The sequence below is a fragment of the Arthrobacter sp. efr-133-TYG-120 genome (genome assembly GCF_030209785.1).
Taxonomy (GTDB): Bacteria; Actinomycetota; Actinomycetes; order Actinomycetales; family Micrococcaceae; genus Arthrobacter.
This window is the reverse complement of the sequence record NZ_JARVRI010000002.1, coordinates 171630-277623: the sequence shown is the minus strand read 5'-3', so window position 1 is coordinate 277623 and position 105994 is coordinate 171630. Positions and strand designations below refer to the sequence as shown.

Here is a 105994-nt window from a genome sequence, read left to right as displayed (position 1 = left end):
CCGCCTCCCTAACCTCGCTTCGCTCGGCCAGGGAACCCTGGCGGCGTGGGCCCACGTTCCGACAACGTCGCCACTTGTTCTCCACATAGCGCGGTTGGGGAGTGCTGTCAGCCGTCGAGGAGCCGGATGCTTGGGGCATGGGTACTGTGGGCCGTTGCCGGGTGCGTGACCCTGACCGCACTGTGGTCCCGAGTGACGACGCACGCCATCGGGGAGTCCATCCTGCACGATTGGCGAGGCTCGCGCAGGGCGTCGGTGAGGCCTTCGTCGAGCTGCTGGCTGTTCTGGCCCCTGTCGAATGTGTGTGCTGTGGTTTCGAAGATTCGGCCCTCTGCGGCACCTGTGCACGGCGCCTGCGGCTGCTATGCGCCCGTCCGTTCCGCGCCGAAGGACAGGCACCGGCTTTGCTCACGGCGGAAGGGGCCGTGATCCTGCCCGTCGTCGCGGGCGGACACTACCGGGACGAACTGGCCCAAGCCCTGCTTTCTTTCAAGCATCTGGGCCAGGGACGGCTCGCCTCCGTACTCGCGCCTGCACTGGGCAAGGCCATCCGGTCTGCCGTTGGAGACGCGGCAGGCGTCTGCCTTATACCTGTTCCCAGCAGTAACGCGGCTTTCCGGCGCCGCGGATTCAGTCCGGTCCATGTCTTGCTTGGCCGCTTGGGACAACGTGGCGCTTTGCCGGGTCTGCACATGACGGATGCCTTGAAGAAGGCGCCCGGACCGGGAAGCGGGCAAAAGGGCTTGGGCCGCGGAGAGCGTGCGCGCCGTGTCCGTGGTTCCATGACCGTTCGCCTGTCCCGCAAAAGGTCATTGGAGGGCAGGGCATGCGTCATCGTCGACGACGTCCTCACTACGGGTGCGACCCTCGCCGAAGCCGCCCGGGCCGTGTCGTCGGCGGGAGGCGTGGTGTGTGGAGCGGTGGTCCTTGCCGCCACCCGGCCGCCGGCCGGCAGCGACCAACCTGCGGACGGGCTGGACACCCAGCCCGCGCCGACTCAAACAAAAAATAAGTGACGAAAGGATGAATTACCAGTGGCGATGAACTAACGTCGGTTATGGGTACCAAGAACAGATGTACCTGTCGATAGCGGCTCGGAAAGGGGCTCGACTGTCCGTCAGATCAGCCCCTAGAAGCGCCCTTATCGTGTCACCTGAGTTGTTTGGAGGGCACCATGGAGTTCATGATCAGCGGCCGTAATCTGACCGTTTCGGATCGCTTCCGCGAGTATGCCGGCGAGAAGATATCAAAGATTGAATCGCTTGGGGACAAGGTCCAGAGGGTCGACGCGAAGGTTTCAAAGGAAACCAACCCGCGCCAGACACCGGGCCAGCTCACGGTCGAAGTGACAGTTCTGGGCCGGGGCCCTGTGATCCGGGCCGAAGCGAGCGCCGCTGACAAGTTTGCCGCCTTTGATCTCGCCTATAGCAAGCTGCTGGAGAGGCTCCGCAGGGCCAAGGACCGCAAGAAGGTCCACCACGGCCGCCACACCCCCAAAGCCGTTCGTGAGGCTACTGCGACGCTCGAGCCGGCCAGCGCGAGCGAACCCATTTACGTAGAGGCAAGCAACCACCAGGAGCCAACGACGCCACCGGAGGAGACCTCGCCCTACGACGTCGACAACGACATTCCGGCCGGTGATTCCCCGGTCCTGATTCGTCGCAAGGTTTTCCCCGCCGCTTCGCTCACCCTTGATGACGCGGTGGACAACATGGAATTGGTGGGCCACAATTTCTACCTGTTCGTGGACAAGGAAACAAACACGCCGTCGGTCGTCTACCGCCGCCGTGGCTGGACATATGGAGTAATCACTCTGGACTCCACATGCGAACCAGGAGACGAACCCGTGGAGGAAAAGATCCACGCTTACCGTTCGAATGACCAAGCCGCCACAGCCTAGCTTGCATTCGTAATTCCCATGAAAGGACTGGCATGGCCGCTTCGCTGAGCCTGTTGCAGGCACGGCGGATTGCATTGGCAGCCCAAGGACTGGACAAGGAACGGCCCACCGGCCCCGTGACTTCGCGGGCGGTGGGCCGCACCTTTGCCCGCCTCCACGTGGTGCAGATCGACTCCGTCAATGTCCTCTCGCGCAGCCACTACCTTCCTTTCTTCTCAAGGCTTGGCAACTACGACCGGAGCATCCTTCATGCGATGGCCGGGCGAAGTCCACGGCGCATGATGGAATACTGGGCGCACGAGGCGAGCTTCATCCGCCCGGAACACTTCCAGGATCTGCTGCTCTGGCAAAACCGCGCATGGGTGGGCGCAGCCCACTTGGAACATGGACTCCGGGAGGACATGGCCAACCGGATCCTCGATACGCTCGCAACCGGGCGCCCCATGACTGCCGCACAATTGACGGCCCACCTAGGGCACCAGGAAGACCGGCAGCACGATAACTGGGGGTGGAACTGGAACCTGGTCAAGAGGGTTTTGGAGCACTTGTTTGAAGAGGGGCTCGTGACGGCCGCGTCGAGGACAGAGCAGTTCGAGCGCCGGTACACGCTGACATCGCGGGTCCTGCCATCGGGATTGCCTGCGGTCATCCCCAGAGCAGGAGCCCTCCCGGACGGCGGCTCCGAGCTGTCGACGGCGGCAATGGACCGACTGATCGACGCGGCAGCCCAGGCCCATGGAATCGGATCAATCCGCTGCTTCGCCGATTACTTCCGGACTCCGGTGAAGGCAGCTGCAGCATCGATCGACAGGCTCGTTGCCGCCGACCGCCTGGAGCCCGTCACGGTGCGTGGTTGGGACCGGGCCTTGTACCGGCACGCGGAGGCCCGTCTTCCCAGGGCCGCCACGGGCCGTGCCCTGCTCAGCCCGTTTGATTCACTGGTCTTTGAGCGTAGAAGGCTCGAGGAGTTGTTCGGCTTCCATTACCGGATCGAGATCTACACGCCTGCGGAGAAACGCAAGTTCGGGTATTACGTGCTGCCCTTCCTCCTCCGGGACGCAGTGGTCGCGCGCGTAGACCTCAAGGCCGACCGCGCAGCCAAGCAGCTTCTGGCGCGTGCCGCCCACGGCGAGCCGGACGCACCGGCGGACACCGCCGTCGAGCTTGCCGCCGAGCTGCGGCTTATGGCGCAGTGGTTGGGGCTCGACGACGTCGTCGTGTCACCGATGGGCGATCTCTCGTCGCCGCTTGCCTCGGCAGTGGCCCGCGGCTGAGGTCATGGGTCTCCGGCGGTGGCCTGCGGGCGCCTTGCGCTCCGCTCTCAGGGAAACGGGGCCGCGTGGCGTTGGTCTCTCCCGTAGACTGAAACCGCCAGAATTCGGCAGCTTGAGACTGGGAGCAACTTTACGTGGCATCACTTATCGAAAAACTTCTCCGCACGGGTGACAAAAAAACCCTGAGGCAACTGCGGACCTACGCCGATTCCATCAACGCCCTCGAAGACTCCTTCAAGACCTTCTCCGATGCCGAATTGCGCGAGGAGACGGACAGGCTGCGCGCCCGCCACGAGGACGGCGAGAAGCTGGACGATCTCTTGCCGGAGGCTTTCGCAGCGGTGCGTGAAGCTTCCTCCCGCACCTTGGGGATGCGCCACTTCGATGTCCAGCTCATGGGTGGGGCCGCCCTCCACCTGGGCAATATCGCCGAAATGAAGACCGGTGAAGGAAAGACCCTTGTGGCCACCGCTCCGGCCTTCCTCAATGCCCTGACAGGCAAGGGCGTGCACGTCGTTACAGTCAACGACTACCTCGCCGAATACCAGTCCGAACTCATGGGCCGTGTCTATCGCTTCCTTGGCCTCAGCAGCGGTTGCATCCTGTCGAACCAGGATCCCGAAGTGCGCCGTCAGATGTACGCGGCAGACATCACCTACGGCACCAACAACGAATTCGGCTTCGACTACTTGCGCGACAACATGGCGTGGGACAAATCCGAGCTTGTGCAGCGCGGCCACAACTACGCGATTGTCGACGAAGTGGACTCCATCCTCATCGACGAAGCCCGTACTCCGCTCATTATTTCCGGTCCTGCCCAGGGTGACACCAACCGCTGGTACAGCGAATTCGCCAAGGTCGTGCAGCGCCTCCAGGCTGAAGTCGACTACGAGGTCGACGAAAAGAAGCGGACGGTCGGTGTTCTCGAAGCCGGCATTGAGAAGGTCGAAGACTACCTCGGTATCCAGAACCTGTACGAATCCGCCAACACCCCGCTCATCGGCTTCCTGAACAACGCCATCAAAGCCAAAGAGCTCTTCAAGCGGGACAAGGACTACGTCATCCTCGACGGCGAAGTCCTCATTGTTGACGAACACACCGGCCGTATCCTCGCCGGACGGCGTTACAACGAAGGCATGCACCAGGCGATCGAGGCCAAGGAAAACGTCGAGATCAAGGCTGAGAACCAGACTCTCGCCACTGTGACCTTGCAGAACTACTTCCGCATGTACTCCAAGCTCTCGGGCATGACCGGCACGGCTGAAACCGAAGCCGCCGAGTTCATGAGCACCTACAAGCTTGGCGTGGTACCCATTCCCACCAACCGGGACATGCAGCGCATCGACCAGTCGGACCTCGTGTACAAGAACGAAATCGTGAAGTTCGAAGCCGTCGTGAAGGACATCGCGGAACGGCACGAGAAGGGCCAACCCGTGCTCGTCGGCACTACCAGTGTTGAGAAGAGCGAATACCTTGCCAAGCTGCTGGCCAAAGAGGGCATCCGGCACGAGGTCCTGAACGCAAAGAACCACGCACGCGAGGCCGCGATTGTCGCGCAAGCGGGACGCAAGGGCGCCGTCACGGTCGCCACCAACATGGCTGGCCGCGGTACTGACATCATGCTGGGCGGAAACGCCGAGTTCACGGCCATCGCCGAACTGGCAAAGCGGGGCCTGGACCCTGAGGAAAACTCCGAGGAGTACGAGGCCGCATGGCCCGAAGCGCTCGAAGCGGCCAAGCAGGCAGTCAAGGACGAGCATGAGGAAGTGCTTGAACTTGGCGGGTTGTATGTGCTGGGCACGGAACGCCACGAATCCCGTCGAATCGACAACCAGCTGCGTGGCCGCTCGGGCCGCCAGGGCGACCCGGGGGAGTCCCGCTTCTACCTCTCGCTGACCGATGACCTCATGAGGCTCTTCAACTCCGGCGCTGCCGAGCGCCTCATGAACAGCTCGGTACCGGACGATGTTGCACTCGAATCCAAGCTCGTGTCCCGCGCGATCGCTTCGGCCCAGGGCCAGGTTGAAGGGCGGAACGCCGAGCAGCGCAAGAACGTCCTCAAGTACGACGACGTCCTGAACCGCCAGCGTGAAGCCATCTATGGCGACCGCCGGAGGATCCTTGAAGGCGACGACCTGCACGAAAAGGTCCAGTTCTTCCTGGAAGACACCATCAATGCCTTGATCGATGCCGCGACGGCAGAGGGAACCGGCGATGACTGGGACTTCCACCAGCTGTGGACCAACCTCAAGACCCTGTACCCGGTAACTGTTACGGCCCAGGACATCATCGACGAAGCCGGCGGGAAGGCGCGGGTGTCCGTTGAATTCCTTAAAAACGAGATCCTTTCGGACGCCCAGCTCGTTTACAAGGAGCGGGAAGAAGCCATTGGCGCCGAGAACATGCGCGAGCTTGAGCGCAGGGTTGTCCTCTCGGTCCTTGGCCGCAAGTGGCAGGAACACCTCTATGAGATGGACTACCTCAAAGAAGGCATTGGCCTGCGCGCGATGGCCCAACGGGATCCCCTGGTCGAGTACCAGCGTGAAGGATTCACGATGTTCCAGGGCATGATGGAAGCCATCCGCGAAGAGAGCGTGGGCTTCCTCTACAACCTGGAAGTGGAAGTAACGCCCGCCGAAGACGTGGTGGTAGTGGATGGCAGCCCTGAAGGCGGTCACGTGGAACATCACGATCCGCAGATCCGCGCGGCCGGCCTCGAAGCCCCGGAAAAGCCTGTTCAGCTGCAGTACACGGCGCCTGGTGAAGACGGCGCGAGCCAGACCCGCGTCGAGGGGAGGGCCTCGGGCCGCTCAGGCAACCCCGCCAAGGCTGCCGCTGATGACAAGCAACGCGGATCCAACAGGAAGAAGCGCCGCTGACACTGCGACTGCCTGACGCATGTAGCTGACGCCCGCAGCCTCCGGACGTTTCCAATAAGCCGATGCCTGCAGCGAAAACGGAGAGGGACCAGAACGCGCGTTCTGGTCCCTCTCCGTTTTCGCGTGCTTTGAACCGGGCCGTCAGCCGATTTCGAGGGCGGTAACCCGCCATGCGCCGTTGATCCCTTCAAGCCTCATGGCTACGGCGCGGGAGCGGAGTTCTTCCGAGACAACCAAGCTGGCCTCGTACACTCCGTCGTTCACCGCGCAGACACGCACGGAACGGACCATTGGACTTCGGTGAAGGCGCCGCCCACCCGGGGCGTTGGCAGCATGGGCTCGCGTCAATGCGGCACGGTGTTGAAGGGCGCTGAGGCATCCGGGATCCAGGGTCCGTGAGAGCTGTTGCGCCGGCCGGGTGCCTGCAAGGACTTCGACCGCGGCTTGGGCGATGCTGCGGGCCAGTGCGCGGATTTCGCCGTCGAGACTGCGGATCTGGGCCGCTTTGCGGGCAGGAGATGGCCCCCCGCCCGACGGCCCGTCCGTTCGGGCTTTCGCACGAGGGGAAGCCATGATCGAACGGGAGGCAATGGGTGGCGAAGCCGCCTGAAGGACTTCATTCGGCACGCTGCGGACGGCTGGTGATGCGCTCATGGACTTCCTCGGTTACGGATCGCTGGTTGGTGGTGGTTGGGCTGGGTCACTGGTTCGGCGGTGGTTGGAGGACCTGACCCGGTAGGAGGAGCCCAGGGTCGTCTCCAATGACATGCCGGTTGGTGGAGTACCACCTCGGCCAGTGGTGGGCAATGTCGACGTCGCTGGCCATTGGGCCCAGCTGCCGGGCGGCAATCGACCACAGTGAATCGCCCTGTTTCACCACCACTTCGCGTTGATTTGGCGAAGCAGGCTGTTCGGCGCCACGCTGCGGCCCGTTACCCAGGAGCCCGGGTGCAGTGGCAGGTGCGCGGGGTTGCCAATGCGGGTTGATCTCCAACGAGCCGGACTCAAACGAGGGAATGGCCGGGAGAGGGGGAGAAGGACTAGGGGAGGGTTTCCATTGGGCAGAGATGCCGCTCGACGAGTTTGAGCCGTTCGCCGGGCTCCACGCTGCTTCAAACTGTGCCGGTGCCGCATTCGCCACGGGGATTCCCGCGAGATTCAGGCCCAGAATTGCAACGGCCAGTCTGCGCATGAACGCAGGGCTGAGTTTGGCGGTGGCGCTCGCGCAGCGGTTCTTTCCCATTTGCTGGAGGAACGCGGCGGCCATTGCCAGGATGAACGTGGCGATCCACCAGGCGCCGATCCCCAGACCGGAGGCAGTTGCGACAAATCCCAGGAGGTCTTCGAACATGGGTGTCTGGAGTCGTCCTGCCGCGGAGTTCCATCGGTCAACCAAGATCAGTCCAGTGACAGCGAGCAAAAGGGCGAGCACCAGGATGGTCACCGCCATTGCAACATCGTTCCGAACGGGCCTGTTCGTCTGTTCCATGGGTTCCCCTTACCCAGTTGATGCAAGTATGTGCAATTTGATGCTATTTAATGATGTTTGAATTATTTTGGTCATAACGAGTGGCATTTGTCTAGGACTAGCTTGTCGATGAAGACAGATTGACCGTCGAGGGATGCCCGCTTACGCTGACGCAATGCGTTGGGATGCTCTGTTTGAAGACATGGAGGCACAGTTGGCCTCTGAGCGATTGCTGGGACTTGAATCGGAAATTTCAGAGCGGGCACGTGTGGAGATCGCCGGAATCAACGTCTCCGACAGGCTGCGTGGCGCGATCGGCCGGAAGATTGATGTGAAGCTCCGATCCGGAACGCACGTGTCAGGGACGCTTAGTCATGTCGGGAGCGAATCGGTGGTTTTGGACGAAGGTCGCCACCAGTGGTTGGTGCCCGTCGCGGCGGCTTTGGCGTATCAGGGCCTGGGTCGGCAGGTCCGGGCTGGCCAATCGAAGGCATCACAGCGGCTTGGCCTGGCCAGCGCACTGCGAATGCTGGCCCGTGACAGGGCGGAACTGGCGGTTCATCTGCTTGAGTTGGCGCAGGAGGAGCGGACGATGCGGGGCGTCATTGATCGCGTGGGCAAGGACCACTTTGATCTCGCGGTTATGTTGCCGGGCGAGGTCCGCCGGTCCGGGAACGTCGTATCTGTGGCAACAATTCCGTTCCAGTCACTTGCCGCGCTGCGTTCATTGCGGGGCCAGGACTTCTAGCCCGGCCGGCTCCCCGCCGTCGTTGTCCTGGGCGCTGGACGGAGATCAGGACGACTTGGATTTGGCCTCTTGGATGATCCTGCTGGCCTCGGCGTAGCGTTCCTCGATGTACTGCTCCAGCATCTTTTCTTCGACGCGCCACTGGCCCCTGCCGCCCACTTGGATGGCCTTGAGCTCACCGCTTCGCACCAGAGCGTATGCCTGCGGCGAGTTGATCTGAAGCTGTTCGGCGACATCAGCGAGGGTGAGGAATCGGGGCATGCATCCATTTTGCCACTGTTCGATCCACTTGCCGCGGTTATCCACAGGTTGACGTAATTTGAGGCATGTGGCTTTCGGAAGGGACCCAGATGCGGTCAGAATAAAGGCCACTGAAGGTCGACGCCGACTAACAAAACAAACGGGGGAGCAGGATGGGTGTAACTACCGCGGCCGCTGCAGTGCGGCTCAGGAAACCGTCATGGAGGGATCCGCGGCTTTTGGTGGGGATTCTCCTGGTCTTGGCATCGCTGGCCGGCGTCATCGCCCTCGTTGGAACCGCGGACCGCACCATTCAGGTCTATGCGGCGCGCGAGTCGATTGCCGTGGGCCAGAAAGTCAGCAAGGACGATCTTGCGGTTGTCAAGGTCCGGCTCGACGACGTTGAGTCCAGCTATGTCACTCTGGCTGGCGGTCTGCCGGAGGGAAGAGTTGCCATCCAGCGAATTGCCAAGAACCAACTCGTCCCGCAGGAAAGCCTGGGCGCCGCCGACTCCTTGGACCGCAAGCCGGTGGCGATCGCGATCCAGGAATCGCTGCCTTCCCAGGCTGTGGCAGGATCCCGCGTCGACGTCTGGGTGGCCCACCCCGATGCGCGCAACAGTTTCGGCACGCCGCAGTTGCTGTTGCCCGGGGCGGAGATCGCCCAGGTCACGGAGGGTTCCTCCACCCTTGGAGCGTCCAAGGAGAAGGTGGTTCTGGTCCTGGTGACCGATGAGCAGATGCCGAACCTTCTTGGTGCGCAGGCAAACAAAGCGAAGATTGCCGTGGTGTGGAATCCGGGCGGTGCCGGCAAGTGAGTATCCCGGTTGTCACAGTCGGGCAATCCCGGGAAGATTTGGTCGGCGGACTCGAACGGCTCCACGGGCCGGTGACGGTGGTGCGTCGGTGTGGTGAACTCGCCGAACTCCTGGCCGCATGCCAAAGCGGTCTCGCCCGCGCCGCAGTCATCGCCGAAGGCGCTGGGGAATTGACGGCGTCGCTGGTCGACCGGCTGGCGGCTGTCGGAGTCTCCATCGTCGCCCTGAGCGACGATCCGGGAGAGGAGGGCCGCCTGCGCAGCATCGGCGTCGTGACGGCGTCGCTCGATGTGGATTCGGCAACGCTGGCGTCGAGGATCTCCGATGCCGTAGGCCAGTTGCCCGGACAAGGAAGACGACGCGCGGAGCCTCGGGATTCCGGGTTTGCGGATACTGCGGCAGAACTCCGTCCCACCGATGCGCCGGAAGAACCGGAACACGTGCCGGCCGGGGCTGGCCGGATCATCGCGGTCTGGGGGCCTACCGGGGCGCCTGGCAGGACTCTTGTGGCGGTCAACCTTGCCGCAGAGTTGGCGGCGGAAGGCAAGTCAGTGATCCTCCTCGATGCAGACAGCTACGGGGCCAGCGTCGCGGCTTCGCTGGGCTTGCTGGACGAATCCGCCGGACTGGCGCAGTCTTGTCGACTGGCGGACCAAGGATTGCTGGATACCGAATCGCTCAAGCGGATCGCCGCGCCGGTCTTCGCCAAAACCACCAGCTTCCGGGTTCTTACCGGCATTACGCGCGCGGACCGGTGGACGGAGCTCCGAGCCGCCGCGCTCTCTTCGGTGCTTGAGCTCTCCAAGGAGATCGCGGACGTCGTCGTAGTCGATGCAGGTTTCTGCCTTGAAGCGGACGAAGAACTCAGCTTCGACACCATGGCCCCTCGACGCAATGCCGCGACCCTCCGCAGTATCGAACTGGCGGACACCGTTTACGCCGTCGGCGCGGCCGATGCCGTTGGCGTTCCGCGACTCGTGCGTGGCCTCGCGGAGCTCGAACAGGCTGTCCCGCACGCGGCTCCCCGAGTGGTTTTGAACAAGGTCCGGGCCGCATCCGCTGGCCGCTCACCCGAACGTGAACTCCGTGAAGCATGGGAGCGGTACGGACCCAATCAAGGCATCGAAGCGTTCCTGCCATCCGATCCTGAAGCCTGCGACGTGGCCCTGTTGTCCGGCTCTGTCCTCTTCGAGGCTGCGCCCGAATCTCCATTGCGGCTCGCCATCGCAAATATGGTATGTGCACCTGTCCAGCAAAATCGCAAATCCTCTGTCATTTATTCCAGAGCAAGGCGTCGTCTAAAGCGTTAGGCTCGCCATGTGGGCTGCAAGGACGCAGCAATTGAGATGTGATGGAGGCGTTTGTCGATGTCGTCAGGATCCAGCGTGGAGGATCGTTCTAAACCTGCAGTAGTCCGGGAGGGATTCTTCGGGGACTACTACGAGCATCTCGCAGAGGAGGACGCGCGCGGGTACGCTGCCGAGCAGTTGACCTCCAGGGCGGCGGCACACCGGGAAGCGGGGCAGAGCCGCAAGCCGGGCACTGCCAACGTCAGGATCGCCAATGAGGGTGACCGCAGCATTCTGTACATCGTCACGGATGACATGCCGTTCCTCGTGGACTCGGTGAACGCCGAACTCGTTCGCCAGAACTGCGCTATCCGGCTCGTCATGCACCCGCTCTTCGTGGTTTCGCGTGACCACCTCACCGGCGACCTGTCCGACATTGCCCGGGTGCCGTCGAACATCGGCATCTCGAGCGGTGACACCGCGGCGATGCCGAACATCGCCCATCTGATCGCCCAAGGTGACAACGTCTCCCACATGGAGTCGTGGATCGCCGTCGAGGTTGACAGGGTGGCCGACGACTTCCAGAAGGAACTCGTGGACGGAATCCACCGCGTCCTGAACGACGTCCGGGCCGCCGTCGAAGACTGGCCCAAAATGCGCACGAAGGCGCTCGAGCTGGCATCGTCCCTGGACAAAGTGGCCCACCCGGAAGACATCGCGGAACTCAGGCAAGCGCAGGACCTGCTGCGTTGGTTGGACAACGGCAACTTCACGTTCCTTGGTTACCGGGAATACGACCTCATCACCGAGAACGGTGAAGACGTACTCGAGTTGCGTGAAGCAAGCGGTTTGGGACTCTTGAGGGCGGGTGACCACCCGCACCAAATCCAGCACCTCACCGATGCCGGACGCCGGAAGGCGCGCGAGAAGCGTGCCTTGGTCATCACCAAAGCCAACTCGCGGTCCACCGTTCACCGCCCTGCGTACCTGGACTACATCGGTGTCAAAAGCTTCGATGTTGCCGGCAACGTCAACGGTGAGCGCCGCTTCATCGGCCTCTTCGCAACGAGCGCGTACACCGGTTCCGTAAGGAACATCCCGATCGTTCGGGAAAAGGTCGACGCCGTGCTCCGCTCGGCCGGTTTCCCCCAGGACTCACACTCTGGCAAAGACCTTGTCGGTATCCTCGAGACCTACCCCCGTGACGAACTCTTCCAGATAGAGACCGAGGACCTGGCAGCAACGGCTTTGGGCATTCAGCGTCTGCAGGAGCGGCGTCGTACGAAGCTCTTCCTGCGCCCGGACATCTATGGGCGATTCATGTCGGCATTGGTCTACCTGCCCCGTGACCGCTACACCACCAACGTCCGGCAGCGAATTGAACAGGAACTCCGCGAGACTTTCGAAGCCGAGAGCATCGACTACGAGGCCCGGATCACGGAGTCCGCACTCTCAAGGGTGTTCTTCCGTATCCGGCTCCCGCGGGAGGCTGAGCTTCGCGATGTCGACGCCGGTGAACTCGAAAAGCGGCTTGTCCGGGCTTCGCGGTCCTGGGCCGAAGGAATTGCGGAGGTGCTCCGCGAGAACACCAGCGGTTTGGATGCCGAGCGGTTGTCCGCCCTGTGGGCAGATGCGTTCCCCGCCGGCTACCGGGTCGACTACGAAGTCGAAGACGCACTCAAGGACATTGAGCGTTTCGAGAAGTATGCCGCCACAACCGACCGCGACGCCGTCGCTGTCCAGGCGGTCCCCGGCGTGCATGTCTACCTGCCCAACGGCGCCGGTGAACTGCTCGAAGAGGATGCCCGCGTCAAGCTCTACCTTTTGGAACCGAAGAGCCTGAGCCAGATCCTGCCCTACTTCCACAATCTTGGCCTTGAGGTTCTCGATGAGCGGCCTTTCGAGATTGAGACTGCCGACCACCGGGACTTCTTCCTCTACGACCTTGGCCTGAAGTACCCCGCCGGTGTCGATCCCGTGGCCACCGGCCAGCTCTTGGCGGACTCCTTCAGCGCCGCCGTGACCGGTGCGGTGGAGTCCGACAGTTTCGACCGGCTCGTCCTCCGGGAAGGTATCCACTGGCGGCAGGTTGTCATGCTCCGCGCCTATGCGAAGTACATGCGCCAGATGGGGAACACCAACTCCTTCGAGTTCATAGCGGATACCCTCCTCGCCAACCCGGAGGTTGCCCGCGGCCTTATTGACCTCTTTGGGGCGCGCTTCGATCCGTCGTCGCCTGACGCCGCGCGTCCGGCCCGCCAGGAGGGCGCCCGCGCCGCACTGGCCGAAGCAATTGACCAGGTGGCAACGCTCGACGCCGACCGGGTCCTGCGGACTTTCGTCAACCTCATCGAGTCGACGCTGCGCACGAACTACTTCCAAGGCAAGTCGTACGTCAGCTTCAAGCTGGATCCGACCACGATCGACGGACTGCCGTTCCCGCGGCCAAAGTACGAGATCTGGGTGTACTCGCCTCGCGTTGAAGGCGTGCACTTGCGCTTCGGCAAGGTGGCCCGTGGCGGTTTGCGGTGGTCGGACCGCCGTGAAGACTTCCGGACCGAGATCCTCGGGCTGGTCAAGGCACAGACCGTCAAGAACGCCGTGATTGTGCCGACCGGTGCCAAGGGCGGATTCTTCGCGAAGCAACTTCCGGATCCGGCACTTGACCGTGCCGCATGGATGGCCGAGGGCATCGAAAGCTACAAGACCTTCATCCGCGGCCTGCTCGACCTCACCGACAACCTCGTGACCACAGCCGACGGCGAGAAGATTGTGCCGCCGTCGGACGTTGTCCGTCAGGATGACGACGATTCGTACCTGGTGGTGGCAGCTGACAAGGGCACCGCTACCTTCTCGGACACCGCGAACGGCCTGGCCGCCGAGTATGGATTCTGGCTGGGGGACGCATTCGCTTCCGGTGGTTCCGTGGGGTACGACCACAAGGCCATGGCTATTACGGCCCGCGGCGCATGGGAGTCGGTCAAGCGCCACTTCAGCGAGCTGGACCTTGACACCCAGAGCGAGGAATTCACCGTGGTTGGCGTCGGTGACATGTCCGGCGACGTGTTCGGCAACGGAATGCTGCTTTCCAAGCACATCCGCCTCCTGGCCGCCTTCGACCACCGCCACATCTTCCTGGACCCGACGCCGGATGCCGCTTCGTCCTTCGGCGAGCGGCAGCGTCTCTTCGAGCTTCCCCGCTCCTCCTGGGACGACTACGACCGCTCGCTCATCAGCGCAGGCGGCGGGGTCTACCCCCGGCAGGCCAAGGTCATCCCGATTTCGCCGGAAGTCCGCCGTGCCCTTGGCCTGCCGGACGGAACGGTTCAGCTGAGTCCGCCTGAACTTCTGCGTGCAATACTCCTGGCTCCGGCCGATCTCCTCTACAACGGCGGGATCGGAACGTACATCAAGGCCAGCACCGAGTCCCACGCCGAGGTGGGAGACAAGGCAAACGACGTCATCCGCGTGAATGGGCGCGAACTCCGCGTCAAGGTCGTGGGCGAAGGCGGCAACCTCGGAATGACGCAGCGCGGACGTATCGAGGCCGCTCTGCAGGGTGTCATCCTCAACACCGACGCAATCGACAACTCTGCCGGCGTCGATTGCTCCGACCATGAAGTCAACATCAAGATCTTCGTCGACCGGATGGTTGCCGCAGGAAAACTGGATGCTTCCGAGCGCACTTCGTTCCTCGCCGACATGACCGACGAGGTCGGGCGCCTTGTGCTCGAAGACAATATCGATCAGAACATCCTCTTGCTCAACGACCGCACTCGCGTCGCCGAATGGAGCCCGAGCTACGAGCGCCTGATGGACTGGCTCGAGAAGTCCGCCGACCTCAAACGGGACCTCGAAGCGCTGCCGACCACCGAGACGCTTCGCGAACGGTTGGAACAGGGCCAGGGCCTGACGTCCCCGGAACTGTCCGTGCTCGCCGCCTACGCCAAGATCGAATTGGGCTCGGCATTGCGGGACAGTGATCTGGCGGATGACCCCTGGTTCCGTAAGACGATCCGCTCCTACTTCCCGAAGCAGCTCCGAGAGCGGTTCGACGCGGAACTGGACACCCATCCCTTGCGCCGCGAAATCATCGCCACCGTGGTGGCCAACGATATGATCAACCTGGGCGGGATCACCTTCGCCTTCCGCACCATGGAGGAGACCTCGGCTACCGAGGTCGCCGTCGCCAAGGCGTTCGTAGCCCTCCGTGAGATCTACGAACTCGAGTCGATGGTGCGGGAGCTCAATGCCCTGCCTGCCTCGTTCCCCACGGAACACTGGAGCACCGTCCACCTCGACATCCGGAGGCTTCTGGACCGTGCCGTTCGCTGGTTGCTGAGCCAGGGCAACGCCTCGAAGCCGATCTCGGAGATCGTCGCGGAATTCAAGCCGATGATGGATCCGATGCGGGCCCGGGTGCTCGACTACTTGCGCGGCAGCGACAAAGAGCGCGTTACCGGCTGGCTCGAAAAGGCGCGCTCGTGGGGACTTCCCGACACGCTCGCCCATCGCTGGGCCGAGCTGTTCGAGAGCTTCGTGCTCCTGGACATCGCCAAGATCACGCACAGCCGCGACGCCCGTGTGGAAGAGGTCAGCCACGTCTACTACACGGTATTCGACCGCTTCCACGTCGATTCATTGCTGGAGCGAATTACCGCGCTCCCGCGCGATGACCGCTGGCAGGCTCTTGCCCGTGCAGCCCTGCGCGACGACCTCTACTCGACCGTAGCGGACATGACGACATCGGTGCTCGAATCGACCGACGCCGACCTCGACGCCGAGGCCCGTTTGCGGGCCTGGGAAGGCATCAATGCCGAGCAATTGGGCCGCGCGAAGAGCATGTTCGACGAGGTCAACGCGCTGGAGGCCGACGACATGGCTTCTCTGTCGGTAGCATTGAGGCTCTTGAGGTCAATCGTTCGACGCTAGGGACAAGCCCGGGCGTTATATGGAGGTGCAGTGGCAATCTTTACAGACCCCATCAGGGAGCACGCTGATTTCGGGCCTGGAGATGCCGAATGGCTGCACCTCCTGGTCGGCGACTGGCAGATGGTCGCCGACCTGGCGTTCGCGGACTTGGCCCTATGGTTTCCGCATCCTGAATTCGGTTACATCGCGCTTGCTCACGTGAGGCCGTCGACGAGCCACACGGTGTTTCATGCGGACTTCGTCGGGGAAGGCATCCGCTCGGATCTGCGACCGATAGTCGACAAAGCGTGGTCCAGCCGTTCCATCGAACGCTCCAGCGAAACGAGCTGGAGCAGCGAGATGGCCTTGCGCGTCGAGGCGGTTCCCATGGTCAGGAACGGACGGACCCTTGCCGTCGTCACGTCGCATATGGACCTTTCCAGTTCGCGGATGCCTTCCCGCCTGGAGCTCACCTATCGGCAATGCGCCTACGATCTGCTCCGGATGGGAACGCTGGGACTCTGGCCGGATTTCGCTTCACCGACGGGTTCCCGCCGTGGCGCTCCCCGCGTGGGTGACGGCCTGATAAGGCTCGACGCCGACGGGATCGTCCAGTATGCGAGTCCAAACGGTGTCTCCGCCTTCCGTCGCCTCGGCGAGGTGGAAACCTTGGAAGGACGGTCCCTTGCGGAAGTAACCGCAGGACTCCTCAAGGACCGGCGGATGGTGGACGAGACATTGCCGCTGGTCGTCACGGGTCGGATGCCCTGGAGGAGCGAGATCGAGTCCCGCGGTGTCAGCTTGTCGTTGCGCGCGATTCCGTTGCGTGACGAGAAGCATCGCTTCGGAGCCTTGGTGCTGTGCCGCGACGTGTCCGAACTGCGACGCCGTGAGCTCGAGCTGGTGACCAAGGACGCGACAATTCGTGAAATCCACCACCGCGTCAAAAACAACCTGCAGACGGTGGCGGCTTTGCTGCGCATGCAGTCGCGACGGATGGTCAGCGATGAGGCGAAGCAAGGCCTGGAGCAGGCAATGCGGCGAGTGGCGACGATTGCCTTGGTTCACGAGACACTTTCGCAAGGCCTCACGCAGAGCGTTGATTTCGATGAACTCATTGGACGCCAGTTCCGGCTCTCCGCAGAAGTAGCGTCCCCTTCGCAGCACGTCCGGACCGAGCGCGCGGGCCTGTTCGGCGAGTTGCCGAGCGACTTTGCCACGCCCCTTGCTCTTGTCATCAATGAGCTCGTGACGAATGCGGTGGAGCACGGCCTTGAAGGACGGGCCGGAACGGTTTGGCTCATGGCCGATCGGTCCACGGGGGAGCGCGGCGATGAACTCCTCACGGTGACGATCGCCGATGATGGCGTCGGGCTGCCCGAGGGGTCATACACGGAAGGTCTAGGCCTTCAGATTGTGCGGACGCTCGTCACGAGCGAATTGGGTGGCAGCATCCAGTGGCGGCCGCGCGACGGCGGCGGCACCGCCGTCGAGATCGTCCTGAACCTCGTCCGGAGCTGACGCCGTCCGCTGGCGACGCGCTCTGTCTCTGACCGCGGTCAGAAATGCGAAGATGGCCCGGACTTATCAGTCCGGGCCATCTTCGTGTGTTCTCTTTGCCTCAGGCGTTGTGTTTTGCGGGCCGAGTCGCTTAGGAAGCGCGGCGGGCGCGGGCGGCGCGGCGCTTGAGTGCACGTCGCTCGTCCTCGCTCATTCCGCCCCAGACGCCAGCGTCCTGACCCGACTCAAGGGCCCACTGAAGGCATGTGTCCACGACGGGACAGCGGCGGCAGACACTCTTCGCTTCCTCGATCTGGAGAAGCGCAGGGCCGGTGTTGCCTACGGGGAAGAAAAGCTCCGGGTCCTTGTCAAGGCAGGCTGCGCGGTTACGCCAATCCATGCTGATCAGTCACTCCATTCGTGAGTACTAGTTAAGCCTTTTGTGAAAATATTCACGAGAGGCTTCATAGGAAAGGGGACCCATTGGGCCCCCTTGGTCGTCTGAGTCAAGCGTGTCATGTTAACGCCATGTAAACAAGGGGTTCAAGCGTTTGAAACCGTGAGCGATGCATCACATTGGATACCGGCCTACTCACAGGTATTCGACTATGTCCGGTAGTGTGCCAGTGTGTCAAGACCCCCTCTGAACCCCCACCATCACCCAGCAGCGCCCGGCGACGACGGCCAGGGGACCAGCCGCGATAACTTAGGCCGGGCAATCGGCGGAGGACCGCGTCCTGCAGGAATCGTTGTTATTTCGATTGTGGTTGTGCTGGAAGCCCTCGCACTATTGATCGCCGGGGCGCTGTATATATACGAGCTCGTGACAGGGGCTCCGGTGGCCTCATTCTGGGGAGCCGTATTTACTTTGGGCCTTCTGCTGGCCTTTTCTGCATTGTTGTTTGCTGTGGGACACTTCCTGTTCCGTGGCTACCGTTGGACCCGGGCACCGGCGTTGGTTGCCCAGCTGTTCGCCCTGACCATCGGGTTTCCCACCATGACCGGAGGCCTGGTTCTCGCCGGCCTGGCCATGGTGGTGCCGGCTTTGGCCGCGATCGTCTTTTTGTTCGACAAGCGGGTGGTTGCCTTTGCTTCCCGGGCGGGCGGATCCCGCGCCGCCCTCTAGCTGTTTTCGCTTTGGTACGGCTTCCTAACCCGGAGCGGCGATCTGGAGGGAGCGTGTTCGTCCATTCTCAATGAGGACAGCACGACCCGGTGGCGGCGCTTGTTCGGCGGCGATGCGCACGCCGAAGAAATCCGCAGCGGCAGGCGGCGCATTGCCAAGGAGAAGTCCGGTTCCGTGGTTTCCGGCCAGGGAAGCAAGCGGCGTCCGCTGCATGAGGGCTGGGCTTCCCGCAGTCGCCACGACTGAGAAGCCCATGCCGGGAAGTTCAGCCAGGAGGACAGCGGTTTCCCTGCTGAGGCGATCGACGTCGTCCACGAGGGGGATGACTTCTGCTCCCACGAGCCTGCGGCGCGCATCCCGGTGGAATGCAGCCCAACCGGCATCAGGATCGGTCCCTTCGGGTGGCGCCCACCAATGATGGCCTGGATTGAGCATGGCCAACGCGGTGAGCAACGAGGACTTGCCGGAACCGGGAGTGCCAAGGGCGAGGAGGACGCCTGGGCGCGGCAGTGTGATCCAAGCAGGTTCGTGTTCGTCCCCTCCAACCCCGAGGAGTACCGACCCCTGCGCACGAGCGCGGGAGAGGGAAGCGGTTTCGGTTCGGCTATGGGCAGCGAGATCCGAAGCCCGGATGAACTGCGGCAGGGGATCCACCCGGAATGGGCGCCGTGCGGGCTCCGGGGGCGCGCCGTACGGCCAGGCCACGCCTGGAGGGGGCGCCACGAGCTGCGCGACTGCCTTGTCGACGTCAAGCAGGTTGCCACTCACGACCGCCCGGCCTGTCATAGGCTTCATAGCCACGAAACGGGGCCACGCCAAGCGCCCTTCTTCCGTTGTCCCGGTGGGAAAGTAGGCGCGGTTGGGGATTGACGCGAACATGCGTGACGCTGTCAGTTCGCGATCGCCGGTGACAAGAACAGCCACTCCTGCCTTTGGTCCATCGCGGACGATCGCATGAACAACGTCTTCTGCCCAGGCCAGCGCTCCGGCGCGCAACTCGGAGACCCACGAACCCCAGTTCGAGATAACCAGCAGAAGCGGGACCTGCCCGGCGGTTCCCGGGGATTGCCGCGACGACATCTCAGCCGCGAGCCTCTCCAGGATGCGGACTCCCCTCCTGCTGTCGGTGGAGGAGGCGACGGCCGCCACTCGTCCCTGGGCTGCCACGTCGGTGTACGAACCGTCCCCGTCGAGGATATAGAGATGGAGTTCCTCGGCACTTCCAACAAGCTGCGCCGCTGCCGCCTTACAGGTATCGTCGACTCCACTCCCAGGAGGACCAACGAGTCCAAGATTCCCGTGGACGAGCGGAGTCCAGTACAAGCCGGCAACTCGTTGTTGCGCCGGCAAGTCTGCCAAGCCAAGGTAGGCTGTCGGCCCTGCCGGCGATCCGCTTGCCGCGCGCTTTCCCGTGATTGCCGCTATGCCGGGGGAATCGTGAAAGGGAACGGATTCTGGAAGCGGATGTGCAACGGGTCTCCGGGGTGCTGAACGCCCGCGGACGTCCCAAACCTGGTTGATCGCCTTAATAATGGAACGGGCGGCTTCTGCTGGCGTCGCGATCGCCCCCTGAGTCGCTGCGTCGGCTGTTTCAGACCAACCGCCGAAGCGGAGCGACCCCGTTGTCGGCAATGCAACGGCCTTTGTGAGCGCCGGGGCCTTTTCGCTGCCCGCAAGAGTTGCCGACTGAAAGGGCTCGGCATCCTCCCCTCCGCGAACCATATATGCCCGGCCAGGTCGAGACACCGGAATCGATGCCGCCGCCGGTGAGTTGATGATGTCCCGGGATTCCATTTCTGATTGGACGCGAAGGGCAATGCTGGTAGTCACGTTGGCCCGGATGTCCGCACTCAGGGCACCCTGTGGACGTTGTGTAGCCATGATCAAGTGAATGCCCAGAGACCGTCCTACCGTGGCGATCCGCATCAATTCGGCCAAGGCATCGGGGGCGTCTTCAATGAGCATCCTGAATTCGTCGATTACAAGTACAAGACGGGGCAGTATTGGAAACCGGCTCCTTCGTCCCGACTCGCCCTCGCCCCCGGTTCCGCCGGCTTTGGCCCAATATGCAGGCAAATCAGGGACCCCGGCCTTCGAAAGGGTCGCTTCCCGCATCCGAACCTCGGCCCGGAGGGAGGAGAGGGTACGTTCGAGCTCGTGTTCGCTGAGGTCCGTCAGCATTCCGACGCATTGCGGAAGGTCGAGCAACGGCCCGAGGCCCGAACCTCCCTTGAAATCAACAAATAGGAAGTTGACCCTGTCCGGGCTGTGGGTCAGCGAGATTGCGGACACTATCGTGCGCAGAAGCTCTGACTTTCCCGATCCCGTAGTTCCAGCAACGAGGAGATGCGGGCCGTCTGAAACCAGGTCGAACGACCGGGGTCCGTCGGTTCCTTGACCGATGACCGCAGACAGCCCTCCGCGTACTGAAGAAGTGCTCCAGCGGTCCGCGATGCTTGAAGGCTCTGGCGGAAGCAATTCGGCAAGTTGGCAACTAGAGGGGACAAGCGGCGCCCCTTCTGCCGCCGAGCCGGGCAATCTCGCCAATGACCGACAGTAGCGGTCGAAGACAAGGTGCGGTACAAGGTCAGGGTCAAATTCCGTTTCCGATAGACACGAGCGGAGGATTGCGCCATTGCTCCACAGTTCGACCGCGCAACTGCTTTCGTCCCCGCCTGCGGAACGTTGGAAGACTCTCCATCCGGACTCGATCGCCGCCGCCCGGAGTGGGCCGATGGTGGGATCACGTTCGGGCCCCACCAGAAACAGTGCTCCCGGTCTGTCCGCGGGCGCGGAAAGAACAGTTGCGGCTGAAGAGGAGTCCGTGGTCAAGGTGACGCGGGGGAGGAACCGGGCACTTGACGGCAAGTGGGTCATCGCTCCGTGTATGAGGACGGGGACGTTGCTTGCGCCCGGAAAGGCGGCCAGTTGCATGAGTAGGAATCTGAACATTCCTTGCACCTTGGCTTCGGGTCCCGAGAGGGAAACGGTTTGCATGGAGGGATCCAGAACTACCGGAACCGGGCCTAAATGCGGTGGCTGAAAGCCCGGGTCCGCGGGATCGAGCGCAACGCGGGCATTCTGCGGACTGGTGCCGAGCCGGAGCCAGACATCGCGGCAGCCCGCCGTTCCTTGCGTTGCGCCCGAGGCTTGCTCCGTACGGGCTCCCTTAACCGTGCCGGTTCCTTGCGTTGTGCTGGTTCTTGGCGGTGTCCATTGCCTTCGTCCGTGTTCCGTGGGGAGGCAGGCTGCTGAGCTGACGGCAAAGGCGAGCTCAGCGGCGGATGGTGAACACCGCCGTCGTCTGGCCCGATCCTGTTCGACGGCCGCCGCGATCGCGGCAGCCAGAAGGCGGCGCTCGCGTTTTCCCGAAATTGCCGGGACAAGAATCGCGATGGCCGAAATTGCGGTGAATCCGAGGAACATCCACATGCCGGTGGCGAGTGCCATTCCGACTCCCAGCAGGACCGGGAGCCCGGCCGTGAGGAGAAGTTGCGTTCGGTTGCCGGCATCATGGCGCCGGGTAACCAGGATCGGCTCGGCGACGCCCAGGCCTGCGGTCCCCAGCGCCTCCGCTCCGTGCTCATCGTCGCCGAAGACTATTGACATGACCGAGCCACCACATCGAATCCTGGAAGCGGTTGAGAGGTGGGCGGAGCGGACTTTGCGTCCATCCACCACTGTTCCGTTCGCGCTCCCCGTGTCGCTTATGGTGACGGCTGTTTCGGAGATCGTGAGGACGGCGTGAACCCGGGAAACATCGGGATCCGGGAGGCAGATATCAGCGTTGCTCCGGCCAATCGTGTAAGTGCCCCGTTCCAACGGTATGACCAGGCCCGCGGCTGGTCCGGCATGCACCAGCAAGGACAACGCTGCCGGACTCCGATTGCCGTCACGGGTGTCCCGCCCCTCCTGACCGGCCCCGTCCACCAACACAGCTCCCGAGATGAGCGGCGCCGAACCAACGGTGAGGCCGCCGAGGGGCAGTCCATCGACCGCAAGTTTTCCGGTTCCGAACTCAGCCGCGACTGCGGCCTCGACGACGGCGCCGGGTGTGCCGTTTCCTGCGGCCATGGTCAGTTCGATGGGCTCACTTTGCCGTAACGCCCCCGGGGCCCGGACAAGGGTGCAATGGAATGTCATTGTGTCCGCTCCTTCGGTTCGCGCGTCTGCTGTTCTCCCACGATATTTGTGCTGAGCACCGGGTGTTCATGGGCAGTTGGCCTATGTGGAAAACGTGGCACTCGTTCGCCCGGGAAGGGGCCGGCTCGAAAACCGGGCGCGCCATCTCGGGTAGGCTTGACCTGCAGCCAATGCACACCATTGGGCTGCCCATATTCGAACCAGGAGATTTTGTGACCGCTGACCTCGTCATTGTCGGGTCGGGCTTTTTTGGCCTGACAATCGCAGAACAGGCAGCCACCGAGCTGGGCTTGAAGGTTGTTGTCATCGACCGCCGGCACCACGTCGGAGGCAACGCATACAGCGAAATGGAAGAGCAAACGGGCATCGAGGTGCACCGGTATGGTGCGCATCTGTTCCACACCTCGAATGAACGGGTTTGGGAATACGTCAACCGGTTCACTACCTTCACCAATTACGTGCACAAGGTGTACGGCGTCCACAAGGGCGAGGTCTACTCCCTGCCCATCAACCTGGCAACGATCAACCAGTTCTTCAGGGCCAACCTGAAGCCCGGCGAGGCGCGGGCACTCATTCAGGAGCAGGCTGGCGAACTTGCCGGAACCGATCCGCAGAACCTCAACGACAAGGGCATCCAGCTGATCGGCCGTCCACTCTACGAGGCCTTCATCAAGCACTACACCGGCAAGCAGTGGCAGACGGACCCCAAGGACCTGCCGGCAGGGATCATTTCCCGGCTTCCCGTCCGCTACAACTACGACAACCGCTACTTCAACGACAAGTACGAGGGCCTTCCGACCAACGGATACACCGCGTGGGTCGAGAAGATGGCCGAGCATCCGAACATCGAAGTGCGGCTGAACACGGACTTCTTCGACAACTCCCATGAGTATAAGAAAGACAAGGTTGTCGGCAAGATTCCCGTCGTCTACACGGGCCCGGTGGACCGCTACTTTGACTTCGTCGCCGGAGACCTGTCCTGGCGCACCATCGATTTCGAAGAGGAAGTCCTGGACATGGGCGACTTCCAGGGGACCTCCGTTGTGAACTACAACGACGACGACGTCCCGTTCACCAGGATCATCGAGCCGCGGCATTTCCACCCCGAGCGCGAATACCAGACGGAGAAGACCGTGATCATGCGTGAGTTCTCTCGATTCGCGGAAAAGGGCGACGAACCGTACTACCCGGTCAACACGGCACTCGACAGGGAGAAGCTGCTCAAGTACCGGGATTTGGCGGCGGCGGAAGAGAATGTACTCTTCGGCGGGCGTCTTGGCACCTACAAGTACCTCGATATGCACATGGCCATCGGTTCGGCGCTGTCGATGTTTGAAAACAGGATTCGTCCGCACTTCGAAAGCGGCGCGGCAATTGAAAGCGGAGGAGTAGACGCGTGAGCAGCGAAATCAAGATGCAAGTATTGCAGCGGGTTATCCTGCCCGCTGATGACCAGCTGGACACCACGGCGTTGTACGTCGACGCCGGACCAGCGAACGGTATCCGCCTCCGCGAGAACGACGAATTCGCCAGGAACCCCAAGTCGACCGAGGAGAAACTTCACTTCGTCAGTTCGGGCGGCGAAGAGGTCCATTTTGAAGACGTCCTCTCCAGGAGTTCCGTAAGGCTCCGCGCGGGAGAGCAGCTTTCCTTCGGAACGTACTTCAACGCGTTTCCCGCGAGCTACTGGCGCCGCTGGACGGACCTTCAAATGGTCCGCCTCGTTGTCCGTACAACGGGCCACGGTACAGTCACGGTCTACAAGTCGAACGCGCGGGGCACTCTCCAGCGTGTTGATGGTGCGAGGGTCGAGGGCGCCGCTGTCACCGAATTCGAACTCTCCCTCAAGCCCTTCGGCGACGGCGGGTGGTACTGGTTCGATCTGGCCTCCAGCCGTGAGGAACTGACGCTCGATTCAGCGGAATGGCAAGGCGCGGAGCGCGAGGGCAACCCCGGCAAGGTGACCCTCGAGATCACCACCATGAACAAGCCGGACTTCTGCCTGAACAACGCCAGGATCCTCTCGGAGCATCCCGAGGTGCTGGAACACGTCCAGGAAATCCTCATCGTGGACCAAGGAACCCAAAAGGTTGCCGAGCAGCCAGGCTTTGCCGAAGTGAAGTCCGCCCTCGGTGACAAGCTGCGGATCATCAACCAAGCCAATCTCGGCGGCTCGGGTGGCTTCTCCCGCGGCATGTATGAGGCCGTGGAGAACGGCAGCGACTACGCGCTCCTGTTGGACGACGACGTCGTGATCGAACCGGAGAGTATCGCGCGCCTGCTGACCTTCTCGGACCATTGCCGGAAGCCGACTATCGTCGGCGGCCACATGTTCGACCTCTACAGCCGCAGCGTTCTCCACACCTTTGGTGAAGTGGTGGACCCCTATCGATTCGTGCCGGCCATGCCCCATGCGGACATGGAGATGAGGCACGACTTCAGCGTTGCGAACCTTCGGCAGACGCCGTGGCTGCACCGGCGCGTCGACGTCGACTACAACGGCTGGTGGCTGTGCATGATCCCGACGGAAATCATCCGCGAGATCGGGCTGTCGCTTCCCGTCTTTATCAAGTGGGACGACGCCGAATACGGACTTCGCGCCCGTGAAGCCGGTTTTGCCACGGTTTCCTTGCCCGGCGCGGCCGTCTGGCATGTCTCCTGGATCGACAAGGACGACCTGGTCGGATGGCAAGCCTATTTCCATGGCCGGAACCGCCTGATCACCACGCTCATCTACAGCCCCTATAAGAAGGGTGGCCGCGTTATCCGGGAGTCGTTCCAAGCCGATGTAAAGCACTTGGTTTCGATGCAGTACTTCACCGAACATTCACGCCTCGATGCCCTCAAGGATCTCTTCCTCGGGCCCGCGCATCTGCACGGCAATCTCGCCACGAAGCTCGGCGAGATCAATGCGTTGAAGTCCGACTATCCCGACGCGGAGATGCGCGAGAACGTCGATGATTTTCCAGCCCCGGCATTGGGCCGCGGACCCTCCGGTCTCAATCCCATTGGACTTCCCAACAAGAAGGACCTCGTTAAATGGGGTGTCACCACGGTTGCCCGCCAGTTGGTGAAGAAGCCGGCCGCGGAATCGGCAGAGCGGCCGCAGGGCTTCCTGGCACACCGGGACAACAGATGGTTCCGCTTGGCGCACTATGACAGCGTTGTGGTTTCGAACGCCGATGGCACCGCGGCTTCCTGGTACAAACGCGATCCTGACAAGCTCAAGTCCATGCTGGCGGAAGCAGGAAAGCTCCACGCCAATCTCTACCGCCAGTGGGAGGAGCTCTCGGAGCAGTACCGCAAGGCCCTGCCGGAGATCACCTCCATGGAAGCTTGGAAGAAGACGTTTGGCTTGGCCGACGAGGAAGGCCACTAGATGGCACAGCCCGTGACCGACTTGGTCCAACCGGGCCGCGGCCGCGGCATCGTCGACGTCTACAAACACAAGTTCCTGCTGCAATTACTGGTGCGCAAGGAGATCAAGATCCGCTATCGCGGCTCCGTCTTGGGACTCCTGTGGTCCTACGTGAAGCCGCTGATGCAGTTCTTGATCTACTTCGTCGCTCTCGGCGTCTTCCTCGACATGCAGCGCGGAACCCCCAACTACGCGATCTATCTGTTTGCTGGAATTGTGCTGGTCAATTTCTTCACGGAGTCGCTGGGCAACGCGACCCGTTCGATTGTGGACAACCGAGACCTTATCCGTAAGATCTACCTGCCCCGGGAGCTGTTCCCCGTCTCGACCGTGTGGGTTTCCGCAGCCCATTTGCTTCCCCAGGTAGTGGTCTTGCTCGGAGCCTGCCTCTTGACCGGTTGGAGTCCCTCGGTCTGGCAATTGCTGGCAGTCGTCGGGGCGTTTGTGCTGACAGCGATTCTTTCCACCGGCCTTGGCCTCCTTTTCGGTGCCGCCAACGTCTACTTCCGCGACTCCGAGAACATCGTGGATATGATCCTCATGATCGTCACGTGGGCCTCACCGGTCCTTTACGTGTGGCCGATGGTGCAGCGCGTCATGGGTCCCTGGTTCTTTTTGTACCAGCTGAATCCGGTCACAGTCGCCGTCGAAATCTTCCACTGGGCATTTTGGTCCCCGACGCTGAGCGCTGCGCAATCCGGGTCGATTTCCATGCCGCCCGACTTGCTCACCGTCTGGTTCCCCTCTGCCTTTGGCGTCGCTGCACTCGTCCTCGTGATCGGCCAGCTCGTCTTCATGAAGTTGTCTGTCCACTTTGCCCAGGAGCTCTGAAATGACTGTACCCGCGGAAGTTTCCGACAGGGTGGCGATCACCTGCCGGAATTTGCGGAAGAAGTTCGTGCTCCGGCACACCCGCAGCATGAAAGAAGCAATTGTCTGGTTGCTGACGGGGCGTAAAGGGGACCTTTCGAAGAAGTTCGATGCGCTGAAGGACGTTTCGCTGGATGTCGAACAAGGCGAAACCGTGGCGTTGCTCGGGCTTAACGGCTCAGGCAAGTCAACTCTCTTGAAGCTCATTTCGGGCGTGCTCCAGCCGGACGAGGGTACCGTGCATACAAGGGGAAGAGTCGCCGGACTGATCGAAGTGGGAGCCGGTTTCCACCACGACCTCAGCGGGCGCGACAACGTGTACCTCAACGGGGCCATCCTTGGGATGAGCCAAAACCAGATCGATGAAATGTTCGACTCGATTGTGGAGTTCTCCGAAATCGGAGAGTTCATCGACACCGAGGTCAAGTTCTATTCATCGGGCATGTACCTGAAGTTGGCTTTCTCGATCGCGGTTCACACGGACCCGGAGGTCTTCCTCATCGACGAGATCCTTGCCGTGGGCGACGAACCGTTCCAACGCAAATGCATCACCAAGATCAACGAATTGGCAGCGGCCGGCAAGACGCTGTTCGTAGTGAGCCACGACTTGGATCTGGTCGCCTCGGTGTGCAAGCGTGGTGTGCTCCTGGAGCACGGCGAGATCATCATGGACGGCGAAGTGCATGACGTCGTCCGGGAACTCCGGCGCCGCTCGGCGGACTAGCCCAGGGGCGCGGGACTAGCGAAGGGGCCGGCCAACCCGCCAAGGCCGGCCTGGATACCGCTTCCGACACCTGAGGACACCAACTGGACAGTGCGGCTTCTCAGCTGGCTCAGCAGGCGGTTATCTTGTAGAGCTTCGCATTTCCCTGGCTGTCTACGAGCTGAACTCCGGGGTTTTGGTCCAAGCGGGTCAGACCAGCCGGAGTGTGGTTGCCTCCATGGACTTCCAGCAATCCGAAGTCAAGGACGTAATAGGAATGCTCGCTCCGAACAGCCCTGCACACCGCGGGGTCCTTTGAGACTGCATCCAAGTGGTCGTAGATCTCTTGGAGATCAGGCGAAACATAGCTAAGGATATGGAGCTGAGCAGACTTGCGATTACCGAGGGCATACGAAAGAGCCGCTCCGGTGTAGGGATTCCCGATCAAGATCGCGTCTTGCGGGACGTCATTGTGCAGTCTTTGGAAGATTGCCAGCTCGTCGCTCGAAACCAAAGGGGAGTCCGCCGACAAGGCGTACTTTGACGCCGCTTGCTCCACTTCCTTGTTCACTCCGCCCACTTGTCCGACGACGACGGCAACGGCGACGAGAACGGCAGCCAAGGCGTATTGAAGTGCATTCCGGAGACCGGACCGGCGGATCCCTGGGCCGCTTCGACGGAAAACCCGCTTGAACAGTTGCGAAAGGTATGGGTTGTGGCAGATCCACTCGACGCCCACGGCAGCAAGCAAGACAGCGACAAGGGGCAACAGTGCTGCAATACGGTAGCTGTCGTTGTACCAGACGCCCGTCAAAATACTACGGACCCTGGAAATGGGGAAGCCGGACACAACCACAAACAGCACCGTGAAAATCAGGAAGACTCCTGCGAGCCATTTGTACCGAATCCGCCCCAGCGCCGCCCAAAGGCCCAGGAGCGCCACCGGTGCCACCAGCCAGGCGGCAGGCAAATCCAACGGAGAGAAAACAATGGCTTCGCCGAGAGCTTGCGGGACCGTATGGTACGGGCCCCAGAATGAAGCGTCCGACGGTGGCCTGAGGACGATCCAGAGGATGAGGAATACAACGCAATAGCCGATCAAGGGGACCATGAACCTGGCCCGCCCAAGACGCAGCAAACCCCGTCTCCGGAGCTTGAAGGCCTTCCACGCAAGGACACCGACCATCGGGGCCGTCCATGTGAGCCAGGCCATGAAGGTGGTCGGATGCGCCACAAGGAGCCCCGCAAGGCTCAACAAGAGCGCGAGGACCGCCGACAGGTCCCGGGGCACCCAGGCCGGGGAAACCCTGGAAATTGCCGCAGCCAGGGCTATGGAACCCGGCAGGATGCTGATCGACAGCAGATTGGGGTACAGGACACCGAAGTCCATCATCAGGAGCGGGAATGCGCCAAGCGAGGCGGACGCTATGCCGGCCGCCAGTGCAACCGCGGAGGAACGGCCGATGGTCCACCTGGCCGCCAAGACGCAGCCTAGAGGCCAAAACACTGCCGCGAGGACTATGCTCGTGAGGTTCACGGCGACCGGAACGTCCAGCGCGAAGGTCGAGGCGACCAAGGTCGCCACCGCGTTCCAGCCTGCGGGATAGAAACCACCGCCGGTCATGTCGCCTATCGTCAGGGACGAGGCATTCCCGGTATCAAGGGCGTACTTGACGGAGTTGAGGTGAAACACCGCATCGTAGGTCTGCGAAAAATGCTCGGGGCCGCCGATAGCCTGCATAACCCTGGCGCCGACCACCGCGAGTGCGAGCGCACAGGCCACAAATGGTGCTGACCGCCGCCAAAGCCCCGGCCTCGGCATTTCCCCGGCGCGAGGACGGAATCGGGAAACGAACCACGCGATGACGCCGAGCGCGACCGCCACGATAGCGACCGGAAGCACGGTGAACCGGACATGCAAAAAGGGGCTCAGCGTCGAAGCCAGGACAATCACGCCTACCGAGAGGGCAGGGGACAGCCCTAGCGCATCAAATCCTCGATAGCGCAATCCGAGTGCCACAAGCAGTCCGGGAGCAACCAGCAATAAGGCAGCACCGACTAACTGCGGAAGGACAGACCACCACACGGGCGGGGACTAGTCTTCCAGCAGGCCGTGGAGGTACGCTCCGTAACCGCTCTTGACCAACGGCTCGGCACGTGCCCGCAACTCGTCGTCGGAAAGAAAACCCTGGCGCCAGGCGATTTCCTCGGGAGCTCCGATCTTGAGGCCTTGGCGGTTCTCTACCGTGCGAATGAAATTCGACGCGTCGTTGAGGTCGTTGAAGGTACCGGTGTCGAGCCAGGCCGTGCCCCGCGGAAGGATCTCGACATGAAGCTTTTCGTTCTGAAGATATGTCCTGTTGATGTCCGTGATTTCGAGCTCGCCACGGGGTGAAGGCTTGAGGTTCTTGGCGATCTCCACAACATCGTTGTCATAGAAATACAGGCCCGGAACGGCGTAGTGCGATTTGGGGTGCTCCGGCTTTTCCTCCAAGGAAATGGCTTTGCCATCTTCATTGAATTCGACCACGCCGTAGGCCTTGGGATCCTTCACCCAATAACCAAAGACCGCACCGCCGTCGATGTTTGCATGCTTCCGAAGCTGCGTTCCCATGCCCTGTCCGTAGAAGATATTGTCTCCCAGGACGAGGGCAACGGTTTCATTTCCGATATGTTCCTCGCCCAGGATAAATGCTTGGGCGAGACCGTCGGGCGACGGTTGCTGGACGTAGGAAATGTTCACGCCGAATTGGGAACCGTCGCCAAGGAGCCGTTGAAACTGCTCTGCGTCGTGGGGAGTGGTGATGACGAGAATGTCTCGAATGCCCGCCAGAATGAGCGTGGAGAGGGGGTAGTAGATCATCGGCTTGTCATAAACCGGGACCAGCTGCTTGCTGATGCCGTGAGTAATCGGATGGAGACGAGAGCCGGTGCCACCGGCAAGAATGATTCCACGCATGGTCCCCATCATCCCTTACCTTCGAGTCCGCGGCAAAACCAGCGACTGGCCAATGGCCACCGACTCAACTCCTAGCCGAGGTGCGCTCTTCCGCTCCGGCCGCGGAGGCCGTCGATGGTTCCCCTCAATGCTGACCGGAGCCGGGCAGCGCGGCCGGGCGCCAACACTGACACGAAAACGAGGTGCCTCATGTCGAGAAACAAGCCAGAGGCAACCCATCCTGGATGTGCCTTCGCGTATCGCCGGCCAACCAGAATCCTGTTTCGGAAGATGTAGTAATAACGCCAGGAAGCAGCAATGCGGACTTTCAACGGACGATCTTGAAGTTTGATGTCCCTGCCCAGAATATTCGCATCTACCAAGGTTCCTAGCGAATGGTCGAATTCTGCGTCCGCAAGTACAGTCGGAAGCCCGGCATCGAGGGCGCGGAAGTAGTATTCCGTGTCCACGAGGTCGATGAAAAGGCCATCCCAGAAGTTGCCGATAGCGTCCAGGGTGGAAACCGGAATCAGCAGTCCGGATTGAATCGGTTCCCGTCCCAGCTGGATCCCGGATTTCGAACCGGCCTTCTTCACGGGATTGCCATGGATGCGGGCCGGGGAAACAAGGCCCGGGGTTATGCCTGCGGCCTCGGCCGACTGGGCGGCCTCCACTAGCCGGTGGACATATTCGGCGGTCAGGAGCGAATCCTGGTCGACGGTGATGATGTAGTCGATCGGCGCTTTGCGCGCCAAGTCGATCCCCGCGTTCAACGCGGATGCGATTCCGGAGTTTTCTTCGAGCCGCAGCACCATAGCGCCGGCGTCCGCTGTTTCCTCGAAGATCCGATCGAAACCGGGCCCGCCGCCGTCGTCGACTACTACAACGGTGGTGAGTTGGCCCAGCAAGGACGAGACGTTACGGACCAGGTGCGACGTCGGACGATAGGCGGTGACCACCGCGGCTACGTTGTTTAGCCGCTTCGACGGATTAATTTCGGGTGGCAAGTCGAACTTCCTAGTTTCCAAGGGCATGCCTCAGGAGGGAACCGACAGCCGCGGGGCTGCCGTGCAAGGCGGCATTGGGCAGGAGCAAGAAAGCATGGGCCCGGGACGTCAGGCGCAATGCAGCCGCCCGTGATGCCTTTCTCCACCCCTTCTTCCTGCAGAGCTCTGCAGCAAGTTCGAAGTAGCCGCGTTCGCCGGCAAAACGGGAGCCGTCCAGCAATTTGCTTGAGGACGCGCTGGCGGTGTGCCTGCGGTATGCGAAACATACCTCCGGCTCGATGAGCAACTCAGCTCCAGCCAAGACCATGTCGATGATCAAGCCAAGGTCCTGGATGACGTGGAGACCATCCCTGAAATCGAAGTTCCCGATTTTGTCCCGGCGGAAAATCAGGGAGGGCCAGTAGAGCCAGTCACCATGGAGAAGGCTGACTGCCAGTTTCTCGCCGCTGACCACCCTGGGCCGGGACCCGTGTGGCTTGACGAGGTGCTGCTTCACAAGGTCGGCAATCGGCCGGGCGTTCTCCCCGGCCTCGTTGATCACTTCCACGCCTGGCTGGATGATCCAGGCTTCCGGGAAATCCCGGTGCGCGCGAAGTGCGACATCAACGAAGTTAGGGAGCAGGATGTCGTCGCAACCCATGACCACAAGCGTGTCCTGCGTTGCCCGGGAGACACACGTGCGGAAGTTTGCCGTAATTCCTTCGTTGGTTTCCTTGCGGACATAGGTGATGCGTGGATCGTTGATTTCTTCCAAGTATCGGCGGACCTCATCGCCCGGATAGGCGTCATCCACAACGGTCAGGAGCCAATCGTCTGAATTCTGTGCCAGTACGCTGTCGACTGCCTGCCGCATGTAGTCAGGATCCCCCCAGTAGGGGATGAAGATATCAAGGGCCATTCGGTTCCTTACTTTGGTCCGGAAGGAGCGGAGGTGTCGTCCTCCTGGGTCTCGGCGGCCTGGAGGCGCTCAAGGAGGGTGCGCATGATCGCAACTTCCTCAGCCAGCGTCCTGGTCTCATCTTCGACGACCGAGATCTCCCAGGAAAGGTGCAAACAGACGCCCAGCAGCAGCAGGATGCTGATGATGAACAGCAAGTTCGACGGAAGCTGCACGCCAACGAGTTCGGCAACGATTGTCAGCAAGCTCGGGAACGCGGCAAGGACCAAAGTTCCAATGCCCACCACGAGCCATAGTGCCGCATATTTCTCGCGGAGCTTCTTGCGCCGGAGCATTTCGAAAACGATCCCCACGATCGCCAACGAGAGGAGGAAGGCGGCCAGATTTCCCATTAGGATGCCTCCTGGGCCCATGTTGTTGATGCGGATGGAATAGCGGATCTCTTACGGGTAAGCGCGAAAAGGAGTGCGAAAGTGGAACGGCCGAGATAAACTGCTGCCTTGGCAGGATTGTGGCTTGGAGTTCCGCCCTGGCGCGGGCGCATGGCCACGGGGATCTGGGTCACTTTGCACCCGGAACGTATTGCCACGACCAGGGAGTCAATCGTGTCGCCGAGGTACTCCGCGGGATAGTGGTCAAGATACTGGCTGATGGCGCGGTCGTTGGCGGCACGAAATCCTGACGTCACATCCGTGAGGCGCGTCTTTGCAAGGCCGGAGATGACTTTTGCGAGGAACTGCATTGCCCATTTCCGGGGGCCGCTCACCTTGTATTCACCTTTGTCCGCGAATCGGGCGCCGATTGAGATGTCGGCGTGCTCCAGTCCGGCGAGCACCTCGCCGATGTTCCGGGGATCATGCTGCCCGTCGGCGTCGACCTGGATCACGCGGCTGTAGCCGAGGCGCTTCGCGTATTTGAAGCCGGCGCGCATGGCACCACCGACGCCGAGGTTGAAGGGAAGGTTCAAGACTGTCGCTCCGGCTTCGGCGGCAACTTCCGCGGTGGCGTCGGAGGAGCCATCATTGACGACCAGTACGTCGTAAGGGCATCCGACGTCGAGGACTTCGCGCACGGTGTCGCCCACCGACTCGGCTTCATTCCACGCCGGCATGATGACCAAGACCCGCGTTGAGTCATGATTTTCCATCGTTCTCCTATATGTCATCGTGGCTGGATGCGGTTGAGGAGGTCCTGGCTGATGCGACCCTGCCGTCCGCGGCATGAATCGATGAGCCCCTCCCAAGCGGCGATCGCCAAGTACCGTCGATCCGGGCTGAATGCGAAGCGGAGAAGCTGTGCTTTCGCGTCTTCCAGCATGCGCCGAATCACCCAGGCCGGGTTGCGGCGCCAGTACCTGCGGGCGAGTGTGGTGCCGTTTCGCATGATGTAGTACATCCGGAAAGGCGAGTAGTAGTTGAAGGACAAATCGTTGCCACGGAGCCGTAAGGGCCGCCCAAGCACCTTCGCCGGGAGGCGCGCCCCGAGCCTGTGCCCGACTTCGCAACCTGCCCCGATGAGGATGCTGTAGCCGGCTGCCCGGACTCGCGCGGTGAACTCGGAATCCACGCAGTCGATGAAAAAGCCCGACTCGAAGTTGCCGACGTCGGCCAAGGTAGTCATCGGGATGAAGAAACCGGACTGCATGGGATCGAAGGCTTCCGGAAATCCGTGGGATGCTCCGAGGACCGGCACCTGGTGCCCGCTGAACGTCTCAGCGCTCACGAAGCCCACTTTTTGTCCTTCGGCCGTGGCCCTGTCATAGGTGGCGAGGGCGCTTGAGACGTAATCCGGGACCGGCAGCGAGTCTTGGTCGAAAGTCAGCACGAAATCCGGGCGGCTGGTCGATTCCAGCTCTTCGAGTCCGCGGTTCAGTGCGGCTGCGATTCCGGAGTTGTTGTCCAGGCGCAGTACCTTGGTTCCGTTACCGGCAAGGTGGTCAAAGATCTGCTCCGACGCCGGAGACGTACTGCAGTCATCGACGACTATGAGTTCGTCTACTTGCGTCGCGATGGATTCAGCGTTGGTGAGCAGTTCGTCGTCTGGGTTGAAAGCGGCGATCACCGCTGCGGTTCGTCTTTGTGGACTTTCAATCACGGAGATGATCCTACCCGTCCACACTTACGGGGAGCGCCTTGGCGGGCAGCAGCCTTGACGCGGGGAGGAGGAGGCCGAAGAAGAGCAACGCTTCGCTGATGGCCATTCCCAGTGCCACACCCGGAACATTTGACGCCAAGCCGGCCACTACCATGAACGCGACTCCCGCGGCTGCCGACAGCCCGGTCCACAAAAGGACAGTACTCTGGCGCCCGGCGGGAATGAGGAGGTTCCTGATGAGGGGCGTTGAAGCCGAGAGGAAGAAGAAGGAAATCCCATAGAAGACGGACGTCGCGGTATCGGCCTTATTCGCGTCGCTGAACAGGATGGCAGAAGCCCATGGACCCAGCAGGCCCAGGCCGAGCGCTCCGGCGGCTCCGAGCGCGAGGTGCGTCATCAGCGCAACTGTGTGGCGCCGTCGGGAGTCCTCGGGGTTTCCCTCAAGCGTCCAGCTTTGAAAAGTGTTCCCGACGGCCACCACGCTGAAAAGGCCAAAGCGGTAGATGCTGTCCGCGGAGGCGAATCCGGCAGTGGCCGTTGCCAACGGCACCGTCGCCGTGGCTATCGGGACGGGGGATGAGGCGTAAGCGCTTCCGGCAAAATTGATTGCCGCGGTCCCACTTTCGGGAACGATCTCGCGGATGGCATTCCCCGGGCGCCGGGGGAACCACGTCCCGCTTTCCCCGAATCGAAGCTGGAATGCTATCGACGCCACAATGGTGGCAAGGAGTGCAAGGACGCCATAGATCCAAATCTGGCCGGTCGCAAGAATGAATGGCACGCTGAGCAGTGCTGCGCAGAACCGGGGAAGGGTGTCATAGACGGCCAGAATCCGCGGTTGTCCTGTGCCGATACCGAACCAGGCCGGGGAGAAGCCGGTGAGGGCAGTGGCCCACGCCATGGTAATCGCGTCAAGGCGGTAACCGTCGTGCGCTACGAGGGAAACGATGATGCTCATGAGCGGAAAGACGACGAGCGCAATGATGATGCGCGTTCGGATGCTTCTTGAATAAAGTGATGCGCGAGCCTGCGGTGAGGGGCTCCGGGCAATGGCCACGGGACCGGAAATGTTCCAGCTCCACAGAATGATCGTGGCGGCAAATACTCCGATGGCCTGGCCGGACGTGATGCTTGACCAGCCGGCCGGCCCTGCGACACGGGCAATGACGGGCAGCAGGAGGAAAGGCAGTACCAGTGCGAGAAGCGGAAGCAGCGTGAATCCAGCGAGTCGAAGCAACACGGGTTTCATTACTGGTAGGTCCTATTGCTCGACGGCGTGACCTTACGATGATACGCGATGATGCCTGCCCGCTAACGCCCTGGTAACTCGCCTAGAGTGGAGGTCATGAACGATTCGACGACGCCGGACGGCCAGGCGATCCGGGTGAGTGTCTGCCTTGCGGCCTACAAGGGATCCCGATTCATCGAGGAGCAGATCGCCTCGATTCTTGGGGATCTTGGTCCCGACGATGAGCTGGTGGTCGTGGACGATGCGTCGCCCGATGACACCGCCGAGATCGTCAAGGGCATTCGGGATCCGCGGATCCGTTTTGTCGGGGCATCTGTGAACAAGGGCTATGTCAGGACGTTTGAACAGGCCGTGGGAATGAGCCGTGGCGAATTCATCATGCTTTCCGACCAGGATGACGTATGGATTCCCGGGCGAGTGGAAATCATGCTCGATGCGCTGGCCGACCACAAGGTTGTCGCAGGAAACTTCGACGTCCTCGGCGGTGGACCGAGACCTTGGATTCCAAGGCTTCGTTCTTCCGACTCGGCGAGGCACCTGGCCAATCTGTTCGCGATCCTGATCGGGTACCGGGCCTACTACGGATGCGCCATGGGCATCCGCAGGGATGCGCTCAATTACTTCGTGCCGATCCCGTCTTATGTGAACGAATCGCATGACCTCTGGCTCGCCATTTGCGGAAACGTTGCACGGTCCATCCGCCACCTTGACGAATCGACCGTGCTCCGACGTCTGCACGACGACAACCAGACACCCGCCGGGTGGCGTTCGCTCGTCAAAATCATCAAAGCGCGGATGATGATCGCCCGCCTGATGTTCGAAGCGCTACGCCGGGTACGCCTGGGTTCTTGACGGCCTTCACCTTGGGGTTCGGTAGGCTGTTCCCATGCAGAAACTTCTGGTTACCGGCGGTGCCGGCTTCATCGGTTCGAATTTTGTCCACTACGTCCTGGAGCGCACTGAGGACAGTGTCACCGTTCTCGACAAACTAACCTACGCCGGCAACGTGGACTCCTTGAAGGGGCTTCCGGAGGAACGGTTCCAGTTCGTCCAGGGTGACATTTCGGACGCGGAACTTGTGGATCGGCTCGTTGAAGACTGCGACGTGGTGGTCCACTATGCCGCCGAATCACACAATGACAACTCGCTGCATGACCCGCGCCCGTTCCTGGATACAAACATCATCGGGACGTTCACGCTCATCGAGGCTGCCCGGAAGCACGACAAGCGGTTCCACCACATCTCCACCGATGAGGTGTACGGCGACTTGGAGTTGGACGACCCCGAGCGGTTCACCGAAGCGACGCCGTACAACCCGTCCAGCCCCTACTCTTCGACCAAAGCCGGATCCGACCTTCTGGTGCGCGCATGGGTGCGATCGTTCGGACTGCAGGCGACCATCAGCAACTGCTCAAACAACTATGGGCCGTACCAGCATGTGGAGAAGTTCATTCCACGCCAGATCACCAACGTGATCGACGGCATACGCCCCAAGCTCTACGGCAAGGGTGAAAACGTCCGCGACTGGATCCACGCGAACGACCACTCCTCCGCCGTGCTTGCCATCATCGAAAAAGGCCGGATCGGTGAAACCTACCTGATCGGTGCCGATGGCGAGAAGAACAACAAAGACGTTGTTGAGCTCATCCTCAAGCACATGGGTCAGTCGCCCGATGCTTACGACCACGTCGTTGACCGGCCTGGCCACGACCTGCGGTATGCGATCGATTCGAGCAAGCTCCGCGATGAGCTCGGCTGGCAGCCGCAATACTCCAACTTCGACGCAGGAATCGAAGCCACCATCGATTGGTACCGGGACAACGAGTCCTGGTGGCGTCCGCAGAAGGCAGCCACTGAAGCCAAATACAAGGAACAGGGCCAGTAGACCAATGACGATCGAGTTTTCGAAGCCGCTTGCGGCCCGCGAAACGCCGATTCCCGGCGTCGTTCTCTATGAGCTGCCGGTTCACGGCGACAACCGCGGCTGGTTCAAGGAGAACTGGCAGCGGGAGAAAATGGTCGCGCTTGGGCTGCCGGACTTCCGTCCTGTCCAGAACAACATCTCGTTCAACGAGAAGGCCGGCACAACGCGCGGCATTCACGCCGAGCCCTGGGATAAGTTCATTTCGGTAGCGACGGGCCGGATATTCGGTGCGTGGGTCGACCTGCGTGAAGGTCCTTCTTTCGGCGCGGTCTTCACCGCGGAGCTTGATCCGAGCCAGGCCATCTTCATTCCGCGTGGGGTGGGCAACGCATTCCAGACCCTCGAGGACAATACGGCCTACACGTACCTCGTCAACGATCACTGGTCTGCGGACGCACAGAGCCAGTACACATTCCTCAACCTCGCCGACGAGACCGCTGCCATCGACTGGCCCGTGCCGTTGGACCAGGCTGAGCTGTCCGACAAGGACAAAGCGCATCCGCGCCTCGCCGAGGTCGAGCCGATGCCGTCCCGGAAGATCCTTGTGGTGGGTGCAGACGGCCAGCTTGGCAAGGCATTGCGTGGACTGTACGACGGCGACCCTTCGGTTGAGTTCGCGGCACGAGCCGACTTCGACCTATCAAAGGAAGAGTCGTTCGATGGACGGAACTGGAAGAACTACTCCGCGATCATTAATGCGGCCGCCTACACCGCGGTTGACGCCGCCGAGAGTCCCGAAGGCAGGGAAGCCGCCTGGCAAGTCAACGTCTCGGCCGTCGCGCGCCTCGCCAGGACCGCGATCGAATACGATCTCACGCTCGTTCATGTCTCCTCGGACTATGTCTTCGACGGGTCGCGGGAATCGCACGACGAAAACGAGCCGTACACCCCGCTTGGCGTGTACGGTCAAACCAAAGCCGCCGGGGACGCCGTCGTCAGCGTGGTTCCGCGCCACTACATCGTGCGCACCAGTTGGGTGATCGGCGAAGGCAGCAACTTCGTCCGGACCATGGCCTCGCTCGCCGATCGCGGGATCAAGCCGAGTGTCGTCAACGACCAGATCGGGCGGCTCAGCTTCACGGAAGACATCGCTGCTGGAATCAGGCACCTGTTGGAGTCCCGCGCGCCGTACGGCGCGTACAACCTCAGCAACGACGGTGAGCCGCAGTCGTGGGCGGACATCGCAGGAGACGTCTACGAGCTCCGCGGTGCCTCGGGAGACGACGTCACCGGCGTGAGCACCGAAGAATATTTTGCGGGCAAATCCGCAGCCCCGCGGCCGCTGAAGAGCATCCTCGACTTGAGCAAGATCAAGGGCGCAGGGTTTGTTCCGGCGAGCAGTGCCGAGAGACTGACGGCCTACCTTCGGGGCTAACACTCCGGAGAACGACTGCGTCAGTGCAAAAGGTCTGGCCAGGCAGTGCCTGGCCAGACCTTTTGCGTTGGGTTTTGCGATCTTTACTCGACGCGCTGGCGTTCCGCGGGTTCCTTGCTTGCTTGGTTCCCGACGGCGGCAGTCGCCGGACGGCGCGCCGCCCAACGCAGCGCCCGGATCACCGGGACGGGGAAGAACGGCAGGCCGGGGTAGAGGAAACGGTACAGCTGGGCTGCCGCAACGACCAATGCAACGGCGAAGAGCAGGGTGAGGACTTCCCAGGAAAGGGGCGGCTGCCAATCCGGCTTGGTGAACATCACCAGCCAGTTCGCGAAGTCCGGTATTCCCACTACGTACCGTCGCAGGATGTACACGAAGCCGTAGATATGGGCAGCGCAGGTTGCCCAGAGAAGAATCTTGGCGACCCTGCGGCTGATGAGATTTGCGTGGAACTTGCGGAACCGAAGCGCCAACCCGGCCGAGATGACCGCGATCGCGAACAACGGGAGGCTGTACCTTCCTTGCCAGATGAATCCGCTGCTCGTGACAAGCGCGGCCTGGACCAGGGCGGGAACTACCGCAAGCATTCCGATCGCGGCCCAGAAGCCCAGCTGCAATCTAGCCGGACGCATCAGGAAGACCAGCAGCAACAGGGCAATGAGCAGCATGTTCCAGAACATCAGGACGGCTTGCGGCACCGGAGCATCAAGCCAGCCTGCGACTCCGATGTACTGATTGACGAAGTCGAACGACCTGTCCAGCATGGTGGCGAAGGCGTTGGAGGGCCGAAGGCCTTCAACCGCATTGGAGATTCCGGCGGGCGCCTCGCCTGCCGACGGAGGCGCGGTCAACATGATGAAGTTCCAGATGACACCCAGTGCCACTCCGATGGCGGACAATCCGGCAACTATGAGCAATAGCCGATTGCGGAAGATTGCAACGATGTCGGCGCCGCGGAAGAAGAGGCAGGCCACAATCGCCCCGCAAAGGAGCCACAACAAGGACACGTTCCTGGTGTTGGCCAAGGTCGCTGCCGATACTCCGACTGCCAGGATTCCCGGGCGGGCCAGGTGAAGCTGCCTTGAGTTCTCAAGCACGGAGACCAAACCGCAGAAGGCTGCCATCGACGCCGCGACCTCCAGGGAGTTCGGATTGATTCCCGTGGCCAGGAAGAAAACCATGGGCGTTGTCGCAACCGCGGCCGCAACCATGGGCCACTTGGGATGCCGCAGCCTCGACAGCGCGGTGAACCCGGCCGCATAGAAGGCGGCCGACATGAGTCCACTGACAATCCGCATGGCAAAGATCGCGGGGGCTCCGGACATGAACAGGCTAGGGAGCCCGACGAACCAGTAGTAGAAGGGGTTGTACAAGCCGGCCGAGGTCACGCCGATGGTGGTGTAGGTGTCGCCAACGGGAATGGCAGGCGCACAGCCCGCGGGCATCTCCTTGAGGAAGGCAAAACACCGCTGGGAATCGACGTTGGCGATGTAGGAGGGGACCTGTACGTGGATCCCGTTGCCATAGGACTCGCCGGGACCCGGGAAGAACTGCCCCCTCGCCACGGCTGCTGCCTTGATGGTGTGGGCGGGTTCGTCGGGATACGCCATCAGCGGCGTGGCCAGGATCCAGAGTGTGATCAGGGCTGAGAGCAAGGCAAAAACGCGGATGAAGAAACCGAATCCGGCCTTGGTGGCGGGGGACACGTTGCGAGTCCGGGACCGCAATCCGCCTGCCCGGGGGAGCGACTCCTGCCGAACGTCGGGACGAGCGGGGCCTTGGGCAGCTGGTTGGTCGATCATTGGTCGCTCCCGATCTTCTCAATCAGGCGTGACGCATCCCGCAAGGACTCTTCACTCGGGGAGGCCACCCCTGCGAAATAGGTCGAAGCGACCTGACCATCGGGGCCGACCACGAAGTCTGCCCAGGATTTCACGAGGGACGCAACCTCCCCGTTCTTATAGCTGGTACAAAATGCCTGGTAGTTCACGTTCCCCAATGCGTAGCCGTGGTCGGTCTTGTCCGGAAGGCGAAACTCGACTCCCGTGGCCACCGTTCTGGTGGTGCCGTCCTGGACGGCCGCAGCCACCGAGTCCTTGGACATTCTGACGAAGCTGCCGCCAAACGAGAGCAACGCCGTGTCAAACCGGGACCCGATGGACGCCGAGTCCATGAAGGCTATTGCGCCGGCGGTGCCGTCGACTTTCTTGGCGATGTCGCTGAAGTTCTTGACCTCTTGGCCGCCGGGTATCTTGGCCCACTTGTTGCTTACCCCGGACGACCAACTGGGGGAGGCCGCCAGATAGCCCGTGCTGGCCGAGGTCAGCGCTGAAGCTGTGCTCGCGGTCACCGGGACGATCGGCGCGTCCGGGAGCGTGGTTCCCGGATTGATCGCTGCGATTGCCTTGTCATCCCAGCGATTGATATCTCCGGTGAAGATCCTGGCGAGCAGGTCAGGCGTGAGCTTGAGGCTCCGGATGCTTGGCATATTAAAGACGACGCCGATAGAGGTCACCGAGGTCGGAACGCTGAACGCCCCGTTCGGACCGCATTCCGCTTTGGTTGCGTCTTGTTGCTGAGCGGTCAAGGGGGCGTCGAGGGCTGCATAATAGGCCTGGCCCGTGGCCAAGGCTGTCAGCCCAACGTCAGAGCCGTCCGGAGAATAGCTCAATGACGTGGCCGTGAAGGTCTTTTTCCAAGCGCTGGACCATGCTCCGATCGGATCGCTCTGAATGGGACTTCCAATCGCAGTGAGCGCGCCGCGGATGTTTTGCTGTTTGGCTGGGGGACTGGCACAGGCGGCCAAGCTGATACCGACAAGCAGGAGGCATCCTGCCGCTCGGTGAATCGACCGATGATGCACCGGGGGTCCTTTCGATTACGGGTATAGCTGAGACTTGCGTCTTGATAACCCTAACCGTTCAACCTGAGCGTCGTAGCCCGTTTCGGCTCGATGCCCTCTGGTTGAGGCGCGGTACACAGGTCCCGCTGCGTGCAGGAGACTTAGTAATTCAGGGATTGACAGCCTGCAAGCGCGTTGCCTGAGCTGTACTGCGCTATCCCGATGCCATAAGTACAAACCGTGTATCTGCCCCGTTGAGTGACGGGGACCAGCGTCGAGTAGCCGTGATTTCCGGTAATGCCGAAAGCGTTGTTCACATCAGCCCTCGAAACGTTCGCCGTGAAGGCATACCCCTGACGGCTCCCGTCCGGATACGTAATGTAGACATGCACCGGATTGGACGAGCCCGGAACGGCTGGGTCGTATGTCCACCCCGTCGCCCTGATATTGGCTTGTCCTGACACCGATGCAACTCCGACGGAGTCGAGGTAGCCGGCCGGGACTGGCGTATTGCTTACCTGAATGGACATGCATCCAAGCGCCGTGTTCCCCGAAGCGAGCGGGGCAACCGGGATGGCATAGGCACAGGCGGTGTAGGTGCCGGTGCCCTTGGTTGGCAATGAGGCGCTGAAGCCGTGATTACCGGTAATGCCGAAGGCGTTGTTCAGATCGGGACGGGATTGATTTGCCGTGAATGCCGTGCCGACGTTGCTTCCATCCGGTGCCTGGACGTAGACATGGACAGGAATGCTGGCCGCGGTGTTGGTGGGGTCGAATGCCCAGCCCGTCGCAACGAGGTTGGCCGCGCCGGGCGCCTGCGAGATTCGAATGGAGTCGTAATATCCCTTCGGCGGCGGGTTGGATCCGACAGTGATGTCTTTGCAGCCAAGCGCGGTGTTGTAGTACTGCCCGATGGCATAGGTACACACGTGATATGTACCGGCTTTGCTCAGGCTGATCGACTTGTCGAAGCCATGGTTCGAACCGTAGCCGGTAGCGCTTCCCACATCCGGCCTGGAAGTGTTGGCCGTGATGCGGTAGCCCGTGGTCTGTCCGCTGGGGTCAGTGACGTAGGCGTCGGCGAACGAGGCCGTTTGCGGGTTGGCACGGTCAATGGCCCAGCCCGTCAGGCGAAGGGAAACGTCGTCGGGAGCACGAACCTGTCCGAGCGTGTCGAACGATCCGATGGGAGGTTCAACACCGTTTGCCTGAAAACTCTTGCAGCCAAGGTCTACAGTGCCGTTGACGCTGACGGCGGTGGCGCAAACCTTGTACGTGCCGGATGCGGTGATCTGGATGTTGTTGTCAAAGCCGTGTGCAGGGCCGTAACCGAAGGCTTGATCAACGTCCGGGCGATATGCGTTCGCCAGGAACGAGTACCCGGTGGTCACGTTGACCGGATCGGTAACTGAAATATTGACGGGAGTCGATACCCAAGGTCTGGAAAGGTCTACAGACCAGCCCGTGACCCTCAGGTATGCCGAGGTGGTGTCCCGGACGAGCGACAGTGAATCGAACGAACCCCTGGCTGGATTGCCGGCAAACCTTTGGAGGGAAGCGTAGTCCCCGTTCCAGACGTCCGAGTCGCCGCTGAAGGGACCCGTACTGCTGTACTGCCACATGCTGTAGTTGGCCCAACTGGAAGGAAGAATTCCAGCGTCGTTCGACGGCCCGCCTGGATACGAGGCGACCCAGAGGGGGTAGTCCCCGAATCCGGCAGGATCTCCGGTGCACTGTTTCCACCAACTCGTGTTGGTGTAGATCATCGGGAGCCGTCCCGTCAGGGAACGCATGGTGTTGCCGAAATTCTGTACCCACGACGTGAGCTGGGCGGGCGACATGTCGTAGCAGGTGTTGCCCATGTAGACGCCGTTGATGGTCTGCCCTGCATACGGATTGAACTCAATGTCCAGGACGGGCGGCAACGTTGCGCCGTCCGAGCTCCATCCGCCACCGTTTTGCACGAAGTAGTTGGCTTGATCGGCGCCTGAGGACCAGTTGGGAATCGCGAAGTGGTAGGCGCCGCGGATCATTCCGACTGCCCGCGAGCCTTGGTACTGCGAACTGTACGAGGGGCTGGTGTAGTAGTTTCCCTCACTGGCCTTGACGTAGGCGAATCGCGCCCCCATATTCCACTGCTGCTGCCAATCGACGCCGGCCTGGTAGTAGCTGACATCGAGACCCTGGATGCCGAAGGTGGGTGTCCAGCTGCCCTGGGCGGTTACCGCGCCCTGGACTCGTGGGGAGCGTTGGCCCATCTGCGCGCCCCCTGGTCCGGCAGCTGCGCGCATTGCGGCTTGGCGATCTGTGCTGCTTTGGGTCGTCGCGGTTGGTGACGGCGTTGCTGTCTGGCTTTTTGCTGCCGGCTGCGTCGGTGAAGGCGTTGAGCTTGCGCTCGGCAACTGGGTCGCCGTCGTTTGTGGGGAGTTAGCGGGAGACGACGTCGGGGAGCTCGCCGGGGAGGGCGTCGGTGAAGGAGCCGGTGCTGCAACGGCCGTCGTTGCAGAGAGAAGCAAGACCGCCGCGCCGCACATCGCTGTTAGCGCAAGGTCTTGAACGCGGCGCACCCGGGAAGTGGAGACAGGGGCTTTAAATTGAATGGTCTTCATCTCTTGGCTCCACACGAGATTGCCGGCTCCCGATGGGGCGGCACTTGATTCATTCCGCCGTTTCAAACCCGCGACGGTAAATGGCTGTTGGCACTTCTAATTCGAAGGCAACCATAACACTGATGTGCAAGGTGGTGCTAATGTGGCCAATGGGATTTGAGTGAGTGGTTCAATGCAGTTCGGATACTGTCTGCACGGCCGCCAACAGCCAAACACCGCCGCTCCGGCCTGCGCAGTGCAGGCCGGAGCGGCGGTGTTTTCTTTACTTGGGTTTTGTGTATTCAGTAGTTCATGGCAGGAAATACCCGGAGACGTCCGCGATGAGCTGCGCCGTACCCGAGGATTGGCTGTAGAGCGTGACCTTTCCGTCGGCACCCACGGGGACCGTGACCAAGTTGGGGACAATTTGGTTAGTGGCGTAGTTCAAATTGGAGGTATTCGGCCGGGCGGTTCCGGACGCGTACGCCGTGACGAAGCCGAACGACGTCGGATTGGCCACCGTGAGGTTGAAAGTGACGGCCGAGACTGTCGCCGGGATGCCGCTGATCCCGCCGACCTGGAAGGACACCGTGCCGTTCGGTGCCACCGCAGTGCTGTTCCGCGTATCGAGGAACCTGTTTGGCGCGATGGGTTGGAAGGTTCCCGACGCCGTTGCGGTGCCGGCCAGGTAGTAACCGGAAACGTCCGCGATGAGTTGCGTGGTTCCCGAGGACTGGTTGTAGAGCGTGACTTTTCCGTCCGCGCCCACTGGAACGGTGACACTATTGGGGACGATCTGTCCCGTGGCGTAGTTCAGGTTGGAAGCGTTCGGCCGGGCGGTTCCGGACGCGTACGCCGTGACGAAGCCGAACGACGTCGGATTGGCCACCGTGAGGTTGAAAGTGACGGCCGAGACTGTTGCCGGGATGCCGCTGACCCCGCCGACTTGGAAGGACACCGTTCCGTTCGGTGCCACCGGGGTGCTGTTGCGGGTGTCCAGGAACCGGCTTGGCGCCAGCGCTTGGAACTCACCAGGAGCCGATGTGGCAGCCGGGACGTAGTACCCGGAGACGTCAGCGATCAGTTGCGCGGTTCCCGAGGACTGGTTGTACAGGGTGACCTTCCCGTCCGAACCCACCGGGACCGTGACCAAGTTGGGGACGATCTGCCCCGTGGCGTAGTTCAGGTTGGAGGCGTTCGGCCGTGCGGTTCCCGATGGGTAGGCCGTGACGAAGCCGAACGACGTCGGATTGGCCACCGTGAGGTTGAAGGTCACTGCCGAGACATTCGCCGGGATGCCATTGACGCCGCCGACTTGGAAGGACACCGTGCCCCCTGGCGCCACCGGGGTGCTGTTACGGGTGTCGAGCAGCCTGCTTGGTGTCATCGATTTGAACACGCTGGCCACGGCAACCGAGTCGTACAACGCGTAGTCATCAGTTATCAGGGTTCCATTGCTCAGCAGGTTCAAGCCCATGCTGATTGCGCTCGCACCTGCCGGAACCGGTGGGGAGGTCCAGGTGGCCTGGGTCCACGCTGTTGCCGCGGCAAAGTTCGGACTTGCGGTCCAGTAATTCCACGTGCCAAGGCCAGTTCGGTAGTAGAGCTCGAATTGGGTCGGAGCCGTCGCCGTGTACCAAGCGGACATTTGATAGATATGGCCGGGCGTAGCGCTCGGCGCACATTGGCCCAGGTCCAAAGTCGGCAGTAGCTTGGCATCGCCGTCAACGTAGCCGGAAATGACCATCTGTTCTGCAACGGACCCCGTGTGGCCCGGGGACACGCTGGTGAAGGTGTGGGTGTTGGTGCCGTATGCTCCGATTGCCCAGCAATAGGGGAGTCCGGTGGCCACCGGGCCTGCTGTTTCCAAACTCGGGTTCTGGATCAGGTTTCCGACCGTGATGGGTGGCGGGGCGGCCGGCCCATTGACGAGTGGCTTATCCAGGTCGAGCGCCGGATTTGCGGGATCCGGGAATTGGGCGGCCATCACCTGGCGCACCGTCTTGACGACGATCCTGCCGGCCGTTTGCTCCGTCACCAGCCAATTCACGTACGTCTGGAAGTTGGTGGTCGTGACAGTTAGAGGGTCTGTAGCCGAGTCGAAGTGGTGGAAAGTCAATTGAACCCATCCGCCGCCGGCCTCCGCCTGGGTCACGACGGCCTGCATGTCGGCAACTGCCCACGTGTTGTCTACCTCGTCGGGCGCCTTGGTGAAAAAGAGGTCCGCGGTAGGAACGGGCAGCGGTTCAGCAACTTCGGTCAGCGTTGGGGCGGCTTTGCTTTTCAGATCGCCCAGGCCACGTGCGCTGTTGTAGCCGCAGTTGGCGACTTGTTGCTCGACGGCCGGAGTGGCGGAGGCGAACGGGTAGGCGAAATTCGTGACCCGGAAGCCCATAGTGGTCAGGTTGACGCGGTCATTGCATATCTGGCGTGCCACCTCGTTCGCGTCCATCTGGGCAAGGTCGGGGTGCGTGACCGTGTGCCCGGCAATTTCGTTGCCCGCCGATTGAAGTGCGAGTGCCTGGGCGGTCGTCATGTAGGGAGGCGGGCCACCATTAGGATCGGTCGCGTTGAGGTAACCGGAGGGAAGGAAGAACGTCCCAAACATTCCTTTGGAATTCAAATAGTTCGCCGCAGCCACCTGATCAGCGTTGGCGTCGTCAAATGTCAACGTGACGACAAGAGGACCCGCGGCCTGGGCCGGCCGGGTCAAAAGCGCCGCATTGAAGAGCGTCGCCAAAAGGAGCGCGGCTGCGGCCATGGCAAACGCTTTTCGGTGGTTTTTTTGAGCTTCAAAGGAGGGCCTCCGCCCAATGCGGGAGGCCACCATGCACCCGTCTTGCATCTCAAGTCCGTTCGTCGCGCCTGCAACCTGACCGGTGCGACCTTCTGTGCAGTTTTACCCTCAGCACAATTCGGGGTCGCCAGTACTCATTGTGGGCATTCATTTATTGTTAACCCGGTTGCGCGTCGATGGCTTAACAGCAAAAGGCGCTTGGCCTTTTGGCCAATGGCGCGCGCCTGATTACTTGACGCTACGAGCGGCCAATCAGGGTGTCAACACTCGTATTTAGTCACCGTCAACACTCGAGTAGTGCCTCAAATCCATCCCGGTTTCGTGCATGCCGTGCCGCGGATAGTCCACGCAAAATCCAGCCGCGGCAGGTTCAGTTGAATCCGGGGACTTCCTTGTCAATCGCCGTGCTGTTCGTGGTTATCCACAACCGCCCAAATCTACTTGGCAGGGAGTCGCAACCTCCCCTAGCCTTAACTTGGTTGAAGGTTTCCGCAGCGCCTGGGCGCATGCTGCATTGGGGGGAACATGGAAGCATTGCGCATCGTCGAGGATGAAGTGCGGGAGCTGATTCGTCGGCGCGGACTGGATCCTTCGAGTCAAGCAGTCGAAATTCACCGGCTCGTCGAGGCCGCCGTGAATGATTACGATGAGCGGGCTCTTCTGGGCCCCTTGCCTCCCTTGGGACGCTTGGACACTGCGCGCAAGTACGTGTTCGACGCCGTTGCCGGCTTCGGGCCTATCCAGCCACTTCTGGAGGATCCCACCATCGAAGAGGTCTGGCTGAACGCGCCAAACGAGGTTTACGTTGCCAGGAACGGCGAATCAGAACTTACCTCGATCAGCCTCACCGAGCAGCAGGTTCGCGACCTCGTCGAGCGGATGCTCAAGAGTTCCGGGCGGAGGCTCGACCTCTCCTCACCTTTTGTGGACGCGGCCCTGCCCGATGGCTCTCGGCTCCACGTCGTCATTCCCGACGTCACCCGCCGCCATTGGGCCGTGAATATCCGCAAATTTGTGGTCAAGGCAACCCGGCTCGAGCATCTCGTGGAGTTGGGGACGTTGACGCCCGAGTCAGCCCGGTTCCTGGGAGCCGCGGTCGCCAGTGGATTGAACATTCTCGTCTCAGGAGCCACCCAGGCCGGAAAGACCACAATGCTCAACTGCTTGGCAGCCAATATCGGCTCCCGCGAGCGGGTCATCACCGTCGAAGAGATCTTTGAACTTCGCTTCCCGCTACGCGACGTCGTTGGCCTTCAGTGTCGCCAGCCAAACCTTGAGGGGCAAGGCGAAATTCCCCTCCGCCGGCTCGTCAAAGAGGCTCTTCGTATGCGGCCGGATCGTCTCGTGGTGGGCGAGGTCCGGGAAGCCGAAAGCCTGGACATGCTGATTGCGTTGAATTCTGGCTTGCCGGGCATGTGCACCGTCCATGCAAACTCGGCCCATGACGCCGTGACCAAGATTTGCACCTTGCCGCTGCTGGCCGGCGGGAACATCTCAAGTGCGTTCGTCGTTCCAACCGTGGCCTCATGCATCGATCTCGTGGTTCATTGCAGCCGCCACGCGGACGGTCGCCGGCAAGTCACCGAGATCCTTTCGCTGGGGCGACGCGTGGAGAACGGCATCATCGAGTCGTCCAAGGTATTCACGATGCAGGACGGCCGGCTCCAAGCCACGTCGAATTCCATGCCGGCCGCCGAGAAATTCGCCCGGGCCGGATTTGACGTCGCCGCGCTCCTGGGGCACTTCTAATGGCGCCGCTGCTAGGCGTTCTCTGCGGGCTGGGTGTCTTCCTCATCTGGTGGTCGGCATGGGAACAAGACCCGCTTGCCGTCAAGGAGCCAAAACCTAAACGCCTTGAGTCCTTGTTGCTCACTGCCGGGATCGAAAAAGTGAGCGGCGGGGGATTCATCGCATCGTGCCTCGGATTGGGCCTTTTCGCCGCACTGGTGATCAACATCATGACCGCGTCGTTCTCGATCGCAGCGTGCTTCGGCTTGTTCGGTATGTGGCTTCCCTTGGCCGTTGTCAGTTGGCGGGCGCGCAAGCGGACCGCCATGCTCCGGGAGCTCTGGCCCGATGTCGTCGACCATTTGCGCTCGGCGATCCGTGCGGGGCTTTCGCTGCCCGAGGCGCTTATCCAGCTCGGAGACAAAGGTCCCGAAGAGCTGCGGGCTCTCTTCCGCGAGTTTGCCGCGGACTACCGTTCCGGCGGCCATTTCGATGCGGCGTTGAGCAAACTAAAGGAGCGTTTGGCCGATCCCGTTGCCGACCGGATCATTGAGGCGCTCAGGCTGACCCGGGACGTGGGCGGATCCGATCTGGGCCGCCTTTTGGGAACTCTTGCCGAGTTCCTTCGTGAGAGCGCGAGGACTCGCAGCGAGCTTGAGGCGCGACAATCATGGACCATCAATGGTGCTCGCCTGGCCGTTGCCGCCCCATGGATCGTCCTGATGTTGCTGGCCAGCCGGCCGGAAGCCGTTGCCGCGTATAACTCGGCGGCCGGAGCCAGCGTTCTTGGAGGCGGATTGTTGGTCTCGGCCTTCTGCTATTGGGTCATGCTGCGCATCGCCGCCCTTCCTGAAGATGAAAGGGTCCTTCGATGACTGGGCTGACTGCCTTGGCTGCATTCTGCGGACTTCTTTTGGGAGCCGGATTGTGGCTCATCTTTGTTCGCATGCCATTCATGCGGACGATTCCGTTCGTGGAGCGCATCGAGCCGCAACTCAGGTCCCAGAACCTCGAATCGCGCCTGCTCTCCGCACCCTCGGACATCGCACTGTTCGGCCCCTTGGAGCGCATCCTGCGGCCGGTTTTTCGCGACGCCCTCGGCTACCTGGCGAAGTTCAACCTGGGGACCACATCCCTCAACAAAAAGCTGGCAAAGGCCGGTTCTGGAAAGTCCGCGCTGGACTTCCGCGCGGAGCAACTGCTGTGGGCCGCCGCAGGCTTCGCCGCGGCGCTCGTCGTGGTGGTCGTGAATGCCACCGGGGGTCGGTTCAGTCCGGTGCTCGCGGTTGCTACGGTCCTGGTTTGTGCACTGGCAGGGTTTCTTTTCCGCGACTACATGCTCCGGGTGCAGATCAAACGAAGGGAAAGGCGGATGCTGGCGGAATTCCCGAGCCTTGCCGAGTTGATGGCTCTTGCGGTGGGTGCGGGGGAGAGCGCCAGCGGTGCCCTCGATCGAGTGTGTCGCACAGCCCGCGGCGAACTGGCGAAGGAGTTTGCCCTGGTGTTGGCCGCCACCCGGGCCGGCACACCCCTGATCGAAGCCCTGCACGAGTTTTCGGGACGAACCGAGCTCGGCCCGCTTGTTCGGTTCGTGGATGGAATTGTCGTTGCCGTCGAACGCGGAACTCCCTTGGCCGATGTTTTGCGGGCCCAAGCTGCGGATGTCCGCGATTCAGCCAAGCGGGAACTGATGGAAGCGGCGGGCCGCAAGGAAATCGCCATGATGGTCCCGCTGGTTTTCGGCGTCCTGCCCCTCACGGTGATCTTCGCGGTCTATCCGGGCTTGGCCGCGTTGGATCTTGGCTTCTAATGACGAATCTCAGTCAAGCCTTTTCACATCCGTCACATGGGCGTCCGCCTGAATACCAAGACAGCACGGATCACAATGGATTCCTGCATAAGGAATTGGGAAAGATGAAATGGGAAAGATGAAATGGGAAAGATGAAATGGGGAAGATGAAATGGTGAAAATGAAAAAGCTCGGACGCGAAGGCCTATCCGCTTCAGGACTCTTGCTGTGGCAGCTGTGGACACTCCCGTCGTCCAGATCAGAGCTTGGAACCAACCTGCACAAGTGTCCGGTCCCCGACGACGATCATCCGGAGCGGGGCGATGTACCAGGTTGGGTCATGATCACCCTGATGTCCGCCGCACTTGTCGCGGGCCTGCTGGCGCTGGCCGGCCCGGCACTGGAAGGACTCTTCAACCAGGCGATGAGCAAGGTCGGAAAGTAAGTCCATGCCGTTCCGCAGCCGGGTAGCGGAAGATGGCAGTGGCGTGAGGGTCGGCAGGGGCGATGAACGCGGCTCCGCCGTCGTGGATTTTGTGCTGGTCGGCGGTCTGTTGACGGTATTCTTCCTCGCTGTCATTCAACTGACCCTCATATTGCACGTGCGCAATACGCTCATTGATGCGGCCTCGTCCGGAGCCCGTTACGGCACTCTCGCCGACAGGACATCGTCCGATGCCCGTGAGCGCACAGCAGAGCTGATCGGAACGGCGCTGAACGCGGACTTTGCCCGGGACATCTCGACATCGGAGGCCAGCTTCCAGGGAATCCGCACCTTGGAGGTGACAGTCCGTGCACCATTGCCAGTTATCGGACTGATTGGTCCCGTAGCAGGGCTGGAGGTGAGGGGCCATGCTGCGACTTCGGGTTGATCCTGGCCGTGCAGCGCTCTCCCGCTTCAGGGAGGTGGTCTGCCTGCCGGCGGCGGAGGGGCCGGCGGCGGAGGGCCGCGAACCTGCCGGCCCTCCGTGTGCCCCTGAGAGGGGAAGCGCGGTGGTCGAGTTCATCCTCCTGTCCCTCCTACTCATGGTTCCCGTGGTCTATTTCATCGTCACTATTGGACAGATCCAGGGCGGTTCCTTCGCCGTCGTGGGGGCAGCGGACCAAGCCGCCAAGGTCTATGTCATGCAGAAGGACACCTCCCAAGGGCGCGTCGCCGCTGAACAGGCTGCCCTTCTGGCCCTTGCCGACTATGGCCATTCCGCGGAGCGGGCAAATGTCGACGTCGCGTGCGACCGCGGCGATTGCCTGTCCGCCGGCGCTGCTGTGACGGTGACGGTCAAGCTCACGGTGCCGTTGCCCATGCTGCCCTTTGGAGACACCCTGAATCTGGACGCCGCGAATCTGAGTGCGTCGGCTACGCAAATCGTCGGGCGGTTCCGGTGAGAGGTCTTCCCGCGAAGACGGACATCCTGCTATCCCGAAAATCAGAGGCGGAAGGCGGCCATTTGATGGTCTTGACCATCGGCTATGTCGTGGTCGCGTTATTGCTTGCAACGGTCGTTGCTGCGGCCTCGGCCATCTACATCGAACATAAGAAGCTCCTCTCCGTGGCGGACGGAGCTTCTGTGGCGGCCGCGGACAGCTATGCCCTCGGCCAAGTGGACAGCGGCGCCGAAACGCCGTCGGCCGTCCTCAACAGCGCGCGGGTAAGAGGTATTACCGAGTCATACCTCAGCCAAAACGGCGCCCATTCACGGTTCGATCAACTTGCCGTCGGCCCGGGTACCGGGAGTCCGGACAACACCACGGCCGAAGTGGTGCTCAGCGCGGTTGCCCATCCGCCTGTGGTCAGCTTTCTGCTTCCCGACGGTGTTCCGATCGAAGCCCGTTCCACTGCGCGTTCCCGGCTGACCCGCTGATTTTCAAGCGTCACACGTCCAGGCTCCGTGCCAAGGCCGTCAACGGATGGCGTACTCTGGAACAACCATGGCTCAGATTGACTTTCCCGCAGAAATCCGCGCGCTTCGCTCCACTTACCGCTCCATCGAACAGGTTTCCGATGTCGAGAAGCTCAAGGAAGAGATCGCAGAACTGAGCGAGCGGGCTGGTGAACCGAACCTCTGGGACGATCCGGCTGCCGCCCAGGTAATTACGTCCAAGTTGTCCCACCGGCAGTCGGAGCTTGAACGCTTGAACAGGCTGACGGGCCGCATCGACGATCTTGAGGTCCTTGTCGAGCTCGGCCAGGACGAGGACGACGACGCCTCCATGGTGGAGGCGGCCACGGAACTCGAATCAATCCGCAAGGCCCTCAAGGAACTTGAAGTGGTTACCCTGCTCTCGGGCGAATACGACGAACGCGAGGCCGTCGTCACGATTCGTGCGGGCGCCGGCGGTGTTGATGCGGCGGACTTCGCCGAAATGCTCATGCGCATGTACCTGCGCTGGGCAGAACGCCATGGCTACCCGACTACCGTGATGGACACCTCGTACGCCGAAGAGGCCGGCCTCAAATCGGCTACTTTCGAGGTCAAAGCGCCGTACGCTTTCGGTACCCTCAGCGTCGAAGCCGGGACGCACCGGCTTGTCCGGATCAGCCCGTTCGACAACCAGGGACGGCGACAGACGTCCTTTGCCGCCGTCGAAGTCATCCCGCTCATTGAGCAGACCGACTCGATCGACATTCCGGACAACGAGATCCGCGTCGATGTCTTCCGCTCTTCCGGCCCTGGCGGGCAGTCCGTCAACACGACGGACTCCGCAGTACGTTTGACCCATATCCCCACAGGGATTGTCGTCTCCATGCAGAACGAGAAGTCCCAGTTGCAGAACCGCGCAGCCGCGATGCGCGTGCTCCAATCAAGGCTCCTCCTCCTGAAAAAGGAGCAGGAAGATGCCGAGAAGAAGGCATTCGCAGGTGACGTGAAGGCATCGTGGGGGGACCAGATGCGTTCGTATGTGCTCAATCCGTACCAGATGGTCAAAGACTTGCGGACTGAGCACGAAGTGGGCAACACGTCTGCGGTGTTCGACGGCGACATCGACGACTTCATTGACGCAGGGATTCGCTGGCGCACAGGTAACCGCAACGCCGAGGGATAAGGCGCCCGGGCTGATTACTTGATTGGGCGACACACCGCGCCAAGCCCGCGATTCCATCGCGGAGCGTGCGTATAGTCGAAGAGCCGGCGCTCAACTTCCCCCAATGAAAGCCCGTGCGCTGGCGGTTGGACTGGTCGAACGTGGCATGTCCGGCGGGGTTCTGAAGAGTCATGATCCGATTTGAGAATGTCACCAAGGTCTACGACCCCAATGCCCGTCCGGCGCTGGATGCTGTCAACCTTGAGATTGACCGTGGAGAATTCACCTTCCTCGTCGGGGCCTCGGGTTCCGGCAAGTCGACGTTTCTACGACTCATTCTGAAGGAAGACCGGGCAACATCCGGTTCCGTCTACGTCGCGGGCCAGAACGTGGCCAACATTTCAAGCTGGCGGGTCCCCAAACTTCGCCGCGGAATCGGTGTCGTTTTCCAAGACTTCCGCCTGTTGCCGCAGAAGAATGTCTTCGCCAACGTTGCCTTCGCCATGCAGGTGATCGGAAAAAGCCGCAGCATCATCCGCGAGACGGTTCCGGAAGTGCTGAAGACTGTTGGGCTTGAAGGCAAGGAACGTCGCATGCCGCATGAGCTGTCCGGTGGTGAGCAGCAGCGCGTGGCCATCGCCCGCGCCGTCGTCAACCGTCCCGGCATCCTGCTGGCGGACGAACCCACCGGAAACCTGGACCCCATTACCTCGATGGGCATTATGGGCGTTCTCGACAAGATCAACCAGAACGGCACCACTGTGGTCATGGCGACGCACGACGACGACATTGTGAACGAGATGCGCAAGCGCGTGGTGGAGCTCCGGAACGGAGTGGTGGTCCGCGATGAGGCAAGGGCCCTCTACACCTCGATGATTCCGGTAGTGGGAGAGTCCCGGCGGATGAAGGACGCGAGCGATGCGGAAATCGACCGCGCGCAGGGGGTCCAGCAGTGAGGCTCGCTTTTATCCTGGGCGAGATCGGCAGCGGTCTGCGCCGGAACCTGTCAATGGTGATTTCCGTCGTCCTGGTGACTTTTGTCTCGCTCACCTTTGTTGGTGCGGCCGGAATGCTGCAGATGCAGATCAACCAGATGAAGGGCTACTGGTATGACAAAGTCCAGGTCGCCATCTTCCTCTGCAACGACTCCTCGACATCGACCGGATGTGCCTCGGGTGCGGTCACCAAGGAGCAGCAGGCCAATCTGGCCAGAATGCTCGATTCGCCGGCTGTCAAGCAGTACATCACCGACTACCAGTTCGAATCGCAAGCCGATGCGTTCAAGCACTTCAAGGAACAGTTCTCCAACTCTCCGATCGTTGATTCGGTAACCCAGGACCAGCTTCCTTCGTCTTTCCGAATCAACATGAAGGACCCCCAGAAGTACCAGATCATCAGCGAAACGTTCTCGTCCCAGGCCGGGGTGGAGACCGTGAGCGATCAGCGCCAGGTCCTTGAACGGATCTTTGAGTGGATGAACGGCGCCTCTGTGGCGGCAATGGTGGTGGCGGGAGTCATGATCTTCTGTGCAGTCCTGCTTATCACCACGACCATCAGGCTGTCCGCGTTCAGCCGGCGACGGGAAACAGGCATCATGCGCCTCGTTGGAGCATCGAAGACCGTCATCCAACTGCCGTTCATCCTCGAAGGCGTCATCGCCGCCGTCGTGGGTGCAGTCCTGGCCTCAGGCACATTGTGGCTGGTGGCACAGTTCTGGCTCAACGGAGACTTGTCGCGGCAGTTCCTGAACACTCCGTTTATTTCCTCGACCCAGGTACTCGTGATTGCGCCTGTCCTGATAGCGTTGGGCGGTGGCTTGGCCGGGATATCGTCGCTCCTGACCCTCCGCCGATATCTCAAGGTCTAGCCATGAAGAGCACTGATCCCGGGCGAACAGGACAGCCGATGACACGGAAGTACCAGGCTGCGCTGCAGCTGCGCAAAGTGAGCGGCCGGGCGAAGGTCGCCGGCTCTGTGCTGGCCATTGCGCTCGCCGCGAGCCTCGGCACCGCGCCCGGGGCGCACGCTGACAATCTCGATGACCAACAGGCTGCCCTCAACGCGGAATCGGCGCGTGTGCAGCAGTCGCTGGAATTCGTTGACGCCAACATCGCCAAGGCGGCCGGCGACCTCGTTGTCTACCAAGGACAGCTCCCGGGAGCGCAACAGGCACTCCTCGAAGCCCAGGGCAAGGTTGCCACAGCAGTCAAGGAGGCTGATGCCTTGGCCGCCCGCGTGGATCTGGCGCAGCAGAGTAAAGCCCAGATCACCCAGCAACTGGAAAACGACAAGCAAAAGATCACCGATACCAAGAAGCTCATCGGCCAGATCGCGGCGCAGGCGTATAAATCCGGAGGGGTTCCAACGAACGTCGCTTTGCTGTTCGGATCGAACGACGGCGGCAACCTCACGGAAACCATGGACCTCGCCAACCAAGCGATGCGCAGCCAGAACGCCGCGATGACGAAATTGACGCAGCAGAGCGCGACGAACGTGAACTCCCAGGCCCGGCTCACCGCCGTCGAACAGGAAATCCGCGATCTCAAGGCAAAGGCGGACGCCGCACTTGAGCGTGAGAAGGCAGCCCGGGATGACGCCGCTGCCAAGAAGGCGGAGGTGGACAAACTCATCTCCGACACCACTCGTCTCAACGCCCAGCTTCAAGCAGCCAAACCCGGGATCCAAGCCCAACTCCAGCAAGTGAAGGCGAACCAGGACGCCGTCGCCGCGGAAATCTCGGAACGTGACCGTAAACTGCGCGAAGCTTGGTTGGCCGAACAGCAGCGCCTCGCCGCAGCCGCGGCGGCCGCGGCCCAGGCGCAAAACCAGGCAGCCCCGCAGCCTTTTGTCCCACCGGCGAGCAACCCGCGCTCGAACTTCGGCCTGATTCACCCGGTGCCTGCGAACATCCCGATCACGTCAGGCTTCGGTTGGCGTGCGACGCCGCCTGGAACCATCGATTTCTACGGCCAGGGCGGCTATATGCACACGGGCATCGACTTCGGTGCCCCCTGCGGAACGCCGGTATACGCAGCCGCTGCAGGCACGGTGTTTTCTGCAGGTTGGGGCAACGACGGCGGTGGCAACCGTGTCAAGATATCGCACGGAGTCATCAATGGTGATTCCCTGACCACGGTTTACTACCACAACACCAGCGTGGTGGTTTCCTCCGGACAGCAAGTGAGTCAAGGTCAGCTCATTGCCTATTCAGGTACCACGGGTAACTCCACCGGTTGCCACGTGCACTTTGAAACCTGGGTTAATGGGCAGGCTGTTGACCCGATGAACCTTTTGTAGCCCACACGACAGGGATCTGCTGGCGTAGACTAGTGTGATTCTTCGACAACCAAGGAGTTCTACCGTGCCCAAGGAAAGTGGCCGTAAGGTAGTGGCCACCAATCGCAAGGCTCGGCATGACTACCACATATTGGATACCTATGAGGCCGGCATTGCCCTCATGGGAACCGAAGTAAAGTCCCTGCGTGAAGGCCATGCATCGATGGTCGACGGTTTCTGCACCTTCTACAATGACGAGTTGTGGATGGAGGGCATCCATATCCCTGAGTACAACCAGGGGAGCTGGACCAACCATGCCGCGCGCCGCCGTCGGAAGCTGTTGCTTCACCGCGAGGAACTCAACAAGATCTCCGGCAAGATCCGCGAGACCGGGCTGACCGTAGTGCCGCTCCAGCTGTACTTCCTGGATGGACGCGCCAAAGTCGAGATCGCCTTGGCTCGAGGCAAGAAAGATTACGACAAGCGGCAGACCCTGCGTGAGCAGCAGGACAAGCGCGAATCGCTACGCGAACTGCGCGAGCGCAACCGCCGTTGATTTCCCCCAGGCCGCCACGCGGGTAGGCAGCCAAGGCGTGTCCCGGAATGTTCGGGCGCCGCGATGCGTTATGATGATTAATCCGGCAGGTTTTTAGGTGGTCGTTTTCGGGCGGTCGTTGTCCTGCGGGGATTGATAACAAAATACGGGGATGATCGGTTTCGACGATGTTAGTCGCGACAGGTGAAGCGGGCCGAGGATGCAGAATTATCTCGTAAACGCTGTCTGCAAACCAATAAGTGCCAATTCTAAGCGCACTGACTTCGCTCTTGCTGCCTAAGCAGTAAGACAGTCCGTCAGCCCGAGGTTGCTATTGCCCCGGATCCTGGCGTCATTTAGATAGCCACTGCTGTTTGCCTTCGTCATCGAGGCAAGCGGGACTCTTAGATGACTGGGCCCGGATCAGCTACTTGTTCGCAGGATAGCTGGGGCCGAGAAAGTCCGACGCGAACTGCGCCCGGAGAAGCCCTGACAACACGACATCGGACGGGGGTTCAATTCCCCCCATCTCCACTTTTTGTGATGAGTCGAGACATCCTTCATGGATGAGTCGGGTCATCGGTAACACCCCGGTCTTCGGACCGGGGTGTTTTTCTTTGCCCGCGGGAGCATCAGACCACGATGGCCGGCCGTTGCCCGGGTATGTTCACCCGCACCAACTGGGGAGGAAACCGGGAACGCTTTTCACGACAGTGCCCGATTTCAAGTCCACGAGGTCTGTCCGCATGGGAGTCGGTTCGGGGCGGACCGGGTATTGGTCGCCCGCATATTGGGGTGCCGCTGTTTCGACGGCGAGGTAGTCGCTGGCCGGTGAGACGCAGGTGTCCAGGATGCGCGACCAGGCAGCGTCAGGCCGGTAGAGCACGCGCGATCCGTTCCGGTCGGTGAGATTGACCAATGAGGTCTCCTTTCCGGCGTCGAACTTTCTCACCACCTGCGCAAACTGCCCCGAACCGTCGAGGACCACGGGCTGGCCCACGGTGGTCGTGGCGCTTTGGTTGTTCTCCGGGGCGGCGCCTCCCGCGAGGGTCGCCGGCGTGAGCGCACCGTTGGAGAGATTGATGGTCGAATACCGTGGCGGGTCGACGCCCACCCTCAGCCCCGGGTCGCTCACCGCAAGCTCGTTCGTCCCGGGGAATCCGAGGATTCCGGCATGCGTGCCCAAAGGGGACACCTTGCCGGAGTCGAGCGGATCGATGAGGAAGATGGATTGGTCGTCTGCCTGCGCCACCAAGGTGGCGGCGCCGGGAACAAAGCGCCAGTCCGTCGCAGTGACCGGACCGTGGATGCCCTGGACAGCCCACGGAGCGGACGACGGTTTGTCGACGTCGTAGACAAAGAGCGTTTTCCAGTACTGGCCAGTGGCAGAAGAAGCGGTGAACGTGAAGCCTATGAGGTGATTGGATCCTGCCGCGTGAAGGTTGGCCACCGTCCCGAGGCTTGGCAAAGGAACGAGCGACGGTGGGCCGCCGGTGAGCGGGACCATCTCAAGTGAGCTGGTGTTGTCATCGTTGACGGTGACGACGGCGAGGGCGGACGGCAGGGCAGCATACTCCTGGATGCGGGGGGCACTGAGAATGACGGTGCCCTGATCGCTTCCGGAGAGGCTTGAGCCGAGGATGGTGTCCGGCTTCTTCAGGCCTGAGTTGTCTTTGCCGGTGTCCCTCTGGAGGGTGTACAGCGAGAAGGCGGCCGGAGTGGCCGAGCGGGCCAGGGCCGAAGTGGAATGGGGGTGCGGTAGCTTCGAAAGGTTTGCTACGGTCAACCCGCCGGCAAGGACGGCAAGGATCGCGATGGCGCCGTAGAGGCGCCGGGCAAAACGGCGTCCGGCCAGTAGCTCTGCTGCGGCAGCAATGGCCGCGGCCCGCTTGGCTGAGACGGGACGGCGCTTAGTAGACATAGGGCTGTGCCGGCTGGGTGGTGGGCTTGATGGAGTCCGGTATCAGAACAATTGACTCACGACTGGCCGCATTGGGGTTGGCGCGAAAGCTGCTGGTGACCGTGACCCAGCTGTCGGTTTTGTACTCGTTCTGCCAGCCGGGGTGATAGACGGGAACGCCGATCGGCTGGGCGTCAACGGCGCAGCAGGTCACCACGAAACGGGTCACGAAGAAGACGTTTGGATCTGTCTTGTCCGCGCTGATGAACCCGGTCACGGTGGCGGTCTTGTCGGCAAAAAAGTCCTGCCCCGCGCCGGAGCGGAGCAACGATGCCCAGTCCCTCACCGTGAAAGCGGAGTAGTCTCCCTTGCCGGGCAGTGCGGGTGCTTTCAGTGTCAGGGCGGATGCCGAACCGTTGAGGTCCCGTTGCGCGACGGTGGCAGTCGTAAGGGTCGACGGCGGCAGGATGAGTAAGGCGACGACTGCGGCGATGATGGTCAGCACGCTTCCGACCGGCCACAGCCAGCCCCATCGCGAACCGGGCTCATCGGTGTGCTCGTGCCCGTCTTGGGTGCCGGGAGCAAAGGCGAAGGCCGCGAGGGCAAGTACTCCTGCGATCACGGCCATGATGACCGTGAACACGAAATACCGCGGATGGATATACAAGGCAAGCTGCCCTGACACGCCCAGCCAGATCGTTGCGATGAGGCCGATCAGGCTGAGGACCACGCCCTGCCACCGGCCCACGAGCCGCCTAATGACCATAGTTGACCGCCAATCCGAGGACCGCCGCGCAAAGTGCCACCAGCAGGCTGAGCTGAAGGAGGGTTTTCGCGGTGAACGTGGTGCGCATCAGGGCGAGCATTTTCACATCGATCATGGGCCCGAAGACGAGGAAAGCCACAATGCCCCCCGGCATGAAGGTTGCTCCGAAAGACAGGATAAAGAAGGCATCCACGTTTGAGCAGATCGCAACGACGAAAGCCAACACCATCAATGCCAAGACAGACCAGACCGGGTTGCTACCCAAAGCGACCAGCACTTCGCGGGAAACGGCAACTTGGATCAGCCCCGCCATGCCTGCACCAACAAACAGTGCAGGCATCATTGCGCGTGTCTCCTGGGCGAACATCTGCACGCTGCGCCTGATCCTTCCGGTAGAGCCGGCGTGGTGGTCTGCTATTGAACATGTCTCCTGGAACCGGGCGGTCAGCAGCTCACCTGGCCGCGGATGCCGGCTGTAGATCCAACCGACAAGGTTGGCGATGAAGAAGCCGCCCAGGACACGGGAGGCCAGGATGCCGTTGTCCCAACCAAACGCCTGCGCGGTGGTGACGATGGTGACGGGGTTCAGGATGGGTGCCGCGAACAGGAAAGTCATCGATTCCGCAACCGTCAGGCCGTTGACCACCAGACCCCGGGCAAGCGGAACATTGCCGCATTCGCAAACAGGCAGCAGCATTCCCAAAAGCGACAGGACGAGCCTCCGCAGCACCGGGTTCCGCGGCAGGCGGCGGAGCAGCATGCCCTCCGGCAGCCAGACCTGGACAGCGATCGAGAGGACGATCCCGAGGAAAACGAACGGCAGGGACTCGACGACGACGCTGATCGACAGTGTGGCGAAGTCGCGGGCAGCGTTGGGTAGAGCAAAGACCTCCGGCGTTGATGGTGCCAGCACCCGGACGGCCGCGAACAGTGCAATGAGGGCGAGCCCGACGATGAGACCGGCGGCAGACTTCGACGCGAAAGCACGTGACGGGCTTCCGTGCTCGCGTCCCGGCTGTTCGCGTTTGTCGACTGCAGGCAGCGTCACAGTCACTCCTTACTCCTCGGACCCGGTCGGGGACACCGGAAGGGGCTGCGAAAACCGACTGTACACGCCGCTCACGTTCGCGACTAGCCTGTCAGCCCTGCCGGTTTCCGAACCGGGCAGAGCTCCGCTACTCGCTGCGCGGGAGACCCGGACGAAACCGAGTGGCGTGTCCGAAAGACAGGTAGCCGACACTCAAGTCGCTGTGTGGGAACGACAGTATTTTGGGGAGGGTCGATCACTTGTGGGTGTGGGTGGCCGGCAGTGAGAATGCCCGTTCCGGTTTCGTTCGGGCCATATCCGGGCAGGACATGGGGGACGAACCGCATTTGTGAAACGAGTTCGGTCCTATGAAACGATCAAGGCAGAATGACGCGCCAGTCCAAAATACTTCTGTGGGGGCAGACCGGTGGACGGTTGCCTCAGTGCCCGAGCGGGGCCAGCCGTGGAAAATACTCGAGTGGTGGAAAATTCTCAAGTCCCGTGGCACCGCAGCCACGGCCATCGGCACAGTGGTGCTTGTCCTTGCGACATTCTTCAACGCGGTCCTGCTGGCGCCGGCAGCCCAGGCGGCAAGCCTCGTCACTGTGACCCTTACTTTTGATGACGCCCACGTGGATCAGATGGCAGCCGCTGCCTACATGAATTCGAAGGGCCTTCACGGAACATTCTTCACTCCGTCAGGCTTCCTGAACTCTGACTCCCTGCACATGACGACTGCTCAGGCACTCGCGCTTCAGGCAGCGGGTAACGAGATCGGGGGGCACACGGTGACCCACCCCGACCTCGCCCAGGCTGACGCGGGTGAGGTTACCCGTCAGGTTTGCGATGACCGCACAAACCTGACGAACATGGGGTTGCGCGTAACGAACTTTGCGTACCCCTATGCCTCGTCCACCCCGGCCATAGAGACGATTGTCCAAAGTTGCGGCTACAACAGCGCCCGTGGATTGGGTGACATTGCAAGCCAGATCCCCGCATCGGCCGGCATGCCGCTCTCCGAAACCATGCCGCCAGCCGACCCATATCTGACGAAGGCACCGGACCAGATCGACAGCACGTGGACACTTCAGAACCTGAAGGACCTGACCCTCAAAGCCGAGCCCGGCGGCGGGTGGATGCAATACACCTTCCACCACATCAACATCGCGAACAATCCGCTCAACGTGAGCACCGCAAACTTCAATGCCCTCATTGACTTCCTGGTGGCCGAGCAGGCCGCAGGCCGGATCATTGTCAAGACCGTCGACCAAGTGATCGGCGGCACTGTCAAGACCAACCCGGCCGGGCCGCCGCCGCCGGCGCCCATCACCTCCGGAAATCTTCTCCGCAATCCCGGTTTTGAGACCGCCGGCCCCGTCGCCGGAGGGGCGCCTTCGTGCTGGGTTCCGGGAGGCTACGGCAACAACACCTACACCTACAGCACGGTAACCGGGGCCCACACCGGGACTGCCGCCGAACAACTGGTCATGACCACCTACCTGGACGGTGATGCCAAAATATTGCCACCGCTTGATACGGGCCAATGCACCCCGACCGTGACGCCGGGCAAGAAATACACGATGTCGGCCTGGTACAACTCGACGGCGAATACCCAATTCGAGCTCTACTACAGGCTGGGTCAGGGCAACTGGCAGTATTGGACGTCGAGTCCGCTCTATCCTGCCTCCGCGGCCTACACCCAGGTCACCTATACCTCTCCACCCGTGCCTGCCGGCGCCACCGCCATGACCATGGCACTGACCCTTACCAGCCTGGGAACACTGGTTACCGATGACTACAGCCTGACGGAAGCAGTATTGCCGCCCGGCGCGTTCGAGCCGTTGACCCCGATGCGCTTGCTCGACACGAGGACCAGCAGCGGCCCGGTGGCTCCCGACGGGACCGTCTCATTCCAGGTCGCTGGAGTGAACGGAATACCGGCAAGCATCGCCGCGGTGACGTTCAACCTGACGGTCGCGAACTCAACCTCATTCGGGTTCGTCACGGCCTACGCCTCCGGCACCGTGAGACCTAACGCATCGAACCTGAATTATGACACGGGACAAATTATCCCGAATAGCGTCACGGTTCCGGTCGGGGCCGACGGCAAGGTCACGCTGTACAACCGGTCCAGCGGCACGGCACAACTGATAGCAGACGTTTCCGGGTACTACGTCGCAGGAACAGCGGCCGCCGCGGGCGCATTCCAGCCGATCGCGCCAACCAGGTTCCTTGATACCAGGAACACCCCAACGCCCGTGGCTCCGAACGGCACCGTTTCGGTCCAGGTTGGGGGAGTGAGCGGAGTCCCGGCAAACGTGTCGGCCGTGACCTTCAACCTGACGGTCGCGAACTCGACGTCATTCGGGTTTGTTGCCGCCTATGCCTCGGGAACCCTGAGGCCAAATGCATCCAACCTGAACTACGCCACCGGGCAAATCGTCCCGAACAGGGTGACGGTCCCGGTCGGAGCGGACGGCAAGGTCATACTGTACAACCAGTCCAGTGGCACTGCGCAATTGATCGTCGACGTCTCGGGATATTACCTGTCGGGCGTAGCAACGCTCCCGGGTACGTTCGAGCCGATCGCCCCAACGAGGTTCCTTGATACAAGGAACGCCACGGCGGTGGCAGGGGACGGAACAATCTCCTTCCAGGTGGGTGGCGTGGGCGGAGTCCCAGCTACTGCCGCTGCGACGATTTTCAACCTTACGGTGGCCAACTCGACGTCCTTCGGTTTTGTCACGGCCTATCCCTCCGGGGCGGCACTCCCGAACGCGTCGAATCTGAACTACGCCACCGGCCAGATTGTCCCCAACAGCGTCACCATTCCAATTGGACCGGATGGCAAGGTCAATCTGTACAACCGCTCCGGCGGCACCGCCCAACTCATTGCGGATGTCTCGGGTTACTTCCTCTAACCACGGCGCACGAACAAACCGTCTCACTGAAAACACCCCGGTCTTCGGACCGGGGTGTTTTTCTTTGACGTTGTGCTTCTTTGCCTCGGATCGTGATCCCGCCGAAGATTCGACGTTCCATTCCCGGGTGATCTTAATGATTCGGACTTCGGGCCGCGGGCTCGTCATCCGAGTTCTCGACGTTGTCCGTTGAACTTCCAGGTTCCCCGTTGCGATGTTTGGCAGTGCTCTTGCGATCAACCAGCCTCAGTCGCCGGTGTCCAAAGACCATCACAACGGCTACCACTGCGGCTCCGATGAGGACCATCACGACCCAAATCCATTGTTGCCCGTCCACGTTCGCCCCAATCTCAGCCCGTCGGCTGCGTCCCGCTTTGTACTACGAAAGGCCGTTGCCCTGCCTGCCTAGGCCGGAAGGCGGGCCCGCTGAGGAGTCAGTCTTTCTCCTGATGGTTTGCGTAGGCGATGCACCGACCCCGGTTTTTGAACTGTGGGTAGTCCACTCAGCAAGCCCCCTTGCCTTATTGGCTGCGACCCCTCGCCGGTCTGAGCCCAGTCGTTGCAATCCGCCCATCTGTTGTCGCATGGACGCTGACCGACACCATAGGACTGCGGGCGGTTGCCGTCTTGAGTGGTCCCTACTTGTTTTCGGGGATTCGTACGCGACCGCTGTTGCGGTCCGTCGAGTGTGGTTGTTAACCAGTTCAAAGAAGGTAACGACGGCGGCACTCACCGTGTCGGCGTGCAGTGGCAGAGTTCACCCACGGCGTAGGACGGAACGGACTAACCGAAGCAGCGTATTCGTTGATATAGACACCACCGGTTACAGGAGGTGCACGATGAGTACGTTGCCGGAACAAGTTTTTCCCGAGGACATCCCTGACGCCCCGTCAGATGACGAAGCCTTGGACGCCTACTCGCGGACAGTGATGCACGTCGCAGAGACGGTCACGCCGCATGTTGCAGCTTTGGAGATGAGCAGCGCCCGCAGGAACGGCCAAGTCAGGATTGGAAGCGGATCGGCTGTCGTGTTCACGGGGGACGGCTACATGCTGACCAACGCCCACGTGGTCTCGGGTCTCCGCTCCGGGCGGGCAATCTTCGCTGACGGAACCCACACCGACGTCGAACTCGTCGGTGCGGATCCTTTGTCTGATCTCGCCATTGTCCGCGGGCGCCACACGCCGCCGCCGGCCATCCTGGGCAACGCGGAGTCGCTGCACGTAGGCCAATTGGTGATCGCCGTGGGCAACCCGCTGGGGCTGGCAGGATCAGTGACCGCAGGCGTCGTCAGCGGGCTCGGGCGCTCCATCCCGGTCAGGTCCGGACGGCACAGCAGGGTCATCGAGGACGTCATCCAGACCGACGCTGCGTTGAATCCGGGCAATTCCGGGGGAGCCTTGGCCGACACCCAGGGGCGGATCGTGGGAATCAACACTGCCGTGGCCGGCCTGGGCCTCGGACTTGCAGTGCCCATCAACACCACCACTCAGCGGATCATCGCCGCCCTGCTGAGGGACGGCCGGGTCCGCCGGGCATACCTCGGCTTGGTGAGCACCCCCATTCCTTTGGATGCGAGTGCGGTGATCCGGACTGGCCAGAAGGAGGCGCTGCGGGTGGTGGAAGTCATTGCAGGATCTCCGGCCGAGCGGGCAGGACTGCTCGCGGGCGACCTGGTCCTCAGTGCACAGTCGCGGGCGGTATCCAGCGCCGAGAGCCTTCAAAAGCTCTTGTTCTCGCAGGCCATCGGGGAACCGTTCCTGCTGACGGTCCTGCGCGACGGCAAAGTCGACGCGATTGTCGCAGTTCCCAGTGAAATGACTGACGCGGATTCATGAGGAGCCGCGGACCTGATGGAGCCAGTCCGCGAAAAAGCCGGAGCCAAGCTGGCTCCGGCTTTTTCGCTACTTCTTCCGCATCCTCAAATGGGCCACCGGATCCACTGCGGCGTCGGATTCGTGCTTGGCACGCTTCACTGCCCGTTTCTCCTTGATGGACTTGATGCTCTTCTTCGTCTCGTGCTGGTGAGGCGCTTTGTCAGGCATGTCATGCTCCCTAACTACGGATCTTCCCTGCAGATCCTGCAAAGAGGGTCCTGAAAGGCCCTCTCCTTGTAAGCTACGCCTGTTTCACCCGAAATCAACCGACAGCCGGACGGCCTAGTGGCCAGCCTTCGGAGCCGGGACGTCCACGACGCCCACGAACCGGGAGCCGATTCCTTCGTACTCGCTGCGGACTTCGCCGGGCAGGATTCCGGGAACCTCGCTGTTCCGGTGGTGGCCACAGAAGACGTAGGTGAACTCCGGCCACCATTTCTTGGGACGCGCGGCCTCTGTGTAGCCGCACACGACGCAGCTCAAGTGGACCCAGACAGGGCGCTTGCCGGTGCGGTTGGCGCGGGATTGGACGAGCCACTGGGGCGGATTGTCTTGCAGTTCGTTCAGCTCGGCTTGTGAAAGCCTGGAGGGGATGCCGTGGCGTTGGGCCATTTCCATCGAAATATCAAGGGCCAGTGCGGCGTCACGTCTGCTAATCACCATTCAACGATACGGGACTTTCGCCGCGGCAGGATCGGGCAGGAATCCGGACGGGAGCTGACAAGCAGGCGTAGGCTGTGCTCATGACCGACGCAGCGGCCCTGCAGCCAAGCACCCCGCTTCAAAAGCGGGTCCTTGTTGTGGCTATTGTGGCTTCCTTCATCGCCATTTTGGATGGCTTCGTGGTGAACCTCGCGCTCCCGGCGATTGGCCGCGAGCTGGGTGGTGGGCTTGTCATCCAGCAATGGGTGGTGGATGCCTACTTGTTGACCTTGGGCGCGCTGATCCTGGTCGCGGGATCCCTGTCCGACCACTTCGGCCGTGCACGCATCCTGGAATGGGGACTCGCCGGCTTCACCCTCACCTCCGTCACCTGCGGCCTCGCCTGGAACGGCGAGGTGCTGGTGGTATCGCGCGCCCTCCAGGGGATCGCCGGTGCCCTGCTTGTCCCGAGTTCGCTTGCCATGATCGTCACGTTCTTTTCCGGTCCCGCGCAGTCCAAGGCAATCGGCCAATGGTCCGGTTGGACCAGCGCGGCCGCCATCGTCGCGCCGCTGATCGGCGGCGCATCGGTCGATCTGCTGTCCTGGCGCGTCATCTTCTTCATCAATGTGATTCCGGCCGTCGCCGTCTGGCCGATCCTCGCCGGGCTGCGGAAGTCCGATGCCGCCACGGACACGAGCAAGAAGATCGACTACCTCGGCGCGTTCCTTGCCATGGTGGGACTCGGTGGCCCTGTCTACGCCTTCATCGAACAAGGGCGCATGGGCTGGGGCAACATGGTGGTCTGGATGCCGCTCGCCCTCGGAGCCGTCGGCCTGGTCCTCTTCCTGGTCCACGAGGCCAGGACCCCTGAACCGATGCTGCCCCTGAGGCTCTTCGGCATCCGAAATTTCGGCTGGGGAAACATTGCCACGCTCGCCATTTACGGCGCCCTGTCATTGGGCTTCTTCGCAGTGGGCATCTACTTGCAGCAGGTGGGAGGGATGAAGGCCACCACGGCGGGCATCGCGTTGCTCCCCGCGACGGTCCTCCTGATGCTCACGGCCTCATTCTTCGGCGGGCTGGCCGGCAAATACGGTCCGCGGTGGTTCATGACGGCCGGACCATTCATTTGCGGAATCGGTTTCCTCATGACCTTGGCCGTCCAGGAGCCCTTGAACTACTGGACGCAAGTGCTGCCCGGGCAGATCGTCTTCGGGATCGGCCTGAGCACCTTGGTGGCGCCCCTCACCGCGGCCATCCTCGGCGCGGTACCCACGGAAGAGGCAGGGATCGGTTCCGCAGTGAACAACGCTGTTGCCCGTATCGCAGGCCTGATCTGCATCGCGTTTGCCGGGCTCATCATCGGCCCGGTCTTCAGCCGCCAAGGCCTCATGAACGCCGTCGTGGTCACGGCCGTGCTGTTCTTCCTCGGGGCGGTGGCATCCGCCGTCGGGATCCGGAACCCGGTGCTGGGCGCTGCTGTAGTGGACTCTCCCGAAGGTCAAGCGCCCGACGACGGCGGGACGGCTGCCCAGCGCGCCTGAACAGCGCCTTCCACAACACAGCTTCGTTAGTGTTCAGCGAGGACGCAGCCGTCGTGTTCGACGTCGGTGGCCACCCAGAGCGCCGAGGCGACCTCATCCGCGAGATCATAGTCGCGGCTGCCCGGACCCTTTCCGATCCGGACCACCAGGGCACCACCGAACGGCTTGCGGCCAATCACCTGGATGCTGGCGTCGAGGTCGATTTCCTCTGCGGACAAGTACCGCAGCAACTCCGGGTTTTCGTCGCTGATCCGCGTGATCTTGCCGGAATGGCCGTCGTCGAGCTCGATCATGCGGTGCGCATGCGGCAGGCTCACCGAACCGTCCGCGGCAGGGATGGGGTCCCCATGGGGATCGCGTCCGGGGTTGCCCAGCTTGGTGGCCATGCGATCGATGAAGGTGTCCGAAACGGCGTGTTCGAGCATCTCGGCCTCGTCATGGACTTCGTCCCAGCTGTAGCCCAACTCCCTCACGAGGTAGGTCTCGATCAGGCGGTGGCGGCGGACCATGCCCAGGGCAAGCTGCATTCCCTGGGGGGTCAAGGAAATGGCGCTGTAGGGCTGGTGGTCCACCAGCCCTTGGTCCTTGAGCTTGCGGACCATCTCCGAGACGGAGGAATTGGCGACGCCGAGCCGTTGCGCGAGCTGTGAGGACGTGATGGGTTTGTCCTGCCACTCCGTGAAGGAGTAGATGACCTTGACGTAGTCCTCGATCGAGGAGGAGGGCGCACTGGTCTTCACGGTTCCAAGCCTATCGTGAACAGGCCGCATCAGGCTTTGCGCGCCCGCCAGCTCTGCGTGAGATAGGGCAAGGGGATGACCTCGCCCTCGGCATGGCCCAGATGCTCGAAAAGGTACCACTCGAGATTGCCCGTCACCTTGGCCCGGGTGGTCTCATTCGCCCTCAGGTAGTAACTGCGCGACTTCACGAGTTCGAGGATATCCGCCGGAGTCACGGGATCCTCCCAACGCGTCACATGGCTTTCGAGGCCCGTGAACTCCCGGCCCACCACAGGCCGGAAGTCCGGTTTGTGGACATCGCCGGCATGCATGATGCGAGACAAACGATGGACCCAGAGCACCGACGTGTCCAGCTGGTTCCAGATCAAGCCGATCACACCCTGGGGCCGAAGGATCCGGGCGATCTCGGTGCTGGCGGCGAGGGGATCGCACCAGTGCCATGCCTGGGCAACGCTGACGACGTCGAATGCTGAGTCCGCGAGTCCAGTTGCCTCGGCCGTGCCCTCCAGGGCGATCACTTGTGGATACGTTTTGCGCAGTTGCGTGAGCATGTCCGTGGAGGGGTCCACTGCGGACACCGCCAGCCCGCGCTCGACGAGGAGCGCTGTGAACTTTCCGGTGCCCGCGCCGATGTCTGCCGCGTCCCGCGCGCCTTCCGGCAGCAGCCAGTCAGCTGAATCCGCGGGGTATCCGGGCCGGACACGGTCATAGTGCTCTCCGCCGTCCTGGAAACTCTGACCGAGTTCAAGGCGCCGTTCCTCATAGAGCTTGGGGCCGGCTGACGTGCCTTTGGGTCGCGGGGCCACGCGGAAACTCCTTCGTAGGACAGGAAAAAATACCCTACGAATCTACCGCAATCAGTCGGTGCTGCACGGAGCTGCGCCCGCGGTCCCGGGAGTGTTGGGAGCCCATTCCGGGTAGCTGCGGTGATCGTTCGCGGGCACCCAACGGCCGGCGTCCACCACGTAGTCCCAACCGAGGCCATTGCTCTTGAGCGCCTGGATGCCCGCGATGAGCCGAGTGGCGTCTTCCAAACGCGATCCTACGCCGAAACTGGCCCGGAGGGATCCGGAGGGAAGACCGAGGCGCTTGAGCAGCGGGTGGGCGCAAAAGCGCCCGTCGCGCAGGCCAATGCCGTGCTCGGCCGCAAGATAGGCCGCCACAAGTCCGGCGTCGTAGCCCTGGAGCGAGAAGTTCACGACGCCGATGGTGTCCTCGGGATCGGTGTCGCTGAAGATCTGGTGCACGGTCACGCCGTCGATTTCCTTGAGGCCTTCGACCAGGTGCGAGCGGATGGCGGCCTCGTGGGCGTGCCATTCGTCGTGGTCGAGGCTGGCGATGACTTGTGTGGCCCGGGCGAGGGTGGCCGCACCGAGAACGTTCGGCGAGCCGCCTTCGTGCCTGGCCGGTCCCGTGGCCCAGCTGACGGAATCGAGGCGTGCCTCCCGGACGGCGCCGCCTCCTGCCAGGTGCGGCGTGCCGGCGTCGAGCCAGTCGGGACGGCCCACCAGGACTCCCGCGCCGAACGGGGCATAAAGCTTGTGCCCCGAGAAAACCAAGTAGTCGACATCCGCGGCGGCGATGTTGATGCGGCGATGCGGGGCAAGTTGCGCCGCGTCCACCACAATCCGCGCCCCGAATTCGTGGGCCAAGGCAGCTAGTTCCTTGATGGGCAGGATTTCGCCGGTCACATTCGACGCGCCGGTGACAGCCAGGAGGCTGACGCCACCATGGGAGAGGGCTGTGCGGACATTGGCTACGGTCTCCGACAAGGTTTCCGCGGCAACAATGCTTCGGTGGGGGACGCCTTGCCACGGCAGCAGGTTTGCGTGGTGCTCGATGTCCAGGTAAAGGACTTCGTCGGTGTGCTTGCCGTCTGTGACCGGCAGGCAGCCGGCCAGGAGATTGAGGGAATCGGTGGTGTTGCGCGTGAAAATGACGGAATCGTCCGGCCGTCCGCCAACAAAGTCACGGACGATGTTGCGGGCGTTTTCGTAGACGGAGGTGCTGATTTGGGAGGCGTAGCCTGCGCCGCGGTGCACACTCGCGTAGTACGGCAGGATCTCGTTGAGGTACGCGGAAACAACCGTCAGGGCAGGTGCGGATGCGCCGTAGTCAAGGTTGGCGTAGCGGATGTGGCCGCCCTGGATCAGGGGTGCCTGCAACTCCGCGCCGGTGACCGCGGCCAGCGGGCGGGATGCCCGAGGCAGCTGCTGTGCGGTTTCGTGGTGCTGCGAAAGAGCCGTAGAAGTAATTGTGGCTGTGCTCATGGGACCTCACTCAAGAGGGACCCCTGCGTGCAGGGGGTCCGCGCTTGCCGCATCCGTTCCGGACCGGCCGGGTCGTCACCCGGGGCACCCCGCCGCGATGGAGGGTTGCCGGCCAGCAAACCGGGGTTTCGCGCTGGCACTCGTGACCTGTAAAGAGAGTAGGACACCGGCGAGGCGGGTTCCAATGTGACCGCGATTGTTAAGCGGATTGTTACACCGCCCGAAAAATGTGCCTTCAGCCGAAGAAAAAGCAGCGGACGCCCCTAAAAGGGGGCGTCCGCCGTCGTTTATTCAGTGAACAGGAGGGGCTACAGAAGGTCGTCGAGTTCGGGGTTGAGCCTCTTGAGGACCTCGGAATGGAGGATCGAGTTCGTGGCGACGGCGTTTCCGCCGAAGGGGCCGTCCGCGCCATCCAGGGATGTGAAGCGTCCGCCGGCCTCGGTGACGATCGGCACCAAGGCGGCCATGTCGTAGACCTGGAGTTCCGGTTCGGCGGCGATGTCCACGGCGCCCTCGGCAACGAGACAGTAGGACCAGAAATCGCCGTACGCACGGCTGCGCCAGACATCGTTCTCGAGGCCCAGGAAGTTGTCCAGCTTCCCGTGCTGCTTCCACTCGGAAAGCTCGGAGTAGGAAAGCGAGGCGTCTTCGAGCCGGGACACGTTGGAAACTTTCAACCGGGTGGCGGCGGCCAGCGACCGGCCCATGTAGGCGCCGGAGCCCTTGGCCGCCCACCAACGCTTGCCGAGCGCCGGAGCGCTCACGAGCCCCACTACTACTTCGCCCTCGTCCACGAGGGCGATGAGCGTAGCCCAGACGGGTACGCCGCGCACGAAGTTCTTGGTCCCATCGATGGGATCGATGATCCAACGCCTGGAGCCGTGGCCCGTGCTGCCGAATTCTTCGCCGAGGACGGCGTCGCGGGGCCGGGAGCGGGAGAGCTGCCCACGGATTGCTTCCTCGGCGGCTTTGTCGGCATCGGTGACTGGGCTCAGGTCGGGTTTGGTCTCCACCTGGAGGTCCAGCGCCTTGAACCGCTCCATTGTCAGGGAATCGACGGAATCGGCCAGCACATGGGCCAGCCGTAGGTCGTCGTTGTAGCTCGAATCGGGTTGGGTCATGGTTCCAAACTACCGTCTATTCGCCGGTGAGCCGGGGAGGTAGGACGGCATGCGCTGAGTTAGTTGACCGTACCCAGTTCCTTGGCCTCTTGGGCTTCCATGCGCGGGTCCGCACCAAGGAGCCTGCGGAGCGATGCAAGGCGGGCGGGGCCGGCCTCGCCCGCGTGGCCTTCGGCGACCCAGGAATCCAGCCCGCATCGAACGGCGGAGGCATCGTGCTTGCAACCACGCTCGCACCTTTCCGTCCCCGGCTCCAGGTCCGGGAAGGCGTGCAGGATGCGGTCCGGGTTCACGTGGGCGAGGCCGAAAGAACGGATGCCGGGCGTATCGATGATCCAGCTTCCGCCAGGGGCGTCGCTGAGCTTCAGTGCGAGGGCAGAGGACGAGGTGTGGCGTCCGCGCCCCGTCACGGCGTTGACCCCGCCTGTGGCGCGCTCGGCCCCGGTGAGGGCGTTCACCATAGTGGACTTCCCGACGCCTGAATGGCCCAGGAGGACGGTGACCTTGCCGTCGAGGTAGTCCCGCAACTGGCCGACGGCGTCACTGTCGAGGCGGGCGGACAGGCCGTCGTCGGAGCGGGCGTCGATTCCGGAGGCGCCTGCGTCGGCCGTCCGGCTGATGATGATGGGGAAACCGAGGCTCACATAGTTGGCGAGTAGTTCCGTCGGATCCTTGACATCTGCCTTGGTGACGAGCAGCAGCGGCTCGATTCCGGCGTCGTACGCTGCCACCAAGGCGCGGTCGATGAATCCGGTGCGTGGTTCCGGATTGGCTGCCGCAACCACCACCACGAGCTGGTCGGCGTTGGCGACGACGGCCCGCTCGATCGGATCCGTGTCATCGGCACTTCGCCGCAGGAGGGTCTTTCGCTCCTCGACGCGCACGAGGCGGGCGAGGGTGTCCGGTGCTCCGGACACATCGCCGACGAGCGCTACGAAGTCTCCGGGAACCACAGGGGAGCGACGGAGCTCCCGGGCGCGGGCCGCGATGACGATGCGCTCGTTGTCCGAGCTTTCGCCCACGATCGCGGTGTAGCGCCCGCGGTCGACTGTGATGATACGCCCGATCACGGCGTCGTCGTGGCTGGGGCGGTCCTTCGTACGGGGTCGTGTGCCCTTCTTGTTGGGGCGGATCCGGACATCGGACTCATCCCAGGAGCGTGCGTCGCGAGCCATCGTCAGTTGCTTGTCTCCATTGAAACGGTGTCCGCGGCAGCTGCGCCGGCAGTGAGCATCGACGCCCAGATGTGCGGGAATTCCGGCATGGTCTTTGACGTCGTTGCGATGTCTTCAACCTGGACACCCTCGACGGCGAGCCCCAGGATGGCGCCCGCAGTAGCCATGCGGTGGTCGGCGTAGCTGTGCACGACGCCGGCGTGCAGCGCTGCGGGCCGGATCACCAGGCCGTCGCTGGTTTCCTCGGCGTCGCCGCCGAGCCGGTTGATCTCGGCGACCAGCGCGGCCAGCCTGTCCGTTTCGTGTCCCCGCAAATGCGCGATGCCGGTGAGCCTGGAAGGACCGGTTGCCAGGGCGCATAATGCCGCTACGGTAGGAGCGAGTTCGCTGGTTTCGTCGAAGTCCGCTCCCAGGATTTCCGGTCCGCCGGTGACCGTCAGTGTGCCGTTGTCCAGCGTGACGGTTGCACCCATGGTGGCGAGGATGTCCCGCCAAAGGTCCCCGACTTGCGTGGTGTTGGCCGGCCAGTTGGGGATGCGGATGGTTCCCTTCGTGGCCAACGCCGCGGCGAGGAAGGGACCCGCGTTGGAAAGGTCCTGCTCGATCCTCTCGTCGAACGCCTGAATGGTGCCGGGGGCGACCCGCCAATGGTTCGGCACGGAGTCATCCACCTGCACTCCGACGCCGCGCAGGACCGAGACGGTCATGTTGATGTGGTCGAGGCTCGGCACGGGCTTGCCGACATGCTCGAGGTGAAGGCCCTCATCGAACCGGGCGCCGACCAGCAACAGGGCGGAGACGAACTGCGACGAAGCGCTTGCGTCGATCACCAAGTGGCCGCCGCGGACAGAGCCTGTGCCGGAAACCTTGAACGGGAGGGAGTTCGCTGTATGCCCGTCGAGGCCGCTGACTTCCACTCCGAGTGTCCGGAGGGCTTCGATGATGGTGCCCATGGGACGAAGCCGCGCGTGGGGGTCGCCGTCGAACACCGAAGCGCCGTTGCGGAGGGCCGCGAGCGGCGGCACAAAGCGCATGACCGTGCCGGCCAGGCCACAGTCGATGGCGGTCTCCGACGCCGTGGCCGCGGGATCGATGGGGGTGACTTCAAGGTCCGGGCCGTAGTGTCCATCGCCGGGAACTTCGGTGATGGTGGCGCCAAGCTGGCGCAAGGCCTCGACCATCAAGGCGGAATCCCGCGAATGCAAGGGTGCCCGCAGCCTGCTTGGGCCGTTGGCCAAGGCCGCCAGGACCAGATAACGGTTGGTCAGCGACTTCGAGCCGGGAACCGTGACCGTGGCATCCACAGGGTGGCTGGCGAAGGGTGCCGGCCACAGGGGGAGTGCGGGCGCCGTGGCGCTTCCTGAATCGTCGGTCTGCGTGGCGGGGGATCCTGGCATGCTTCCTTATGCTCCAACTGCGTTGTCTACGGCCTTGCGGACGGCCCGGTCTGTCTTCTTGAACTGCTTGCCCGTGGCCTTCTTGGCGTCCATGGCGAGGTGTTCGGCACGCCATGCGAGGCTTGGTTTGCCCGCGGTGTCGACGGCGGCGAGGAAAACGCCACCCGTCAGCGAAATGTTCTTGAGCAACTGGGCGCGGCGAGCGAGCCGGCCTTCCTTGGTGCTGATGTCGGCAGAACGCCACTCGACAAAAGTGTTCAGGACCGAGATGCCGGCAAGCACGCTTGCCGAGAACCGGGAGCATTTGCCGAGTGCCAGCAAGGCGCCGGCGCCCACTTGCGCACCGCCGATGACCCTCGCCAGCGTCTTCTCGTCCGCCGGGAAAGGCAGTGACTCGGAAGCGCGGCGGAGCAGCGGAGAGAGCTGCTTGGCAGTGTCATCCGCGTTCTTGAGCTTGTCCAGCCCTGCGACGACAAAACTGGAAGCCAACATTGGCCTGGCGAGAAAACGGACGAGGGACATGTTTTGCCTCCTGGATGGCGTGCCACGGTGTTCAGGTGGTGCTGCGTTCAAGTGGTGCGGTGTTCACGGGGTGCAGTCGGATCTAGTCTTGCATCTTTGCGGAATATTTGCCCGGAGCTTGCCGTTGTCAGAAGAAGGTGCGGCATGGGCTGGACCTTGGATTGTGGCGTGTGTGTGGTGCCGCGCTTTGTCATGTCGTTTGAGTGGAGATGGTTTTTTGGCCTTGGTTAAGGACCGCGAGGGACACTTGGCGCTTGGGCGGGAGCTGCCAGGGGACTCCCGGAGGGTGACAGTAGACTTGGATGCAATGAGCACCATGGATCCGGCCGCAGCGGCCATGTACAAGGCAGCGACCGAAGTCACGGACGCAACGTCCGACGGCGACGCGACGGTTGAGTCCGACGTCGAGGTTGCGGTGGACTTCGCAACGGAGACCCCCGAACAACGGAGGGCGCGCTTCGAACGCGACGCGATGCAGTATGTCGACCAGCTTTATTCGGCCGCCATGCGCATGGCCAGGAATCCGTCCGACGCCGAGGACCTGGTCCAGGAGGCCTACACCAAGGCCTTCTCCGCCTTCCACCAGTACAAGCCGGGTACCAACCTCAAGGCGTGGCTGTACCGCATCCTGACCAATACGTACATCAACCTCTACCGGAAGCGGCAGCGCGAACCCTTGCAGTCGAATTCCGACACCATCGAAGACTGGCAGCTGGCGCGGGCGGAGTCCCATACGTCGGCGGGGCTGCGTTCTGCGGAGGCGGAGGCACTGGACCATTTGCCGGACTCGGACGTGAAGAGCGCCCTGCAGTCCATTCCGGAGGAATTCCGGCTCGCGGTGTACTTCGCTGACGTCGAAGGCTTCGCCTACAAGGAAATATCAGACATCATGAATACCCCGATCGGCACGGTCATGTCCCGGCTTCATCGCGGCAGGAAAATGTTGCGCGATCTGTTGGCGGACTACGCCGCAGAACGGGGAATCAGCGCCGGCGCGGAAGAAAAGGCCTTGGCCGTGGGCGCGGCCACAAGCAAAAAACAGGAGAAAAGGAAATGAGCTGCCAAGGATTGGGCGACTGCGACGATGCTCGGATGCAGCGTATCTACGAGTACCTCGACGGTGCGTTGACCCGCGAGGACATCGCAGAGATCAAGGTGCATCTGGAAGACTGCCCGGAGTGCACCGAGCAATACGACCTTGAGTGCGTCATTCGCACCGTGGTCAAGCGCTCCTGTACGGAAGCGGCTCCTGAGAATCTCAAGAACTCGATCCTGGACAGGATCCACGCTATGAAGTCCGTGGACGTCTAACAGCCTCAAACGGCAAGGGCCCCGGAAACCTGATGGTTTCCGGGGCCCTCCGCATTAAGTCTTACGCTAAGCCGCTGGCTTAGGTGTTGGGACGCTTGCCGTGGTTTGCGCCGCCGCGCTTACGGTCACGACGCTTACGTGCACGCTTGCTCATAGCTGGCCTCCTTAGATTCTTGATACTCAATAAAGCTGCCCTCCAGTCTCCCACATCACGGGGCCGCCCCGCGAACCGTGCCGGCCAACCGCGGAGGGAATCGGGGGACTCAGCCGCGCAGGGAATTCCGGATGGAGATCCTGGCCTGGTCCAGGACAGTGCGCACGGTCTCAAGGGCGACCGGAGTCAGGGCCTTGGAGCCGGCGTGCTGTCGCAGCTCCACCCGGATGTCATCACGGAAGGACTGGACCATCATTTCGGCTTCCTTCAGGATGCGGTGTCCCTCCGGAGAGTAGCTTCCGGCCCACGACTGGAAGTCCGCGGACTTCGCATTGGCTCGCGCGGCTTCGGCAGTCGCCGCCAGGTCTGCACGCAAGCCGCGCATGTTGCTGCGGATGTCGTCTCGGAGATTGTCGGCCAAGCGCCGCACGGAGGCGGAAATGTTGTCCTCGACGTCGGCCAGTTCCTGCCGTCGGCTGTTGAGTTCGGCCAGTCCGGCCGCGGTGATGGAGTAGTTGGTCCGGCGCCCGTCGCTGCTGGTGGCTACGAGTCCTTCTTCCTCGAGTTTGCCAAGGCGCGGATAGATGGTTCCGGCACTGGGCGAGTAGGTCCCGCCGAAGCGTTCGCCGAGGGCCTTGATGAGCTCGTAGCCGTGCTTGGGGCCTGATTCCAGGAGCGCCAGCAGGTAAAGCCGGAGGGCTCCGTGGGCAAAGACGGGCGGCATCAGGCTTCCTCTTCTCCGGGTGCTGAGTGCGTTGTTCCGGGGGCTGACGCACTGCCATGGATGATGGAGGTCTTTCCGGACACGGAATTGGTGCGTGCCACCATGAGCCGCTCGTCAGGGCCAACGATGGTCTGGACCCTTCCACCTGACTGGGCATAGAGCTGGTCATCGATCATCACGGTGCCACTTGCCGTCTTGGCCACGATGTCCACGCCCACGTCATGCGGAAGGCGGACAGTAAGGTCCCCTGAAATGGAGTTGGCTCCGAAATCCTGGGTGTAGCCGTGAAGGTCGAAGCTGAGGTCGCCGCTGACAGTATTGGCCCGGATGTTCTTGAAACGGCCCGAAGCCGTGACTTCGCCCGAGACGCTCTTGGCGGTCATGACGCCGTCGTGGTTTCGGGCGATGACTTCGCCGCTCACGGTGTTGACGTGAAGCTCGCCCCGCGTGCCGTCCGCGAGGACTGACCCGGACACCGTGTTGAGGCGGATATGGCCGGTGACTCCCGACACCATGCCGTCGCCGCCCACGGTTCCTGCTTCGACGTCGACGCCGGCTGGCAGTGCGATGCTAATGACGATCGTGTTGGTGCTGGTGTTGTTGACGGTCCCCATCAGGTTGCGGAACCAGCCCTGGGGGCCGTGCAACTGGTGGCGGACCTCGAGCCGGCCGTCAATGAGGCTGACGCTCAGTGGATCGCCGTCGATCTCCGAGACTTCGATCCTGGTGATCGCCTCGTCGTGCGTGACGACGTCGAAGCGACCCTTGACGATCCCCAGCTTGAGTGAGCGGACGCCGTCGACGTCGATGGTCTGCGGACCGGTAACGGTCCAGTTCTCTTCTGACATGGCCCCTCCATTGCTGCGCTACCATTGTCGCGATATATCGCGTTGATGAATTCACGATATATCGCGATATCGCGCTTGGCAATGGGTCCTGACTGCGGGAAGGGTGCCTCGGGCCCTGGCTATTCCGGCTGGGCGATCCTCAACCACTGGAACCAGCCGCGGTGCAACACGAGCCAGGCCATGAGCCCGTAGCCCGCTTGGCCCGGGGTGCCGCCATTCGCAGCGAGGTCGGTGCGCCACTGTTCGTGGTTGAGTAACGGCGAGAACGTGTCGACGTAGTGGTGGTTGCGGCGGGTGGTGACGTCCGCAAATGCGGCATTGAGTTCCGCGATCCGGCGGTTCTTGGCCGGGTCCAGCGTGGGTGGTGGACCGACGACGAATACTTCGATGTTGCTTTGGGACGCCCCGTCGAGGATATTGGCAAGATTGAGGCGGCTGCGTGCCGTGGAGACACCGAATTCGATGTCGCGGCCGGACAAACCGATCACGAGGCGGTTTTCGTGGACGTTGCTGAAGCGTCTCCCGGCTTCGTCGAGCCAGCGCGCCGCAAGGCCCTCCGTGCCCTCCATGGGGCAGGGAAGCGAGTAGCTCTCCACGGGAACGGAGTCCTGGGGAGTCCGCGCAAGAACCCTTCCGAGCCAGCCCAAGGCCCTGGGGTCACCGAGCCCGGCGAGTAGTTCATCACCAACAGCTGCGATGCGCAGCTTCCTGTCTTCCACGGTTACCTCTTCACCAAACGTTGCGGTCCTTGCACTGTGCCCGGCCGGGCGGCTGGATCACCGGGCACTTGTTCCATTAAACAGAACCGCCCGGCTGGAAGCGGGTATTGAACCTCCAGCCGGGCGGCCTTCTCTTTTGAGGGTTACTTGCGTTCGAATGCCTGCTTGAGCAACGTGGCCTGTTCAGCGCTGTGGCGCTTCATCGAACCGGCTGCCGTAGAGGCCGATGCCGGACGCGAAACGAGCCGGACCTTGCGGTCCAGTGCCTGCGGCAGGTTCAAGCCGATGAACGGCCACGGACCCTGGTTGGCGGGTTCGTCCTGCGCCCAGACGATGTCGGCGTTCGGGTACTTGGCCAGTTCCGCCTCGAGCTGGGCCTGGGGCAGCGGGTACAGCTGCTCCAGGCGGATGATCGCAGTCGACGTGTCGCCGGTCTTCTGCCGGTTCGCCAGAAGATCGTAGTACAGGCGGCCGGAAACCAGGATCACGCGGTCAACGCTCTGTGCCTGAAGGGGCTCGTGTTCGCCGATGACCGGCTTGAAGCCGCCCGTGGTGAAGTCCTCCACCGCTGAAGCCGCACCCTTGAGGCGCAAAAGCTGCTTCGGAGTGAAGATGATAAGCGGCTTGCGCGGACGGCTGTAAGCCTGCCGGCGCAACAAGTGGAAGTGCGAGGCGGCCGTGGTGGGGTTCGCCACGATCATGTTGTCCTCGGCACAAAGCTGCAGGAAGCGCTCGATGCGTGCGGACGAGTGGTCCGGTCCCTGGCCTTCGTACCCGTGGGGCAGCATGAGCACGAGCGAGGAACGCTGGCCCCACTTTTGCTCGGCCGAGGAGATGAATTCGTCGATGATGGTCTGTGCACCGTTGACGAAGTCACCGAACTGGGCCTCCCACAGCACCAAGGCGTCCGGGCGTTCCACGGAGTAGCCGTACTCGAAGCCCATGGCCGCGTATTCGGACAACAAGGAGTCGTAGATCCACAGCTTGGCCTGATCCCCGCTCAGGTTGCCCAGCGGCATCCATTCGCTGCCGTTGGCGCGGTCGTGGAACACGGCGTGACGCTGAACGAACGTGCCGCGGCGGGAGTCTTGGCCGGCGAGGCGGACGGGGACGCCCTCCATGACGAGCGAACCAAAGGCCGCGATCTCGCCGAAGCCCCAGTCGATGCCGCCTTCGCGGGACATCTGCTCACGCTTCTCCAAGAGCTGCTTGAGCTTGGAGTGGACCGTGAAGCCTTCCGGAATATCGAGGTGCGCCTGGCCGATCCGCTGCAGCATTTCGGCTGAAATGGCGGTGGTGGCCGGCGCGTTGGTGCCGAAGTCCGCCTGCTGGGCGATGGGACGCTCGATGTCCGACACCGCGGCGGAATCCGCCGTGATGATCGGGATAGGCGAAGTCTGTGCGGCGTGGGTCTCCGCGAAGACGCGTTCGAGGCGTTCCTGGTAGTCGCGCAGCAACTGTTCGGCTTCGTCCTCGGTGATGTCGCCACGGCCGATGAGGGATTCCGTGTAGAGCTTGCGGACGGAGCGCTTGGCTTCGATGAGGTTGTACATGAGCGGCTGCGTCATCGAGGGGTCGTCGCCCTCGTTGTGTCCACGGCGGCGGTAGCACACCATGTCCACAATGACGTCCTTGTGGAATCGCTGGCGGAACTCGTAGGCCAACTGCGCGATGCGCACCACGGCCTCGGGGTCGTCGCCGTTCACATGGAAGACCGGAGCCTGGATCATCTTGGCCACGTCGGTGGAGTACGTCGAAGAGCGCGACGACGACGGTGCGGTGGTGAAGCCGACCTGGTTGTTCACGATGATGTGGATGGTTCCACCGGTGCGGTAACCGCGCAGCTGGGACAAGTTGAGCGTTTCCGCGACAACGCCCTGGCCTGCAAACGCGGCGTCGCCGTGGACCATGATGGGCAGCACGGGGAACGCCTCGCCCTGGTCCAGCCGGTCCTGCTTGGCCCGGACAATGCCTTCAAGCACGGAGTCAACCGCTTCGAGGTGGGACGGGTTGGCGGCGAGGTAGACCTTGGTCTCATTGCCGTTGTCCGACGTGAACGTGCCCTCGGTGCCGAGGTGGTACTTGACGTCGCCCGAGCCCTGCACCGAGCGGGGGTCCTGGGTGCCTTCGAACTCGCGGAACACCTGGGCGTACGTCTTGCCCGCGATGTTGGTGAGCACGTTGAGGCGGCCACGGTGGGCCATGCCGATCGCGACTTCGTCGAGTCCGTCGTCGGCGGCGTCGGAAATGATGGTGTCCAGCAGCGGAATCAGGGATTCCCCGCCTTCGAGGGAGAATCGCTTCTGGCCCACGAACTTGGTCTGCAGGAAGGTTTCGAAGGCCTCTGCTGCGTTGAGCTTGGATACGATGCGCAGTTGCTCTTCGCGGCTCGGCTTGGAGTACGGGTGCTCCACCTGGTCCTGGAACCACTTGCGTTCTTCGGGTTCCTGGATGTGCATGTACTCAATGCCCGTAGTGCGGCAGTAAGCGTCGCGGAGGACGCCCAGGATGTCGCGGAACTTGAGCATCGGCTTGCCGCCGAATCCGCCGGTGGGCCACTCGCGGTCCAGGTCCCACAGGGTGAGGCCATAGGTCAGCACGTCGAGGTCCGGGTGCTTGCGCTGGACGTATTCGAGGGGGTTCGTATCTGCCATGAGGTGGCCGCGGACCCGGTAGGAGTGGATCAACTGCTGGATCCGGGCAACCTTGTTGATTTCGTCAGCGGGGTCGACCTGGAGGTCGGGGCTCCAACGGACGGGCTCGTAGGGAATGCGCAGCGCTTCGAAGATCTCGTCGTAGAAGTTCTGGGCACCGAGGAGGAGCTGGTGGACGAGCTTGAGGAACTCGCCGCTTCCGGCACCCTGGATGACGCGGTGGTCGTACGTGGACGTCAGCGTGAGGATCTTGCTGATGGCGTTCTGGGCGATGATCTTCTCGCTCGCGCCTTGCCACTCGGCCGGGTAGTCGAGGGCTCCGACGCCGATGATGGCGGCCTGGCCCTTCGAGAGCCGGGGCACGGAGTGCACGGTGCCGATGCCGCCCGGGTTTGTCAGGGACACGGTGGTGCCGGCGTGGTCGTCCGCCGTGAGCTTGCCGTTGCGCGCGCGCTTGATGAGGTCTTCGTAGGTGTGCCAGAACTCCGCGAAGTTCATCGTTTCGGCCTTCTTGATGTTGGGAACCATCAGGAGGCGCGTGCCATCGGGCTTGGGCATGTCAATGGCGATGCCGAAGTTGACGTGCGCGGGCTGCACGGCAACGGGCTTGCCATCCACTTCGTCGTAGTACACGTTCATCGACGGGAACTGGGACAGTGCGCGGACCACTGCGTAGCCGATGAGGTGGGTGAAGGAAACCTTGCCGCCACGGGCACGGGCAAGGTTGGAATTGATGACAACGCGGTTGTCGATCAGGAGTTTGGCAGGAACGGCCCTGACGCTCGTGGCGGTAGGAACCTCAAGGCTCATGACCATGTTGGACGCAATGGCCTTGGCCGGACCACGGAGGACGGAGACGACGTCCTCTTCCGGCGGGGTGGGAGCTTTGGTGCTCTTGGGAAGCTGTGCCGGAATCGGCTGGGACTGGCTGCCGTCGGATGGCTTCTGCGCGCCGTCCTTGGCGACAGTGGCCGGTGCCTTCTTGACCGGTGCCGCGGGAGCAGCCGGAACAGGTGCGGGGGCGGCGGGGGGAGCTGCCGGGGCAACCACGGGCGCGACCGGCGTCATTGCCGTTGCGGCGGCCTGTGCCACGACAGGAATTTCGCGAGTGGGAGGGTTGGCAGGGGCTGCTGATGTTCCGTTGGAAGAAGTGCCGTCAGCGGTATCGAAGGACTCGAAAAGCGGCCACCACTTGGCGTCGACCGAATTCTTGTCCTGTTGGTACCGCTCGTACAGTTCGTCAACGAGCCACTCGTTTCCGCCAAATTCCTCGGGTAGACGGTGGCTTGGCTGCTCTGGCACTTGAAATACGCCTCTTCCATGAGTGTTGATTTCCAGCTGGCCCGGGGAACTGCAGGGGGGTGCAAGGCGAGCCAGGGTCCGGGTCCCGCGAACTCAGACCCTAGCCAGTCTAGTGACGAGCGGCGGCTATCTGCCAATAGTGGTGACCTAAATCATGCTGAAGGCGGGATGGCCCGGCTTTTGCGTCCGGAGGGGGCTCTTCTTTCCCGGGATTTTCCGGTCGTTTGCTGCGTCGCAGAGCCCGGCTCAGGCCGGTGAAGTCGCGTGAAGCCGCGTCTCGGCCGGACTGTAGACTTGAATTCTTATGGACAGTAATTCTAGGTGCCGGCCTGGGAGCTGCAGGGGAAGCCGTTCGGCAATCTCCGCGCAACGCACCCGCCGAGCCGGCAATACCCGTACACATGCCCATCGCACTCCGGATCTCCTGGCCGGCCGGTCGGCGGATCGCTCATCCGCTGCGTCCGACCAACCCCCGCCGGGCCAACCAGCCTTTAGCCCTCCTGGTGCCCTGCTCCTGCCCTCCGCACGATCCGGCGGCCTCTAATGGAGTGGCTTTTCCTTCTCGCCGGCGTGCTCCTGATTCTGGGCACCGGCTTCTTCGTAGCCGTCGAGTTCTCACTCGTGGCACTCGACCAGTCAACGGTCCAAAGAGCGGTCGACGGCGGCGACCACGCCGCCGAGGCGTTGCTCAAATGCCTCAGATCCCTTTCCACCCAGCTCTCGAGCTGCCAATTGGGGATCACCCTCACCACCTTGCTGACCGGCTTCGTCATGGAGCCATCGGTCGGCTCCCTCTTGCACGGACCGCTTCTTTGGGCCGGGCTGCCTGAGGCTGCTGCCCAGTCCTTGTCGCTCATCCTGGCCATGGCCTTCGCTACCGGCTTGTCGATGCTGATCGGCGAACTCGTTCCCAAGAACATGGCCCTGGCCTTGGCATTTCCGCTCGGCCGGGCGCTGGCCCGCCCGCAACTGATGTTCACGGCCGTGTTCAAGCCCGCAATCATTGTGCTCAATGGCTTCTCGAACAAGGTGCTCAACCTTGTGGGACTCGAGGCCAAGGAGGAGATCTCTGGCGCGCGCTCGCCTTCTGAACTGGCCTCCCTGGTGCGCCGTTCGGCAGAGCTGGGAACCCTCGACGCCGGGACGGCCAACTTTGTTGCCCGGACCCTGAATTTCTCGGCGCGTACGGCGGCCGACGTCATGACCCCGCGCATCCGCATGGAAACCATCGACGCCGACCAGCCCGTGTCGGACATCATCGAAGCGGCCCGGCGGACCGGGTATTCGCGCTTCCCGGTCATCGGCGAATCGGCCGATGACATCCGGGGCGTGGTGCACATCAAGAAAGCCGTGTCAGTCCCGTCGGAACGCAGGAGCCGGCTGGAGGCCGGAGCCATCATGTCCGAAGTCCTGAGCGTTCCCGAGACCATCCATCTTGACGCCCTGCTTTTGGAACTCCGGGAGGGCAACCTGCAACTCGCCGTCGTGCTTGACGAGTACGGCGGAACTGCGGGGATCGCCACCCTTGAGGACCTGGTGGAGGAAATCGTCGGCGAGGTGGCGGATGAGCACGACAGGGTCCGGCCCGGATTGCTGCAGAGCGCCTCGGGGGATTGGTATTTTCCCGGATTATTGCGTCCGGACGAGGTCAGTGAACAGATCCCGGGCCTCACGGTTCCCGACGACCCCGCCTACGAAACCGTGGGTGGCTACGTCATGAGCCAACTTGGCCGGATCGCGATGGTCGGCGACGTCGTCGAGGCCGGCGGCGGCACGCTGGCCGTCACCCGGATGGACGGCCGCCGGATCGACCGCATATGTTTCCACCCCACGGCGCCCGACACTGACGGTGACGCCGACGACGGTGACGGCACCGGCGAAATTGGCACAGCGGAAAGCGATTCGAACGGATGGCAAAGCAGGAAGCAGGCCAGCAAGCGGTTGAGCAAGGGGTCCGGCGGTTCTGCAGGCGATGCGGTTGGCAACCCCGTGGCCAAAACCAGCCGTAAAGGACGTGCCGCATGAGCGACTGGGCAGGAATCCTGTGGCTCGTGGTGCTGTTGATCGGCAACGCCTTCTTTGTCGGCGCCGAGTTTGCCGTAATGTCTGCGCGCCGCAGCCAGATCGAGCCTTTGGCCCAACGCGGGTCAAAGCGCGCGCAGACCACCCTGTATGCGATGGAACACGTCTCGCTGATGCTGGCGTGTGCCCAGCTTGGCATCACGGTGTGTTCCTTGCTGATTCTCCTCGTGGCGGAGCCTGCCATCCACCATTTGCTGGGGGCGCCGCTGGAGTCCGTCGGCGTCCCGGTTGAATTGGCGGACGTCATCGCGTTTGCGGTTGCCTTGCTCGCGGTTACCTTCCTGCATGTCACCTTTGGCGAGATGGTCCCCAAGAACATCTCTGTTTCGGTCGCAGACAAGGCGGCTTTGCTTCTGGCGCCGCCGTTGGTCCACGTGGCCCGCTTCGTGAAGCCCGTCATCTGGACGCTGAACTGGCTGGCCAACCGCATCCTTCGCTTGATGAAGATCGAGCCCAAGGACGAGGTGACCTCCTCCTTTACCCTCGAGGAAGTGCAGTCCATCGTGCAGGAATCGACCCGTCACGGGCTGGTGGACGACGACGCCGGCCTGCTGAGCGGCGCTTTGGAGTTTTCCGAGCACACCGCTGCGCACATCATGGTGCCGCTGGACAAACTCGTCACGCTCAAGCCTGGCTCGACGCCGCGGCAACTCGAGAAAGCGGTCAGCCGCACCGGTTTCTCACGCTTCCCCGTGTTGGACGACGACGGTGAGCTGACCGGTTACCTTCACATCAAGGATGTGCTTTCCATTCCCGAGGAAGGGCGCCGCTATCCGATCGCGGAAAGCCGGATCCGGTCCCTCGTGAACCTCGCACCGGAGGACGAGATTGAAGATGCGATGGCCGTGATGCAGCGGACCGGCTCGCACCTGGGTCGCGTGGTGGGGACGGGCGGTGCGACTCTGGGGGTGTTGTTCCTGGAAGACGTCATCGAACAGCTTGTGGGCGAGATCCGCGACGCCACCCAGGCCAGGGGAATCCGACGGCTGGGCGGAACGGAATCAGCGTAACCTCCTGCTGGCCTCCAACGGGGCCGGCAGGAGCCGCCCAAAATTCTAAATAGGAATCATTCCCATTTGCGGGTACACTCATGGAGTCCCCTGTTGTGCTTGATTCGGTAGATCCGAGGTTTCCGTGCGTCGTGCCGCCGCCCGCCTTTCCCTTGCCGCCCGCCTTTCGCTTGCCGCTTCCGCGGGCCTGGCAGTCCTGCTTTCCGCATGCGCGGCACCCGCCGCGACGGCGCCGTCGTCGTCCTCCGGGGTGATCGACGTGGTGGCCTCCACAAGCGTGTACGGCGACATCGCCAAGAGCGTCGGCGGTGACAAAGTGTCAGTCACCTCCATCATCAGCAAGACCAGCCAGGATCCGCACTCCTACGAGGCAAGCACCCAGGACAAGCTGGCCGTCTCCAAGGCCCAATTGGTGATCGACAACGGCGCGGGCTACGACGACTTCTTCAGCAAGCTGGCCGATGACAGCAAGGTCGCTGCGGACAAGACCCTTACCGCCGTCAACGTCTCCGGGCTCCTTCCCGCGGCCACGGCCGGCACATCTCCCTCAGCGGTGCCGGAAGGGTTCAACGAGCACGTCTGGTACAACTTCGACGCGATGGCGAAAGTGGCCGATGCTATCGCTGCGAAGCTCGGAAGCCTGAACCCCGCCGATGCCAAGACCTTTACCGCCAATGCCAACAAGTTCAAGTCCTCGCTGACCGGACTCAGCGCCAAAGTCGCAGCGATCAAGGCTTCCAAGGGTTCCGCTCCGGTAGCGGTTACAGAGCCCGTACCGGGGTACTTGCTTGAGGCTGCGGGCTTGGAGAACAAGACGCCCGAGGAATTCAGCCACGCCATTGAGGTCGGCTCGGACGTTCCGCCGGCAGCGGTCAAGGAAACGAGCGATCTGATTGCCTCGAAGTCGGTTCGCTTCCTCGCGTACAACGAGCAGACCGCCAGTGCTGAGACGGAAAAGCTGAAGGCCGCGGCAACTGCTGCCGGCGTCCCGGTGATCGGTTTTACGGAGACACTTCCCGAGGGCAAGGACTTCGTTGCCTGGATGACGGACAATGTGGGCAACGTTGCTGCTGCCCTGAACAAGTAAAGGCCTATGCAGATACGAACAGACGGGCCCCGCAATCGTCCTAAGATATACAGGGCGGCTGCGGGGCCCTCCCTGTTCATCCAAGTGCAGGCCGGCAGCGACATCTCTTCGCTAACCCCATGGATCGAGGATTCTTTTTGACACCGGTAGTGAGCCTTCGCGGCGCGGGCCTCCAGTTTGGCCAACGGGCCCTCTGGAAGGACCTCGACGTGGACATCCAGGCGGGTGAGTTCTTCGCTGTGCTCGGACCCAACGGCAGCGGCAAAACCAGTTTCCTCAAAGTCCTCCTCGGTTTGCAGCAGCTTCACTCGGGGACGGTGACCGTGGCCGGACAGGCCGTGGAACGTGGCAGCCGGAAAATCGGCTATATCCCGCAGCAGAAGTCCTTTGCTCCGGATACGCCCTTGCGCGCCAGGGACCTCGTGGCCCTCGGCGTCGACGGCCACCGTTGGGGCCTGCGGATCAAGGCCAAGGCCGTCAATGAGCGCGTCGACGCCCTCCTGGACTTGGTGGGGGCGAGTGACTACGCCCGCGTACCGCTTGGCCAATTGTCCGGTGGCGAGCAACAGAGGCTCCGGGTTGCACAAGCCCTTGCCGCGGAGCCTGAACTCCTGCTCTGCGACGAACCGCTGCTGTCCTTGGACCTGCACCACCAGCAGGCCGTAAGTGCCCTCATCAACCAGCAATGCCACGAGCGGAACAGCGCCGTGGTGTTTGTGACGCACGAGATCAACCCGGTCATCGACTACGTAGACCGCGTCCTCTACCTTGCCGGCGGCAGGTTCCGCGTGGGAACACCGGAAGAGGTCATGACCACCGAGGTCCTGTCCGAGCTGTACAACAGCCGCGTTGAGGTCATCCGCGCGAACAGCAGGATCGTCGTCGTCGGCCTTCCGGACGCGACGACGCACTACCACGATGACGCCCACGCCGGTGTGGAGGAAGGCCACTAAATGGATCTCGGAAGCATCCTGCACACCATCTTCAACTTTGAAAACTATGGCGAACTGCTGGCCCTGGTCCAGAATTCCATCTGGGCCGGTGCGGTCCTTGGCCTGCTCGGCGGGCTCATAGGCACTTTTGTCATGAAGCGGGACCTCGCCTTCGCGGTGCACGGCATTTCGGAGTTGTCCTTCGCCGGTGCCTCCTTTGCCCTGCTTATCGGGGCGGACATCATTTTCGGTTCGCTCGCGGGATCCGTTGCGGCTGCGCTGCTTCTTGGACTCATGGGCGTGCGGGCGCGGGACAAGAACTCGATCATTGGCGTCATCATGCCGTTCGGGCTAGGCCTGGGCATCTTGTTCCTGGCCCTCTACCAAGGCCGGGCGGCCAACAAGTTCGGGCTACTGACCGGCCAGATCGTCTCAGTGGACACTGTCCAGCTCCAGGTCCTGGCAGGCACGGCCGTGGTGGTCATGCTCGCGCTGGCCGCGATATGGCGCCCGCTCAGCTTCGCCAGTGTGGATCCTGAGATGGCGGAAGCCAGGGGAGTGCCTGTCCGCGGCCTGGCAATTGCCTTCATGGTGTTGCTCGGCGTCAGCGTTGCCTTGTCCATCCAGATAGTCGGCGCGCTTCTGGTGCTGGCCCTCCTGATCACGCCCGCGGCTGCTGCCCTGCGGGTCACCACGTCGCCGCGGCTCGTGGTCTTGTTGAGCGTGGTCTTTGCAATCACAGCGACTGTGGGCGGCATCCTCCTGGCGCTCGGCAGCAGGATTCCCATCAGCCCCTATGTCACCACGTTGTCGTTCCTGATCTATGTGGTGTGCCGGGTCATCGGCAACGTGCGCGCCAAACGCGGGAACAACGGCCGGATCGTCCGTCCCCACGCTGCCATGGGCCAGGCAGTGGAAGACCAGGCGGTAGCCGGCTAGAGCAGGCCCGCGGCCTTCTTGGCAGTGCACTCAGGGCAGAGTCCGAAAATCTCCACCGTGTGCGCCACTTCGGTGTAGCCGTTCTCGGCAGCCACCCGGGCTGCCCACGTCTCTACCGCCGGAGCTTCCACTTCGACGGCCTTGCCGCAATTGCGGCACAGCAAATGGTGGTGGTGGCCTGTGACCGCGCAGCGGCGGTAGACGGCTTCGCCATCGGCATTTCTCAGGACATCGATCAGGCCGTCGTCGGCAAGTGACTGCAGGATGCGGTAGGCCGTGGCCAGGGACACCGAGACGCCCTGGTTCTGGAGCAGCCGGTACAGTTCCTGGGTGCTCACGAAATCGTCGAGTTCGTCCAGGGCGGCGCTGACGGCCAGGCGTTGCTTGGTGACGCGCTGCTCTTTGACGGCGGGATCCTTGGCATCCGGAAGCGACCGGGCTGTGGGCCCGGACGTGGCGGCATGGGCGCCCTGTGACATTCGTGGACTCATTTCGATGTGGTTGTTCGCAAGTACCAACGTTACCAGCAGGCCACGCTCGGACGCCGGTTCGTGGACACCATTGGAGGCCCGTCCTAGGCTGGCTCCATGAAGCTCACCAAGTTCACCCACGCTTGTGTCCGCCTGCAAAAGGACAGTCAGGTCCTTGTGATCGACCCCGGGACTTTTTCCGAGTCCGAGGAAGCGCTCGCAGGCGCCCACGCGGTGTTGATCACCCATGAGCACGCCGACCACGTGGACGTGGACGCCGTCGTCGGAGCCCTCAAGGGAAACCCAGGGCTGCAGGTGCACGCACCCTCCGGTGTCGCGTCCCGACTTGCCGAGAAGGCGGGCGACGACGGCGAGCGTGTACACGCCGTCGAACCCGGCACCTCTTTTGAAGCCGGTGGTTTCGCGATCCGTTCCTTCGGAGGGCAGCATGCCCTCATCCACCCGCAGATTCCGGTGGTGGCCAACATCGGCTACCTCGTGGACGAAAATGTCTTCCACCCCGGGGACTCATTCGTCGTCCCCGATGGCATCGACGTGCAAACCCTGCTGGTGCCCATCCACGCGCCGTGGTCAAAGGTGGGCGAAGTGGTTGACTTCGTGATCGCGGTCCGCGCACCCCAGGCCTACCCGGTCCACGATGGCCTGCTCAACGAACTCGGACGCGGTTTGGTGGAAGGCCACGTAACCCGGATCGGCGCGAAGTACGGTACCCGCTATGCGAGGTTGTCGCCGCTCGAGTCCGTGGAGGTCTAGCTCAGTCTGCGCCGCCTACATGCTGCCTGGCCACGTACCCGTCTCGAAGAAGTCGGCCAGTACGGCCTCGTATGGGGCGGGATCCAGGCCGCGCTCAGCGAGCCAGTCCGGGTTGTAGTAGCTGCCCGCGTAGCGATCACCGGCGTCGCACATGAGTGACACGATGCTGCCGCGCTTTCCCTGGGCCACCATCTCGGCAATCAGTTGGCAAACACCCCACAGGTTGGTTCCCGTGGAGGGCCCGGCGTGCAGCCCGGCCAGCCTGCGCAGGTGCCGCATGGCGGCCACAGAAGCGGCATCGGGGACCTGGATCATGGTGTCGATGACGGCCGGGACGAAGCTGGGTTCCATGCGCGGCCGTCCGATGCCTTCGATCCTGGATGGCATTCCCGTCGAGTAGTCCGAGACGCCGTCGCGCCAGCCGGGGTAGAACGCGGAATTTTCAGGATCGACCACGGCCAGCCGCGTTGAGTGGCAGTGGTACCGCAGGTACCGGCCGATCGTGGCGCTGGTGCCGCCGGTGCCGGCGCCCACCACGATCCACTCGGGCACCGGATGTTCTTCGAGGGCGAGTTGCTCGAAAATCGATTCCGCAATGTTGTTGTTGCCGCGCCAGTCGGTGGCGCGCTCAGCAAAGGTGAATTGGTCCATGTAGTAACCGCCGGACGTCCGGGCAACCTCCTCGGCCATTGCGTAGACCTCAGAGGCGTGATCCACGAGGAGGCAGGCGCCGCCGAACTCTTCGATGAGGGCGATCTTTTCCGGGCTGGTGGTCCGGGTCATCACGGCGATGAACGGAAGCCCGATCAGCCTGGCGAAGTATGCCTCGGACACGGCGGTACTCCCGCTGGAAGCCTCCACGATGGTGGTCCCTTCCGTGATCCATCCATTGACCAGGCCGTAGAGGAAGAGCGAGCGGGCCAAGCGATGCTTGAGGCTACCCGAACGGTGCGTGGACTCGTCCTTGAGGTAGAGCTGGACACCCCAGTGTTCGGGGAGCGGCACTGCGTAGAGGTGCGTATCCGCCGAGCGGTTGTTCTCGGCTTCGATTCGTCGGATTGCCTCGCTGGCCCATGCCCGGTCCTGGTTGCGTTGAGTGCTCACCGATCCAGCCTACCGGCGGAGGCTGCCGCCCAAGGATAGGCTGGTAGCCGGTCGGCAGCTGCACGGCGGCAGCGTCGCAATCGTTTGGTAGGCACAGCAAAACAAAGGAGATTTGATGGCCACGATCATTGACGCAGCCGCACTCAAGGACCGCATGGATGCGGGCAAGCGGACTGTGTTGCTCGACGTCCGGTGGGTGTTGGGCGATCCGCACGGCCATTCGCACTTCCGCCAAGCTCACATTCCTGGCGCGGTCTATGTGGACCTCCATCACGAACTCGCCGATCCCACGGCCGAGGGCCAGGGGAGGCATCCGTTGCCGTCCACCGCTGCTTTGCAGCGGAGCGCCCGTGCCTGGGGAATCAACGACGGCGATACCGTGGTTGCCTACGACGACAGCGGCAGCACTGCCGCGGCACGGTTGTGGTGGCTGCTGCGGGATGCCGGTTTCCATTCCGTCTTCCTGCTCGACGGTGGACTGGGTGCCTGGCGCGCCGCAGGCCACCCGCTGGCGCAGGACGAGCAACCGCCGGTTCCGGGCGACGTCGTGCTTGGACACGGCCACATGGATGCCATCAGCATGGAGGACGCGGCTGACTGGCACAGGCGTGGAATCCTTCTCGATGCCCGGGCGGGGGAGCGCTACCGGGGCGAAATCGAACCCATTGATCCCCGCGCGGGACACATTCCCGGCGCGCTGAGCGCCCCCACCAGCGGAAACCTCGGACCGGACGGCACGTTCCTCCGCGCAGCGCAGCTCCGCAATAGATTTGCTGCCCTGGGCATCGACGAAGGCAGCAAGGTAGCGGTTTACTGCGGCTCCGGGGTGACGGCAGCCCACGAAATCGCCGCCCTCGAAATCGCCGGATTCAGGGCAGCCCTCTTCCCGGGCTCCTTTTCGCAATGGTCCTCGCTCGACGCCAACCCGGTTGTCACCGGTGCAGCGCCGCTAGGCACTCCGGGCCCATGAGTCATGGGTCCGGTGACGCCGGAGGGGTACGGCAGCGCGGAGTGGCAAAAAATCCGCCCGCAGGGGTAGCGTCGAGGCATGACTCCCGGACGCCCCGTTCCTCCGCCCCTTGGCAAGCCGCTCGTCGTGAGTGACGAGACCGCGGAGGCCAGCCCCGCTGCACCCGTGGCCGCGAAAGGCATGCCGACCCTGGCGGCCGCATACGGCGCCACTTCCGCGGAAAGCGGTCTTGTCCCGCTGACAGTGGCCCGCCGCGTTCCCAAGGAAGACGACGTCGAGATCGAGATCGACTTCTGCGGTCTTTGCCACTCCGATGTCCACGCGACGCGGGGCGAATGGGGTGCCCAGAGCTATCCGCTCGTCCCAGGCCACGAAATCGTGGGCCGGGTCCGTCGGGTGGGCTCCGCCGTCGACGACTTCGTGCCCGGAGACCTGGTGGGCGTCGGTTGCTTGGTGGACTCCTGCCGCGAGTGCGATAGCTGCCTCGAAGGCTTGGAGCAGTATTGCGAACGCGGAAACGTCGGCACCTATGGGGTGAAGGATTCCTGGAACGGCGGCGCCATCACCCAAGGCGGTTACTCCACTTCCGTGGTGGTTGACCGCCGCTTCGTGTTGCGCGTTCCCGAGGGCCTTGACCCGGCCGCGGCGGCGCCCTTGCTGTGCGCGGGCATCACCACCTACTCGCCGCTTCGCTACTTCGACGTCGAGGAGGGGGACGTTGTGGGCGTCGTCGGACTTGGCGGACTCGGCCACATGGCGGTCAAGATCGCGAAGGCCATGGGGGCGCACGTGGTGGTCTTCACCACCTCGGATGCCAAAGTCGAGGCAGCAATAGAGCTCGGTGCGGACGACGTGGTCCTCTCGAAGGACCCCGAAGCCATGGAAGGCGCCGACCGCACTATCGACGTCATTATCGACACCGTCGCGGCGCCCCATGACCTGAACCCGTACTTCCGGACCTTGCGGCTGAACGGCGCCCTCTTCCAGTTGGGGCTGCCTCCCACCGACATGCCTCCGGTCAGTCCTGGCGCGCTGATCCGGCGGCGGCTCTCCTATGCAGGCTCGTTGATCGGCGGCATTGCCGAGACCCAGGAAATGCTGGATTTCTGCGCTGAGCACGGCGTCGTCAGCGAAGTCGAAGTGGTCACCGCCCGGCAACTCAATGAAGCCTACGACCGCATGGTTGCCGGCGACGTCAAATACCGTTTCGTCCTCGATACCAAGACCCTTCAGCCCCCTTCGGAAAAGGCAGACGTATGAGCACCCTCTTCACCAAGATCATCAACGGCGAGATTCCCGGACGTTTTGTCTGGAAGGACGACGACGTGGTGGCTTTCCTGACCATCGCCCCGCTGACCGATGGCCACACCCTCGTGGTGCCGCGCGAAGAGGTGGACCGCTGGACCGACGTCCCTCCCGAGCTCCTCAACAAAGTCATGTCGGTCGCGCAGACAATCGGCAAGGCACAAGTGGAGGCGTTTGGCGCACCACGGGCGGGACTGTCCGTGGTGGGCTTCGAAGTGGAGCACTTCCACGTGCACGTCTTCCCGGCAACGTCCCTGGCCGATTTCGACTTCGGAACCGTGGAGCACAACCCGGACCCTGCCCGGCTCGACGCGAATGCGGCAAAACTCCGCGCCGGGCTCGTCGCCGCCGGACACGCCGAGTACGTTCCCGCAGATTGAGGCTGGCGCCCGGCTACGCGGGGGCCAGCGCCCTGGCGGCTCGGCGACCCCGTTCCGGGGCTACGCTCGCTCACCTTTGGTGGTGCTTTTCCCAACGCTCGCTCACCTTTGGCAGTGTTTTCTCAAACGCTCGCTCACCTTTGGCAGGAATGGCGTATATAGGTGAGCGGGCGTCCTGGGATTTGGCCGTATAGGTGAGCGGGCGTCCTGGGATTTGGCCATATAGGTGAGCGGGCGTTGGTACCGCCCCGGCTACGCGGGGGCCAGCGCCTGGTTGAGAACCGCGCGGATGCGCTTTTCCGAGACCGAGTAGGCCGTGCCGAGTTCGACGGCGAAGAGGCTCACGCGCAGCTCCTCGATCATCCAGCGCACCCGTGTTAATTCAGCTCCTGCCCGTCGGCCCGGCAGCAGCGCGGAGACAGCGTCGTCGTAGTCGTCCTCCAACGCCTGAACAACGGACATGTTCAGCCCGTCACGCTGGACATTGTTCGGGAGCTTTTCGAGGCGCTTCTCGATTGCGGCCAAATACCGCGGCAGCTGGCTCAGTTGGGCGTAGCCCGTCCGTGCCACAAAACCGGGGAACACGAGTTGCTCCAGTTGGCTCTTCATGTCGTTGAGCGCGCTGATCAAGGCGAGGCTCGTGCTGCCCTTGAGTTGCTTCTCGATCCGCCGTGTGCTGCCCAAGATGCGTTCGACGACGGCGGTCACCGTGAAGACGGTGTCGATCACTTCCGCACGGACCAGCTCGTACAGGGCGTCGAATGCCTCCTTGTCCCACGGAAGTTCGGCCGGAGTCAGCTTGTCGATGGCCGCGAGGACGCAGTCGGCAATCAAGGCACTTACCGAACCATGGGGATTCTGGCTGAACGTCAACTTCTCCGTGTTGTTCAAGTGTTCCAGGACGTAGCGGTCCGGGGCGGGAACCCGCAGCGCGAGCAGCCGGATAACGCCGCCGCGCATTGCCGGCTCCTGCTCCGCCCGGGTCTGGAACACCCGCAACGCAACGGATGTGCCCTCATCCACGAGAGCGGGAAAACCCGTGACATCGTGCCCCTTTACTGTGCGCGTCACTTGGCGCTCGATAGCTCCGAAAGTCCACGCGGTGAGCCCGGTTTGCTCTGAGAGGAAACCGGCGGCCTGCGGGGTCGAGCCGCCGCTGCCGTTTCCACTGGGGGATCCGGCACCGCCGGCATGTGCAGCGCCCTTCGGACCGTTGGTGCGCGCCGTCGTCGCGGGTGTTGCGCCGAGGGATTCGGCGATGGCACGGCGGGTAGCCGGAGCCAGCTGCTCCTGGAGAGCGGCCAGGTCCTTGCCTTCGTCGAGCACCTTGCCGCGGCTGTCCACTACCTTGAAGCTGACGCGCAGGTGCGCCGGAACGGCGTCCCAATTCCACGATCCCGGAGGAACGATGTGTCCCCGGATACGGCGCAACACCAGCTCAAGTGAGGCCTCAAGATCGTCCGAGGCAGGATCGAAGTCGGTTTCCAAAGCCGCAGCCGCTTGCCGGGCAACATCCGGGGCAGGCACGAAGTTCTTGCGGATGTGTTTGGGCAGCGACTTGATCAAGGCGGCGACGAGCTCCACCCGCTGGCCCGGTATCTGCCAGCGGAAAGGGGCGTCGTCGAGCTGATTAAGGAACAGCACGGGGACCTCGGCTGTGACACCATCCGACGGATTGGGCGGCGAGCCGGGAGCCACTGGATGGAACTCGTAGCTCAGGGGCAGCTCAAAGCCCTTATGCAGCCAGGTTTTCGGGTAGGCGGAATCATCCAGGGCTTCCGCGTCCTCGCTGATGAGCAGCGATTGGTCGAAGTCCAGCAACGTGGGGTCCTGCTGGCGGGCTTCCTTCCACCATTTGTCGAAGTGGCGTTCAGAGACCACGTCCTTGCCGATTCTGGCGTCGTAGAACTCGAAGAGCGTGTGGTCGTCCACGAGGATGTCCCGGCGGCGCATCCGCGTCTCGAGCTCCTCGATTTCGTGGAGCAAGGCGCGGTTGCGGTGGAAGAACTTGTGGTGGGTTTTCCAGTCGCCTTCGACGAGGGCATGCCGGATGAAGAGTTCGCGGCAGAGCTCGGGGTCGATCCTGCCGTAGTTGATGCGGCGGTTCGGGATGATGGGAACTCCGTAGAGCATCACCTTCTCGTGGGCCATAACCGAGCCCGTCCGGGTGGACCAGTGGGGTTCGCTGTAGGAGCGCTTTACGAGATCCGGTGCAACCTGCTCCGCCCACAAGGGATCGAACTTCGCCGCGACCCGGGCCCAGAGCCGGCTTGTTTCAACCAATTCCGCGGCCATAACGAAGGCGGGCGACTTCTTGAACAACGCCGAGCCCGGGAAGATGGCGAAACGGCTGCCGCGTGCTCCGGCGTATTCGCGCTTGCGTTCATCCAGCATGCCGATGTGGCTCAGCAGTCCGGAGAGCAAGCTGATGTGGATTCCCTCGTTGTTGCCTACGGGGTCGGCCTCGCGCTTGTTGTCGATGGTGATGCCCAGCGGCTTGGCGAGCTGGCGCAATTGCTGGAAGAGGTCCTGCCATTCGCGGACGCGCAGGTAGTTGATGAACTCGTTCCTGCACAGCCGGCGGAACTGCGTGGAGGAGAGCTCCTGCTGCTTTTCCTGGATGTAGTTCCACAGGTTCAGGAATCCGGTGAAGTCCGAGTTCTCATCCCTGAAGCGTGCGTGCTTCTCGGCGGCAAGCTGCTGCTTGTCCGTCGGACGCTCGCGCGGATCCTGGATCGTCAAGGCCGCCGCCAGGATCATGACTTCCTTGACGCAGCCGCGCTTTCCGGCCTCGACAATCATCCTGCCGAGCCGGGGGTCCACCGGGAGCTGGGCCAACTTCTGCCCGACGGCGGTCAGGCCGCCGCGGTTGTCGGTGCCGCCCCCGCGCGCGCTGCGGCCGTCGACGGGTGGGGGAGCGCCGCCGTCGCCCGTGCGGGCCGCGCTCAAGGCGCCGAGTTCGCGCAACAGCGTGACGCCGTCGTTGATGGCCCGGGAGTCCGGCGGCTCAACGAAGGGGAAGTTCTCCACGTCCTTGGGGCCGCGGGCAACGCCCATGGCAGTCATCTGCAGGATGACCGCGGCAAGGTTGGTCCTCAGGATCTCCGGATCAGTGAACGGGGGGCGTGACTCGAAGTCCTCCTCGGAATAGAGCCGGATGGCGATACCCTCGGACACGCGCCCGCAACGGCCGGAACGCTGGCTTGCCGATGCCTGCGACACGCGTTCAATCGGCAGCCGTTGCACCTTGGTGCGGTGCGAGTAGCGCGAGATGCGGGCCGTGCCGGTGTCGACGACGTATTTGATGCCGGGAACGGTCAAGGACGTTTCCGCGACGTTGGTAGCGAGGATGATCCGCCGCTTGCCGCCCGGGTTGAAGACCCTGTGCTGCTCCTGCAGGCTCAAGCGGGCGAACAACGGCAGCACCTCGGTGCCCGCCAGCCTGCGGTTGGCCTGGATCCGGCCGTTCAACGCCTCGGCGGCGTCGCGGATCTCGCGCTCGCCGGAGAAGAACACCAGGATGTCTCCGGGAGCCTCAAGCGCGAGCTCGTCGACGGCGTCGCACACGGCATCGAGTGGGTCGCGGTCTTCCTCGAGCTCGTCGTCGGACGCGTCCTCATCCTCGCCGGATGCACCGCCGGCCGGTTGGGACAGCGGCCGGTAGCGGATTTCCACCGGGTAGGTCCGGCCCGAGACCTCGATGATCGGCGCGGGTTCTTCCTCGCTGCCGAAATGCTTCGCGAAACGCTCGGGGTCGATGGTCGCCGAGGTGATGATGACCTTCAGGTCCGGCCTTTGCGGCAGGATCCGCTTGAGGTAGCCCAGGATGAAGTCGATGTTGAGGCTGCGCTCGTGTGCCTCGTCGATGATGATGGCGCTGTACTTACGTAGCAGCTTGTCCCGCTGGATCTCAGCCAGCAGGATGCCGTCGGTCATCAGCTTGATTTTGGTGGCCTTGCTGACTTCGCCGGTGAAACGGACCTGGAAGCCCACTTCCTGCCCGATCTCGACGCCCATCTCGAAGGCGATGCGTTCTGCGACGGTGCGCGCGGCAAGACGGCGCGGCTGGGTGTGGCCGATCACGCCCTTGTCGCCGAGGCCGAGTTCCAGGCACATTTTGGGGATCTGCGTGGTCTTGCCGGAACCGGTCTCGCCGGCGATGATGGTCACCTGGTTTGCGGCGATGGCCGCCATCAAGTCCTCGCGGCGCTCGGAGACGGGCAGCTCTGCGGGGTAGGAAATATGAAGTGTCATGGCTGCTGACAGTCTACTGTGGCGGCGCCTCGGCACGCAGTGCGCGCTTTCCCGCGGCCTTTTCCAATCGCCCGGCCATGGTGCGGGCGTACTCCTTGAATTCTTCAGGAGAGATGATCTCAAAGTCCATGTCCAGCGCCGCGAGGTGCGCCGCGGGCTGTGCCAAGCTGTCCCAGCCGGCGCGGAGCAGGGTTGCGTTCCCGCCGTCGTCGCTCAGGCTAGCGAGCTGCGGGCCGACGACGGCGGCCACGTCGCCGATGGGGGCGTGGAGGCGCACGACGACGTCGTAACGGTAAGGCGAGCGGGTCACGGAGCGCTGGACGTAGTCCGCGAGGTCCTCGGCAGGCAGGGGGCGCGGCACATACTTTTTCCGTTCGGCCGGAAGCGTGGCGATGCGATCGGCACGGAACGTGCGCCAGTCTTCCCGGTCCACATCCCATGCGACCAGGTACCAGCGCCGCCCGGTGTCGACGAGCCGGTATGGCTCCACCAAACGCCGGCCAGCGTCACCGTCTGCCTTGACATAGTCGAAACTGAGTTGTCGCTTGTCCGCGATCGCCGCGGAGACCACAGTGAGCTGCTGGGGGTCAACCGACGCCGCGTTGCTGGGCAGTGTGGTGACCGCGGCCTTGAGCATCGCGAACTTCGGGCGGAGACGTGAGGGAAGCACCTGCTCGAGCTTGGCAAGGGCGCGGACCGATGCTTCGCCGATACCGGCCACGGGACCCGCCGCCACCGAGTTCAGTCCCAAGGCGACGGCGAGAGCTTCATTGTCGTCAAGGAGCAACGGCGGGAGCTGGGCCCCGGCGCCCAGTTGGTAGCCGCCGGCTATCCCAGGCGAGGCGTGGATGGGATAGCCGAGGTTCCGGAGCTTGTCGATATCGCGGCGGACGGTGCGCTCCGTGACACCCATCCGCTTGGCCAATGCCGGGCCGGTCCATTCACGCCGGACCTGCAGCAAGGACAGCAATTGCAGGAGCCTTGCGGACGTTTGGATCATGGCACTGAATCTAGCCCACCATGCGGACAAAAGTCGTCCGTGTTGAGGGGCAGGCTGTCCTTAGAACGCGCGCAGTGTCCAGCACGAGTTGTCAGGCAGGTCCCTCGCCGTCCAGGGCTCGGAACGGTCGGGAAGGCGGCCGCGGCCGTCCCGAAGGACCGCTGAGATGGAAGCGGCGGCAGTGATGATGAGGATGATGAAGAGCAAGACTCCGATGAATTCCATGACTCCATCGTGTTCCTCATGCACCCCAAGAAACAGTGGCAGAAATGACCCATTTAGGCAATTTTCTGCCACACTGGATCTATGTTGAAAACGGTGGCAATCATTGTTGTTCCCAACTTCTCGATCTTCGAATTCGGGACCGCCTGCGAGGTCTTTGGCATTGACCGAGCGGACCGGGGGAGTGGCGTTCCCGGCTTTGACTTCAGGGTCTGCACCCCCGTACCGGGAGACGTGAAGATGAAGTCCGGCCTGTCGATGCATGTCGGACTGGGCCTGGAAGCCACGGCCGATGCCGACCTGGTCATCATGGCCCCGTACGGACGGGACGAGGACGTCCCGGAGCCTGTATTGGATGCGCTACGGGCGGCCCACGCGCGCGGGGCTTGGGTCATGTCGATCTGCTCCGGGGCGTACGCGCTTGCCCGTGCGGGCCTCCTTGACGGGCGCCGCTGCACCACGCACTGGCACTATTCACAGGACCTCGCCAGCAGATACCCGCAGATTCATGTGGACGAAAATGTGCTTTACGTCCAGGACGGAACGATCATCACAAGTGCCGGCACGGCCGCCGGCATTGACGCCTGCCTCCATCTTGTCCGCGTCGAGCTTGGCGCAAACGTTGCTGCCGCCATCGCCCGCGACATGGTGGTTCCGCCGCACCGCGACGGCGGCCAGGCCCAGTTCATCGACCGGCCCATGCCCACGTGCGGCTCCGCGCCCATGGAGGCATTGCTGCGCTGGATGGTGGAAAACCTCGAGCATGACCACAGCGTCAACGAACTGGCTTCCCGGCTGCACATGTCCGCCCGGACCTTCGCCCGCCGGTTCCGGGCCGAAACAGGTGCCACACCGGCGGCGTGGCTCAATTCGCAACGGGTGCTCCGGGCACAGGAGCTCCTGGAAAGCACGGAGTTGAACATCGACGAAATTGCGCGCGAAGCAGGATTCGGACATTCCGTGCTGCTGCGGCACCACTTCGCCAAGGTCCTGGCCACGAGCCCGCAGTCTTACCGGAGGGCTTTCCGCGGGCAGTTGGCGGAAGTTGGCTAGCGGCGGAGGGTCTCGTGGCCTTCTACCTTGGCGTTCTCCACGAGGGTGTGCCATGGCCCGGTGACCTCGGTCTCCGGGAGCGTGGCACGGTGTTGTCCGGCGCGGATTGAATACATGAACCGGTCGGCTTGCCCGGCAGCTTTCCCGGGTGCCCGCGCGGGCGCCTGTGCGCTGGCGCGACCGCGGGACGGCACTTGGTCCCAAGGGCAGGCCTCCACGATCGGCATCCAGCGCTGCTTATCTTCGGAGGTGGCGGCATCCACGGTCCAGACGCGTGTGATCGCGGCGACGCCACCGCTGCGCTGGACGGTGATTTTCATGTTCTGCGGCTTCCACTGCTCCGAAGGGTGCTGCTAGAGCTTTACCTTCACAGTTTCCCACGCCGTACGGACGGCGTCATGCTCGTGTGAGCCGGCGCCGAAGAGCTCCTCTGCCGAGGCCACTGTGGCCTTGGCGAAGCGTCCGAAGGTGCACGTGGCGGGCAATACGCCGCTGGTCAGCGTGTTGTACCAGATCTGCCCCGGAGCCTCCCACGCCTTGCCACCCAGCTCCAGGGCAAGAAGGGAGAACGCCCGGTTGGGGATGCCTGAATTGATGTGGACACCGCCGTTGTCCGCGGTGGTGCGGACGTACTTGTCCATGGAGTCCGGCTGCGGATCCTTGCCCAGAACGTCGTCGTCATACGCGGTGCCGGGTGCCCTCATGGAACGGAGCGCGGTGCCTTGGACGGCGTCGGTGAACAAGCCCTCGCCGATCAGCCAACTGGCCTCCGCAGCCGATTGCTTTTTGGCGTATTGCTCCACCAGGGCCCCGAAAACATCCGACATGGACTCGTTGAGGGCTCCGGCCTGGTTCCGGTAGGCGAGGGCTGCCGTGTATTGGGTGACGCCGTGGGCAAGCTCGTGCCCTATGACGCTGAGCGACTTCGTGAACCTCTGGAAGATTTCGCCGTCGCCGTCGCCGAAGACCATTTGGCTGCCGTTCCAGAAAGCATTGTCATACAGCTCGCCATAGTGGACAGTGGCATCAAGTTTCAGCCCGGCGCCGTCGATCGAATTACGGCTGAACGCACCTGCATACAGCGCGTGGGTTTCGCCCAGTCCGTCGTAGGCTTCATCGGCGGCGGGGTCGCCCGTTGCCGGACCTTTTTCCTTGCGGACGAGCTTGCCGGGCAGGGCTTCGGTGGAACCAGCGTCGTAGATGGTCCGCTTGGGCGGGCCGGGCTTCGCCTGCCGTGCCGTCGGCACGGGGGCCGGCACGGGAAGCGCGCGGACCGCCTGGAGGTTCTTGATGTGGAGCAGGGATTCCTTGGCCGCCCGTGCGATCACCCGCAGGCGGGGCTCGTGCTGTGCCGCCAGCCTTCGCAGCATGTAGGGAGGAATGATGGAACAGATCACGGCGAACCCTTTCGTACCTGTTGGACGGGTACGAACAGCTTAGGAGTGGCTACTGACTTTTTAGCCGGGCCGGTGCGGCATGTCCGGGATCACGACGACTCGGAGGCCTCCTGCAAGCACACCGGCAACAGTTCCTCCTCATATTCGGGGCCCTTCAGGATCCGTTGCAGCTTGCCGAGGTCCACGATGCCATTGCCCCAGGCCAGTTCGATTTCGTAGAGGGCTTGCTTGTTGCGGCGGGCGGCTTCACATTCAGGCATCGGTGTCCTCGGGTTGTGGGGAAAGGATGGTTGCGAGATGTGCTGCTGGGAGCCGCGACAGCTTCTTGGCGAGAACCGGGGCAATGGACTCGAGCTCGGGGAACGCTGCTGCGGGCTCCTGTTGAGGTGTCTGCCCTGGTCTTTTTGTTGTCTGCACAAGAACGTTGTGCTGGCAGGCGGCCAATCGTGACGCAGTTTTCCACTTTTTGTTGCCCGACTGGCAAGCGGCGAGGCTCCACGGCAAACGGTGAGGCAAAGAAAAACCCCGCCGGTTCCTTGAACTGGCGGGGTTTTCTGTTGTGCCCTCGATAGGATTCGAACCTACGGCCTTCTGCTCCGGAGGCAGACGCTCTATCCCCTGAGCTACGAGGGCATCCGGGGCTCCCGTCCGTTGCCGGAGGGACGTCCACGAGCTTAGCAGGTCACCGCGCCGCAATGGAAAACGGGCGGGGGCGAGCCGTCAGTAGCCCGCGAAAGCGTCCACATGGATGCGTCCGGCTCCGGCATGGCGGGCGGCGGAGCGAAGGGTGTCCACGTTTGCCGGGGACCCGGAGACGTACACGTCCCGCTCGGCCACATCGGGGATGAGCTCCCGCAGGGAGTCGCCGTCGATGCGGCTCCGCCCGGCGTCGTGCATGAACGACGGCGGCGGGGAACCGTCCGAAAGGCGGGCGATGACCCGCGCGCCCGAGGCCTCCAGGACATCTCTCCCGGCAAGTTCTGCGGCGCTGGGGGCGAGATACAGCACGACGATGTCCCGTCGCGCGGAGCTGCCGGACGCCAGCTGGGAAAGGAAAGGCGCAATCCCGATTCCCGCCGCGATGAGCAGCACGGGTTTGCCGGCGTCGGGCGGCAGGACAAAGTCGCCGCCCACCGCGGTTCCGCTGACGCACTCTCCAGGCTCAAGCGCGAGCAACGCACGCTTGGCGGCGGAGACTGGTTCCGCCGTGCCGACGCCGAATGTCATCTCGGGCGAGTCGGGCGAGCTGGTGATGCTGAAGACCCGTCGCCGCCCTTTACCGTCCGAGCGCGAGTGCGGAAGGTTGAGTTCCATGAACTGCCCCGGGAGGAAACGGACGGGCCGTCGTGGCTCAAAGCGGAACTCGGTGGTGAAGGGCGTCAGGGGGCGCGAACCCTTGAACGTCAGCATGATCCCGCCCCGCTGCCCCACGAGGAATGCGAGGAAGTTTCCGATCAGCAGAGCGAGTTCCGGCGAATTGGCCACGCCCGCCACGTTGTACGGCACAGCAAAAAACAAGGCCACGACGGCGGCCAGTACCATTTGCTGCCATCGGCGGGGAGGCAGGGTGAGGGGCTCGGTGAGCATGAAACCGACGAAAAAGAGCAGTGGCTGCTGCGCGATCGGTTGCCACAAAGCGGGTCCGAAGGACATGCCGCCGCGCAGGAGCACGGCGCACACCACCGACAGCGCCACCGCGAAGAAAGTGCAGGCCATGAGCACCTTCAGCGTCCGGTACAGCACCAACAGCACGCCGGGAACCAGGAGCCACAACATGGCCGGGGTTGCCGCCCACCACGTGGCGATGTTCAAACCGGTGAGCCCGGCGATGAAGGCGCCCGCCGCTGCGGGATTGAATATATGCCGGCCTCGGAACGCCAAGACGTATTTGGATGCCGAGGCCAAGACGCATGCCACGGCGACTCCGGCCAGGTCGAGGACCTGGACCGAAGGAATCAGCTCGGTGGGCCAGAACAGGAAGTACAACAAGAGGCCCGTGATGAGCGAGGACTCCGAGTGCGGCTGGACCTTGAAGAGCATGGCCATGAGCCGGTTGGATGCATACGTCAGGCCCAGGCACAGCACAAGATGGACAACCATTTCAGGCAGCCCGAAGCTCAACCAGCCCAGGGCGTTCAACACCATGCTGTACGCCGCGAGAACGGCAAGGACCCAAAGAATCAGCCGGTACATCGTGAAATGGCCGAGCCAGGCATCCACCCGCGCTTTGATGGCAATCATGAGAACAGTGTCCCTTCGAAGCCGGCCGAATAGGCGGCGTGTCCGTCTGAATAGACCATGAGCCAGGAAAACTCGAATTCTCGCTCAAGTACTTTCGGATCCACCATGAAGAGCGCCGTGGCCAGCGCATCGGCTTCCATTGCGGTGGTAGCCATGGTCCACGTGGCCACCACGGTCTCTATCGGGAACCCGGTGGCGCCGTCGAGGACATGGTGCAGCCCGTCGCCCCACGCGCGGCGGTTGGCGGCTGAAGCGCACAGCGCCCCGTCATGGAGTCCGACGACGCCGATCGCCTGGGTGGGGTCGTAGGGGTGTTCGAGGCCCACGCCCAACGGCTCCGCCCCGGAATGGAGCATGTCGCCGCTGGCATCGACCAGGAACTCCGTGGTTCCCGCTCCACGCAGGACCGAGGCCAGAAGGTCCACCAATTGGCCCTTCCCGGCAGCACCGATGTCCAAAACCACAGGGACGGAAGCGGAAATCTCCGTGCCGTTCCATACGAGGGCGTCTTCCCAGCGCGGTGCCGGCACCGGATGGCCGAGGGGCCGCAAGGCATAGTCCGCCCCGTAGCCCAGGTGCTCGAGGCTGCCGCCGATGAGCGGCGTCATGGTGCCGTCGCTGAGGCGGTACAGCTTTTTGAAAAGCCGTTCCAGCTCGCCTGCCCCGGCAGGGAGGGTCACGGTGCCGGGTTCACGGGCGAGCGGCGCAACCAGGGAGTCGTCCCGGAAGCGCGAGTAGCTTCGGTCGTAGTCCTCCACGACGCCGAGCAAGCCGGCGCGCACCTCCTCGGGGAGTTGCTCCGGCGTCGAGATTTCCCACGTGGTTCCGATCCCGTCGAAGCTGAAAACGCTCCAGCCCGTGTGCGTCATGCGCCTATTTGGCCTCGGACTTGATGGTTTCCACGGCCTTGTTGAATCCTTGGCTGGTCAGGGAGGAGCCGGCGACTTTTGAGACGTTGATCTCATCCAGTTTCTTGCCGACCACCTGCGCCGCGATGCCGTTCTTGAACTGCCCCTGGAATTCCTTGGTGTTCGGGTTGTTGGCATGGACTGTGATGTCCACCGCGGAAATGGTGCTACCGGCCAATGTCAGCTTGACCCCCACGGTTTCACCGCCGTTGGGTGAAATGTAGTCACCGTCCGCACTGTAGGTACCGTCCTTGTAGGGGCCGGAAATCGTGGAGGTCTTTTGCGGGGTGCTGCCTTGTGCCGAGGGGGCGCAAGCTGCCACCGAACTGGCCAGGGAGAGGCCGGCGGCGCCCACCAGGAGGCCCTTGCGGAGTGGCGTAGTCATGGTTCTGCTCGTTTCAACTGGACTCGAAAAGTGGTCAATGCGCGTTCCTTCGGGCCGTGGGCCGATCACACCACTGACGGTGATTTCAGCCTATCGGTTCAGTCTGGGAGCTTTACTGGCCGAAGCTGGGCGCCGGCTGGGTGCGCGCTGGTGCCCGCGTGTGCGCATTGCTAAGCATAAGAATTCCACCACTTGCAAGCCCCACCGGTAGGCTAGACGGGTGACTCCCGAAGAACTCTCAGCCGCCATATCCGCCTGCCTGAAAGACGCTGTCGCCGCCGGCGAGCTTGCGCTTTCCGAATCTGCCCTCCCTGAGGACGTGCGCGTGGAGCGACCCAAGAACCGGGAGCACGGCGACTGGGCCACGAACATTGCCTTGCAGCTTGCCAAGCATGCCGGGACCAACCCGCGTGAATTCGCCACAATCCTGGGCAAGCGGCTGGAAGCGATCGACGGCGTCACCGCCGTGGACATCGCGGGCCCGGGCTTCCTGAACATCACCGTGGATGCGGC

The 105994-nt window shown here is 62.7% G+C and carries 91 protein-coding genes, 1 tRNA gene, 1 other RNA gene and 1 riboswitch (1 of these 94 running past the window's edge); of the genes, 47 read left to right on the top strand and 46 right to left on the bottom strand.

Annotated features, from left to right (window positions below; translation table 11 throughout):
* The first annotated feature begins 137 nt into the window (after positions 1 to 137).
* The 4 genes from QRN51_RS02510 to secA all read left to right on the top strand — a co-directional run bounded on the left by QRN51_RS02510 (position 138) and on the right by secA (position 6053).
* Positions 138 to 1016 (top strand): ComF family protein, encoded by an 879-nt coding sequence (locus tag QRN51_RS02510; protein ID WP_284988480.1) that lies wholly within the window; start codon positions 138 to 140, stop codon positions 1014 to 1016.
* Between the two features lie 158 nt (positions 1017 to 1174).
* Positions 1175 to 1900 (top strand): ribosome hibernation-promoting factor, HPF/YfiA family, encoded by a 726-nt coding sequence (gene hpf / locus QRN51_RS02505; RefSeq protein WP_284988479.1) that lies wholly within the window; start codon positions 1175 to 1177, stop codon positions 1898 to 1900.
* A gap of 32 nt (positions 1901 to 1932) precedes the next feature.
* Positions 1933 to 3174 carry a winged helix-turn-helix domain-containing protein gene (locus QRN51_RS02500; RefSeq protein ID WP_284988478.1) on the top strand — a complete coding sequence of 414 codons (1242 nt, stop codon included), beginning with the start codon at positions 1933 to 1935 and terminating at the stop codon, positions 3172 to 3174.
* Between the two features lie 134 nt (positions 3175 to 3308).
* Positions 3309 to 6053: a preprotein translocase subunit SecA gene (gene secA / locus QRN51_RS02495; RefSeq protein WP_284988477.1), complete on the top strand. Its 2745-nt coding sequence runs from the start codon at positions 3309 to 3311 to the stop codon at positions 6051 to 6053.
* Between the two features lie 141 nt (positions 6054 to 6194).
* On the opposite strand, the gene QRN51_RS02490 is transcribed toward secA, so the two are convergent.
* Complete coding sequence (locus tag QRN51_RS02490) at positions 6195 to 6707, bottom strand: Rv3235 family protein (protein WP_284988476.1); 513 nt, start codon at positions 6705 to 6707, stop codon at positions 6195 to 6197.
* A 46-nt stretch (positions 6708 to 6753) separates the two neighbouring features.
* Entirely contained in the window at positions 6754 to 7542 is a 789-nt protein-coding gene (locus tag QRN51_RS02485) for a LysM peptidoglycan-binding domain-containing protein (RefSeq protein WP_284988475.1), read from the bottom strand.
* Between the two features lie 154 nt (positions 7543 to 7696).
* On the opposite strand from QRN51_RS02485, the gene QRN51_RS02480 reads away from it, so the two are divergent.
* The gene (locus QRN51_RS02480; RefSeq protein ID WP_284988474.1) at positions 7697 to 8269 is read left to right on the top strand and encodes a hypothetical protein; all 573 of its coding nucleotides are present in this window, start codon (positions 7697 to 7699) and stop codon (positions 8267 to 8269) included.
* A 45-nt stretch (positions 8270 to 8314) separates the two neighbouring features.
* Here QRN51_RS02480 and QRN51_RS02475 read toward each other — a convergent pair whose 3' ends face one another.
* A complete protein-coding gene (locus tag QRN51_RS02475) occupies positions 8315 to 8530 on the bottom strand; it encodes a helix-turn-helix domain-containing protein (RefSeq protein WP_059387549.1) in 216 nt (71 codons plus the stop codon).
* A 152-nt stretch (positions 8531 to 8682) separates the two neighbouring features.
* Here QRN51_RS02475 and QRN51_RS02470 point away from each other — a divergent pair, with 152 nt between their 5' ends.
* The 4 genes from QRN51_RS02470 to QRN51_RS02455 are packed head-to-tail and all read left to right on the top strand — an operon-like array spanning position 8683 to position 17048.
* Complete coding sequence (locus QRN51_RS02470) at positions 8683 to 9327, top strand: SAF domain-containing protein (RefSeq protein WP_284988473.1); 645 nt, start codon at positions 8683 to 8685, stop codon at positions 9325 to 9327.
* Entirely contained in the window at positions 9324 to 10637 is a 1314-nt protein-coding gene (locus tag QRN51_RS02465; protein ID WP_284988472.1) for a CpaE/TadZ family protein, read from the top strand. Before QRN51_RS02470 ends, QRN51_RS02465 begins: the two co-directional genes overlap by 4 nt.
* 57 nt (positions 10638 to 10694) lie before the next feature.
* Positions 10695 to 15548 (top strand): NAD-glutamate dehydrogenase, encoded by a 4854-nt coding sequence (locus tag QRN51_RS02460; protein WP_284988471.1) that lies wholly within the window; start codon positions 10695 to 10697, stop codon positions 15546 to 15548.
* A 30-nt stretch (positions 15549 to 15578) separates the two neighbouring features.
* The gene (locus QRN51_RS02455) at positions 15579 to 17048 is read left to right on the top strand and encodes a sensor histidine kinase (RefSeq protein ID WP_236811889.1); all 1470 of its coding nucleotides are present in this window, start codon (positions 15579 to 15581) and stop codon (positions 17046 to 17048) included.
* 130 nt (positions 17049 to 17178) lie between these two features.
* On the opposite strand, the gene QRN51_RS02450 is transcribed toward QRN51_RS02455, so the two are convergent.
* Positions 17179 to 17427 (bottom strand): WhiB family transcriptional regulator, encoded by a 249-nt coding sequence (locus QRN51_RS02450; RefSeq protein WP_003804966.1) that lies wholly within the window; start codon positions 17425 to 17427, stop codon positions 17179 to 17181.
* Between the two features lie 318 nt (positions 17428 to 17745).
* Here QRN51_RS02450 and QRN51_RS02445 point away from each other — a divergent pair, with 318 nt between their 5' ends.
* Complete coding sequence (locus QRN51_RS02445; protein WP_253257159.1) at positions 17746 to 18153, top strand: hypothetical protein; 408 nt, start codon at positions 17746 to 17748, stop codon at positions 18151 to 18153.
* A 24-nt stretch (positions 18154 to 18177) separates the two neighbouring features.
* Here the strand turns inward: QRN51_RS02445 and QRN51_RS02440 are convergent, their stop codons facing one another.
* Complete coding sequence (locus tag QRN51_RS02440; RefSeq protein ID WP_284988470.1) at positions 18178 to 22296, bottom strand: FtsK/SpoIIIE domain-containing protein; 4119 nt, start codon at positions 22294 to 22296, stop codon at positions 18178 to 18180.
* Between the two features lie 212 nt (positions 22297 to 22508).
* Between QRN51_RS02440 and glf the strand changes: the two genes are divergently transcribed.
* From glf to QRN51_RS02420, 4 genes are read left to right on the top strand one after another with little or no spacing between them, the layout of a single operon-like run.
* Positions 22509 to 23696 (top strand): UDP-galactopyranose mutase, encoded by a 1188-nt coding sequence (gene glf, locus QRN51_RS02435; protein ID WP_284988469.1) that lies wholly within the window; start codon positions 22509 to 22511, stop codon positions 23694 to 23696.
* Positions 23697 to 23710: 14 nt separating this feature from the next.
* Positions 23711 to 25675 carry a glycosyltransferase gene (locus QRN51_RS02430; RefSeq protein WP_059387567.1) on the top strand — a complete coding sequence of 655 codons (1965 nt, stop codon included), beginning with the start codon at positions 23711 to 23713 and terminating at the stop codon, positions 25673 to 25675.
* On the top strand, positions 25676 to 26545 hold the full coding sequence (locus QRN51_RS02425) for an ABC transporter permease (RefSeq protein WP_059387556.1): 870 nt from the start codon (positions 25676 to 25678) through the stop codon (positions 26543 to 26545).
* A 1-nt stretch (position 26546) separates the two neighbouring features.
* Complete coding sequence (locus QRN51_RS02420; protein WP_059387557.1) at positions 26547 to 27308, top strand: ABC transporter ATP-binding protein; 762 nt, start codon at positions 26547 to 26549, stop codon at positions 27306 to 27308.
* A 109-nt stretch (positions 27309 to 27417) separates the two neighbouring features.
* Here QRN51_RS02420 and QRN51_RS02415 read toward each other — a convergent pair whose 3' ends face one another.
* The 8 genes from QRN51_RS02415 to QRN51_RS02380 form a co-directional block, all read right to left on the bottom strand.
* Positions 27418 to 29373 carry a DUF6541 family protein gene (locus QRN51_RS02415; protein WP_350224957.1) on the bottom strand — a complete coding sequence of 652 codons (1956 nt, stop codon included), beginning with the start codon at positions 29371 to 29373 and terminating at the stop codon, positions 27418 to 27420.
* Positions 29374 to 29382: 9 nt separating this feature from the next.
* Complete coding sequence (rfbA, locus tag QRN51_RS02410; RefSeq protein WP_059387568.1) at positions 29383 to 30246, bottom strand: glucose-1-phosphate thymidylyltransferase RfbA; 864 nt, start codon at positions 30244 to 30246, stop codon at positions 29383 to 29385.
* 71 nt (positions 30247 to 30317) lie between these two features.
* Positions 30318 to 31232, bottom strand: a complete 915-nt coding sequence (locus tag QRN51_RS02405) for a glycosyltransferase (protein WP_284988467.1) — start codon at positions 31230 to 31232, stop codon at positions 30318 to 30320.
* A 10-nt stretch (positions 31233 to 31242) separates the two neighbouring features.
* Positions 31243 to 32130, bottom strand: a complete 888-nt coding sequence (locus tag QRN51_RS02400) for a glycosyltransferase (protein WP_284988466.1) — start codon at positions 32128 to 32130, stop codon at positions 31243 to 31245.
* 8 nt (positions 32131 to 32138) lie between these two features.
* On the bottom strand, positions 32139 to 32522 hold the full coding sequence (locus QRN51_RS02395; protein ID WP_059387560.1) for a DUF2304 domain-containing protein: 384 nt from the start codon (positions 32520 to 32522) through the stop codon (positions 32139 to 32141).
* Positions 32522 to 33277 carry a glycosyltransferase family 2 protein gene (locus QRN51_RS02390; RefSeq protein ID WP_284988465.1) on the bottom strand — a complete coding sequence of 252 codons (756 nt, stop codon included), beginning with the start codon at positions 33275 to 33277 and terminating at the stop codon, positions 32522 to 32524. The genes QRN51_RS02395 and QRN51_RS02390 overlap by 1 nt, the downstream gene beginning before the upstream one ends.
* Before the next feature lie 14 nt (positions 33278 to 33291).
* Positions 33292 to 34224, bottom strand: coding sequence for a glycosyltransferase (locus QRN51_RS02385; RefSeq protein ID WP_284988464.1), 933 nt, complete (start codon positions 34222 to 34224; stop codon positions 33292 to 33294).
* 10 nt (positions 34225 to 34234) lie between these two features.
* Positions 34235 to 35473 (bottom strand): polysaccharide biosynthesis protein, encoded by a 1239-nt coding sequence (locus QRN51_RS02380; protein ID WP_059387563.1) that lies wholly within the window; start codon positions 35471 to 35473, stop codon positions 34235 to 34237.
* Between the two features lie 96 nt (positions 35474 to 35569).
* Between QRN51_RS02380 and QRN51_RS02375 the strand changes: the two genes are divergently transcribed.
* From QRN51_RS02375 to QRN51_RS02365, 3 genes are read left to right on the top strand one after another with little or no spacing between them, the layout of a single operon-like run.
* Entirely contained in the window at positions 35570 to 36325 is a 756-nt protein-coding gene (locus QRN51_RS02375) for a glycosyltransferase (RefSeq protein ID WP_284988463.1), read from the top strand.
* 34 nt (positions 36326 to 36359) lie between these two features.
* Positions 36360 to 37358, top strand: a complete 999-nt coding sequence (gene rfbB, locus QRN51_RS02370; RefSeq protein ID WP_284988462.1) for a dTDP-glucose 4,6-dehydratase — start codon at positions 36360 to 36362, stop codon at positions 37356 to 37358.
* A 4-nt stretch (positions 37359 to 37362) separates the two neighbouring features.
* Positions 37363 to 38772, top strand: coding sequence for a sugar nucleotide-binding protein (locus QRN51_RS02365; RefSeq protein ID WP_284988461.1), 1410 nt, complete (start codon positions 37363 to 37365; stop codon positions 38770 to 38772).
* A gap of 83 nt (positions 38773 to 38855) precedes the next feature.
* Here QRN51_RS02365 and QRN51_RS02360 read toward each other — a convergent pair whose 3' ends face one another.
* From QRN51_RS02360 to QRN51_RS02350, 3 genes are all read right to left on the bottom strand, one after another.
* The gene (locus tag QRN51_RS02360; RefSeq protein ID WP_284988460.1) at positions 38856 to 40574 is read right to left on the bottom strand and encodes a DUF2142 domain-containing protein; all 1719 of its coding nucleotides are present in this window, start codon (positions 40572 to 40574) and stop codon (positions 38856 to 38858) included.
* Positions 40571 to 41635 carry a substrate-binding domain-containing protein gene (locus QRN51_RS02355; protein WP_084784325.1) on the bottom strand — a complete coding sequence of 355 codons (1065 nt, stop codon included), beginning with the start codon at positions 41633 to 41635 and terminating at the stop codon, positions 40571 to 40573. The genes QRN51_RS02360 and QRN51_RS02355 overlap by 4 nt, the downstream gene beginning before the upstream one ends.
* Positions 41636 to 41775: 140 nt before the next feature.
* Complete coding sequence (locus QRN51_RS02350; RefSeq protein ID WP_284988459.1) at positions 41776 to 43905, bottom strand: lysozyme; 2130 nt, start codon at positions 43903 to 43905, stop codon at positions 41776 to 41778.
* 16 nt (positions 43906 to 43921) lie between these two features.
* On the opposite strand from QRN51_RS02350, the gene QRN51_RS02345 reads away from it, so the two are divergent.
* Positions 43922 to 44170, top strand: coding sequence for a hypothetical protein (locus QRN51_RS02345; RefSeq protein ID WP_284988458.1), 249 nt, complete (start codon positions 43922 to 43924; stop codon positions 44168 to 44170).
* 342 nt (positions 44171 to 44512) lie between these two features.
* Here the strand turns inward: QRN51_RS02345 and QRN51_RS02340 are convergent, their stop codons facing one another.
* On the bottom strand, positions 44513 to 46963 hold the full coding sequence (locus QRN51_RS02340) for a polysaccharide deacetylase family protein (protein WP_284988457.1): 2451 nt from the start codon (positions 46961 to 46963) through the stop codon (positions 44513 to 44515).
* Positions 46964 to 47524: 561 nt separating this feature from the next.
* Here QRN51_RS02340 and QRN51_RS02335 point away from each other — a divergent pair.
* The 13 genes from QRN51_RS02335 to ssrA all read left to right on the top strand — a co-directional run bounded on the left by QRN51_RS02335 (position 47525) and on the right by ssrA (position 57888).
* The gene (locus QRN51_RS02335; protein WP_284988456.1) at positions 47525 to 48748 is read left to right on the top strand and encodes a TadA family conjugal transfer-associated ATPase; all 1224 of its coding nucleotides are present in this window, start codon (positions 47525 to 47527) and stop codon (positions 48746 to 48748) included.
* The gene (locus tag QRN51_RS02330) at positions 48748 to 49602 is read left to right on the top strand and encodes a type II secretion system F family protein (RefSeq protein WP_284988455.1); all 855 of its coding nucleotides are present in this window, start codon (positions 48748 to 48750) and stop codon (positions 49600 to 49602) included. Before QRN51_RS02335 ends, QRN51_RS02330 begins: the two co-directional genes overlap by 1 nt.
* Positions 49599 to 50537, top strand: a complete 939-nt coding sequence (locus tag QRN51_RS02325; protein ID WP_284988454.1) for a type II secretion system F family protein — start codon at positions 49599 to 49601, stop codon at positions 50535 to 50537. The genes QRN51_RS02330 and QRN51_RS02325 overlap by 4 nt, the downstream gene beginning before the upstream one ends.
* 160 nt (positions 50538 to 50697) lie before the next feature.
* A complete protein-coding gene (locus QRN51_RS02320; RefSeq protein ID WP_332602067.1) occupies positions 50698 to 50961 on the top strand; it encodes a hypothetical protein in 264 nt (87 codons plus the stop codon).
* Positions 50962 to 50965: 4 nt separating this feature from the next.
* Entirely contained in the window at positions 50966 to 51388 is a 423-nt protein-coding gene (locus QRN51_RS02315; RefSeq protein ID WP_284988453.1) for a TadE family protein, read from the top strand.
* Positions 51369 to 51902: a hypothetical protein gene (locus QRN51_RS02310; RefSeq protein ID WP_284988452.1), complete on the top strand. Its 534-nt coding sequence runs from the start codon at positions 51369 to 51371 to the stop codon at positions 51900 to 51902. The genes QRN51_RS02315 and QRN51_RS02310 overlap by 20 nt, the downstream gene beginning before the upstream one ends.
* Before the next feature lie 65 nt (positions 51903 to 51967).
* Positions 51968 to 52378, top strand: a complete 411-nt coding sequence (locus QRN51_RS02305; RefSeq protein WP_059387582.1) for a pilus assembly protein TadG-related protein — start codon at positions 51968 to 51970, stop codon at positions 52376 to 52378.
* A gap of 67 nt (positions 52379 to 52445) precedes the next feature.
* Positions 52446 to 53561 carry a peptide chain release factor 2 gene (gene prfB / locus QRN51_RS02300; RefSeq protein ID WP_284988451.1) on the top strand — a complete coding sequence of 372 codons (1116 nt, stop codon included), beginning with the start codon at positions 52446 to 52448 and terminating at the stop codon, positions 53559 to 53561.
* A 170-nt stretch (positions 53562 to 53731) separates the two neighbouring features.
* Complete coding sequence (ftsE, locus tag QRN51_RS02295; protein ID WP_059387583.1) at positions 53732 to 54496, top strand: cell division ATP-binding protein FtsE; 765 nt, start codon at positions 53732 to 53734, stop codon at positions 54494 to 54496.
* A complete protein-coding gene (gene ftsX, locus QRN51_RS02290) occupies positions 54493 to 55407 on the top strand; it encodes a permease-like cell division protein FtsX (protein ID WP_284988450.1) in 915 nt (304 codons plus the stop codon). The genes ftsE and ftsX overlap by 4 nt, the downstream gene beginning before the upstream one ends.
* Positions 55408 to 55445: 38 nt before the next feature.
* Positions 55446 to 56837 carry a M23 family metallopeptidase gene (locus QRN51_RS02285; RefSeq protein ID WP_284988449.1) on the top strand — a complete coding sequence of 464 codons (1392 nt, stop codon included), beginning with the start codon at positions 55446 to 55448 and terminating at the stop codon, positions 56835 to 56837.
* A 64-nt stretch (positions 56838 to 56901) separates the two neighbouring features.
* The gene (smpB, locus tag QRN51_RS02280; RefSeq protein WP_028264808.1) at positions 56902 to 57372 is read left to right on the top strand and encodes an SsrA-binding protein SmpB; all 471 of its coding nucleotides are present in this window, start codon (positions 56902 to 56904) and stop codon (positions 57370 to 57372) included.
* A gap of 147 nt (positions 57373 to 57519) precedes the next feature.
* Positions 57520 to 57888, top strand: a transfer-messenger RNA (tmRNA) gene (gene ssrA, locus QRN51_RS02275).
* A gap of 130 nt (positions 57889 to 58018) precedes the next feature.
* Here the strand turns inward: ssrA and QRN51_RS02270 are convergent.
* Genes QRN51_RS02270 through QRN51_RS02260 form a run of 3 tightly spaced genes read right to left on the bottom strand, consistent with a single transcriptional unit; the run spans position 58019 to position 61059 of the window.
* A complete protein-coding gene (locus tag QRN51_RS02270) occupies positions 58019 to 59272 on the bottom strand; it encodes a hypothetical protein (RefSeq protein WP_284988448.1) in 1254 nt (417 codons plus the stop codon).
* Positions 59262 to 60017, bottom strand: coding sequence for a TIGR03943 family putative permease subunit (locus QRN51_RS02265; protein WP_059387585.1), 756 nt, complete (start codon positions 60015 to 60017; stop codon positions 59262 to 59264). The genes QRN51_RS02270 and QRN51_RS02265 overlap by 11 nt, the downstream gene beginning before the upstream one ends.
* Positions 60007 to 61059 carry a permease gene (locus QRN51_RS02260; RefSeq protein ID WP_370872224.1) on the bottom strand — a complete coding sequence of 351 codons (1053 nt, stop codon included), beginning with the start codon at positions 61057 to 61059 and terminating at the stop codon, positions 60007 to 60009. The genes QRN51_RS02265 and QRN51_RS02260 overlap by 11 nt, the downstream gene beginning before the upstream one ends.
* Positions 61060 to 61457: 398 nt before the next feature.
* On the opposite strand from QRN51_RS02260, the gene QRN51_RS02255 reads away from it, so the two are divergent.
* Entirely contained in the window at positions 61458 to 63965 is a 2508-nt protein-coding gene (locus QRN51_RS02255) for a polysaccharide deacetylase family protein (RefSeq protein WP_284988446.1), read from the top strand.
* A gap of 839 nt (positions 63966 to 64804) precedes the next feature.
* Positions 64805 to 65803: a S1C family serine protease gene (locus tag QRN51_RS02250; RefSeq protein ID WP_284988445.1), complete on the top strand. Its 999-nt coding sequence runs from the start codon at positions 64805 to 64807 to the stop codon at positions 65801 to 65803.
* 66 nt (positions 65804 to 65869) lie between these two features.
* Here QRN51_RS02250 and QRN51_RS02245 read toward each other — a convergent pair whose 3' ends face one another.
* Positions 65870 to 66010 (bottom strand): hypothetical protein, encoded by a 141-nt coding sequence (locus tag QRN51_RS02245; protein ID WP_172465476.1) that lies wholly within the window; start codon positions 66008 to 66010, stop codon positions 65870 to 65872.
* 114 nt (positions 66011 to 66124) lie between these two features.
* A complete protein-coding gene (locus QRN51_RS02240) occupies positions 66125 to 66505 on the bottom strand; it encodes a hypothetical protein (RefSeq protein WP_253257134.1) in 381 nt (126 codons plus the stop codon).
* Between the two features lie 74 nt (positions 66506 to 66579).
* Here QRN51_RS02240 and QRN51_RS02235 point away from each other — a divergent pair, with 74 nt between their 5' ends.
* Positions 66580 to 68031 carry an MFS transporter gene (locus tag QRN51_RS02235; protein WP_441432446.1) on the top strand — a complete coding sequence of 484 codons (1452 nt, stop codon included), beginning with the start codon at positions 66580 to 66582 and terminating at the stop codon, positions 68029 to 68031.
* Positions 68032 to 68057: 26 nt separating this feature from the next.
* Here QRN51_RS02235 and QRN51_RS02230 read toward each other — a convergent pair whose 3' ends face one another.
* The 7 genes from QRN51_RS02230 to QRN51_RS02200 form a co-directional block, all read right to left on the bottom strand.
* Positions 68058 to 68771 carry a metal-dependent transcriptional regulator gene (locus tag QRN51_RS02230; RefSeq protein ID WP_284988443.1) on the bottom strand — a complete coding sequence of 238 codons (714 nt, stop codon included), beginning with the start codon at positions 68769 to 68771 and terminating at the stop codon, positions 68058 to 68060.
* Positions 68772 to 68800: 29 nt separating this feature from the next.
* Positions 68801 to 69577: a class I SAM-dependent methyltransferase gene (locus QRN51_RS02225; protein ID WP_284988442.1), complete on the bottom strand. Its 777-nt coding sequence runs from the start codon at positions 69575 to 69577 to the stop codon at positions 68801 to 68803.
* 51 nt (positions 69578 to 69628) lie between these two features.
* A complete protein-coding gene (locus tag QRN51_RS02220; RefSeq protein ID WP_284988441.1) occupies positions 69629 to 71041 on the bottom strand; it encodes an aminotransferase class V-fold PLP-dependent enzyme in 1413 nt (470 codons plus the stop codon).
* Between the two features lie 35 nt (positions 71042 to 71076).
* Positions 71077 to 71189: riboswitch (SAM riboswitch) on the bottom strand.
* A 160-nt stretch (positions 71190 to 71349) separates the two neighbouring features.
* Positions 71350 to 72162, bottom strand: coding sequence for a histidinol-phosphatase (gene hisN / locus QRN51_RS02215; RefSeq protein ID WP_078108436.1), 813 nt, complete (start codon positions 72160 to 72162; stop codon positions 71350 to 71352).
* Between the two features lie 59 nt (positions 72163 to 72221).
* Positions 72222 to 73337 carry a ribosome small subunit-dependent GTPase A gene (gene rsgA, locus QRN51_RS02210; protein WP_284988440.1) on the bottom strand — a complete coding sequence of 372 codons (1116 nt, stop codon included), beginning with the start codon at positions 73335 to 73337 and terminating at the stop codon, positions 72222 to 72224.
* Positions 73338 to 73339: 2 nt separating this feature from the next.
* Entirely contained in the window at positions 73340 to 74734 is a 1395-nt protein-coding gene (gene aroA / locus QRN51_RS02205; protein WP_284988439.1) for a 3-phosphoshikimate 1-carboxyvinyltransferase, read from the bottom strand.
* A gap of 6 nt (positions 74735 to 74740) precedes the next feature.
* Positions 74741 to 75256 (bottom strand): DoxX family protein, encoded by a 516-nt coding sequence (locus tag QRN51_RS02200; RefSeq protein ID WP_059387593.1) that lies wholly within the window; start codon positions 75254 to 75256, stop codon positions 74741 to 74743.
* Positions 75257 to 75473: 217 nt separating this feature from the next.
* Here QRN51_RS02200 and QRN51_RS02195 point away from each other — a divergent pair, with 217 nt between their 5' ends.
* A complete protein-coding gene (locus tag QRN51_RS02195; RefSeq protein WP_502870840.1) occupies positions 75474 to 76313 on the top strand; it encodes a sigma-70 family RNA polymerase sigma factor in 840 nt (279 codons plus the stop codon).
* Positions 76310 to 76567 (top strand): mycothiol system anti-sigma-R factor, encoded by a 258-nt coding sequence (gene rsrA, locus QRN51_RS02190; RefSeq protein ID WP_028264789.1) that lies wholly within the window; start codon positions 76310 to 76312, stop codon positions 76565 to 76567. The genes QRN51_RS02195 and rsrA overlap by 4 nt, the downstream gene beginning before the upstream one ends.
* 79 nt (positions 76568 to 76646) lie before the next feature.
* Here rsrA and QRN51_RS23450 read toward each other — a convergent pair whose 3' ends face one another.
* From QRN51_RS23450 to QRN51_RS02170, 5 genes are all read right to left on the bottom strand, one after another.
* Positions 76647 to 76721, bottom strand: coding sequence for a 50S ribosomal protein bL37 (locus tag QRN51_RS23450; RefSeq protein ID WP_369299106.1), 75 nt, complete (start codon positions 76719 to 76721; stop codon positions 76647 to 76649).
* Between the two features lie 109 nt (positions 76722 to 76830).
* Positions 76831 to 77445, bottom strand: a complete 615-nt coding sequence (locus QRN51_RS02185) for a PadR family transcriptional regulator (protein ID WP_059387595.1) — start codon at positions 77443 to 77445, stop codon at positions 76831 to 76833.
* Positions 77445 to 78293: a DUF4097 family beta strand repeat-containing protein gene (locus tag QRN51_RS02180; protein WP_284988437.1), complete on the bottom strand. Its 849-nt coding sequence runs from the start codon at positions 78291 to 78293 to the stop codon at positions 77445 to 77447. Before QRN51_RS02180 ends, QRN51_RS02185 begins: the two co-directional genes overlap by 1 nt.
* Positions 78294 to 78412: 119 nt before the next feature.
* Entirely contained in the window at positions 78413 to 79012 is a 600-nt protein-coding gene (locus QRN51_RS02175) for a GDSL-type esterase/lipase family protein (RefSeq protein WP_059387597.1), read from the bottom strand.
* Between the two features lie 143 nt (positions 79013 to 79155).
* A complete protein-coding gene (locus tag QRN51_RS02170) occupies positions 79156 to 82968 on the bottom strand; it encodes a multifunctional oxoglutarate decarboxylase/oxoglutarate dehydrogenase thiamine pyrophosphate-binding subunit/dihydrolipoyllysine-residue succinyltransferase subunit (RefSeq protein ID WP_284988436.1) in 3813 nt (1270 codons plus the stop codon).
* Between the two features lie 543 nt (positions 82969 to 83511).
* On the opposite strand from QRN51_RS02170, the gene QRN51_RS02165 reads away from it, so the two are divergent.
* From QRN51_RS02165 to QRN51_RS02145, 5 genes are all read left to right on the top strand, one after another.
* On the top strand, positions 83512 to 84993 hold the full coding sequence (locus tag QRN51_RS02165) for a hemolysin family protein (protein WP_284988435.1): 1482 nt from the start codon (positions 83512 to 83514) through the stop codon (positions 84991 to 84993).
* Positions 84990 to 86060, top strand: coding sequence for a hemolysin family protein (locus tag QRN51_RS02160; RefSeq protein WP_059387599.1), 1071 nt, complete (start codon positions 84990 to 84992; stop codon positions 86058 to 86060). Before QRN51_RS02165 ends, QRN51_RS02160 begins: the two co-directional genes overlap by 4 nt.
* Positions 86061 to 86184: 124 nt before the next feature.
* Positions 86185 to 87147, top strand: a complete 963-nt coding sequence (locus tag QRN51_RS02155; protein ID WP_284988434.1) for a metal ABC transporter solute-binding protein, Zn/Mn family — start codon at positions 86185 to 86187, stop codon at positions 87145 to 87147.
* Between the two features lie 119 nt (positions 87148 to 87266).
* Complete coding sequence (locus QRN51_RS02150) at positions 87267 to 88100, top strand: metal ABC transporter ATP-binding protein (RefSeq protein ID WP_502870839.1); 834 nt, start codon at positions 87267 to 87269, stop codon at positions 88098 to 88100.
* Positions 88101 to 89018, top strand: coding sequence for a metal ABC transporter permease (locus QRN51_RS02145; RefSeq protein ID WP_059387600.1), 918 nt, complete (start codon positions 88101 to 88103; stop codon positions 89016 to 89018).
* Here the strand turns inward: QRN51_RS02145 and QRN51_RS02140 are convergent.
* Positions 89015 to 89497: a Fur family transcriptional regulator gene (locus QRN51_RS02140; RefSeq protein ID WP_284988432.1), complete on the bottom strand. Its 483-nt coding sequence runs from the start codon at positions 89495 to 89497 to the stop codon at positions 89015 to 89017. The genes QRN51_RS02145 and QRN51_RS02140 overlap by 4 nt on opposite strands.
* Positions 89498 to 89605: 108 nt before the next feature.
* On the opposite strand from QRN51_RS02140, the gene QRN51_RS02135 reads away from it, so the two are divergent.
* The gene (locus QRN51_RS02135; RefSeq protein WP_284988431.1) at positions 89606 to 90262 is read left to right on the top strand and encodes an MBL fold metallo-hydrolase; all 657 of its coding nucleotides are present in this window, start codon (positions 89606 to 89608) and stop codon (positions 90260 to 90262) included.
* A 15-nt stretch (positions 90263 to 90277) separates the two neighbouring features.
* Here QRN51_RS02135 and cds1 read toward each other — a convergent pair whose 3' ends face one another.
* Positions 90278 to 91366: an L-cysteine desulfhydrase Cds1 gene (gene cds1, locus QRN51_RS02130; protein WP_284988430.1), complete on the bottom strand. Its 1089-nt coding sequence runs from the start codon at positions 91364 to 91366 to the stop codon at positions 90278 to 90280.
* 115 nt (positions 91367 to 91481) lie between these two features.
* Between cds1 and QRN51_RS02125 the strand changes: the two genes are divergently transcribed.
* The 3 genes from QRN51_RS02125 to QRN51_RS02115 all read left to right on the top strand — a co-directional run bounded on the left by QRN51_RS02125 (position 91482) and on the right by QRN51_RS02115 (position 94021).
* The gene (locus tag QRN51_RS02125; protein ID WP_284988429.1) at positions 91482 to 92336 is read left to right on the top strand and encodes a sulfurtransferase; all 855 of its coding nucleotides are present in this window, start codon (positions 91482 to 91484) and stop codon (positions 92334 to 92336) included.
* A gap of 78 nt (positions 92337 to 92414) precedes the next feature.
* On the top strand, positions 92415 to 93596 hold the full coding sequence (locus tag QRN51_RS02120) for an NAD(P)-dependent alcohol dehydrogenase (RefSeq protein ID WP_284988428.1): 1182 nt from the start codon (positions 92415 to 92417) through the stop codon (positions 93594 to 93596).
* Complete coding sequence (locus tag QRN51_RS02115) at positions 93593 to 94021, top strand: HIT family protein (protein WP_284988427.1); 429 nt, start codon at positions 93593 to 93595, stop codon at positions 94019 to 94021. Before QRN51_RS02120 ends, QRN51_RS02115 begins: the two co-directional genes overlap by 4 nt.
* 252 nt (positions 94022 to 94273) lie before the next feature.
* Here the strand turns inward: QRN51_RS02115 and hrpA are convergent, their stop codons facing one another.
* Genes hrpA through QRN51_RS02100 form a run of 3 tightly spaced genes read right to left on the bottom strand, consistent with a single transcriptional unit; the run spans position 94274 to position 99500 of the window.
* Positions 94274 to 98275, bottom strand: a complete 4002-nt coding sequence (gene hrpA, locus QRN51_RS02110; RefSeq protein ID WP_284988426.1) for an ATP-dependent RNA helicase HrpA — start codon at positions 98273 to 98275, stop codon at positions 94274 to 94276.
* 13 nt (positions 98276 to 98288) lie between these two features.
* Positions 98289 to 99275 (bottom strand): helix-turn-helix transcriptional regulator, encoded by a 987-nt coding sequence (locus QRN51_RS02105; RefSeq protein WP_284988425.1) that lies wholly within the window; start codon positions 99273 to 99275, stop codon positions 98289 to 98291.
* A 60-nt stretch (positions 99276 to 99335) separates the two neighbouring features.
* Positions 99336 to 99500, bottom strand: a complete 165-nt coding sequence (locus tag QRN51_RS02100; protein WP_172465477.1) for a hypothetical protein — start codon at positions 99498 to 99500, stop codon at positions 99336 to 99338.
* An 81-nt stretch (positions 99501 to 99581) separates the two neighbouring features.
* On the opposite strand from QRN51_RS02100, the gene QRN51_RS02095 reads away from it, so the two are divergent.
* Positions 99582 to 100550, top strand: coding sequence for a GlxA family transcriptional regulator (locus QRN51_RS02095; RefSeq protein WP_284988424.1), 969 nt, complete (start codon positions 99582 to 99584; stop codon positions 100548 to 100550).
* Here QRN51_RS02095 and QRN51_RS02090 read toward each other — a convergent pair.
* The 7 genes from QRN51_RS02090 to QRN51_RS02060 form a co-directional block, all read right to left on the bottom strand.
* On the bottom strand, positions 100547 to 100870 hold the full coding sequence (locus QRN51_RS02090; RefSeq protein WP_284988423.1) for a protealysin inhibitor emfourin: 324 nt from the start codon (positions 100868 to 100870) through the stop codon (positions 100547 to 100549). The two genes, QRN51_RS02095 and QRN51_RS02090, sit on opposite strands and share 4 nt — an antisense overlap.
* Positions 100871 to 100903: 33 nt before the next feature.
* Entirely contained in the window at positions 100904 to 101920 is a 1017-nt protein-coding gene (locus tag QRN51_RS02085; protein WP_284988488.1) for a M4 family metallopeptidase, read from the bottom strand.
* Between the two features lie 116 nt (positions 101921 to 102036).
* Positions 102037 to 102207 carry a hypothetical protein gene (locus QRN51_RS02080; RefSeq protein ID WP_172465479.1) on the bottom strand — a complete coding sequence of 57 codons (171 nt, stop codon included), beginning with the start codon at positions 102205 to 102207 and terminating at the stop codon, positions 102037 to 102039.
* A gap of 300 nt (positions 102208 to 102507) precedes the next feature.
* Positions 102508 to 102580, bottom strand: a tRNA-Arg gene (locus QRN51_RS02075).
* 87 nt (positions 102581 to 102667) lie between these two features.
* Positions 102668 to 104188 carry an FAD-dependent oxidoreductase gene (locus QRN51_RS02070; protein WP_284988422.1) on the bottom strand — a complete coding sequence of 507 codons (1521 nt, stop codon included), beginning with the start codon at positions 104186 to 104188 and terminating at the stop codon, positions 102668 to 102670.
* Complete coding sequence (locus QRN51_RS02065) at positions 104185 to 105057, bottom strand: FAD:protein FMN transferase (RefSeq protein WP_284988421.1); 873 nt, start codon at positions 105055 to 105057, stop codon at positions 104185 to 104187. Before QRN51_RS02065 ends, QRN51_RS02070 begins: the two co-directional genes overlap by 4 nt.
* A 4-nt stretch (positions 105058 to 105061) precedes the next feature.
* Positions 105062 to 105481, bottom strand: a complete 420-nt coding sequence (locus tag QRN51_RS02060) for an FMN-binding protein (protein WP_284988420.1) — start codon at positions 105479 to 105481, stop codon at positions 105062 to 105064.
* A gap of 220 nt (positions 105482 to 105701) precedes the next feature.
* Here QRN51_RS02060 and argS point away from each other — a divergent pair, with 220 nt between their 5' ends.
* A protein-coding gene (argS, locus tag QRN51_RS02055) for an arginine--tRNA ligase (RefSeq protein ID WP_284988419.1) crosses the window boundary here: on the top strand, positions 105702 to 105994 show its start. Its footprint extends 1357 nt past the window's final position; the window shows 293 of its 1650 coding nt (coding positions 1-293); it begins with the start codon at positions 105702 to 105704; its stop codon lies off the right edge, out of view.

Bases quoted from the DNA above. Each gene is read 5' to 3' on its own strand.
- QRN51_RS02510 (WP_284988480.1), top strand. From the start codon at position 138: ATGGGTACTGTGGGCCGTTGCCGGGTGCGTGACCCTGACCGCACTGTG.
- hpf (WP_284988479.1), top strand. From the start codon at position 1,175: ATGGAGTTCATGATCAGCGGCCGTAATCTGACCGTTTCGGATCGCTTC.
- QRN51_RS02500 (WP_284988478.1), top strand. From the start codon at position 1,933: ATGGCCGCTTCGCTGAGCCTGTTGCAGGCACGGCGGATTGCATTGGCA.
- QRN51_RS02490 (WP_284988476.1), bottom strand. From the start codon at position 6,707: ATGAGCGCATCACCAGCCGTCCGCAGCGTGCCGAATGAAGTCCTTCAG.
- QRN51_RS02485 (WP_284988475.1), bottom strand. From the start codon at position 7,542: ATGGAACAGACGAACAGGCCCGTTCGGAACGATGTTGCAATGGCGGTG.
- QRN51_RS02480 (WP_284988474.1), top strand. From the start codon at position 7,697: ATGCGTTGGGATGCTCTGTTTGAAGACATGGAGGCACAGTTGGCCTCT.
- QRN51_RS02475 (WP_059387549.1), bottom strand. From the start codon at position 8,530: ATGCCCCGATTCCTCACCCTCGCTGATGTCGCCGAACAGCTTCAGATC.
- QRN51_RS02470 (WP_284988473.1), top strand. From the start codon at position 8,683: ATGGGTGTAACTACCGCGGCCGCTGCAGTGCGGCTCAGGAAACCGTCA.
- QRN51_RS02460 (WP_284988471.1), top strand. From the start codon at position 10,695: ATGTCGTCAGGATCCAGCGTGGAGGATCGTTCTAAACCTGCAGTAGTC.
- QRN51_RS02450 (WP_003804966.1), bottom strand. From the start codon at position 17,427: ATGGATTGGCGTAACCGCGCAGCCTGCCTTGACAAGGACCCGGAGCTT.
- QRN51_RS02440 (WP_284988470.1), bottom strand. From the start codon at position 22,296: ATGACATTCCATTGCACCCTTGTCCGGGCCCCGGGGGCGTTACGGCAA.
- QRN51_RS02430 (WP_059387567.1), top strand. From the start codon at position 23,711: ATGCAAGTATTGCAGCGGGTTATCCTGCCCGCTGATGACCAGCTGGAC.
- QRN51_RS02425 (WP_059387556.1), top strand. From the start codon at position 25,676: ATGGCACAGCCCGTGACCGACTTGGTCCAACCGGGCCGCGGCCGCGGC.
- QRN51_RS02420 (WP_059387557.1), top strand. From the start codon at position 26,547: ATGACTGTACCCGCGGAAGTTTCCGACAGGGTGGCGATCACCTGCCGG.
- rfbA (WP_059387568.1), bottom strand. From the start codon at position 30,246: ATGCGTGGAATCATTCTTGCCGGTGGCACCGGCTCTCGTCTCCATCCG.
- QRN51_RS02400 (WP_284988466.1), bottom strand. From the start codon at position 32,130: ATGGCCCTTGATATCTTCATCCCCTACTGGGGGGATCCTGACTACATG.
- QRN51_RS02395 (WP_059387560.1), bottom strand. From the start codon at position 32,522: ATGGGAAATCTGGCCGCCTTCCTCCTCTCGTTGGCGATCGTGGGGATC.
- QRN51_RS02390 (WP_284988465.1), bottom strand. From the start codon at position 33,277: ATGGAAAATCATGACTCAACGCGGGTCTTGGTCATCATGCCGGCGTGG.
- QRN51_RS02380 (WP_059387563.1), bottom strand. From the start codon at position 35,473: ATGAAACCCGTGTTGCTTCGACTCGCTGGATTCACGCTGCTTCCGCTT.
- QRN51_RS02375 (WP_284988463.1), top strand. From the start codon at position 35,570: ATGAACGATTCGACGACGCCGGACGGCCAGGCGATCCGGGTGAGTGTC.
- rfbB (WP_284988462.1), top strand. From the start codon at position 36,360: ATGCAGAAACTTCTGGTTACCGGCGGTGCCGGCTTCATCGGTTCGAAT.
- QRN51_RS02365 (WP_284988461.1), top strand. From the start codon at position 37,363: ATGACGATCGAGTTTTCGAAGCCGCTTGCGGCCCGCGAAACGCCGATT.
- QRN51_RS02360 (WP_284988460.1), bottom strand. From the start codon at position 40,574: ATGATCGACCAACCAGCTGCCCAAGGCCCCGCTCGTCCCGACGTTCGG.
- QRN51_RS02350 (WP_284988459.1), bottom strand. From the start codon at position 43,905: ATGCGCGCAGCTGCCGGACCAGGGGGCGCGCAGATGGGCCAACGCTCC.
- QRN51_RS02340 (WP_284988457.1), bottom strand. From the start codon at position 46,963: ATGGCCGCAGCCGCGCTCCTTTTGGCGACGCTCTTCAATGCGGCGCTT.
- QRN51_RS02335 (WP_284988456.1), top strand. From the start codon at position 47,525: ATGGAAGCATTGCGCATCGTCGAGGATGAAGTGCGGGAGCTGATTCGT.
- QRN51_RS02330 (WP_284988455.1), top strand. From the start codon at position 48,748: ATGGCGCCGCTGCTAGGCGTTCTCTGCGGGCTGGGTGTCTTCCTCATC.
- QRN51_RS02325 (WP_284988454.1), top strand. From the start codon at position 49,599: ATGACTGGGCTGACTGCCTTGGCTGCATTCTGCGGACTTCTTTTGGGA.
- QRN51_RS02320 (WP_332602067.1), top strand. From the start codon at position 50,698: ATGAAAAAGCTCGGACGCGAAGGCCTATCCGCTTCAGGACTCTTGCTG.
- QRN51_RS02315 (WP_284988453.1), top strand. From the start codon at position 50,966: ATGCCGTTCCGCAGCCGGGTAGCGGAAGATGGCAGTGGCGTGAGGGTC.
- QRN51_RS02310 (WP_284988452.1), top strand. From the start codon at position 51,369: ATGCTGCGACTTCGGGTTGATCCTGGCCGTGCAGCGCTCTCCCGCTTC.
- QRN51_RS02305 (WP_059387582.1), top strand. From the start codon at position 51,968: ATGGTCTTGACCATCGGCTATGTCGTGGTCGCGTTATTGCTTGCAACG.
- prfB (WP_284988451.1), top strand. From the start codon at position 52,446: ATGGCTCAGATTGACTTTCCCGCAGAAATCCGCGCGCTTCGCTCCACT.
- ftsE (WP_059387583.1), top strand. From the start codon at position 53,732: ATGATCCGATTTGAGAATGTCACCAAGGTCTACGACCCCAATGCCCGT.
- QRN51_RS02285 (WP_284988449.1), top strand. From the start codon at position 55,446: ATGACACGGAAGTACCAGGCTGCGCTGCAGCTGCGCAAAGTGAGCGGC.
- QRN51_RS02270 (WP_284988448.1), bottom strand. From the start codon at position 59,272: ATGTCTACTAAGCGCCGTCCCGTCTCAGCCAAGCGGGCCGCGGCCATT.
- QRN51_RS02265 (WP_059387585.1), bottom strand. From the start codon at position 60,017: ATGGTCATTAGGCGGCTCGTGGGCCGGTGGCAGGGCGTGGTCCTCAGC.
- QRN51_RS02250 (WP_284988445.1), top strand. From the start codon at position 64,805: ATGAGTACGTTGCCGGAACAAGTTTTTCCCGAGGACATCCCTGACGCC.
- QRN51_RS02245 (WP_172465476.1), bottom strand. From the start codon at position 66,010: ATGCCTGACAAAGCGCCTCACCAGCACGAGACGAAGAAGAGCATCAAG.
- QRN51_RS02240 (WP_253257134.1), bottom strand. From the start codon at position 66,505: ATGGTGATTAGCAGACGTGACGCCGCACTGGCCCTTGATATTTCGATG.
- QRN51_RS02220 (WP_284988441.1), bottom strand. From the start codon at position 71,041: ATGAGCACAGCCACAATTACTTCTACGGCTCTTTCGCAGCACCACGAA.
- hisN (WP_078108436.1), bottom strand. From the start codon at position 72,162: ATGACCCAACCCGATTCGAGCTACAACGACGACCTACGGCTGGCCCAT.
- rsgA (WP_284988440.1), bottom strand. From the start codon at position 73,337: ATGGCTCGCGACGCACGCTCCTGGGATGAGTCCGATGTCCGGATCCGC.
- aroA (WP_284988439.1), bottom strand. From the start codon at position 74,734: ATGCCAGGATCCCCCGCCACGCAGACCGACGATTCAGGAAGCGCCACG.
- QRN51_RS02200 (WP_059387593.1), bottom strand. From the start codon at position 75,256: ATGTCCCTCGTCCGTTTTCTCGCCAGGCCAATGTTGGCTTCCAGTTTT.
- rsrA (WP_028264789.1), top strand. From the start codon at position 76,310: ATGAGCTGCCAAGGATTGGGCGACTGCGACGATGCTCGGATGCAGCGT.
- QRN51_RS02185 (WP_059387595.1), bottom strand. From the start codon at position 77,445: ATGCCGCCCGTCTTTGCCCACGGAGCCCTCCGGCTTTACCTGCTGGCG.
- QRN51_RS02180 (WP_284988437.1), bottom strand. From the start codon at position 78,293: ATGTCAGAAGAGAACTGGACCGTTACCGGTCCGCAGACCATCGACGTC.
- QRN51_RS02165 (WP_284988435.1), top strand. From the start codon at position 83,512: ATGGAGTGGCTTTTCCTTCTCGCCGGCGTGCTCCTGATTCTGGGCACC.
- QRN51_RS02160 (WP_059387599.1), top strand. From the start codon at position 84,990: ATGAGCGACTGGGCAGGAATCCTGTGGCTCGTGGTGCTGTTGATCGGC.
- QRN51_RS02150 (WP_502870839.1), top strand. From the start codon at position 87,267: ATGGATCGAGGATTCTTTTTGACACCGGTAGTGAGCCTTCGCGGCGCG.
- QRN51_RS02145 (WP_059387600.1), top strand. From the start codon at position 88,101: ATGGATCTCGGAAGCATCCTGCACACCATCTTCAACTTTGAAAACTAT.
- QRN51_RS02140 (WP_284988432.1), bottom strand. From the start codon at position 89,497: ATGTCACAGGGCGCCCATGCCGCCACGTCCGGGCCCACAGCCCGGTCG.
- QRN51_RS02135 (WP_284988431.1), top strand. From the start codon at position 89,606: ATGAAGCTCACCAAGTTCACCCACGCTTGTGTCCGCCTGCAAAAGGAC.
- QRN51_RS02125 (WP_284988429.1), top strand. From the start codon at position 91,482: ATGGCCACGATCATTGACGCAGCCGCACTCAAGGACCGCATGGATGCG.
- QRN51_RS02120 (WP_284988428.1), top strand. From the start codon at position 92,415: ATGACTCCCGGACGCCCCGTTCCTCCGCCCCTTGGCAAGCCGCTCGTC.
- QRN51_RS02115 (WP_284988427.1), top strand. From the start codon at position 93,593: ATGAGCACCCTCTTCACCAAGATCATCAACGGCGAGATTCCCGGACGT.
- hrpA (WP_284988426.1), bottom strand. From the start codon at position 98,275: ATGACACTTCATATTTCCTACCCCGCAGAGCTGCCCGTCTCCGAGCGC.
- QRN51_RS02105 (WP_284988425.1), bottom strand. From the start codon at position 99,275: ATGATCCAAACGTCCGCAAGGCTCCTGCAATTGCTGTCCTTGCTGCAG.
- QRN51_RS02100 (WP_172465477.1), bottom strand. From the start codon at position 99,500: ATGGAATTCATCGGAGTCTTGCTCTTCATCATCCTCATCATCACTGCC.
- QRN51_RS02095 (WP_284988424.1), top strand. From the start codon at position 99,582: ATGTTGAAAACGGTGGCAATCATTGTTGTTCCCAACTTCTCGATCTTC.
- QRN51_RS02090 (WP_284988423.1), bottom strand. From the start codon at position 100,870: ATGAAAATCACCGTCCAGCGCAGCGGTGGCGTCGCCGCGATCACACGC.
- QRN51_RS02085 (WP_284988488.1), bottom strand. From the start codon at position 101,920: ATGCTGCGAAGGCTGGCGGCACAGCACGAGCCCCGCCTGCGGGTGATC.
- QRN51_RS02080 (WP_172465479.1), bottom strand. From the start codon at position 102,207: ATGCCTGAATGTGAAGCCGCCCGCCGCAACAAGCAAGCCCTCTACGAA.
- QRN51_RS02070 (WP_284988422.1), bottom strand. From the start codon at position 104,188: ATGATTGCCATCAAAGCGCGGGTGGATGCCTGGCTCGGCCATTTCACG.
- QRN51_RS02065 (WP_284988421.1), bottom strand. From the start codon at position 105,057: ATGACGCACACGGGCTGGAGCGTTTTCAGCTTCGACGGGATCGGAACC.
- QRN51_RS02060 (WP_284988420.1), bottom strand. From the start codon at position 105,481: ATGACTACGCCACTCCGCAAGGGCCTCCTGGTGGGCGCCGCCGGCCTC.